Below are 89,948 nucleotides of genomic sequence, written 5' to 3'. Positions count from 1 at the left end.
GCCTACGGGCACTTCGGCCGCACCGACATCGAACTGCCCTGGGAGCAACTGAACAAGGTCGACGACCTCAAGCGCGCCGTCTAAGCGCCGGGTTCCGCCTTTTGACACTCCTCAGTCTCGCCTGTCCGACGAGCAAAAGACCGCGACCAGAACAGGATTGCCGTGAGCGAACTGCCGCCCGACCTGTACTACACCGCCGAACACGAGTGGGTTCAGCGCAGCGCGGAAGACAGGGCGCGGGTCGGAATCACCGACTTCGCGCAATCGGCACTAGGCGACATCGTTTTCGTTCAGCTGCCTGACGTCGGTGCCGAACTGACCGCCGGCGAATCCTTCGGCGAAGTGGAATCGACCAAATCGATGTCGGACCTGTACGCGCCGCTCTCAGGCAAGGTGGCCACTGTAAACAGCGATTTGGACGCCCGCCCGCAGTTGGTGAACTCCGACCCCTACGGCGCCGGCTGGCTGCTGGAGATCCAGCTCGAGGTGTCCGAGGTCGAGGCCCTCGACTCGGGTATCGCGCCACTGCTGGACGCGGACACGTACCGCCGCACACTCACCGAATGAAGGTGCTTGAGACCTACAAACACCGGCGTGCCTACAGCGCTGCGGCCCCTGGGACACTGAAAATGCGCGCTTCGGAAAACCTCTCAGATCAACGCTGACGCGTCGTACACCCAACTCACGTCGCCGGTCGCCAAACCCTCGAAGTGGTTCGGGGGAGCGAAGGCGACCAGGCTGTTCATGTCCCAATAGTCTTTCCAGACAGTCACTTTGCCGTCAACGACCTTGTGCACCGTCGCGAATCGCAGCACGCCCTGCTCGCCGGTGGCGAATGTCCATGTCTCGGAATGCTCGTAGAGCACGTCGGAGCCGTTGGACACCAGTACGCCGGTGTGGTTCTCATAGCCGGCCAACTGCTCGAGACCCATCCGGAGGCGTTTGACGATGTCCTCCGGCCCGCGGGCCGACAGCGCGGGAACCGGCATGTCGACATAGAGGCAGTCGTCGGACAGGAAGGTCTTGATCGCTTCCCAATCGCGCCGCGAAAGGGCCTGCCACAGCCCACGTACGACATCCTCGACCACGATCATAGATACCTCTGTCATAACGGCAAATACAACTCTGTTGTCGGCCCGGTGTCAATAAGTTGGCCGGGCTCACGCGGCGGTGGACCGCTAGCCGTCCACCGCAGCCATCGACCGGGCCGGCCCCAGGTTCACCGGCAAGGACGACCATCCCCGCAGGACGCGGGTTTCGCGCCTGCTTCCGGCGCCCGCCGCGTGCACTTCGGGGAAGCGGTCGAAAAACGTGCGCAGTCCGACTTCGCCCTCGGCACGCGCGAGGGCCGCGCCAAGGCAGAAGTGCCGGCCACCGGAAAAGGCGAGATGCCTTCCGGCGTTGTCCCTTTCGATGTCGAAGCGGTGCGGGTCGGGGAACACGGCGGGATCCCGATTGGCGGCGGCCAGATACACCACCACCAAATCGCCGCGCTCTAGCCGCCGGCCGGCTATCTCGACATCGTTGAGCGCCAACCGCGCGGTGAGCTGCACCGGCGACTCCAGCCGCAGGATCTCTTCGACGGCGTTGGGCCACAGCTCGGGGCGCCGCCGCAGGGTGTCGAGGTGCTGAGGCGCGTCCAACAGCATGCGGATGCCATTGCCGAGCAGATTCACTGTGGTCTCGAAACCGGCGGCCAACACCAGACCGGCGATCGCCTGCAATTCTTTCTCGTTGAGATACGTTTCCGCAGAGCCGCTTTCGGCGGTCTGGATCAGCTGGCTCATCAGATTTTCGCTGGGGTCCAGGCGCAACCGCTGCAGGTGCTCGTCGAGCCAGGAGCTGAAGCCGGCAATCCCGTCCTGCACGCTGCGGTACTGCCGCCATGGCAATCCGATGTCGAGGCTCGGCGCGGCCAGTTCACCGAATTCCAGCACCCGCCGCCGTTCGGACTCCGGCACGCCGAGGATGTCGCTGATGATCGAAACCGGTAGTTGCGCGCAGTACCGCCGGACGATGTCCACCACACCCACCTCGCCGGCCAGCCGGTCCAACAGGTCGGCGGCGGTCTGCTCCACCCGATCTCGCAGCGCGGCAACCGCTCTGGGGGTGAACACCGCCGATACGGTCTTGCGGTAGCGGGTGTGGTCGGGTGGCTCGACCGCCAGTAACGACGGTGCCCGCAGTGGATGCAGGAGGTCGTCGCGGGCGCGGCGCTCCAGCCATCGCAACGGCGCCGGCAGGTTCGATCCGAAGATCAGCACCCGGAAGTCATCGGACCGCAGCAGCTCATGGGCGAGCGCGTGATCCGCCGTCAGGTAGGCGACGCGGCCCTTCACCAGCTTGCCCCGGGCGCGGACCTCGTCGTAGTAGGGGACCGGGTCGGCGGCCACCGCCGGATCGGCGATCAGTCTGGCCTGGACATCACCGCGCCGGGCCCCGAGCGCGGCGGCTCCACGGATGAAGCCATGCATCGCGAACCAGTGCAATCGCTTCTTCACTGGCCCCTCCCTCGTCCGGGTGTCGTTTCGAGCCTAGGCCCCGACCACCTCGAGAGTCAGCACTGCGCGACGATTTTGAAGTCGGTGGTCACCACTTTGTTGGGGTTGCTGCTGTTGACGCCGTATGCGCTGCCCGTGATGGTGTACGCGTCGTTGGTGAGGTCGACGTGCGCGTCTCCCACCCCGCCTTGCCAGAAGCTGCCGGTGAAGCCATCGATATTGCGAATCTTCACCCACTGCGGCATCACCCGGTAACCGCTGAGCAGCACCACCGCTTCGACTCCGCCATCGCGGTCCGGAATGTTGATGCTGCGGTACATCTGGTCCTGGTGGCACGCGGGCGGGCGCGTCGTGTGGGTGGCGCCGTCGATGGTCAGACGGGCGGCCCGGCGCGGTGTCGTCTGCGCCGCGCTGCAGCCCGCGAGGCTGACGACGACCGCCGACAGGACCAAAGCGACTGTGAGCAACCGATTTTGCACCAGCCGACCTCCTTATTGTTGCTTCGGCACCAGCTTGGGTAGGGACTTGACGATGCTGCGTCGCACGAATTCCGGACTCAGACCTTTGAAAAAGTCAATCAGGCGAATACTTTTCGGCACATACCAATGCAACCGCTTCTGATTGTGGTAGGCCTGCCACGCCGTCTCGGCCACGCTGCTTGCCGGCATCAACCGGAGCATGCCCTTCTTGGGCGCGGTGGCCCGCAGTTGCTCGGCCGTCATGGGCGCGCCACCGTCGTCGGAGTGGTTGGTCGTCGTCGTGAGGATGGCGGTGTCGATCAGACCCGGCAGGACGTCGGCGACGCGCACCCCATGTCGATGCCACTCCACACTCAGTGCCTCGGTCAGACCTTTGACCGCGTGCTTGGTGGAGGAGTAGACGGCCAGGCGCGGCATGCCATAGGTGCCCGAGGACGACGACGTCGAGAACATCAGGCTGCCGGGGGTTTTCTTGAGGTAGGGCAGCGAGGCGTACGCGCCCGTCAGTACCGCCTTGAAGTTCACGTCGACGACGCGCATCGCGGCGTCATAGGGCACGTCCTCGAACCAGCCGGATTCGCCGATGCCGGCGTTGTTCCACATCATGTCCAGGCCACCACCGGTGTTGCCGGCGCAGAAGTCGGCCAGGGCGCCGTCGAGGGCCGCTTTGTCCGTCACATCGACGGCCCGGGTCCACAGCCGATCGCCACCGAGTTCGTCGCTCAGGGTCGCCAGGCCGGCGTCGTTGCGGTCGACCGCGCCCACGCGCCAACCCTTGGCGTGGAACAGCTTTGCTCCCTCGCGGCCCATGCCGCTGCCCGCGCCGGTGATGAAGACCGATTTCACGAGCGTCAGCCCGCCTCGGCCACGTCTTTGATGCGGTTCAGCGTCTTGGTCATGTCGCGGACGTTGCGGCGCTTGCGCAGAAAGCCGCCGAACAGCCAGTACACGCCGAGCCAGGGCGCCGGGTTGAGCCGAAACGACTCGGTGACGTCGGTCCCGCCGCCGCTGGGCGCGAGGCGGTAGTGCCAGTTGTTGACCGGCCTGTCACCGAGCAGCACCGTGAAGCCGAATTCGCGACCCGGTTCGCACGCGGTGACCTTGCACGTCGTCCAGTACACCGGGCCCATCTCGTTGCGCTTGACGTGGCCGCGGAATTTCGCGCCGAGGGCCGGGCCGGTCGCGTCGCCCAGCCACTCGGCTTCAAAAACCTCCGGGGAGAACTTTCCGGTGTTGCGGACGTCTGCGATGAGATCCCAGATCTTGGCCGCAGGCGCCGCCATATGAACAGTCGCCGAACCTTCCATGGGCTGATCCAAACACAGCTAGGCGCTGGGACATAGACCGCAGGTGCGTTTCATCAGCGCGGGACGGCCGCCTGGATCAGCCCGTTGAGGATCTGCTTGATGCCCTGGGCCGGGTGCGAGTACCAACCGATTGGCAGGCCGGATTGCGCGCCGCACTTTGGCCAGGCCTCCACGCCCTCTTCGGCGAAAACCCGGTTGGCCACGGCGATTTGCTGCTCCCTGGACGCGGCAGCGGGGTTACCGACGCCGCCGTAGCGGGCCCAGGTGCCCGGTTTGAATTGCAGCCCACCGTATTCGCCGTTACCCGTGTTGGCGTGCCAGTTGCCACCGGATTCACACTGGGCGATCGCGTCCCAGTTGGGAGCTGGTTCCGCGCTCACCACACCCGTGGACGAAACCATCGACGCTGCAACGAACCCGCCGACCGCTACGGACTTGACGAGAAACTTGCAGAGATAATTCATGTCCAGGATTTCGGCGCGTGTGGCCAAAGCGTTACCTATTCGAAAATGGCGCGAGATATGCCATCTATCTGCGGAAACCGCGTTATCGGCAGGCCAAATCGGACCGTTAGAAATCGGTGAGGAAAAATTAAGTTATTGCTGGCAATACGACTGCGTCGCTGATGACAGGGCCTTTTGGTACAGGCCGTCGAGCTGACGAGCCCGGATGACGCCGCTTCGCGCGGCGTCGCGCTGCGCGGCACATTCCGGCGAGTGCAGCAGGTTCCAGTTGGCCGAAATCTGGGTCAGCATCGTCCGGTTGAAGGCGTCGATCGCCGACCGCGATGCGGAGAGGTCCGGCGAGTCGGCCGGAGCGCTTGCCGGGTTCAGCTTCCAGTCCGCGAACCGGCTGTATTCGATGGCCTCGGTGGCACCGATCTGGTCCCCGAAAATCCGGGTGACGTAGTCGCGGTCGACGTGTTCCGCGTCGGCCTCGTCGCCCAGTTCGGCCAGCTCCTGTTGGACGCGGGCCGGGTCTTCGATGGCGCCGTGCTGGTTCCACTTGTAGGCGGCGACGGGCTCGGCAACCTGCAGCCGTTGCGCGGCGGCGTCGAGCAAGGGGGTCAATCGGCTCGCCGAGTCGGCCCGCACCGGCGCCACAAGCATCGCCAGGCCTCCCATCACGGCACCACAGCGCGCGGCCGCGGCCACGCGGGACGGGCGAACGCTGCGGTGCATGACGATGATTCTGGCGTGTCGGTGGCCCCGAGTCGGCCGGGACGCTCCGACGGGATGTCGTCACAGTGATCATTTGTTCCCGGACGACGAAACCACCGGGCTATCGGCCCCTAAACGCACTACTGCGCCTGACGAAGTTGTCAGGCGCAGTAGTGAACGAGCCGAGCGAAGGGTTATCCGCCGCCGCCCTGGGTGGCGCCCAGAGCGCCCTGCAAGTCGGGCTTCATGGCGTTGAGCTGGGCTCCCCAGTACTCCCAGCTGTGAGTCCCGTTGGCGTCGAAGTTGAACACCGCGTTGTGGCCACCGGCCGCGTTGTAGGCATCCCGGAACTTCAGGTTGCTGCTCCGTACGAAGTTCTCCAGGAACTCGGCGGGCATGTTCGCCCCACCCAACTCAGATGGCGTTCCGTTACCGCAGTAGATCCAGAGGCGGGTGTTGTTACCGGCCAGCGCCCCGACCTGAAGCGTCGGGTCGTTGCGCTGCCAGGCCGGATCGCTCGACGGCCCCCACATGGCGTCGGGCTTGTAGCCGCCGGCATCGCCCATTGCGAGACCGATCAGGGAGGGCCCCATCCCCTGGGAGGGGTCCATCAGGGCCGACAGCGAGCCGGCGTAGATGAACTGTCCCGGGTGGTTCACGGCCAAGATCAGCGCTGAGGAGCCGGACATCGAGATACCGACCGCGGCGCTGCCGTTGGACTTGACGCTCTTGTTGGAGGCCAGATACCCGGGCAGTTCGCTGGTCAGGAAGGTCTCCCACTTGTAAGTCGTGCAGCCGGCCTTACCGCACGCCGGACCGTACCAGTCGGCGTAGAAGCTGGACTGGCCGCCGACCGGCATGACGATCGACAGACCCGACTTGTAGTACCACTCGAACGCCGGTGTGTTGATGTCCCAGCCGTTGTAGTCGTCTTGAGCCCGTAGACCGTCCAGTAGGTACACCGCGGGAGAACCGTTGCCGCCGCTCTGGAACTGGACCTTGATGTTGCGGCCCATGCCCGCGGACGGCACTTGCAGGTACTCGACGGGCAGACCCGGACGCGAAAACGCGTTCGCTGTCGGGGCACCGCCGGCAAGACCGATCAGGCCCGGCAGTGTGGCTGCCGCCGCTGTGCCGACCAAAAGCCGGCGCCCCCAGGCCCGGACCTTCTCGCTCAGATCTGTCATACCTGCCCCTTGTCGATGTGGTCAGTGTGATCGTGGTCTCACAGGAATTTACCGTGTGAGTCCGCGAAATGTCGATTAGGACGCGAACGCGTCTCGTTTCGGCATCGCTTTTCACCTCATAATTTCGCCACCCGGCACAACCGGGCGGCGACAGGCGACGCGTACCCGCTCGACCACGGTCCAACCCGTCGGGTCAAGAAGTGCCAGGCAGCACGGCTCCTCAGGCGCGGTGAGCGCCGAGAACCTCCGGGATACGCCGCGTTATAGAAAGCACCCGAAATGAAGCCCGCGCCGGATTTCGGGATGCGTCGCGACCGGACGGCTGCGCTTCGCATCTTTGACCGTTTCAAGGCGTCGCCGCGCAACCGCGACACCGATAAATATTTTCTCGGCCGATAAAACGATGTGGCTTTTGCCGCCGACCGGCCGGCGCCCACATCCGTGGCACGTCGGCGGCCGCGCCCGCGCTTCCCGGGCACCGCCCCGTTCATCCGGCGATTCCCGGGCGATGGCTGACCGGGGCAGCCGGACTCGCGCCGACCGCGTAGGCTCTCTCGAAGCAAGCCGATGAAGACCACGCTATCCCGTGTCTGTTCCGGCTCTCACGAATCACCGCACCTGCGGCTTCATGGTGCGCGTCGGTGCGGCTGAGGGCGTCGGACGCGGGACCGATTGGGGCATAGATTTGGACACGGTTCTTGGCCTGTCAGTGACGCCGACCACCGTTGGTTGGGTCCTCGCCGAAGGACACGGCGCGGACGGCACCATCCTGGATCACCAGGAGCTGGCGCTGCGCGCTGGCCACGGCGTGCGCGCCGTGGGTACCGCAGAGCAGGTAGTAGACGAGGTATTGCGGGTCGAGACGGCCGCGGCGGCAAGCGATCACCGCCTGCGTGTCATCGGAGTCACCTGGAACGACGAAGCATCCGCGCAGGCCGCGCTGGTGCTGGAGGCGTTGACCGACGCGGGATTCGACAACGTCGTGCCGATCCGGTTGCTGGACGCCGTCGACACGTTGGCTCAGGCCATCGCGCCCGTCATCGGCTACGAACAGACGGCGGTCTGCATTCTGGACCACGACGCCACGACCGTCGTCATGGTCGACACCCACGACGGGGAGACCCAGACCGCGACCAAGCATGTTCGCGGCTGCTTCGACGGTCTGACCCGCTGGCTGACCGGCATGTTCGACCGCAACGGATGGCAGCCGGGCGGCGTTGTGGTGATCGGCGGCCACAGCGACATCAATGGACTCTCCTGGCAGCTCGAAAAGACTTTGCCGGTACCGGTTTTCGTGCAGTCGATGGCCCAGGTGACCATCGCGCGCGGCGCCGCGCTGTCGGCGGCCCGCAGTACCGAGTTCACCGACGAGCAGCTGGTGGAGGATGTCAGCGAACCCGTTCCGGCACCCACCCAGAAGCGGCACTTGTCCTACGCCGGGGCCGTGACCGCGCTGGCGGCGGGTGCCATCAGCTTCGTCGGCTCGGTGTCACTCGCGGTGGGAATTCACGTCGGCCCCGCCAGCGCCGTCGCCGCGCCGAAGCACGCTACGCACCCGGCGACGCCGCAGATCGCCGAGGCGGTCACGGTCGTCGCGCCGCTTCCGGCGGCCCCACCGACCAAGCAGGTGGCTCCGCAGGCCAAGCCGCCTGCCGGGGAACCGGTTTCGGAGCCGCGCGCCCCGGAGGAGCAACCGGGCGCCGGCGGCGACCGACAGCCATACCTGACCCGGGTACTGGAGCACATTCCCGGTGACACCGGGGACCCGTCGGTAGATTCAGCCCCACGCTCATCGACCGACTCACAGCCCTGATTTTTCTTCCGCCGCCGGGCCGGTAGCGCTCAATTGCCTTGGGCGCGAACCGCGGAGAAAGTCAACGACACCTCGTCCGCGACTTGGACCGAACCCATCAACAGCGAGTAGGGCTTGATGCCGTATCCGGACTGACGGATGGTGGATTCGACTGACATCCGCGATGAGTCCCCGAGATCTTGTGTGTGCAGATCGATTACGTGTTCTCGCGACTCTCCCCGGATGTCGAGCGTGCCGGTCAGGCGATACCCGTCGTCGGTTTGGTCGATGACCTCTGCGGTATAGCGAATTTCGGGGAATCTACTGGCAGACAAAGACTTCAGAGCATTGGAGCGCACCAGCGCTTTCTCTGTCCCAGACAGCCCCTTGACGCCGCCCTCGCCGCGCAGCACCTCGAACGAATCGGTCTCGACCACAAGCTCCGCGCTGACGGGTCGAGAACCGGCCCAGCTTACGGTGGCCCGCCAGCGCGTCATCGCGATGGTGAGACGATGACCCATCCGTGCCGCCCTACCGGCAACACCGGTGTGCAACAACAATTCACCGTCAGCCGGACCGATCGTCCACACCGAGTTCTTGTCGGAAGTCACGGACCGACTGTGTCACATGGTCAACACGGTGCGGTAGTGCGCCCGACCCTCTTCCAGGGCCGCATAGCCCTCCTTGGCCTGCGACAGCGGAAGTTCCTCGATCCACGCCCGCACGCCGGACAAGACCGCGAAATGCATCGTGTCTTCGACGTCCTTCGCCGTCCCGGAGGGATGGCCGACAATGCTGACGCCCGGCGTTATCAGCTGCACCGGGCTGATCGGCAGCGGTTCGGGCGTGACCCCGATGGTGACCAGCTCACCTTGGGGGAGTATGCCGCCGACCGTAGCGGCCATGGCTTTTGAATTGCCGGCGGTGGCCAGGACCACGGTCGCGCCGCCGAGGTCCTTCAGCGCTTCGGCGGGATCGTTGGCGGTGGAGTCGATGTAGTGATGGGCGCCCAGCTTCCGGGCATCGTCGGCCTTGCCGGTACCGCGGTTGATCGCGATCGTCTCGAAACCCATCGCCCGGGCGAACTGCACCCCGAGGTGGCCCAGGCCGCCGACGCCGAGAATCGCCACCCGATCGCCGGGCAGCGCCTTGGTGTGCCGTAAAGCGTTGTAGGTGGTCACGCCCGCACAACCCATCGGGGCAGCCTGGGCGTCGGAAAGCTCGTCCGGGATGCGGGCCAGCGCACTCACCGGCACGGTCACCGACTCCGCGTATCCACCGGGGTACTGCCAACTCGGCACCTTGCCGTTCTCGCAGTGAATGAACAGGCCCTTACGGCATTGGTTGCAGCGGTAGCAACATCCGCCGAACCAGCCGACCGCGACGCGATCACCGATCGCGAAATCCTTTACGTCATCGCCGATCTCGGCGATCTTGCCGGCGATTTCATGGCCGGGAGTCAGCGGCCAGGACATGCCTGGGAACCCGCCGTTGACGAAGTGTGCGTCGGTGCCGCAGATGCCGCACGCAGCGACCGTCAGCCGTACCTCATCGCGACCCGGTGGTTTGGTTTCCGCGTCGACCAGCTCCAAAGCGGCGCCTGCGGAGGGGACGTGGACGGCTCGATGAGTGGGCATGTCCCTAGCTTGTCACCCCTGGCCCTGCTGCGCGACAGGACATTTCTCGGCGCCGTTGGTGTGATAGTCGACCTGCCAGTGCTTGATTCCGTTGAGCCAGCCCGACCGGAGTCGTTCGGGCTTGCCGGCCGATTCCAGATCGGGCATGGCGTCGGCGATCGCATTGAACATCAGGTCGATGGTCATCCGCGCCAGGTTGGCCCCCAGGCAGTAGTGTGCGCCGGTGCCACCGAATCCCACGTGCGGGTTGGGATCCCGCAGGATGTTGAAGGCGAACGGATCGTCGAACACTTCCTCGTCGAAATTGGCTGAGCGATAGACCATTACGACCCGCTGGCCCTTCTTGACCTGCACGCCGGACAGCTCGTAGTCCTCCAGGGCGGTCCGCTGGAATGAGGTAACCGGCGTCGCCCAGCGCACGATCTCGTCGGCGGTGGTGACGGGGCGCTCGCGCTTGTACAGCTCCCACTGATCCGGGAAGTCGGTGAAGGCCATCATGCCCTGCGTGATCGAGTTGCGGGTGGTCTCGTTGCCCGCGACCGCCAGCAGGATCACGAAGAAGCCGAACTCGTCGTCGGAGAGCTTGTGCCCGTCGACGTCGGCCTCGATCAGCTTGGTGACGATGTCGTCCCCGGGGTGCTGCTTACGGTCGGCGGCCATCTGCATGGCGTAGGTGATCAGTTCGACCGAGGCGCCCATCGCGTCGTTGCGGGCGAACTCGGGATCCTGATCTCCCACCATTTCGTTCGACCAGTGGAACAGCTTCATGCGGTCCTCTTGCGGCACCCCCATCAGCCCGGCGATCGCCTGCAGCGGCAGCTCGCAGGACACCTGCTCGACGAAGTCGCCGGAACCCTCGGCCGCCGCGGCCGCGACGATGCGCCGGGCGCGCTCGTTCAGGTCATCGCGGAGGAGCTCGACGGCGCGGGGGGTGAATCCGCGGGAAATGATTTTGCGGAGGTGGGTGTGCTGCGGGGCGTCCATGTTGAGCAATACGAACTTGCCCGTCTCGCGCTGCTCGCGCACCGTGCCCTCTTTGTATCGGGGCAGGGCCGTGTTCTCCAGACTGGAGAAGACATCGCTGCGCCGCGAAATCTCTTTGACGTCCTTGTGCTTGGACACCACCCAGAAGCCGCCGTCATCGAATCCGCCCACCCCGTCCGGCTGTTCGTTCCACCAGATCGGCGCCGTCCGGCGCAGCTCGGCCAGTTCTTCCACCGGGAGTCGCTCGGCGTGGATGTCCGGGTCGGTGAAGTCGAAGCCGGGAGGCAGATTGGGGACCGGCTTGGCGGTTGGCTCGACGGTTGGCATGGCCCGCTCCTCGATGACGAAGTGGTCTAGTCGTCCTTGTGCAAGGAAACCACTGCTGCACCTTGGTTGGGAAGCATTGACGCAAGATCCCCGGGTGCGAATTGGAACGTGTTCTCTACCGGCGGTTTTTCACCGAGAAGCGGGTCTGCGCCGGCGATCGCGGTCGCACGCCGGAACGGTCTTGTGGCCGACGGTCCGACCGATATGCTTTGGTGCAGGTCATCGGCGACGACAGGCGGGGTAGGACATGATTCGGGAGCTGCTCAGCGCCGCTTCGATAGCGGGCATCACGATCGGCTTGGCACCGTGCGCGACCGCCGGATATGACGGTGACGTACCGGGGATGAACTATCAGGCTTCGTTGGGCGCTCCGTGCGACAACTACGAGCGATTCATCTTCGGGCGAGGGCCCAGCGGCCAGGCCGAGGCCTGTCACTTCCCGCCACCCAATCAGTTCCCGGCGGCCACCACCGGATATTGGGTGGCGTCGTACCCGCTGTACGGGGTCCAGCAGACCGGCGCGAAATGCCCGGGCTCGCAGGCCGCGGCGCAGACTCCGGACGGACTTCCCATGTTGTGCCTGGGAGCCCAGGGCTGGCAGCCCGGATGGTTCACCGGGGCAGGATTTTTCCCGCCTTCGGGATAACGACGATGCGCGAACGCCCGCACGCCCAAAACCCGATTCCTCAGTGGCTGCGTTTCGTGCTGGCCTCCGATCGCGCCGGGTCGGCGTGGTATATCGGCACGGGGTTCTTCTTCGCGCCGGTGCTTGCGGTGCTCTCGCCGTGGCCCACGGTCACCGCCGTGCTGTGGGCCGTCATCGCACTGGCCGGGCTGTGGCTGGGACTGCTGGGCATCGCGATGGCCATCGGGCTGGCGCGAATAATGCGCTCCGGGGCCGAAATTCCCGAAGACTACTGGCGCTCGTTGGTGCACTACTAGGCGCGACGCCGACGAGAAATGGTGCGTGACCCCGTCTAGAGTCAGAGGGACCGCCCTGCAACAAAAGGAGACTCGAGGTGGCCTTCAATCCCAAAGATGCAGTCGACGCGGCGAGGGACATCGCGACCAACGCCGTCGAGAAAGCCTCCGACATCGTCGAACACGCCAGCGACATCATCCGCGGCGACCTCGCCGGCGGCGCCAGCGGCATCGTTCAGAATTCGATCGACATCGGCACGTACGCGCTGGACCGGACGAAGGAAGTGTTCACCGGCCGCGAGGAAGTCGACGACGTCTAGGGGCGCGACGCCTCCGCTAAACGGAGGCGGCCTCGTTGAGTTCGTCCAGCTTGTTGGTCGCTTCCAGGTACTCCTGCACCCAGCGCTCGATGACCGTTGAGGTCTTCTCCACCTTCGAGAACTGCCCGACCACCTGACCGACGGGGTTGAATGCCACGTCGACCGATTCGTTGGGGTACCGGTTCGTCGCCCGCACGGCCATCCCGGAAACCATGTACTGCAACGGCATTCCAAGCGGCTTCGGGTTGTCCGGCGCCTCCCAGGCCTCGGTCCAGTCGTTGCGCAGCATGCGGGCCGGTTTGCCGGTGAACGAGCGGCTGCGCACGGTGTCTCGGCTGCCGGCCTTGACGTAGGCCGCCTGCTGGACCGGGGTGTTCGAGGATTCCTCGACCATCAGCCATTGCGAACCGGTCCACGCGCCCTGGCAACCCAGCGCCAAGGCGGCGGCGATCTGCTGGCCGCTGCCGATGCCGCCCGCGCCGAGCACGGGGACCGGCGCGACCTCCTTGACGACCTGCGGCCACAGCACGATCGAGCCCACCTCGCCGCAATGGCCGCCGGCCTCACCGCCCTGGGCGATGATGATGTCGACGCCCGCGTCGGCGTGCTTGCGAGCCTGCGAGGGGGAGCCGCACAGCGCCGCGACCTTGAGCCCTGCGTCGTGGATGTGCTTGATCATCTCGGCCGGCGGAGTGCCGAGCGCGTTGGCGATCATCTTCACCTTCGGGTGCTTGAGGGCCACCTCCACCTGCGGCGTGGCCGTCGCCTCGGTCCAGCCGAGGAGCTGCAGCGTGTCGCCGTCGCTGTCCTCGACCGGCACGCCGTGGTCGGCGAGGATCTTCTTGCCGAAGTCCAGGTGCTCCTGCGGCACCATCTTGCGCAGCGTCTCGGCCAGCTCCTCGGCGGACTGGTTCGAGTCCATGCCCTCGTACTTGTTCGGGATCACGATGTCGACGCCGTACGGGTGGTCGCCGATGTTCTCGTCAATCCAGTTGAGTTCGATCTCCAGCTGCTCGGGCGTGAAGCCGACCGCTCCGAGCACGCCGAACCCCCCGGCCTTGCTGACCGCCACGACGACGTCGCGGCAGTGGGTGAAGGCGAAAATCGGGAACTCGATCCCGAGTTCGTCGCAGATAGGGGTGTGCATTACAACTCCTGGGAGCTCGCCGAATTGGAACGTGTTCTAGTTTAGTACGTAGCTCACTGACGTGGCCAGCGGGTCCTGACCTGCGCCTTATTACTACGGCCCGTCGTGCAAGTCAGATCGCCATGCTGGTCGCCACCCACAGGACGAGAAACGCGAGCATGCAGGTGGCGGACAGCAGATGGTCTCGGCAGATCGATCGCGCCAGGCGCGTCTGCTCGGACGGGCTGTCCGTGCGGCGCCCGAGTTGTACCGCATCGGGAACGGTGTGCGTCAGCGCCAGCATGATCGGGATGCCGGCAATCGGGGCCGAGGTCACCAGCAGCCAGCCTGGGTCGTGTCCGCGCGCGGCCTGCAGCACAAGCGTGCCCAGCAACGTGAGCATGACGAGCGCGATCAGGCGGTTCATCGGCCGCGACGTGGTGGTGGCTCGGTGGTAGTACGCCGCGATGGACGCGAGCACGGCCTCGGGCAGTTCGGTCGAGGCCTTCCGGTAGCGGAGAACTTGGACGTCGAAAATCAAGTCCATCCACAAGACGGCGAACAGGAACCCGCCGCAGGCCATGAGCAACGGGGCCATGGCTCTCACCCACCTCTGATCCATCCCGGGCACCGCGCCGCAGCGCAGTCGCCACTTGGACCCATTGTTCTCGGCAGCGCAAGAGGCGGCGGACCGCCGGCGGGCGATCTGCGACTCGTGAGCTGAAATCACTTGTGCCACTTTTGTTTCAGTGGTTTCGGTGGGGCGTTTCCTGTCGGTGGGCCGTCGTAGTATTCGAACATGTTTTCGAGTACGCGGGATGACGTCGATGCAGCCTTCGACGCTCTCGATGCCGACATGGACCGGGTCTGCGCGTTGTCGTTCGATGCATTGACCACCCCCGAGCGGTTGCGGAAATTAGAACGCCTCGAAACGCTGACGCGTCGCCTTCAAGTGCCCAGCCACCAGTTGATCAATCAGGTGGCCGCGCAATCGGATCCAAGCGAGTTGGGTGGCAAGTTGTCCTGGGCGTTGGCCGATCGGTTGCGTATCACCCGGGCCGAGGCCGCACGGCGCATCGCCGAGGCGGCCGATCTGGGGCCGCGTAGGACCTTGACCGGGCAGCCGCTGGCGCCGGTGTTGCCCGCGACCGCGGCGGCCCAGCGCGACGGGGCGATCGGGGCCGATCACGTGGCGCTGATCCGGCGGTTTTTCCACCAGTTGCCCGAATCGGTCGACCTCGAGACCGGTGTGCACGCCGAAAAGCAGCTGGCGGCCAAGGCCGCCGAATTTCGCCCCGATCAGCTCGCCAAGCTGGCCCGGCGCCTGATGGACTGCCTCAATCCCGACGGCAGCTACACCGACGCCGACCGGGCGCGGATGCGTGGGCTGGTGCTCGGCAACCAGCAGGCCGACGGCATGTCGCGGCTGAGCGGATGGCTGACGCCCGAAGCCAGAGCCAGCTGGGAGGCAGTACTGGCCAAACTCGCCGCCCCTGGCATGGCCAACCCCGACGATGACACCCCGGTCGTGGACGGCGCCCCCTCACAAGAGGCGATTCAGCGCGACACCCGCAATACCGGCCAGCGCAACCACGACGGCCTCAACGCCGCCCTGCGCGCAATTTTGGCCTCGGGAAACCTCGGCCAGCACAACGGCTTACCGGCCTCGATCATCATCACCACCACACTCGAGGACCTCGAACGCACCACAGGCACCGGTTTGACCGGCGGCGGCACCCTGCTACCCATGACCGACGTCATCCGGCTGGCCCGACACGCGCATCACTACCTGGCGATCTTCGACCACGGCAAACCCCTGACGCTGTATCACACCAAACGCCTGGCCTCACCCGGCCAGCGCATCGTCTTGTACGCCAAAGACCGCGGCTGCACCGCCCCAGGCTGCGACCTCGCCGGCTACTACTGCGAAGTCCACCACGTCCAAGACTGGGCACACACCCATCGCACCGACATCGACCAACTCACCCTGGCCTGCGGCCCCCACCACCGCCTCCTCGACAAAGGCTGGACCACCCGACAACGCGCCAACGGCGACACCGAATGGATCCCACCCGCACACCTCGACCGCGGCCAACCCCGCGTGAACAGCTTCCACCACCCGGAGAAACTCCTCGTAGATGGCGATGACGAAGCCGAGGAGCCATAGCGCCGGATCCCTTGATCCCGTGCCGAGCGACCGGGTACGGTAGTGCTGCCAATTACGAAACTATGCGTAGCGTAATTGGCTTCCAAACCACCGAGAGGATCGGCTTGATGCGCAGCCGTTACGCGGGCGATCCCTTCACCACATCCACACCTGAGATCGCCGCCGCGCTAGAGGATGTCAGCATCCCCACGCTGTTGCTCTCGCTCGTCCACATCACCGGCGATCCCAGGTTCATCCGCGAGTTCAAGCAGATGGGCATCTTCCTCAACGAGGTCCAGGGGTTCATGTCGGAGGAGGACAAGGCGCGCGCCCGCGCCGAAGCCCTGACGGTGATCACCGAGTACCGGGATCGCGGTTGCCCCGAACCACAGCCGCTCAGCCAGGAACTCATCAGGGAGATGATGGATTGGGCGGCGTGCGAGCACGTTCCGGACGACTACCTGTCGCTGGTTGCCGAGGAGCTCGATCTCGACGGCGTCGACCCACGGCGTCCCACCGCGTTGCCGGCCGGGCGCGCCGCCGAGCTTCCGGTCCTGGTCGTCGGGTGTGGCGAATCCGGCATCCTGGCCGGCGTCCGCCTCAAGCAGGCGAACATTCCGTTCACCATCGTGGAAAAGAACGCCGGCCCCGGCGGAACATGGTGGGAGAACAGCTATCCCGGCGCCCGGGTCGATGTGGCGAACCATTTCTATTGCTACAGCTTCGAACCCAACAACGACTGGACGCATTTCTTCGCCGAGCAATACGAGCTGCAGGATTATTTCACCAAGGTCATCGACAAACACGACCTGGGTGAGCATGTGCGTTGGCGGACCGAGGTTCTCGCGGCCGAATGGAACGACGACGACGGCACGTGGAGCGTGTCGCTGCGCTCGGCCGGCGGCGAGACGACCACCGTGCGGGCACGTGCGCTCATCACTGCGGTGGGCCAGCTGAACCGTCCCAACATTCCGGCCTTCGATGGCGCCGACACGTTCCAGGGGCCGTCCTTTCACTCGGCGGCCTGGGATCACTCGGTGGACCTGAAGGGTAAGCGGGTCGCGCTCGTCGGCGCGGGTGCCAGCGGCTTCCAGATCGCCCCCGCGATCGCCGGGGACGTCGAGCACCTCACCGTGTTCCAGCGGACCGCGCAGTGGATGTTCCCCAACCCGATGTATCACGACGAGGTCGGCGACGGGGTGCGCTGGGCGATGCGCCACCTTCCGTTCTACGGCCGGTGGTACCGCTTCCTGGTGCTCTGGCCCGGATCGGACAAAGGCCTGGACGCCGCCGAAGGCGACCCGGGCTACGCCGACCAGGATCACGCCGTCAGCGACATCAACGCCGCCGCGCACATGATGTTCTCGCAATGGATCACCAGCCAGGTCAGCGAGGATTCGGAGTTGCTGGCCAAGGTGATGCCCGACTATCCCGCTTGTGGCAAACGGACCCTGCAGGACAACGGCAGCTGGCTGCGAACGCTGCACCGCGACAACGTCGAATTGGTGCGCACCGGCGTCGCGAAGATCATGCCGCACGGCATCGTCACCGATGACGGCGTGACGCACGATGTCGATGTAATCGTGTACGCCACCGGGTTTCGGCACACCGACGTGCTGTGGCCGCTGAAGGTCACCGGCCGAAACGGCACCGACCTGCATGAGATGTGGGGGAGCCGCCCCTATGCCTACCTCGGGATCACCGTCCCGCAATTCCCGAACTTCTTCATCGTCTACGGGCCGGGGACTCACCTGGCCCACGGCGGCAGCCTGATCTTCCAGTCCGAGCTGCAGATGCGCTACGTCGACCAGTGCCTGGCGCGACTGGCCGAGACCGACGTGCACTCCATCGAACCCAAGCCCGAGGCCGCCACCGATTGGCACCGGCGGACGCAGACCCAGATCAAGAAGATGGTGTGGTCGCATCCGGCGGTCAAGCATTCGTATTTCAAGAACGCCGACGGGGAGATCCACACCGTGAGCCCATGGCGGCTCAACGAATACTGGTCGGCGGTGCGCGAGCCCGACTGGTCACAATTTTCAGTGCGAACGAAAGATTGAGCGCGACAAGGAAAGTGAGCACCTCATCATGCGCACCGTAGTCGTCGACGGGCCCCGCAGCATCCGGGTGGACACCCGGCCCGATCCAACCCTTCCCGGGTCCGACGGGGCGATCGTCGAGGTGACCGCCGCCGGCATCTGTGGATCCGATCTGCACTTCTACGAGGCCGACTTCCCGATGCCCGACCCGATCGCGCTCGGCCACGAGGCCATCGGAACCGTGGTGGACGCCGGGCCAGACGTGCGCAATGTCAAGGTCGGCGATCAGGTCCTGGTGTCGTCGGTCACCGGCTGCGGTGCGTGCGCGGGATGCGCCACCCACGATCCGGTGATGTGCCACTCGGGATTTCAGATCTTCGGTGGCGGTGTGCTCGGCGGTGCGCAGGCCGATCTGCTCGCGGTGCCCGCCGCCGATTTCCAGCTGTTGAAGATGCCCGAGGGCATCAGCACCGAACAGGCGCTGCTGCTCACCGACAACCTGGCCACCGGTTGGGCCGCGGCGCAGCGGGCCGACATTCCGTTCGGCGGCACCGTGGCGGTCATTGGCCTGGGTGCGGTTGGCCTGTGTTCGCTGCGCAGCGCGCTTTTTCAAGGTGCGGCAACGGTTTTCGCTGTTGACCAGGTCGATGGCCGACTGGAGCGTGCCGCCCGGTGGGGCGCGACGCCGCTCAAAGTACCGGCGCTCGAGGCGATCATGGCTGCCACCGGTGGCCGCGGCGCCGACGCGGTGATCGACGCCGTCGCCACGGATGCCTCCCTGACCGACGCGATCAACGCCGTGCGGCCCGGCGGTACCGTCTCGGTCGTCGGCGTGCACGACATGAATCCGTTCCCGCTCAACGCCCTGGGCTGCCTGATCCGGAGCACGACGATCCGATTCACCACCGCCCCGGTGCAACGGACCTGGCCGGAGCTGATCCCGCTGCTGCAGTCGGGCCGGCTCGATGTCGACGGCATCTTCACCACCACAATGCCGTTGGACGAAGCGGCCAAGGGCTATGCGACCGCGGAGTCGCGATCGGGCGACGACGTGAAGATCCTGCTGAAGCCCTAGTCCGTCACCTGGTCGCCGTGATGTATTGCGACCGCATGAAACTGTCGATCTTCACGTCGACGTCCGGCGGGGTCATGCCGTACCCGGCTTGGAGGTCGAGCGTATTGCGGACGGGCTCGACGTTCCATCCGTGGGCGGTGAGCCACTCCGCAGGGTCCGACTGGGGTTCGTAGGTCAGCGCCGAAAAGTCCACATTGCCCGACACATTGACGCCGGGGTGGTTGGTCTCCAGAGCGTTGAGCTGGTCGTGGTCCAGTCGCGATCCCAGCGCGCCGATGGCGATCCGGCTGCCCGCCGCGCTCAGCCCGCTGATTCGGCTGAAGAGGGCGTGTTGCGCCTCGTCGGTCAGGTAGGGCAGTAGCCCCTCCACCGACCAGGCGCTCGGACTCTCCACGTCAAACCCGGCCGCTTCCAGCGGCCGCGACCAGTCGGTGCGCAGGTCGGCGGCGACCTCGATCCGGTGGGCCTTCGGAGTGGCGCCTTGCTCCCCGAGAACCCGGGCCTTGAATTCGAGGACCTTCGGCAGGTCGACTTCGAACACCCTTGTGCCTTCCGGCCATTCGAGCCGATAGGCCCGCGAATCCAGCCCGGCGGCGACGATCACCGCCTGCCGGGTGCCCGCCGCGCCGGCGGTCTCGAAGAAGTCGTCGAAGAACCGGGTCTGCACGCCGTACAGGCGCGGAAAGGCCATCTCATCGTCGGAACTACCCGGGTTGGCAAGCACGCCCGCCAAATACGGGTCCTGCGACGCGGCGATGAAGACTTTCGCGTATTCGTCGCGCACCAAGGGCTGCGGGCTCACCGCATGCAGCGCACGCCATCCCGCCACCAGCAGTGCGGTGTATCCGACGCTGCTGACGATGTCCCAGTTGTCATCGTCGGAACGGAGCGACCCGAATTCGGGTGTCGTGCTCATGCTTGGCCCCTCCCGTCGGCGCCGGCGCGCAGAGCCGACGTTTCAACGGTACCTGCCGAGGTGGCCTCAGAGCTCCAAGATCACCGTTACCGGACCGTCATTCACCAACTCGACCTGCATGTTCGCGCCGAACACGCCCGTTTGCACCTCGGCACCGAGTTGCCGCAACGCCTCGGCGAACTCCACGACCAGCGGCTCGGCGACCGCTCCCGGTGCGGCCGCGTTCCATGACGGGCGGCGGCCCTTGGCGGTGTCGGCGTACAGGGTGAACTGGCTGACGACCAGGATGGGAGCCTGGACATCGGCCGCGGAACGCTCGTCGGCGAGAATCCTTAGCTGCCACAGCTTCTCGGCGAGCCGTCGCGCCTTGTCGCGATCGTCGCTATGGGTGACGCCGACGAACGCCAGCAGGCCCTGGCCATCCGGGCTGATGGCGCCAACCACCGCGCCCTCCACCGAGACCGTCGCCGACGAGACGCGTTGCACCAACACCCGCATGGGCCTCGATGGTGCCAGATCGGCCTTTCACAGGTTGGGTACGCTCGTGGGGTGTCCGTGCTCGTCGCGTTTTCCGTCACTCCGATGGGAGTGGGCGAGGGTGTCGGCGAGATCGTCGCCGAAGCGGTTCGCGTGGTTCGCGAATCCGGGCTGCCCAACAAGACGAATTCGATGTTCACCGTCCTCGAGGGCGAAACCTGGGCAGAAGTCATGGCCGTGGTGCAACGTGCGGTCGAGGCCGTGGCCGCCCGTGCGCCCAGGGTCAGCACGGTGATCAAGGCGGATTGGCGTGCCGGAACCAGCGACGCGATGACACAGAAGGTCGCCACCGTTGAGCGTTACCTCTCCGAGGGTCAGCCGCGCACCGCGGACTGAAAGGCCCGCTCGGCCGCTTCACCGTGTACGGCGAACACCACCTTGCGCAGCGAACCCGGTTGGTGCTGCCGCACGGCATCGACCATCAGCCGCGCCGCCTCGTCGAGCGGGAAGCCACCCACACCGGTGCCGAAGGCGACCAACCCGAGGGAGCGGCAACCGAGCTCGTCGGCCTTGCGCAGCGTCGAGGCCGTCGCGGCGGCGATGATCTCCGCTGAGGTCGGGCCGCCGAGCTCCATCGTCGCGGCATGGATGACATAGCGCGCCGGCATGTCACCGGCCGTGGTCTCGACCGCTTCGCCGAGGCCGATCGGCGACTTCTCGGTCGATTCCCGCTGCACGGCGGGCCCGCCCGCGCGCGAGATCGCCGCGGCGACACCGCCACCATGCCGCAGCTCCGTATTGGCCGCGTTGGTGATCGCGTCGAGTTCGAGCTTGGTTACGTCAGCCTGGATCACCTCTAACTCGATCATGGGCTCATTCTGCTCCTCCCGTAGATCTACGCATATTTGCTGATGTTTTGCGTCTCCTGCCGATCGGATGCTGATTAACATGAGCGAACGCGCGGACACGCAGCCACTAGACAGCAGCGACTGGAGCGAGTTGAACGTGGGCGATTTGCTGCCGACCGGAACGGTCACATTGCTCCTGGCCGACGTCGAAGACTCCACCCGGCTGTGGGAGCACCAACCAGACGAAATGACGGCTGCGGTCAGTCGGCTGGATCGCATCCTGGCGGACGTCGTCGCAGTCCATCAGGGCGCGCGACCCGTCGAGCAAGGTGAAGGCGACAGCTTTGTGGTCGCCTTCACCCGAGCCAGCGAAGCGGTCGCCTGCGCTTTGGCGTTACAGCGCGCACCACTGGCCCCGATCCGGCTGCGCATCGGGCTGCACAGCGGGGAGGTGCAGTTGCGCGACGAAGGTAATTACGTCGGCCCAACCATCAATCGCACCGCGCGCATTCGCGATCTGGCCCACGGAGGCCAGACGGTGCTTTCCAGCGCTACCGAAGCGCTGGTCATCGAACGGCTGCCCACCGATGCATGGGTGACCGACCTCGGCAGCTATCCGTTGCGTGGTGTGCCGCGGCCCGAACGTGTGGTGCAGCTTTGCCACCCCGACATTCGCAATGAGTTCCCGCCGCTGCGAACACCGAGTGCTATTGGCGTGCAGCATCTTCCGGTGCAGCTCACCACCTTTGTCGGACGAACTGCACAGATCGAGGAGGGCCGGGAGTTACTCGCCAATAATCGACTCGTCACATTGACCGGTGCGGGCGGCGCCGGTAAAACGCGTCTGGCGGTGCAGATCGCGGCCACGATGGCAGACCACTTCTGCGACGGCATCTGGTACGTCGACCTGGCACCGATCACGGACCCGGATCTGGTGCCTGTCGCAGTCGCGCGCGCATTCGGTCTGCCCGACCAGCCTGGCCGGTCCACGCTGGAGACCCTGATCCGATCCATCGGCGACCGCCAGATCCTTATGGTGCTGGACAATTGTGAACATCTCCTCGACGCGACGGCCGCTCTGGTGGTCGACCTGCTCGGCACTTGCCGCCACCTGACCGCCCTGGCCACCAGCCGAGAGCCGATTGCTGTGGACGGCGAAATCACGTGGCGGGTGCCATCGCTGTCGCTGCAAGACGAATCGATCGAACTGTTCACCGAACGCGCCCGGCGTGCCAGCCCGGCTTTCCGAATCACCAACGACAACACTGCCGTGGTCGAAGAAATCTGTCGACGTCTCGACGGCATGCCGCTGGCGATCGAACTGGCAGCGGCACAGGTACGCGCCCTATCTGTGGACGAGATTCTCGAGGGTCTTCATGATCGCTTTCGACTACTCACTGGTGGCTCACGCCGGGCAGTACGTCGGCAGCAGACTCTGCACGCGTCGGTCGACTGGTCACACACCCTGCTCACCGAACCCGAGCAGGTCTTGTTCCGCCGACTGTCGGTTTTCATGGGCGGCTTCGACCTCGAGGCGGTGCAAGCGGTAGCCGCGGGAGGCGACATCAGAAGCCATCACATTCTCGATCAACTTGCGCTCCTCGTGGATAAATCGCTGGTCGTCGCCGAAAGCCCCCGGGGCCGAACGCGATACCGATTGCTGGAGATGGTGCGCCAGTTCGCGTTGGAGAAACTCGCGGAGTCGGGCGAAGCCGACGCCGTGCGCACCCGCCATCGTGACCATTACACGGGCATAGCAGTAATTCTCGACAACCCCACCCGTGACAGTCACGAGCTGATGCTGGAACGGGCCGAAACCGAAATCGACAACCTGCGCGCCGCGTTCGCGTGGAGCCAGGAAAACGCCAACACCGAGCAAGCTTTCACACTGGCGTCGTCATTGCTCCCGCTTTGGCTTGCCCGCGGCCGCATCATGGAAGGGGCTGGCTGGTTCGACACCATCCTCGGCGATGGCAGCGCGGATAGCGTCGAGGTGGCTCAACCGGTGCGCGCACGGGCGCTGGCCGACAGGGCACTGCTCGATGCATGGGGCATTGCTTTGGACAGCCTCGATCAAGCCGAGGAGGCCGTGGCGATCGCACGCCGTATAGACGATCCCGCGCTGCTGGCCCGAGCGCTCACGGCTTGCCTCGGCATTGCCGCATACAACGCGGAGGTGGCCCGACCCTACTTTGCCGAAGCGATCGAGCTAGCCCGCACGCTGAACGATCGTTGGCGGTTGAGCCAGATCCTCGGCTGGCAAACATACGCGGCAACCATGGCGGGCGATCCAGTCACGGCCGACTCCATTGGTGAAGAAGGCTGCGCATTGGCCGATTCGATTGGCGACCATTTCATGTCACGGTTCTGCCGCAACTGGAAGGGAACAGCCAGCTACCTGCAGGGAAATCTTGTCGGTGAGGCCGCGCGGTGTCGCGAGATGATCGCAGAGGCCAATGCGGCCGGCGATCTCGCCAATCGGTATCTCGGTCTACTGAATCTCAGTTTCGTGTCGGCGTACCGGGGCGAGATCAGCCAGGCGCGAGAGGCCGTCGACGCACTCGTCGAGGCTGGTACCGGGCTGAGTGTGGTACATGAGGGAATCGCCTACATGAATGTGGGGCTTTTGGCCCTTGCCCGGGGCGACATTGCAGCAGCCACGGAAGCGCAAGAGCTCGGGGAACAGCGGATAGGCGTTCACCGCGAAGTATTCCCCATATTCCTTTGGGGCAGAGCGGGAGCCGCCGTGGCAGCCGGTGACCTCACTACCGCCCAACAGTTGGCCGATGATGCTGTCCGCAACACGACCGGGTGGTACCGCATGATGGGCCTTGCTGAACGTGCCCGCATTGCCCTCGCCCGGAGCGAGCCACAACTGGCCGAACGCGACCTTCATCTCGCGCTGGCAATCGCCGCCGAGGTAGAGGCGCAGACGGGCGTTGCGGAGATATTCGAGTGCCTGGCGGCCGCGGCTTACGGCGCCGATAGCCACCGGGAAGCCGCACGCCTCTTGGGGGCGGCCGACGCACTACGCGAACGCATTGGCGCTACGCGCTTCAAGATTCACGACCCGGATAATGATGCGTGGGTAGCAATCGTACGGGAGTCATTGGGCAACACTGACTTTGAGGAGGCATGGGCGGAAGGTGCCGCCCTGTCGACCGTCGAGGCGATCGCCTACGCCCAGCGCGGACGTGGGGAACGCAAACGCCCATCGAACGGCTGGGCGTCGCTGACGCCGACCGAGCTTGACGTTGTCCGACTCGTCAGCGAAGGGCTCGGCAACAATGACATCGCCAGCCGACTGTTCGTCTCGCCCCGCACCGTGCAATCACACCTCACCCACGTGTACAACAAGTTGGGCGTGAAATCGCGCGTTCAACTGGCAAGGGAGGCCGCCCGCCAGAGCTGACACTGCCAGTAGGCTCAGGGCGGTGAGCGCACGCGCAGGAATCGTTGTCACCGGAACCGAGGTCCTCACCGGACGCGTCCAAGATGCGAACGGCCCCTGGATCGCCGATCGCCTCCTGGAACTGGGCGTCGAGCTGGCGCACATCACCATCTGCGGCGACCGGCCGGCCGACATCGAAGCGCAGCTCCGGTTCCTCGCCGACCAGGGCGTGGACCTGATCGTCACCAGCGGCGGCCTGGGACCGACGGCCGACGATATGACGGTCGAGATCGTGGCCCGGTTCTGCGAACGCGAGCTGGTGCTGGACGCGGAGGTCGAGGAGAAGATCGCCAACATCCTCAAGAAGCTGATGGCGCGCAATCCCGCGTTCCAATCCGCCTTGGATCCAGGCACTTTCGAGTCGCTGCGCGCCGCCAACCGCAAGCAGGCCATGGTGCCCGCGGGGGCGCAGGTACTCGACCCGGTCGGCACCGCGCCCGGCGTCGTCGTGCCCGGCACGCCGACGGTGATCGTGCTGCCCGGTCCGCCGCGCGAGCTGCAGCCCATGTGGCACACCGCCATCGAGACGCCCGCGGCGCAGGACGCGATTGCCGGCCGGACCGTCTATCGGCAGGAGATGTTGCGGATGTTCGGGCTGCCCGAGTCGGGGCTGGCCGAAACGCTGCGCGACGCCGAGCAGGTCGTCCCCGGCTTCGGGCAACTCGAGATCACCACCTGCCTGCGGCGCGGGGAGATCGAAATGGTCACCCGCTATGAGCCGGACGCCGCCGACGCGTACACACAGTTGGTCAAGCTGCTGCGGGAGAGGCACGGACATCAGCTCTACTCCGAGGACGGCTCCCGCGTCGACGATCTGGTCGCGCAACTCCTGGCCGGTCACCGGATCGCGACGGCGGAGTCCTGCACTGCGGGACTGCTGGCGGCGCGCCTGACCGACCGGCCCGGCTCGTCGGATTATGTGGCCGGCGGTGTGGTGTCCTACTCGAACGAGGCGAAGACGGAGTTGCTCGGCGTCGACTCGGCGCTGATCGAAGCGCACGGCGCGGTGTCCGAGCCGGTGGCCGAGGCCATGGCGGCGGGCACGCTGCAGCGCTTCGGGGCCGACACCGCGGTCGCGATCACCGGAATCGCCGGCCCGGGCGGGGGAACTGAAGAAAAGCCAGTAGGCACAGTCTGTTTCAGCGTAACGGCCAACGGCCGCACCGACACCCGCACGCTGCGGCTGCCCGGCAACCGCTCGGATGTCCGGGAGCGCTCGACCACGGTGGCCATGCACCTGCTGCGGCGCCTAATGGACAACAGCGAATAGCGTCACGTCACTTCGCTTGCCAGGAAGGCGCTTTCGGTGGTGCCGAACCGGATCCCGGTGGCGTCCTTCCCGATCAGCGTAAGCACCGCGACCGTGATCAGCACCGGCACGATGGTCGCCGCCAGAGCAAACGGGTAGCCGTGTGATTCGGCGAGGCGTTCCTGGATCGGCAAGTTGAACGCCGCCAGCAGGTTTCCGAGCTGATAGGTCACGCCGGGGTAGAGGCCGCGGATGGCATCCGGGGACATCTCGGTGAGGTGGGCCGGAATCACGCCCCAGGCGCCCTGCACGAACAACTGCATCAAGAACGAACCCAGGCACAGCATCGCCGCGGTGCGTGAGTACGCGAACAACGGCACGATCGGCAGTGCCAAGATCGCACAGAAGACGACGGTGTAGCGGCGGCTGAATCGCTGCGACAGGGTGCCGAAGACGAGCCCGCCGATGATGGCGCCGACGTTGTAGACCACCACGATCCACTTGACCGTCGTGCTGGCCAGGTTGGCGCCGTGGTTGGTGTGTGCCCCCAGGAAGGTGGGGTAGACATCCTGCGTGCCGTGGCTCATCCAGTTGAACGCCGTCATCAGCAACGCCAGGTAGATGAACCGACGGATGATTGCGCCGTTGCGCAGCACGTCGCGGATTCGGGTGCTGGTGAGCTTCATCTGGTCCTGCGCGGCCTCCCACACCTCGGACTCTTCCACCCGGTAGCGGATGACCAGGCTGATCAGGCCGGGAACGATGCTCAAGCCGAACAGCCACCGCCACGACAGCCCGAGCCAGTCGATCACCACCAATGAGGCGACGCTCGCCAGCAGGTAGCCGAACGCGTACCCCTCCTGCAGCAGCCCGGAAAAGAACCCGCGTCGCTCGACGGGAACCTTCTCCATGGCCAGCGCGGCGCCGAGCCCCCACTCGCCGCCCATGCCGATGCCATACAGCAGGCGCAGGATGACCAGCACGGTGAAGTTCGGCGCGAACGCGCACAGGAAGCCCACCACGGAATAGAACATGACGTCGACCATCAGCGGCAGTCGCCGGCCGACGCGGTCGGCCCACAGCCCGAAGAGCAGTGCGCCGACGGGTCGCATCATCAGGGTGGCCGTGGTGACGAACGCGACCTCGGCCTTGCTGTGGTGGAACGTCTTGGCGATGTCGGCGTAGACGAGCACCACGATGAAATAGTCGAAGGCGTCCATCGTCCAACCTAGGAGCGCCGCGATGAAGGAGTTCCGCTGATCGGCGGTCAACTTCTTTTGAGGACTGGTCACGTCAGCATCGTGCAGTACGCGGCGCGATACCGCGACCTGTTCCACCATGCGGACTCCGGGAGTAAGTTCCGGATACATGCGGATCATCGACGCGGACGGGCATGTGGCCGAGAATTCTTCGCTGGCAATCGAAGCGATCAAACGCTGGCCCCAGCACGTCAAGCTCAGCACGGATGGGCGGCCGGGGCTGACGCTCGAAGGCCGCAATTACCCGGAGGACTCGGGCCCGGGCGCGGGTTGCCCACCCGAGCATGGGATCAGCAAGGCACCCGACATCAATTGCCGCTCGCCCGAGGGCGTGCTGGGCGACGCGGACCTCGATCACATCGACACGATGGTGCTGTATCCGAGCATGGGGCTGTGCGCGCCCAGTCTCGAGGATCCGGAATTCGCCGCCGGATTCTCCCGCCTGTACAACCAGTGGATCGCGGACTACTGCGCCTCGTCGGGCGGCCGGTTGCGCGGGGTCGCCGTGACACCGATCGAGCACGGCCGGGTGGCCGTCGACATCATGACGGAGGCGAAAGAGCTTGGGCTGATTGCGACTTTGGTGCCGCCGGCGCTCAAGAGCCGCAACCTCGACCATCCCGACCTGGACCCCTTCTATGCCGCCGCCGTCGAACTCGGCATGCCGCTGGGCGTGCACGGCGCCCCCGGCATCCATCTGCCCAAGATCGGGGTCGACCGCTTCACCAATTACATCCAGGTGCACTGCATCAGTTTTCCGTTCGACCAGATGACGGCGATGACCGCGATGGTCTCCGGCGGCGTCTTCGAGCGCCACCCGGAGTTGCGGGTCGCCTTCCTGGAGGCTGGCGCCGGCTGGGTGCCGTTCTTCATGGATCGGCTGCACGAGCACTACGAGAAGCGCGGCGACTGGGTGGAGCGCGGCTGGCGTCGCGACCCGCACGACTATCTGGCCGCGGGCAACATCTGGGTGACGTGCGAGCCCGAGGAACCGATCCTGCCCGGCGTGATCGACGTGCTGGGCGACGATTTCATCATGTTCGCCAGCGATTACCCGCACTGGGACGGTGAGTGGCCGGAGAGCACCAAGCACCTGCGCACGCGAGGCGACATCAGCGAGGCCTCCCGGGAAAAGATCGGTAGCTTGAACGCGCAGCGCTTCTACAACCTGAACTGAGCTTTCCGGCTTACTTCCTGGCCGGGCGGATGGCAGGATTCCGGGGCATGGGCCCTTTTCTGTTGCGCGCCGCATTGACCGGATTGGCGTTGTGGATCGTCACCCTCTTCGTGCACGGCCTGAGCTTCGTGGGTGGTGACACGAGGCTGGAACGGGTCGGCATCATCTTCGTCGTCGCCGTGATCTTCGGTCTGGTCAATGCCTTCATCAAGCCGATCGTCCAGATCTTGTCGATCCCGCTGTACATCCTGACGCTCGGCCTGTTCCATGTCGTCGTCAATGCGCTGATGCTCTGGATCACCGCGTGGATCACCGAGCACACCACGCACTGGGGCCTGCAGATCGATCACTTTTGGTGGACCGCGATCTGGGCGGCGATCGTGCTGTCGATCGTTAGTTGGTTGCTGTCCTTGGTGATTCGGCGCACCGGCGCCGGACGCTAGCCATCGTTTGCCAGGTTCACGACGTCGCGCGCGCAGCCCCAGGACAGGGTAACGCCGTTGCCGCCATGCCCGTAATTGTGAATGCAGCGCACCCGCCCCAGCGGCTCGGCCTCCACCCGCACCGACGGACGGTCCGGACGCAACCCGGTGATCACCTCGATCACCTCGGCGTCGTTGAGTCGCGGCTCGACGCCCCGACAGCGCTGCAGGATGCGTTCGGTCAAGTCGGGGTCGGCCGAGGTGTCCCAGCGGCCGGCGATGCTGATCCCGCCGCAGACCACCCGCCGCGGGTGCGGGAAGTAGCAGGTCCATTCCGGACCGTCGTTGATTTGCACAAACGGTTGCCGCAGACCGGGATTGGTGAGCACCACGTGCTGGCCGAATAGCGGCCGCACAGTGTTGTCACCGGTCAGCGCGCCCGCAGCGAGCCCGGCGCAGTTGACGACGATCCCGGCGGCATCAGCGGCCTCGTCGAGAGATTGCACGGGACGCTCCTCGATTTCGCAGCCGGCCGACGCCAGCCGCCGAGTCAGGTAGTCGAGATAGTGCGGCATGTCGATCATCGGCACGGTCGCGCGAAATCCGGCGCCGAAGCCCTCGGGGACATCGGCCGGGTCGGCCGGGCGCAGGTCGGGGATCAGCGCCGCCGCCGACGACGACATCGCCTGGCTCGCGCTCAGCTCACCGACGGCCAGCACCGGCGCCAGTTGCACCCCGGAGTCGCAATCCTGGGCAAGATCGGTGAAAACCCGCAGCGAGTGCTCGACCCAGCCCAGCGTCTCGGCCGCACGCTCGGCGGGCCGTGGGGGAAGCCAGATCGCGCCGGCCACCGCCGACGTCGTGTGCTTCAGCGTCGCGGCCGCCCATACCCGGACCGGCCAGCCGGCCTCGGCCAGACAGATGGCCGACGTCAATCCGCTGACGCCGGCACCGACGACGACAATCTGCTGCGAATGTGCCACGGCGCCACGGTAGCGGAAAAGAGGCCCGTCGCGGGTTGCGCCGGGGTCAGCGTCGAGTGCTCTCGAGGCGGGTCAGGAGTGCGCGGTCTGCGGCGCCGGCGCGGCCGGTGAAGCCGCCGGCGCCTGCGGAGCCGGTGCGGCGGCCGGAGCTTGCGGAGCCGGTGAAGCGGCCGGCGCTTGCGGAGCCGGCGAGGCCGGCCGCGCCTGCTGTTGACCGCCCAGCAGGCTGTTGAGGATGCCGAGGGTGCCCTGCACACCCGCGGGCGGCGCGGTGGAGGGCGGAACGGCGTCCGGCGTCAGCTGCCAGGGCTGGCAGCCCGAAGTCTTGAACGCCTTGTCGCCCGGATCGATCTGCACTACCTGCGGCTTCTTCGACATGGCGTTGTCGATCAGGGCGCCGTCCGGGTTGCCGGTCCGCTTCCAATAGCAGGTGCCGTTGTCGACGGGACCCCCGGAGCTGTAGATGCCCGGCGCAATGTCAGTTCCCACCGCGTAGATGCCGTCCTTGTCGATGGACGTTTTCGGCCCGGCTGGTTCCGGCGGGGGACCCGGCGATGGCGCCGCTGACGCGGCCGGTGCCGGCCCGGGCGCCGGTCCAGGTGTCTCGTCCGGATCGGCGCTGGCGACCACGGTGGACGCGGCCCAGCCCGCGACCATCAGGCTCGCAGCAACCAGCCTTGCCGCAGTAGGTACTCCACCCATAGACATCGAGGGTACCGGGGCCAACAAGCTAATTCATATCGTTGTGAAATCGGCCCTGCGGCAAATACCGCCTAGGCGAGTCGCCGCACTCGGCCCGCGTAACCCAGCGCGTGCTCGTAGGTCTCGAGGTTGTCGCGGGAAATCTTCGCGTGCACCGGGCGTTCGAGGAAGAAACGCAGCACCGGGTTGTAGGCGTGATAGGTCTCGTGGAACGTCAGCACGGTGGTGCCGTCAGGCTGCTCTTCGAGCCGGTGATATCCCTCGGCGCGTGACCACAGCGGGGCACCGACGGCCACGTAGCGCGACAGCTTGTTGAGTTCTGCCTCGGTCACCGTTTCCCACGATCGCGCCCTGCCGCCGGTCAGCAGGTATTTGGGCACTTCGAAGATGCAGGTACGGACCAGGCCCTCACCGGCTTCGTTGCCCTCGTTGAGGATTTCCATGCTGCCGGTGGGCCAGGTGAGCACCCGCGGGCGGGGGGCGTTCGGTGGCGCCGGCGGATGCAGCACCCGCCAGACTTTCCGGGGCGGAGCATCGATGTGGAATCGCACGGTGTAGGACTGCATCAGCTCTCTCCCCAACCGTCCCAGAACGTGATGGTCTTCGCGGGGGGCCGCTTGGCCGGCCGGAAGTCGGTGCCGATCGTGTAGGCGACGGGGAACAGCGCGGCCTGCGTGACGGTGGGCGGAATGCCGAGCAGCTCGGCGACCTCCTGCTCCTTGAATAGATGCATCGTCGTCCACACCGATCCCAGCCCCCGCGAGCGCAGCGCCAGCAGAAAGCTCCAGCCGGCCGGGATGATCGATGCCCAGGCCGCCGCCGCGATGCCCAATTCTGCGCCGTCGATGCGCTGTTCGATACACGGAATGACGTGCACCGGCACCTCGGCCAGCGTCTCGGTCAGGCTCATCGCGCTCTGGTACACCCGCTGGGTCTGAGGGTCCGTCGCGTTGTCGGCCGCGTACGCCAGGTATTGCGCGCCAATGCTGCGGTATATCTCGGCGATCGCGGCTCGCTTGTCCGCATCGGTGATCACCAGCCAGCGCCAGTCCTGCGTGTTACTTGCGGTGGGCGCCTGCATCGCCAGCTGGATGCACTCCAGGATCACCTCGCGACTTACCGGGCGGGTCAGGTCGAGGCGTTTGCGAACCGACCGCGTGGTGCTCAGCAGTTCGTCGACGGTGGCGATGTCCATTGGTTCCTTCCGAGTCGTCAGAGGTCGATGGCGCAGGACTGGTCGACGCCCAGCACGCTCAGTGAGCGCCCCAGGCCGAGGAATACCGCAACGCACAGCGTGAGATCCAGGATCTCCTCGTCAGAGAACGACTCCCGAAGTCGTTGAAAGAAGGCGTCATCCAAAGAGGCGTGGTCGGTGGCGAAGCGCTCGGCGTACTCGATGCAAAGGCGTTGGCGCGGCGTGTATCCCGGGTAGCCGGCGTACGCGGCGACATTGTCGTACAGCTCGGGCGCCACACCGGCATCCAACACCGACTGGGCCCGAAAATCCGAGCAGGCCACGCAGTCGTTGAGCTGCGCGATGCGCATCCGGGCGAGCTCCCGCTCGTCGGCGGGAAGGATGCTCTGCTGATAGGCGCCGCGGATCATGTGTTCGACCATGCCGCCGAGTTCCGGCCGTAGCGTCCAGATCATGGCGGCTTCGCCCCCGGGGCCATCCGGCACGTTGAGACGGGCCATCAGCGAACTCCTGCCCGCGAAAATTAACTACCGAGCTGAGCAAACCAGACTCGTCGCGCGGCTGTCTAGGGCGCGCCGTCCCGGTTGAGGATGCGCTTGGCTTCACCGACCATGTCGACGACGATCTCGGCGGCGGGACGGACCTCGCGGATGCGTCCCACCCCCTCGCCGATGAGTATGGCGGCGGCGTCGAAATCCTCTGCGGCGACGGCTTTTTGGTAGGCGACGATCACTCCGGGCAGTTGCGCCGACAGCTCCGCCTCGTTGCCGTGCCAGGTGTCCAGGAAGGCGTTGCGCAGCGCCCGCGCATCGTATCCGGTGGGCCAATCGAGGCGGCGCACAACGTCATAGACGCGGCTGCGCATGGTGTCGTCGCCGCCCGCCGCCACGGCGCGCTGCTGGGCCCGTGGTGAGACCAGCGCCTCCGGCGTCGCCCAGAACCGGCTTCCCACGACCGCGCCATCGGCGCCCAGCGCCAGCGCCGCCGCCAACCCGCGACCATCGCCCACGCCGCCCGCGGCCACCACCAAGGTGTCGGGCGAGCGATCCGCCACGAAATCGACGACCTCGGGCACCAGGGTGAATGTCGACCGCACGCTCATGCCATGGCCGCCGGCCTCACTGCCCTGAGCCACGATGACTTCCGCCCCGGCGTCCAAGGCCTGGCCTGCCTGATCGAGGTTCTGCACCTGCGCGAGCAGGGGAACGCCCGCAGCGTGAATGCGGTCGGCGAAAGGCTGCAGCTCGCCGAACGACAGCATCACTGCGGCCGGCCGCTGCTCCATCGCTATGTCGAGCACCCCCGGGTTTCGGGCCAGGCTCCAGGTGATGAAGCCGTATCCGACCCGGGCACCCTCGGCCCGGTCGATCTGGGCCTGCAGCCATTCGGCGTCGGGATAGCCCCCACCGATGAGGCCCAGGCCGCCCGCCCGCGTCACCGCCGCCGCAAGCCGGCCCCCGGAGACCAGCGCCATCGGCGCGAGCACGATCGGCTGCTCGATTCCGAACGACTCGGTGAGGCGTGTGGTCAAACCCATGGCGATGCTCACTTGAGCTCACCGGTGAGGAACTGCGCCCTACCGTGGCCGAAAGACCAATCCTCGTCGCCGTTTTCGGTGACCGAGACAGTCGGGTCGGCGCGGTCGAGCCCGCATCGATCGGCGAGTCGGGATGCCAGCAGCGCATAGAACTTCTGCTTGAGCTCGCGCGGACGTCGCCGGCTCACCACGTGCAGGACCACCTGGCGAGACGAACGATCGTCGACGGGCGTACGGCCCTCGATGAGGTCGATATACAACAGCGGCGCTCGAAATGCCGTACTGCGGCGCTTCGTTGATGGGGCCGCGGCAAGCGCGCAAGAGACCTGAGAGCTCACACCCGACGCACCACCGATTCCAGGAACGGCTCCGCCACGGCCAGAAAGCCGGCGGGGTCCGACGAGAAGACCACATGCCCGGTATCGAGGACCTCGAAGCGGGAGCCACGGATCGCTTCATGGGTGGCGCGTCCGGCCCGCAGCGGTATCGCGATGTCCTTCTTGCCCCACACGATCAGGGTGGGGGCCGACAGCTCGTCGACGCGGTCGCGCAGATCGACGCGGTCGCGCAGATCGTGGCCGGGTGCGGCGAAGCTTCTCCAGAGGCCGGTGACGACGCGGATACCCTGGTCCGTCCTCGCCGCCGCGATCGCACGCTGGACGATCGCTCGATCGTTGTCCGTCTTGGCCTTCATGTAGCCGCGGATGAACGGTGCCGCGACCCGGCGGTGTACCGCCGGAGTGCCCAGCGCCCGGCAGAACATGCGGGTCAGCGGGTTCAACCGCACAAACCCACCGCTGTTGACCAGCACCAGGCCGGCGACGGATTCGGGACGGTTGACCGCCAGCCGCGCGGCAGCGAATCCGCCGACCGAGTTTCCGATCAGGACCGCCCGCGTTATGCCCAGCCCGTCGACGACGTCTTCGAGCACGTCAGCGAAGAGTGGGGCACCGGGCTTGACGGTGGCGTCAACCGGATCCGAATGCCCGTGCCCCGGCCAATCCACCGCGATGGTGCGGTAGTGCCGGGCCAGCGCGTCGACGATCGGGTCGAAGTCGTGCCGGTCGTGCAGGATCGCGTGGAGCAGTAAAACCGTTGGGCCACTGCCGACTTCGCTGTAGGCGACTCGCCCGGCCCTGGTCTGAATGGTCGACATGAGAGCTCCCTTCCTGGTTGACCGACTGGTCGGTCAAGAATTACGCTACAACCAAGCGGACAGTCATGACAAGGAGGAAAGTGATGGCACAGGCTCCGCCTCTCGAGGCGCCGTTAACGGAGAAGAACCTTCCGTCGACCACAAGCGCTGGATCACCTACCAGCTCATCGGCATGATCGACGTCTGCGAACAGTACGGGGAGACGCTGGCGCGCCGCAGCCAGCGCAAGGCCGGGCTGCGATGAGGCCACCCGAACCCGGCCGCACCGCGCTGCTGGACGCGGGACAGCGCCTGCTGTCGACCGCCGACCTGGCCAGGATCTCGGTCAACGCGATCGTCGCCGAGGCCGGCATGGCGAAAGGCAGCTTCTACCAGCACTGGCCCAGCCGCAGCGAATATGTACGCGCCCTGCATGCCCGGTTCCACGACCAGCTGGAAGAAACGATCACCGCCGCGATGGCTGATTTGCCGCCCGGGCTCGATCGGCTGCGAGCCGGAGTGAACACCTATCTGGACGGGTGCCTGGCCGAACCGGCAACCAAAGCGCTGCTGGTTCAATCGCGCACCGAGGCCAGGCTGAGCGATCTGGTTGCGGCACGCAATGACAGCGCCGCCGCGTTGATCATGCCAGACCTCGCGGCACTCGGATGGGTGCCACCGGAACCGATCGCGGCGCTGCTGGTCGCCGCGGTCGCCGAGATCGCGCTGGTCGAGCTGGCCGCCGGTAAACGCGACCGGCAATTACGCCGGGCGCTGCTTCGACTGGCCACCCGAACCCCTACCGGTTAGGCGAGCGGTGCCAAACCGGAGCGCACCAGGTCCAGGCTCGCAGTCACGTCCGCGCCGAGGTCGCCGGAGCAACCTCTGCGGCCCCAATTCTCCACTGCCGCAACGAGAGCCGCTGCAATCGCGGAGCCCGCTACCTCGGCAGCCAGGTCGATGTTCGCCAGATCCGGATTCCGCTCTCTGACGAAGTCGGTGAGCACGTGTGCAAACGAGGACTGCACGACCCGCAGGTGACCGGCGATCCGCTCCGCGCTGATCAGCTCGGCACGGGCGGTCGCGGCCTGGCGCACCACTTCGAGGTCGTGCGGGAAGGCGGCGACGCTGGCGAGCACCGCGTCGAACAGTGATTCCGAGGCCGGGCGCTGGGCAAGCGCTTCGGACAGCCACTCCAACTGGGTCTCGTAGTCCTGGAAGAGCACGGCCTCCTTGGTCGGGAAGTGCCGGAAGAAGGTGCGTTCGGTGACACCGGCCTCGCGGGCCAGCTCGGTAACGGTGACGTTCGCAAACCCCTTGTGGGCGAAGCTCTTCAACGCCGCTCGGCGAAGTGCCTCATGCGTCGATCGTCGTCGTTGTTCATGACGGTTGCCCGGGGAGGTCATCTCAGCGGCGATCGTATCCCAGGCAAGCGGGTCACGACTGGCATCTTCCAATTATGTCAGTACTGACATATCCTTGGCACGCGATCACCCGGCGGAGGCGGAGGGCCGACATCATGACCAACACCGAGTACGACGCAATCGTGGTGGGCGCCGGGCACAACGGGCTGGCCGCCGCGGCGATCCTGCAACGCGCGGGCCTGCGCACTCTGTGCCTGGAGGCCAACACCTACGCGGGCGGCATGGCCGCGACGGTCGAATTGATCGACGGCTTCCGGTACGAGATCGCCGGTTCGGTGCAGTTTCCCATGGCGAGCCAGCTCACCAAGGACCTCGGCCTGGACACGCTGCCGGCTGTGGAGCCCGACGTGATGTCCATCAACATCGGCGAACACGGCGAAGAGCCGATGATCTTCTACCGCGACCCGATGCGGCTGATGACGCATCTGAGCGAGAGGCACGGGCTCGAGGCGGTCACCGGCATGGCCGAATTGATCGGCTGGAGTCAGGGGCCGGCGAAAGCGTTGGGCCGCTTCGACGTCCGCCGGCCGCCCAAGACCCTCGATGAAATGTATGCCTGCGCGGCCGACGACGCCGAACGCCGGGCGATTCACGAGATGCTGTTCGGCTCGGCCATGGATGTGATCGACCGCTACCTGCCCGACAAAGACAAGCACGCGGTCATTCGCGGGATGCTGGCATTTCTGGCCGTCAACTCGACCTACCGCGGCCCGTACACACCGGGCAGCGCAACCTGTTTGGCCTTCGCGTTAGCCGTGCCCCAAGACGCGGCCAACACCGCGATGATGACGAAGCTGAAGGGCGGCATCGGCGCACTCACCGAACACCTGCGCGAGCTCTTCATCGCCCACGGCGGCGAGATCCGGTTCCGCACCAAGGCCGAGGAGATCCTCGTCTACCACGGCAAAGTGACCGGTGTGCGACTGCGCGACGGATCGACGATCTCGGCGCCGATCGTGTTGTCCAACCTGTCGCCGGATATCACGCTCACCGAACTGATCGCACCCGAACACGTTCCGGCACAGCTCGTCTCACGCATCTCCGGCCGCGACCACCGGGCCTCGTTCGTGCAGATCCACTTCGCCCTGGACGGGCTGCCCGAATTCGCCCCGCCGTATGAGTTTCTCAACGCCGACGGCATGCAACAGTCGGTCGGAATCTTCGGATCACCCGAATCCCAGCAGCTGCACTGGGAAAACTGCCGACGGGGCATCGTTCCGGACAACCCGTCAATGGGAATGCAGATCCCATCGGTGCACGACCCCGGCATGGCGCCGCCCGGCAAGCACGCGGCGAGCGCGTTCGCCTACGCGTTCCCAGTCGAGGCCCGCCGCGACCAGCACGGGCATCTGAAAAATGAGATGGCGCAACGGGTTATCGACAAGATCACCCGCCTGGCGCCCAACTTCAAGGACATCGTGATACGCCACATCACGTTCGCGCCCTACCACATGAACACCATGTTCGGTGCGCCCTCGGGCGACTTCTGCCACGGGCTACTGCACCCCGACCTGATGGGTCCCAACCGGCCCGGCCCGAAGGGCTTCCTTGATATGCCCATCGGAATCGATGGCCTCTATCTCGCCGGCGCCGGATGCCATGGCGGACCGGGCATCACCTTCACACCCGGTTACAACGCCGCCTATCAGGTTCTCGACGACGCGTCCTGAGCCTTCAGGGTTTGCAGCCGGGTTCCAGGGGAAGGGTCGCGCCGGTGGATTGGAGCGACAACAGATACAGGTAGGTCGCGAGCGAATGTTCGCATGACACCGTGTATTTGACCAGCGTCTCCGGAGGCCAGGGAACCAAGCGGACCGGGATGAGCTCGACCGGATTGAGGACATGCTCGTAGTCGAGGGGCGGGGGCAGCGCGGGGACGATGTCCAGGCGGTTTGCGACGCGCCACGAGTTTTTGACTACCTGGTCGAATGTGCCGGCGAACAGCGAATCGCCGGTGCGTGGACTGCCGTAGGTGTAAACGGCCGGATTGGTAAACGTCGTGTTCGCGGCCACGTCAAGGGCGAGCAGTGTCGCCAGGGCCCCTCCCAGGCTGTGCCCGCAGATCGTCACCGAGCCGACGGGTTGAGCGAACGGAAGGTTCCCGAGGGCGTTGACCACCGTCGGCGAACCCGGCGTGGCTCCGGTCCGCAGGGACTCGTACATGTCGGTGAAGCCGTCTTCCGTGTGGCCGGCGCCGGCCAGGAACGGGCATGGCACCAGGAGAAAGTCGGCGTCGTGGATCCATTCCAGCCATCCCTCGGTGCCGCGGATTGCGATCGCGACGTCGCCCGTCTTGTCCTCCTGGCAGATCAGCCCGATGGACACTTCGTCGACGCCGCGGGCCGGGTTCATGTCGGTCGCCAGATCGTTGGCGTAGATCGTGGTGACCACCGTGTAGTCGACGCCGCCGGCGCTCAAGGCTTGACCGGCCGCGTTCGTCAGATCGCCGGGCGGCGTCCCGTAGGTCAGATTGACCAGCTGGGCGAATTGTATTGCCTGCGTTACGTCTAACGTCGATGGCGTTGGCATGGCGGGCCCACTCGGGTTCAGCCGCCGAACGTTCCGGTGAGTTGCGCCTGCGCATTCGCGGCGCCGGCGATCGTCTGCGCCGCCTGAACGCCGGCCAGGCCGCGGGGCAGTTGATAGTCATTGGGCAGCTGGTAGAGGGTGAACCGGTAATGATGCGTGCCGGTTCCGGCCGGGGGACAGGGACCCTTGTACGCGGACTGGCCCGCCGTGTTCGGCAGGGCGCTCGCCCCGGCCGGGGTCTGACCATCGGCGGTGCTGCCGGAGCCGGGGGCGATCCCCACGACGACCCAGTGGATGTACAGGCCGTTGACGGCGTCGGGGTCGTCGGCGACGAGAGCCGCACCCAGCGGCGCCGACCAGGCCAACGGCGGCGCGATGTCGGCGCCTTTGCAGGTGTACTGCACCGGAATCGGAGCACCGTCGGCGAAAGCCGGGCTGCTGATCGTCAATGGCGCGTCCCCGGGCGCGTTCGGCGCCGTGCGGCCGAGGGTGGTGATCTTCGGCGTCGACGGTGTGGTCTGGTGGCTATGACCTTGGCCGCCGCAGCCGGCCAGCCCCGGCGCGATCGCCAGGGTACCGATGATCGCCGCGATCCGTTGAAGCGTGCCCGCCGGCGTCGATTCCATGGATAACAGTCTGACTCGCGCGCCCCCGGTGGGGAAGGACCCGATTTTCACCCGGGCGCGGGGACGTTACTTGCCGCGCTTCTCGACTTCGAGCACCCGTTTGCGCAGCCCCTCGGTGGCCGTGTCCATCAGGCTCTTGGCCCCCTTCTTGACCAGGAACCCGGGCACGGGCGCCACCAGGTCCACCGTCAGCTCGAAGTGAACCCGGGTGGAGTCGCCTTCGGGGGTGAGCGTGTACCGACCCTCCTGAGCGCGTTGCTGTTTGGCGCTGATCAGGGTCCAGCCCACGCCGTCGTCGTGAACTGTGTAGGCCAGCTCCTGTTCGTCGCTGACGCCGACGAGTTTGACGACCTGTCGGGATCTGGTCGGGTGGTTCTGGTCGTCGCGCTCGAGCACTTCGACCTTCTTGTGGGCCGGCGACCACTCGGTCAATGACTCGATGTTGAACAGCACATCCATGATTTCGTCGGGCGTCGCCTCGATGACGACTTCACGGGAATCGGTGATAGCCATGTCGGGGAAATAGCCAGTGCGGTGCGGCTCGAAACCGGCCGAACAGCCGCGTCACTGACCTGGTTGGGCACCAATCCGAGCGAGCCGGGGCAGGACGACGTCGCGCCATCCCGGCCCCATCCGCTCGAACGCCTGCGCCATGCGCTTGTCGTCGAGGTCAAAGCCGCTGTGTTCCAAGAACACTCGGGTACCGTCCCCCTCGGCTTCCAGCCGCCAGGTCAGTGTCCAGGCGGCGGTGAACGTGTAGACGAATCGGTGCGGCGGCTCGACCTCGAGCACCGTGCACGGCTGCTTGCCGTAGCCCGGCATGTCGAGAGTGAACTGGTGTCCCACCACCGCAGCCACCTGCCCCTCGGCCCACCACAGCTTCATCAGCGCGGGTTCGGTCAGCAATCGCCACACCGTGGCCGGTGGCGCCGCCACGAATTGATCCACCCGGATGGTCGCGAACCGTGACGTTTCGGTCATTTCAGCTCCTCTGCTACCTCGGCGAGCTTGGCCAGTCGGGCACGCCAGAACTTCTCGAAGGGATGCAGCCACTCGCCGAGCTCGGCCAACGGCTCCGCGGTGAGGCGGTAGATGCGATGGCGCCCGTGCGGCTGGTCGGCTACCAGCCCCGCGTCACGCAGCACCTTGAGGTGCTCGGCCACTGCGGGCCGGCTGAGCTCGAACCGTTCGCTGAGTTCCCCCGCCGACAGCGGCTGGTCGAAGAGGATCTCCAGCAGTTCGCGCCGCACCGGGTTGGCCAAGGCGAGAAAGACGCGATCAACACTGGCCACATCCGCCAACTTATGTCGGACATTCCCGATATGTCAACTATTTCCGACATAACGGCGCGGGAGAAAGGGGCGGTGACCGGAAGCCGGTGCGGCTACCTTCCTGGGTGTGCATCTCGCTTGGGAACGACTGACCGGCGGTGTGCATCGCTGCCGGCTCCCGTTCTGCGACGTGACCATCGGGCTGGTGTGGGGCAGTGACGGGGTGTTGCTGGTCGACACCGGAACCACGCTCACCGAGGCGGCCGCGATCGACGCCGACGCCCGGCTGCTCACCGGGCACCCCGTGAACCATATTGTCTTGACGCACAAGCACTTCGACCATGTGCTGGGTTCGTCGCTGTTCACCGGGGCGCGGGTGCACTGCGCCCCCGAGGTGGCTGAATACCTTTCCTCGGCTACCGACCAGCTCCGTGTGGACGCCCTGCGGCATGGCGCCGACCCCGCCGAGGTGGACGCGGCGATCGCCGCGCTGCGGCCCGCGCACAGCGGCGGCTACGACGCCGTCGTCGACCTCGGGGACCGGACGGTGGCGATCGCGCATTTCGGCCGTGGCCACACCGCCTCGGACTTGGTGGTGGTCGCGCCCGGGACGGACGACGGCGAGCGGGTCGTGTTGTTCACCGGTGACTTGGTGGAGGAGTCCGGCGACCCCGCGATCGACGCCGACTCCGATGTCGCGGCCTGGCCCGCGACCCTGGACCGGCTGCTGGCGGTCGGTGGCCCCGACGCGATCTACGTTCCGGGCCATGGCGACGTCGTCGACGCGGGGTTCGTCCGGCGCCAGCGGGACTGGCTGGCCCGTCGTGCGGCAGCGCCGTGATCGGCACCATGCCGAAAGGGATTGTCTCCCAAGGCATTGACGTCCCACGACGGCGCGGCGCCACGGCCGGCGAGCATCCCGGACAGCGAACGATCCGCGCCGATCGCCGGCCCGCCGCCGAAAAGCTCGCGCAAGTACAGGGTGCGGCAACAGTTTTGGCTCGAGTCCTTCGACCCCTGATTGAACTGCCGTTCCCGGGGATAGACTCACGTTCAGTGGAATCGTGCTGAAGAGGAGCGTAGACATGGCGATCATTGATAGGGACACGCAAGTCCGGCCATCGTTTGACGACGAGGTCGCTGCCACGCAGCAATACTTCGACGACCCGCGCTTTTCTCGCATCACGCGCCTCTTCACGGCCCGCCAGGTAGCGGAGCAGCGCGGCACCATCCCCACCGACTACACCGTCGCCCGCAGCGCGGCGGCCGCGTTTTACGAGCGGCTGCGCGAGCTGTTCGCCGAGAAGAAGAGCATCACCACGTTCGGCCCGTACTCGCCCGGCCAGGCCGTCGCGATGAAGCGCATGGGCATCGAGGGGATCTATCTGGGTGGTTGGGCGACGTCCGCCAAAGGCTCCACCACCGAGGATCCCGGACCCGACCTCGCCAGTTACCCGCTGAGCCAGGTGCCCGACGACGCCGCGGTGTTGGTGCGCGCGCTGCTGACCGCCGACCGCAACCAGCAGTACCAGCGCCTGAACATGAGCGAGCAGCAGCGGGCCACCGCCACGGAATACGACTACCGGCCGTTCATCATCGCCGACGCGGACACCGGCCACGGTGGTGACCCGCACGTGCGCAACCTGATCCGCCGGTTCGTCGAGGTCGGCGTGCCCGGGTACCACATCGAGGACCAGCGCCCCGGTACCAAGAAGTGTGGCCACCAGGGCGGCAAGGTGCTGGTCCCGTCGGACGAGCAGATCAAACGCCTCAACGCCGCGCGCTTCCAGCTCGACATCATGAAGGTGCCGGGGATCATCGTCGCGCGTACCGATGCCGAGGCGGCCAACCTGCTCGACAGCCGGGCCGACGAGCGCGACCAGCCGTTCCTGCTCGGCGCCACAAACCTCAACATCCCGTCGTACAAGTCGTGCTTCCTGGCCATGGTGCGCCGTTTCTACGAGCTGGGCGTCAAGGACCTCAATGGTCACCTCCTCTATGCGCTGCCGGAGGGGGAGTACGCCGAGGCCGGCGCCTGGCTCGAGCGTCAGGGCATCCAGGGCGTGATCTCTGATGCCGTCAACGCCTGGCGCGAGAACGGTCAGCAGTCGATCGACGACCTGTTCGACCAGGTCGAGTCGCGGTTCGTGGCGGCCTGGGAGGACGACGCCGGGCTGATGACCTACGGCGAGGCCGTGGCCGAGGTGCTCGGATTCGATGCCAGCGAGGGCGAGCCGGCCGACATGAGCGTCGACGAGTGGCGAGCCTTCGCCGCGCGCGCGTCCCTGTACTCCGCCAAGTCCAAGGCGAAGGAGCTCGGCGTCGACCCCGGTTGGGACTGCGAACTGTCCAAGACCCCGGAGGGCTACTACCAGATCCGCGGCGGCATCCCGTACGCCATCGCCAAGTCGCTGGCGGCCGCGCCGTTCGCCGACATCCTGTGGATGGAGACCAAGACCGCCGACCTGGCCGACGCCAAGCAGTTCGCCGACGCCATCCACGCCGAGTTCCCCGACCAGATGCTGGCCTACAACCTGTCGCCGTCGTTCAACTGGGACACCACCGGCATGACCGACGAGCAGATGAAACAGTTCCCCGAGGAACTGGGCAAGATGGGCTTCGTCTTCAACTTCATCACCTACGGCGGTCACCAGATCGACGGCGTCGCGGCCGAGGAGTTCGCGACCTCGCTGCAACAGGACGGAATGCTGGCGCTGGCCCGCCTGCAGCGCAAGATGCGCCTGGTCGAATCGCCTTACCGCACACCGCAAACCCTGGTCGGCGGCCCGCGGAGCGACGCGGCACTCACCGCGTCCTCAGGTCGCACCGCGACCACCAAGGCGATGGGCGAGGGCTCGACCCAGCATCAGCACCTGGTGCAGACCGAGGTGCCGAAGAAGCTGCTCGAGGAGTGGCTGGCGATGTGGAGCGAGAACTACAACCTCGGCGAGAAACTCCGCGTGCAACTGCGGCCCCGGCGGGCCGGCTCGGACGTGCTCGAGCTGGGCATCTACGGCAACGACGACGAGCAGCTGGCCAACGTCGTCGTCGACCCGATCAAGGACCGGCACGGCCGCAGCATCCTTCAGGTGCGCGACCAGAACACCTTCGCCGAGAAGCTCCGGCAGAAGCGGCTGATGACGCTGATCCACCTCTGGCTGGTGCACCGCTTCAAGGCCGACGCGGTGATCTACGTGACGCCGACCGAGGACAACCAGTATCAGACCGAGAAGATGAAATCGCACGGCATCTTCAGCGAGGTCTACCAGGAGGTCGGCGAGATCATCGTTGCCGAGGTGAACCGGCCCCGCATCGCGGAGTTGCTGCAGCCCGACCGGGTCGCGCTGCGCAAGCTGATTACTAAAGAAAATTAGCCAGCGGGTCGACAGCGGCCGCCACATCGACGCATGCGGCGGCCGCTGATCGCTGCTATCGACCCAGGCCGGCCGGCTTTCGCGGGCGGTCGGTCCACGGCGCGCACCATGGCCGTCGCGCGCGCGTCCGCTCGACATCGGTTCGCCACCGTACGCGCTGCCAAGAATTTACCTTGCGAACAGTTGCACAAGTGTAGGATTTAGCTTGTAACAAAAGTGCGTTCAGATTTAACAAATACGCCGGAGCCGAGAGGAGTGCCTGATGAGAACCCCAATCAAGAAGGCGATCACCGTGTGCGGTGGTGCGGCAGCGGTTGTTTTGACGGTCGGATTCGGTGCCGTCGGTGTTAGCCCGACGGGCAGCGCATCGACGGCAGCGACGCATCCGTCACCCGGTGTCACGACGACGAAGCCCGGCACACCCGCGCCAGGCGAGCACGTCGCCATGCTCGCCGGTTGCATCCCCGGAGCTAATTGCTAGCCGATCACCGTTCGCGATGGCCCATCACACCGGCGTGATGGGCCATCTTCGTCCGGTGCAATCTCGGCGCCGAAATCTGTTTGCGCGGCTGCGCCCTGGGGTACGGAAAAGGGGGCGGGGCGAAGTGACGCAAGTGGCGATTGGGGGATCTGATGAGATCTGGACCGAGGACGACGGTCGCGCTGTTCGGCGGTGCAGCCATGCTCGTGCTGTCGGTCGCCTGCGGCGGCGGTCATAAAGGCGGCCCGAGCAGCACCACCACCCCGACGACCACCCCGTCTTCCAGCGTCGCACCCACGACTGCACCCGGCGGCGGCGAGCCCGGCGGCCCGAATGGCGGCGGCGGCCCCGGCGGTGGCGGCGGCGGTGTGCCCGGCGGCCCGACCGGTGGCGGCGGCCCCGGCGGAGGCGGCGGCAGCATTCCCGGCGTCGGCGGTGGCGGTGGCGGACCGGGCGGCGGTGGCGGTTGCGTCGGCAACGTCTGCGGCGGCTACTGATCGCCGAGCCGCGTTGAGCCGGCGCTGAAACGCACCACAAAGACTTGTTTCCCTAGCCGGTGGGGCCGGGATTACCTGGCCCCATCGGCTGAACCCTTCTGTCGGGCCTAGGGCGAGCCCGTGATTCGAGTTATGGTTCTCCGCAACTCGGATGCAAGGGGACTTCAATGTCGAAGCTCAGGTTCGGATACTTCATCGCCCCGTTCCACCGCGCAGGCACCAACCCGACGCTGGCCCTGCAGCGGGATCTGGCATTCGTCGAGCATCTCGACGCCCTCGGCTTCGACGAAGTGTGGTTGGGCGAACACCACTCGGCCGGCAGCGAAATCATCAGTTCCCCAGAGATTTTCATCGCCGCGGCCGCCGAACGGGCGAAGCGGATCCGGTTCGGTACCGGAGTCATCTCGTTGTCGTATCACAACCCGCTCTGGGTCGCCGACCGGCTGATGCTGCTGGATCACCTGACGCACGGCCGCATCATCGGCGGTGTGGGGCCCGGCTCGCTGCCCAGCGACTCGTCGATGATCGGACTCACCCCCACCGACACCCGAGAGCTGCTGGAAACCAACCTCGACATCGTCGTGCGATTGCTGGCCGGGGAGACGGTCAGCGCCAAGACCGCCACCCACCAGCTCTTCGATGCCAAGCTGCAGCTTGCCCCCTACTCCGACGGAGGGATCCCGCTGTCCGTCGCCGCAGTCGCGTCACCGACGGGCGCGCGGCTGGCCGGCAAGCACGGCATCGGCCTGCTGTCCATCGGGGCAACCCTGACCGTCGAGGGTTTCAATGCGCTGTCCTACCACTGGGGCATCGTCGAGGAGCGCGCCGCGGCCTTCGGCACGCAGGTAGACCGCAAGAACTGGAGCCTGGTCGGTTTGTTCCACCTCGCCGAGACCGAGAAGCAGGCCCGTGAAGAGGTCAAGTTCGGCATCGAGCCGTGGTTCCGGTACTTCCAGAAAGTGGCCGCGTTCCCGCAGATGACGATGCCCGGCGAGCAGCTCGACGAAATGATCGACGTCATCAACGACAACGGTGCGGGCGTCATCGGCACGCCCGAGCGGGCGCGCGAACAGGTGCAGCGGTTGTGGGATCAGTCCGGCGGTTTCGGCTGCATGCTGCAGATGGGCCAGGAGTGGGCCAACCCGGCCGCCACCCGACGGTCCGCCGAGTTGTTCGCCGCCGAGGTGATGCCGCACTTCCAGGGGCTGGCGCAGCCGACGCTGGACGCCGCCGCGCGCGCCGGCCAGGCTCGCGAGAACCTCGCGCAGTCGCAGTTGGACGCCGTCGCGCACATGACCAAGAAATACCAGGACGAGGTCGACGCGAAGTAACGCTGCACACCTGTCCGCGCGAATTCCCTTTGCGGCCCGCGCATTTCGCCGGGATGCGGCGTGGCTTTCGACGACGGCCGGGTCCGGCGACCTTCCGACGGCCGCACGGGCTTCATATCAAGGCGACAGCCGCGCCCCAGGGGGCAGCTAAGAACGCGGCGCATACCTGGAAGATGACCGCTAATACCCCTCACCCCACGATCGCCGGCGGACGCCGCCGGCCACTACTGCGCCTCACTCTCGCGGGCGCCGCGACCCTGGCCGTCCTGGCCGTCTACGACGCGGCGCAGCTCCCGACCCCCGGAACGACGCTCGGATCCAGATCGGTGCGCCTGACGGACATGGCCTTTTCACCCCAGGCGCCGCCGGGCCTCACCGGCGGCGGCCTCGCGGCCGATGACGGCGACGACCAGGCCCGGCTGCAACAGCAGCTGAATCAGCAGCAGCTGCAGCAATCGATGCAACAGGCAGAAGAGCAAAACGAGCAGGCCCAGCAGCAGTTCAATCAGGACATGCAGCAGCAACAGACCTACGAGAACCAGTTCAACAACCCGTAAATCGTGAATCCAAGCGTGGCGGCCGCTCTGCGCGGCCGTCATGCGCCATGCGAGAACCTAGCGGCCGCCGGTGGATTCGCGATCGGCCGCCTTCACCAACCGGCCCGCGAAAAACCGGACAGCCCCGCCCATGGCGGCGCGCATCAGCGGGCCCGTCCCGCGAACGCCTTCGGTGAACGAGCCGGTCCAGCGGATGTCGGTCCCGCCCGACGCATTCGGCGTGAGGACCACCTCGCCGCCATAGTCCTTGGCCGGGGTGGCCGGGCCCACCAGCTTGTAGGCGTGGCGACGGTCCGGCTCGTACTCGACCGTCTCCTCCTGCACGTAGACCGGCCACATGCCCACCTTGCGGATGGCTCCGACGCCGCCCGGCGCGGGATCGCCCTGGCGAGCCCAACTCGAGTGCATGACAATCGGCTTGGCCCACTGCGACCAGTTGGCGCCGTCGGCTACCAACCGGAACACCGTCGCGGGGGGCGCGCTGCTGGTACGGGTGATTTCGAAGGAAAAGTTCCGGCCCGGCATGACAACTCCTGGTGGTAGCAGACGGACGGCCCTGGACGCCGCTCGCCGTAGGCTACCGCTCACGCCGGGCGTCGGCCGGGTCGGGTGGATCGCCGCTGTCGGCCCGGTGATCGAACGTGTGCCGGAAACGGCGAATGCGCCCGCCGCTCTTGATGTTTGCCGATTCACCGCACGGGGACCGTCGCAACGGCTTGCCTAGACTGCAGCTATGGATCGCGGTTCCCGGCAGGTCGGCCCAGGTGTCGATGGCCTACTTCGGATCGAGGACTGCCTGGATGCGGCCGGCCGGGTCGTGCTGCCGCCCGGGGTCAACCTGATCTCGCTCATCGACCGCAACATCGCGAACGTCGGTGACACCGTGGCGTATCGCTACCTCGACTACAGCCATTCGGCCGACGGGGACGCCGAAGAGGTGACGTGGAGCCGGTTCGGCGTCCGGCTGGAGGCCATCGGCGCGCGCATCCAGCAAGTGACCAGTCACGGTGAGCGCGTTGCGGTCCTCGCGCCACAGGGCATCGACTACGTCGCCGGCTTCTACGCGGCGGTCAAGGCCGGAACCATCGCGGTGCCGTTGTTCGCCCCGGAACTGCCCGGGCACTCCGAACGGCTTGAGACCGCGCTGCGCGATTCCGCGCCGACCGTCGTACTCACGACGACGCCCGCCCTAGAGGCGGTGGAGAAGTTCCTGGCAGGTCACCCGCATCTGCGGCGGCCGCGGGTGATCGCCATCGACCAGATACCGGATTCGGCAGGGGAGTCGTTCGAGCCCACCGAGCTCGGCATGGACGACGTCTCACACCTGCAGTACACGTCGGGTTCTACCCGGCCGCCGATCGGCGTCGAGATCACCCACCGCGCGGTGGGCACCAACCTGGTGCAGATGATCCTGTCGATCGACCTGCTGGACCGAAACACCCACGGCGTCAGTTGGTTACCGCTCTACCACGACATGGGTTTGTCGATGATCGGCTTCCCGGCTGTCTACGGCGGCCACTCCACGCTGATGTCTCCCACCGCGTTCGTCCGCCGGCCCCAGCGATGGATCCAGGCCCTGTCCGACGGGTCGCGGCAGGGCAACGTCGTCACCGCCGCACCGAACTTCGCCTACGAGTGGGCCGCGCAGCGCGGCCTGCCGGGCAGCGGTGCGGACATCGACCTGCGCAACGTCGTGATGATCATCGGCTCCGAACCCGTCAGCATCGATGCGATCAGGACCTTCAACAAGGCGTTCGCGCCGTACGGGTTGCCGCGGACCGCGTTCAAGCCCTCCTACGGCATCGCCGAGGGGACGTTGTTCGTCGCCACCATCGCCCCCGACGCCGAGGCGACGGCGGTGTACTTCGACTCAGAACGGCTGGGCGCCGGACACGCGGTGCGCGTCGACGCGGATGATCCCAACGCCGTCGCGCAGGTGTCGTGCGGCCAGGTCGCGCACAGCGAATGGGCCGTCATCGTCGACCCCGCCACCGGATCCGAATTGCCGGACGGCGGGGTGGGCGAAATCTGGCTGCAAGGCAACAACGTCGGTCGCGGCTATTGGGGGCTGCCGGACGAGACGCGGCGGGCGTTCGGTGCCGAGCTGCGATCCCGGCTCGCCGAGGGCAGCCACGCCGGCGGCGCCGATCCGGACCGCTCGTGGCTGCGCACCGGCGACTTGGGCGTGTACCTGGACGGTGAGCTGTACGTGACCGGCCGGATCGCGGACCTGGTGACGATCGACGGCCGCAACCACTATCCGCAACACATCGAGGCCACCGTCGCCGAGGCGTCGGAAATCGTCCGGCGCGGATACGTGACGGCGTTTTCCGTGCCGCACGGCGATGACCCGGATGCCGCACGGCTCGTCGTGATCGCCGAACGCGCCGCGGGCACCAGCCGTCAGGATCCGCAGCCGGCGATCGAGGCGATCAGCGCGGCAGTCGCGCAGCGGCACGGTCTGACCGTCTCGGACGTGCGTCTCCTGCCGGCCGGCGCCATCCCACGCACCACCAGCGGCAAGCTGGCCCGCAGGGCCTGCCGGGCGGAGTACCTCGACGGCAGCCTGGGCGCCCGCTAACCTTCGGCACCGGGGGGTCCGGGGATCCTTCGGCTGCGCCGACCCGGACACCGGCATCGGGTTCGCCTACGTCATGAACCGCCTCGGGTTTCACCTGTGGAGCGATCCGCGTGAACTCGCGTTGCGGCAGGCATTGTTTCGCGATGTGCTCGGAGTGCGCCCGCAGAGTTGACCGAACCCCGGCCGCCGGGGTGGCATCCTGGCCAGGTGGGCGTGATATTCCGGTTGGCGGAGTTGTTGATCTTGATCCTGCCGCTGACGGGCGCGATCGTCGCCGCGGTGCGCGCATTCGGCGCCTACCGCCGGCGCACCGACGAGCGGTCGCGGCAAATCGACCGGACACCACTACCCGAGACGCCCGCGGCGGATGGGGCCGGCATGAATCAGGCGGCCCAGTGGCGCTCGATCCGCCGCGTTCTCGACGAGCACGGCCGCACGGACGCGCGCTGGCTCGAGTACGAACTCGACGTCGCCAAGCTGCTGGACTTCCCCATGATGACCGACATGCGCGACGCAAACACGATCGCGTTCCACAAAGCCAAGCTGCGGGCCGACTTCCTGCGCCCCGTCAAGGCCGAGGATCTGCTCGACGACCGCGACGGCGCCGCGCGATACATGGCCGCCGTCGAGGACTACGTCACCGCGTTCAACGCCGCCGAGGCCGAAGCGATCCGCCGGCGCCGCAACGATTTCTCCCGGGCGGATCAGCAGCGAATTGCGCGGGCGCAGAGCCTGTTACGGGTCGCGGCCGACCCCGCGGCGGCGCCGCACGAACGCCAGCGCGCCTATGACGTGGCCCGCAACGAACTCGACGGCCTGCTGGTGCTGCCGTCGGCGACACAGGCGAACCTCGAACGCGGGATATCCGGCGAGCTGGAGTGATAGCCGACCGGGCTAGGGACAGGTATATCCGCCGTCGATCACGACGTCCGAACCGGTCATGTAGCTGGAAGCCTCGCTGGCCAGATAGACGTAGAGGCCGGTGAGCTCTTCGGGGCGGCCGATGCGCCCGAGCGGGATTTTCGGCTCCCACTGGCGGTGGTACTCCGTCAACGGCTCGACGAGTTCGGTGAGGATGTAGCCGGGGCTGACGCTGTTGACCCGAATGTTGTGCGGCGCGAATTCGACCGCCATGGCCTTGGTCAGGTGGATGACGGCCGCCTTGGAGGCGCAGTAGTGGCCGACCTGTTGTGGGACGTTGATGATGCTGCCCGACATCGAGGCGGTGGTGATGATGACGCCGCCGCGCCCCTGGGTCACCATGGCCCGGGCCGCCGCCTGCGCGGTCAGGAAGACACCGGTGACGTTGGTGTCCTGGATGCGCTGGAATTCTTCGGGCGACATGTCGAGCATCGGGACGACGTCGATGATGCCGGCGTTGCAGACCGCGATGTCGATGCCGCCCAGCTCCGCGATCGTCCGGTCCACCATGCCGGTCACCTGGTCGGGCCGGGTCACGTCGCATCGGATCGGCACCACCTTGCCGTCACCGTCCGCCGCCAGCTCGCCTGCGATGCGTTCCAGCGCCTCAACATTCCGCGCCGCGATGGCGACGTCGGCGCCGGCCTGCAGGTAGGCCTGGGCGACTTTCCTGCCGATGCCGCTGGACGCCCCGGTGACCAACGCCCTCTTGCCTCGCAGGCCGAACAAGTCCATCACGTTCATCCGATATCCCCATTCATACGAGCGACCCAAAACCGGAACACGTTCTAGTGTGTCCGCATGGGCAAATTCAGCAGGGCAGAAATCGACGAAGCCGTCGATAACTACACCAAAGTCGTCGAAGGGTGCAGCGCTTCGGGCGACTGGCGCCCGTTTGCGGACCTCTTCACCGAGGACGTCGTCTACACCGAGCACCACTACGGCGTCTTTCACGGGCGCGAGGCGGTCCGCGACTGGATCGTCGCGGTGATGGCGCCGTTCCCGCACATGCGTTTTCCCAATGACTGGGTCGCTCACGACGAGGACAACGACGCCGTCGTCGTCATGATCAAGAACCTGCTGGATCACCCGACCGATCCGAACGGTCAACCGTTTTGGTTTCCGAACTGGACCCGGCTGGTGTACGCCGGCGACGGGCTGTTCTCCAGCGAGGAAGACATCTACAACCCCGACCGGGACGCTCCCGGCGTCGTTGCGGCGTGGATGCAAGCAGGCGGCCAGCTCGCCACGACCGACATCCTGCAGCCCGGCGCCTAGCGTCAGAGAGCGATAGTGCTTGCGCGCGAAGCGCTATCACCGGCGCTAGCGTTCGTCTGACTCACCTACGCCGTGCCGGAAGCGACTGCGCGCCTCCGGCGCCGCGACCGGACCTTGCCCAGCGCCTGCTCCCAGGCGAGCAAGGTCGCGGCTTTCACGTTGGCGGGCTTCACGCTGTCGCGGGACAGCAACGCCGTCGCGGCGGCTTTCGTGGTCGCCGACGCCTTCGACATGTGACCCGAGTCGAACGGCGGCTGCGGGTCGTATTCGAGCGCGAGCTGGATTGCCTTCGCGCGGGATTCGCCGGCGATCTGGCCGGCCAGCCACAGCGCGAGGTCGAGCCCGGCGGACACGCCCGCACTGGTGACGATGTCATCGGAGTGCACGATCCGTTCGTCGGTCACGGGCACCGCGCCGAATGCCTTCAGCGCGGAAACCGTCAGCCAATGCGATGTTGCCCGACGGCCGTCCAGCAGGCCGGCCGCCGCCAGAATCACCGATCCCGAGCACACCGATGTCGTCCAGCTCGCGCTGTGGTGGGCCTGCCGCAGCCAGTCGAGCAGCGCGTCGTCACGGGCATGAACCGGCGTCGACGGGCCCCCGGGAACGAGAATCACGTCGGGGGAGGGGGTTTCGGCCAGCGAGTGGGTGGCGCCGATGACCAGCACCCCGGAGTCGGCGGTGATCGGTCCGGCTTGGTGCCACACGAACCGCACCTCGGCGCCCGGCAGGTTGCGCAGCACCTCGTAGGGACCGATCATGTCCAGCGCGGTGAATCCGGGATAGGCCACGATGGCGATTTGGGTCATCAGAGTCGTCCTTTCGATGTCAGGCGAAGGCCTTGCGGTATTGGTCGGGCGAAATGCCAACGCGGCGAAGGAAATTGCGCCGCATGGTTTCGGCGGTGCCGAAGCCGCACCGAGCGGCGATCGCGACGACGGTGTCGTCGGTCTCCTCCAACTGCCGGCGTGCGGCTTCGGTGCGGATGCGTTCGACGTATTGGCCGGGCGCCTCACCGATTTCGGCGGTGAACACCCGGGTGAAGTGCCGCGCGCTCATCGCGGCGCGGCGAGCCAGCTCGTCGATGCTGTGCGGACGGCCCGGCTCGGCCTCGATCGTCTCCTGCACCTCGCGGATCGAGTCCCGTCTGGCCCGCGGCATCCACACCGGCGCGGCGAACTGGGTCTGGCCGCCCGGCCGGCGCAGATACAGCACCAGCCAGCGCGCGACCGTCTGCGCGAGCTCGGTGCCGTGGTCGTCTTCGATCAGCGCGAGCGTGAGGTCGATGCCCGCGGTGACGCCCGCGGCCGTCCATAGAGTGTCCGAGCTTCGCACGAAGATCGGGTCGGCATCGACGTCGATGGCGGGGAATTCACTCGCCAACCGCTCGGCGAAGGCCCAATGGGTGGTCACCCGGTGCCCGTCCAGCAGACCCGCCTCGGCGGCGAGAAACGCACCGGTGCACACCGTGACCATCCGGCGGGCATGGGTGGCGACCGACTTGATCCAGGCGACCAGGTCGGCGTCGGAGCGGGCTGCATCAACGCCGGCGCCGCCGGGAAGAACGACCGTGTCGATCGGGTCGCCCGGGTCCGGCAACGGGGTCGCCACGAAAGCCAGCCCGGTGGCCGTCTGCACCGGTTGGCCACCGACCGAGGCCATCGCGACGTCGTAGCCGCCGCCCGTCAACAGCGATGCGCCGGTGAACACGTCATACGGGCCCACCACGTCGAGCGCCTGCACGCCGGGAAAACCGACGATGACCACCTTGCGAGGCATGGATTCAGTGTTGGGCACGGCGGGGTCTGTCGTCTACGCCATGTATCCCACTGATTAGGACATGGGACCTGCCCCACGGCGGCCGCGGCGGCCTTGGCAGACTGTTGCCCATGGCACAGATAACGTTGCGTGGAAACCCGATCAACACTGTCGGCGAGCTGCCTGCCGTCGGATCCAAAGCCCCGGCCTTCAGTCTGGTCGGCGGCGACCTGGCCCCGGTAAGCAGCGAGCAATTCGGCGGTAAGCCCTTGGTGCTCAACATCTTTCCGTCCATCGACACGCCGGTGTGCGCCAACAGCGTGCGGACCTTCAACGAGCGCGCCGCCGGGGGTGGGGCGACCGTGGTGAACGTCTCCAAGGACCTGCCGTTCGCGCAGGCGCGATTCTGTGGCGCCGAGGGCATCGAGAACGTCAAGAGCGGTTCGGCGTTCCGCGACAGCTTCGGTGAGGACTACGGGGTCACCATCACCGATGGTCCGATGGCCGGGTTGCTCGCCCGGGCCATCGTGGTGATCGGCGCGGACGGCAACGTCGCCTACACCGAGCTGGTGCCCGAAATCGCTCAGGAGCCCAACTACGACGCGGCGCTGGCCGCGGCGGGCTGACCTCCGCGCCCGCCTCGGGCTAGGCCTGCTCGAGTTCGGCCCGGCCCACCCGCTCTGACGTGGCCGCCAGCACCTCGCGGCAGCCTCGCCACATCTCGTTGACGATGTCGGCGGCCGGGGTGCGGATGACGCACATCATCCGCGTGCCGTCGAGCGGGAGGTCCGAGGTGGTCTCGATGATGCCAGGGCGCCGGGATCGGATACCGCGGCGACCGGTGGTCATCGGTCCCGCGGATCGATGAGGTCGCGGAAGCCCTCCGACCGGTGGACCGATGCGCCGAGACTTCGCACTCGCTCGGTCAACGCCCGGTCGGACGTCACGACGCGAATGTCGTGCGGCGCAGCGTCGGCCGCGACCAGCCGGACGATCTCGTCGTCGGCCGAATTCGCGGCGGCCCTGGGCGCGTGCGCAATCTCGACCACCGATGACGTGATGGCCGTCGACGGCGGTCGTTCAAAAACCACTGTCACCGTTTCTCCTTGACCCGATGCCCATCGATCCAGGCTTTCCACCAATGCGACCATGGCACGGTCGCAGTCTTTCCACCAGCCGTCGGGACGACATCCGATCACATTCATGCCGTCGACGATCCAGCGCACAACCCACACCGTAAACGACCCGGCGCGACCGATTGATTTTCGTTCGAGAAGCCAGCTGTGGTTGATACGGTCACCCTCATGACCTCCATCGCCGACACCGAAGACCGGGTGATCGCGCTGGCCCGCGGTATGCGGGACCTGGTGCGCGCCGAAGCCGCCGAATCCGAGCGGATCCGCACCCTCACCCCGGCGATCGTCGACGCGATGTGGGCCAGCGGGCTGATGTCGGCGTTCAACCCGGTGGTGGCCGGCGGAGTCGAGCCGTCATTCACCGAGATGATCGAAACCTGGATCGAAATGGCTTGGCAGGATGGGTCATTCGGCTGGGTGGGAATCGCCAACCTGCCGTCGTCCTTCGCCGCGGCGGCCTACCTGCCCGACGAGGGCTTCGCCGAAGTGTTTACCGCGCACGATAATCGGGTCACCATGGGCGGCCAGTTCTTTCCCAACGGGCAAGGCGCCGCCGTCGACGGCGGCTACCGGGTGACCGGCGCGTGGAACTTCGGTTCGGGCACCGGTCACGCGCAATACGTTGCGGCCGGTTTCCTGCCGATGGACAACGGCGAGATGCGCTGGATCAGTGAGGGTTTCCCCGAGATGCGGGTCGCCGTGATTCCGCGTGAGGAGATCAGTTTCAACGACGGCTGGTTCGTGCAAGGGTTGAAGGGGACCGGCTCCTACGACTACAGCGCTCAGGAGTTGTTCGTGCCAGAGCGCCGCACGTTCGAACTCTTCGTGCGGCAGCCCTACCGGGGGACCTCGCCGGCCACCCGGATGGGGCTGATGCCCGTGACCGCCGCCGGGCACGCCTCGTGGGCACTGGGCGTGGCCAAGAGCATGCTCGACGACGTCCAAGAGTTGGCCGCGACGAAATTCCGGATGAGTGACATGGCGGCACTGGCCAGCCGCCCCACCTTCCAGAAGGGGCTGGCGCATCACCGCGCGGCCTGGCGTGCGGCTCGCCTGCTGGTGCTCGACGCGTTCACCACCGCCGAGGCGGCGGTGGCGTCGGGGCAGGACCTGACACCGGCGCTTCGCGCCGAGATGCGCGTGGCCGCCGTCTACGCCACCGACACGGCCCGCAGCTGCGCCGAATGGGCCCACCTGGTCGCCGGGACCAGCTCGATCCGGGAGGGCACCCGGCTGGAGCGCGCCTTCCGCGACATCTACACCGGAACACAGCACGCCTTCGTCAGCGAGAAGGTCGCTATCGACGTCGCCCAGATCTGGCTGGGCATCATCGACGACCAGCCCGGGTTGTAAGTCGCTGACCCCGGTGCGGTCTCACCTGATCCGCCCGCGCCGAGCGCATTGATAAGAGATTGAATCTAGGCACTCCCGACACGTCCTCGCTACCATTCAGCGCATGCGCGGCTCAAAAATCCTGATCACCGGTCCGACCGGTCAAATCGCCACTCCGATCGCCCGGGCGCTTGCCGCCGAGAACGAGGTCTGGGGAATCGCCCGTTTCACCGACCCCGCCGCTCGAGAAGGCCTCGAGAAGGCCGGGATTCGTTGCGAGAAGGTGAATCTGGCGGCCGGTGACTTCACCGCTCTGCCAACGGATTTCGACTATGTCCTGAACTTGGCGGTGGCCAAGAGCGGAAGCTGGGACAAGGACCTGGCGGCCAACGCGGAGTCGGTCGGCCCGCTGATGGCCCACTGCAGCAACGCAAAGGCGTTCCTGCACTGCTCGTCGGCCGCCGTGTACGACCCGCCGGACGACGACCCCCGCAGCGAACGGTCCGCCCTGGGCGACAACCACAAGCCGTTGTTCCCCACCTATTCCATTTCCAAGATCGCCGGGGAAGTGGTCGCCCGGTCGGTGGCGCGCGTCGTGGGCGTGCCCACCACGATCGCCCGTCTCAACGTCCCCTACGGCGACAACGGCGGGTGGCCGTTCTACCACATGGAGATGATGCTGGGCGGCATCCCGATTCCCGTTCCACCCGGTGAGCCAGCCCGCTACAACCCCATTCACGAGGACGACATCATCGCGACCATCCCCAAGCTGCTCGAGGTCGCGTCGGTCCCGGCGACCACGGTCAACTGGTGTGGCGACCAGACGGTCAGCCTGCAGGAGTGGTGCGACTACCTCGGCGCGCTCGTCGGCAGGGAGCCGATCTTCGAGGCGAGCGAACAGGCGCTGCGCGGCAATCCCACCACCATCGACCGGATGCACGAACTCATCGGCGGCACCTCGGTCGACTGGCGCGACGGAATCCGCCGCATGGCGGCCAAATTCCACCCCGAGCTCGTCGGCGTCTGACCGACTGCGGCACAGCGTTTTTGGCGGACCGAATTACGCTCGGCCCTTCACAAGACGTGCTGCCGCCTCCACCGCGGCGGCGCGTCGCCGTGCGATGACGTCCGCGTCCGTGGTCGCCGCGTCCGGGTCGGGCCAGTGGGCCCACGCTAGTCCGATTCCGAACAGCAGGACCAACAGTTGGCTCGGGTCCCACGCCGGATCGACGTGACCGTCTAGCCTGGCCTGTTCCAGTGCCGCGATGGCCGTATCGGGCGGAGACTCCCCGTCGAACTCCGGCTTGTCGAGGGGAAAGCCTTCCAGCCGCGCCCAGGTGATCATCCGCAGGTGCTCCGGCCGGTTCTGGGCGAGATCAAAGATGTCACCGACGAACTCGGGTACCGCGTCGGGGCGCAACTCCACGGCACGGAAGAACTCCGCGCCGTCCGTGGCGACCACGTCGCGAAACAGGGCTTCTTTGTCGCCGAAATGCGCGTACAGGCGTTCTTTGCTTGCGCTGGCGGCCCGAGCGATGCGGTCGACCCGGGCTCCCGCCAATCCGTATTGCGCGAATTCCGCGCGAGCGGCAGCCAAAATTTCGCCGCGCAGCTCAGTGGTGGTCCTCACAGACCCATCATAGGCAGACGAACTAGTTCGTTTGGTATGGTGGGTGGAAGCGCACTGAAAGATGAGGAGACATTCTGATGGGTACGGCCAAAACGCTCGATCAGGCTGCCATTGCGACGATGCCGCGGGGTGGACCCGATGCGTCGTGGCTGGATCGTCGGTTCGAAACCGATACGCCGGAGTACCTTGACCGCGACGACGTCGCCGACGAGGTCAAGCAGAAGGTCATCGGGATGCTGGATCGCATCGGCACCCTGACCAACCAGCATGAGAAATACGCGCGGATCGCCCTGGACGTCGTGGCCGGCATCCCAAACCCCCGCGTCTTGGAGTTGGGCGCGGGTCACGGCAAATTGTCCGCCAAAATTCTCGAGCTGCACCCCACGGCGAGGGTCACCGCCTCCGATGTGAACTCCACCTCGGTGGCCAACATCAGCGCGAGTGAGCTTGGCGCGCATCCCCGGGCGCACGTCGAGGTGATCGACGCAACGGCGATCGACGCTGCGGACGACAGCTACGACCTAGTGGTGTTCGCGATGGCGTTTCACCACCTGCCGCCGGCAATCGCTTGTCGCGCCATCGCCGAGGCCACCCGGGTCGGGAAGCGGTTCTTGGTCATCGACCTCAAGAGGCGAACGCCATTGGCCACGTTACTGTTTCCGGTGGTGACGCTGCCGGTGAACCTCGCGCTGTTGCCGTGGTCCTGGATACAACCGTGCCTGCACGACGGGTTCATCAGTGCATTGCGGGCGTACAGTACATCGGCGCTCGAGACCCTTGGCAGCAGCGCGGGCCCGGGGATACGGATGGAGGTCCTACCGTCGCCGCGGCGACGCGGGATGCCGTCGAACGCCGTCGTGTTCTCCCGCCCGGACGGACTCGCCGACCATGAGTGACGGACCTGATCTCGTCGCCATCATGGAACCTAGCGAGCGCGTCCGCTCGCTGCGCCGGGCACTGGATGCGGTGACCGACAGGCTGCATCCCGTTGTAAACCTGTCCCGACCCTACGTCGACGGCCTGGAAAATCTACCGCCCGACGGGCGATTCCTGTTGGTGGGCAACCACACTCAGCTCGGCTCCGAGGTCTTCATGATCCCAGACGCGGTGCGGCGCAGCATTGGAACGCGGGTACGGCCACTGGCCGACCGCAATTTCGGTCGGCTCCGCGGATTGCCCGCCGACCTGATGGCTGCGTTCGGCGGCGTGATCGGCGCGCCCGAGAACGCCCGCGAGCTGATGCGTCACGACGAAACCATCCTGGTGTTTCCCGGTGGCGGAGGCGAGATCGGGAAATTCAAAGGCGAGGAGTACACCCTGCGCTGGCACCAGCGCTCCGGCTTCGCCCGCCTGTCGGTCGAGCATGGCTACCCGATCGTGCCGGTCGGCCTGGTCGGGGGCGACGACGTCTATCGCAGCTGGACCACACGCGACAGCGCATACGCGAAGTTCAGTGCGGCACTGAGCCGTCGACTCGGTGGCCGACCGGACATGGCGATGCCATTGTTGCGGGGGATCGGACCGACGCTCATCCCGCGGCCGCAGCGGATGTATGTGCGGTTCGGCTCGCCAATCGACACCACGACACCTCTCGGTGTCGTAAACGATCAGTGGGTGAACATCGTCAAAGAGCGGACCCGCCAGCGGCTGGAAGACATACTGGCCGACCTGCTCCAGCTGCGCGCACATGATCCCTACCGGGGGCTGAACCCACTGGCGTGGCACAGCGCCACGCTGGTCTAGAGGCGCGAAACAGCCCGAGATAGGGGCAGCCTTAGGCGATTTGCGGGTCCGGTGGCAGCATCACAGGGGTGACCAACACATCCGAGGCGGCCGCGCAGCGCCTGCGCACGCTGGCGCTGGTGCGCCGCGTCCGCGACCGCATCGACCGGGACTACACGCAGCCGCTGGACGTCGAAGCCCTCGCCAACGGGGTGCACATGTCCGCCGGCCACCTCAGCCGCGAATTCCGGCGCGCCTACGGCGAATCGCCGTACTCCTATTTGATGACTCGACGCATCGAGCGGGCGATGGCGCTGCTGCGCCGCGGCGATCTGAGCGTCACCGAGGTGTGCTTCGCGGTCGGCTGCTCGTCCTTGGGCACCTTCAGCACCCGATTCACCGAACTGGTCGGTGTGCCGCCCAGCACGTACCGGCGTCAAGCTGCCGGCGCGCTGGCGGGCGTGCCGCCGTGCGTGGCCAGACAGGTGACGAGACCGATCAGGAATCGAGAAGCATCCGCCGTCGGACCGCACCTAGCCTGACCGCATGAACATCACCATTCACTCGAGCTTCCTTCCCCATGAGGACCCCGAAGCGTCGCTCGCCTTCTATCGCGACGTCCTCGGCTTCGAGGTTCGCCTCGACGTCGGCAAGGGCACGATGCGCTGGATCACGGTCGGTCCGCCGAACCAGCCTGACACGTCCATCGTCTTGAACCCACCCGCAGCCAACCCGGGTATCACCGACGACGAGCGCCGCACCATCGCCGAGATGATGGCCAAGGGCAGCTACGCCACACTGCTGCTGGCCACCAAGGACCTCGACGGCACCTTCGAACGGCTGCAGGCCGGCGACGTCGACATCGTCCAGGAGCCCACCGACCAGCCGTACGGGCTTCGCGACTGCGCCGTCCGCGATCCCGCGGGAAACCTCATTCGCATCCAACAATTGCGCTGAGCGGATCCGCGTGCGGATGCTTGACCAGCCGTGTGCACAATGCTAAGCAAGTGCTCAGCACTGAGCGCATTGGGCGCCGGGGCGCCACGACCGGCAATACGAAGGGGATCAGATGACGGTGCAGGCGGTATTGGACGACATTCGCAAGCGCCCCGGAACGGGTGACGTCATCTCGGTCATCGATCCCGCGACCGAGGAGACGATCACCGAATTCACCGACTGCGGCCAAGAAGCGGTCAACGACGCCGCGGCGAAGGCGAAGGCGACCTTCGAGTCGGGGGTCTGGTCGGACCTGCCGGGCCGCGAGCGGGCCAAGATCCTATGGCGGATCGGCGAGCTGATCGACGAGCACGCCGAGGAGTTCGCCCAGCTCGACTCGCTCAACACCGGCATGCCGCTGATGCAGGCCCAGTTGCAGATGTCGACCTGTTCGGAGTTCTTCCGCTACTACGCCGGTTGGTGTTCGAAGATCAACGGCGTCGCGTACGACGTGAAGACCGACGGCATCGCGACGGACAACTACGTCAACATGCATGCCTACACGCTCAAAGAGCCGTACAGCGTGGTGGGCCTGATCTTCCCGTGGAACGGCCCGATCTTCAACGCCAGCGCGAAGCTCGCGCCGGCCCTGGCCGCGGGCGGCAGCTTGCTGGTCAAGCCGGCCGAGGAGACGCCGCTGTCGGCGCTGCTGTTGGACAGGCTCATCGACGAGGCCGGCGTGCCCGACGGGGTCGTGAACCTGCTGACCGGTTACGGTCACACCGCGGGCGCCGCCATCACCGCGCACCCCGATGTCCAGAAGGTCGCCTTCACCGGCTCGACCGAGGTCGGCAAGGAGATCGTGCGGGCCTCGGCTGACAACCTGAAGAAGGTCACGCTCGAACTCGGCGGGAAATCGCCGGTGCTGATCTTCGACGACGCCAACCTCGACAACGCCATCATGATGGCGTCACTGGGCATCTTCGTGCACTCCGGCCAGGGCTGCGTGTGCGGGTCGCGCATCTTCGCTCAGCGCGGCGTCTACGACAGGGTCGTGGAAGGCATTGCGATGATGGCGAATTCGTTCAAGCTGGGTGCGCCCAGCGAGGAGGGCTGCGTCAGCGGCCCGCTGATCAGCCAGAAGCAGCTGACCCGCGTCATGGGCTTCATCGATGAGGGCAAGAAGGACGGCGTCGAGGTGGTCACCGGCGGGCACCGCCTGGACCGCAAGGGCTATTTCGTGCACCCGACGGTGCTCACCAACGTCGACACCAGCATGCGGCTGTACCAGCAGGAGATCTTCGGGCCGGTGGTCACCATCCTGCCGTTCGACGACGAGGACGAGGCCGTGGCCCTGGCCAACGACACCACCTACGGCCTGGCGGCCACCGCCTGGACGGAGAACCTGGGCCGGGCCCACCGCATCATGAGGCGGTTGCAGGCCGGCAGTGTGCAGGTCAACTGCCAGTTGGTCTTCGACCACGATGTGCCGTTCGGCGGCTACAAGCAGTCCGGCTGGGGTCACGAGTTCGGTAAAGAGGGCCTCGAGATCTACCTGAAGACGAAGTCGGTCTGGGCCCAGCTCTAAACCTGTTGTGCCACAACGGAAAGTCCCGGACCCCAACCAGGTCCGGGACTTCTCCGACGGCCGTCAGACGATTCAAGATCCCTTGTTGTAGCGGGTGAGGAACCCGACGGAGGCCACCGCGGCGGCCGTGCCGATCACACCCCATAGCACCAACTGAAACGCCATCGCTCCGAAGAACCAGCCGAAAGTCATTCCGAGGTACAGCATCCAGATCAGCCGGTAAACGCTCCAGATCGCCAGCAGGCCGGTGCTGATCCCGATGTACAGGCTTCGTTGCCGATCGACGCGGTTGATCTGCTCTTGGATGCTGGTCGGCACGATGTTCATTTGCTGTCTTCCTTTCCTGGGGCGCCGTCTCCGTGCGGCGTCGTTGCGACAAGTACAGAGCCGTCCCGCGGCTACCGATCCCAATCAGGCGCCCCCCAAACGGACGCCGGCAACGGACCGATTCCGGGCCGCCGCCCTCGCGTGCGCTCTACTCTGCACAAAGGGGATGGCAGAAGGGTTGGCTCGATGAATGTGGTAACCCGCATGGCGCAGGTCTGTATCGCCTTGCTGACCGCGCTGATGGCGACCTCGATGGCCGCGCCCGCGGGCGCGGATCCGCCGGCCACCCAGGTGATCACCGTGATGGCCATCGGACCCAGTGGCGAAGCGATCAACGGCTACAAGGTGGCATCCGGGCCGGGCAACGTCGGGCAGGCCACCGCCTGCTCGCAACCGTCACCGTCGGCGGTTGCCGACAACGTCTACTACTGTTCGCCGAGTGCGGCCGGAGCAGGCACCTGCTGGCCGTCGACCCCGGGATCGCTTCTGTGCGTGGACAATCCGTGGGACCTGCAGATGCACCGGGTGACGTTCGGCGGTCAGCTTCCGCCCGTGCGCGCGACCGCCGCCCCGGATCCGTTCGCGCTCACCCTCGACGACGGCACCCGCTGCCTGCTGCGCAACGGCGGTGCGTGGGGCGGGCGAGCCGACGGGTACACCGGCGTCTACGGATGCGGCAGCGACCTTGGCGTGCTGTGGCTGCCCAGCCGGGGCGCCGGATCCTGCATCGACCGCTCATCGGCGGCGTGGACCGTCAAGGTCGGTCGCCTCGGCGCACCGGATGCCGTCCTTCCACCGCCTGCGACCCGCACCGTGACCGAGGCCTGGTTCGCGGGAGGCAGGGCTGGTCAGTAGGGCGCAGACGGTACTGCTATAACGCAACGTATGTCTGGTCCAGCGCACGCCATTACCCATGTTTCCGATACGGCCCGGTGGACGGCGCTGCACCGGGCGACCGAATCGGCCCGCCCCGATGCGCTGTTCAACGACCACCTCGCGGAACGCCTCGCAGGTGAACAGGGCCGCGCGATCGTCGACAACGTTCCATGGACGGATCGCAGCGGTTGGTGGCTGGTCGCACGGACCAAGCTCATCGACGATGCCATCGCCGACGCACTCGCGAATGGCTGTGACCGCGTTCTGAATCTGGCCGCCGGCCTGGATACCCGACCCTATCGCTTAGACCTCCCAGCGGATCTCACCTGGATCGAGGCCGATCTACCCAAGCTGCTCGCCGAAAAGACGCAAGTACTTGCCGATCAGGCCCCGCGCTGCCGGCTCAACCGCATAGCGGTCGACCTCGCGGACTCGCATGCCCGAGACACCTTCTTCAACGAAGCGCTGGACGGAGCGACGAAGGCCTTCGTGCTGACCGAGGGGCTGTCGATGTACCTGGAGGCTTCCGACATCGCGGCCCTTTCAAGTGCGATCAAGCGAACCGAGGTCGCCTGGTGGATGATCGATTTCGCCTTTCCCGGCCTGAAAGAGCGGATCAACAAGAATGTCGCCGGGATTTCGGAGAACGCACCCTTCAGGTTCGCGCCCGAAAACGGGCTGGCCTTCTTCGAAGATCTCGGCTGGCGAGCCATCGAAGCGGAGTCGCTACTGGTGGCCGCCAAACGGTTCGGCCGCTTACCGATATGGATGCGCCCGCGTGCCTGGCTGCGATCGGATTTGCGCCGTCCGGGTGGCAGGCCCACGACCGCGGTCGCGCTGCTGACGCACTGACGCGTGCCGCCTACCAGACGCGTATCCAGTCGATGAGCATGTCGGCGGGATAGGTACCCGGGCCGGGATCTTCGCCACCCGATCCGGCCACTGCCAGGTTGAACACCGGATAGACCGTGTAGCCCGCCCCGTTGAACGGCCAGTCCGGCAGCGAGCTCGCCGGCACGTCGAAGTAGGGCGCAGCGCCGTCGGTGTAGTCCTTCCAGAACCGGATGCCCGCCTCGTCCCACTGCGTGCGCCAGGTATGCCAGGCGCTGTCCACCGCGATGTTGTGCGTCTTCCATTCGCCGCCGTTGGCCTTGGCGTGCACGGTCGTGGCCGACGGCCATTTGCCGTTGCCGTACCACTCCATGACGTCGATCTCGCCCTGATCGTCATTGCCGAGCCAATACGCGGGCCAGGCGCCGGGAGTGAGGCAGTCCAGCTTGATGCGGGCTTCCCAGATGTGGCCGACGCCGCCGCGCCAATTGCTCTGCACCTTGCCGCTGAAGTAAGTGGGCCCATCTTTCGCGGCGCGCAGGACGAGGTTGGAATTGCCGTCGACGAACACATTCCGGCGATCATCGCGGTACTGCCCGATGTTCTCCGGACGTTCCCAAAACGTCGGGTCCTTGATCGTCTCGCGGGCTTTGGCGATCGCCCATTTCGACGCGTCCGGGGCGGAGCCGGCCGGACCATCGAATTCATCCGCGAAGATGTAGCTCCCGGATTGGCCGCTGGGCGCCGCGGGCGGCGGTATCCGACCGGCAGGTTCGTCCTGCCTGGGCGCGTGGGCCCAGGCTTTCGGGGTCGGCAGCGTGGCTGCCAGCACGCCGATCCCGGTTGTCAGAATCATGCGGCGGCGATCGATCTCCGGCATAAGCAATGGACCCTAGCAGCCAGCCCCGCATGAGGCTCAAACGGGAATTCTGTCGGTGCCCGTCGCTATGGTTCTGATCGCGGTCGTACCAGCACGGACGACAGCGCAGCAGTGGCAACGGATTACGTTCGCAAATTCACGGCCAATTCTCACCTTGACGCGTGGTTTGGTCTCAGGATTCGGCGGGCATTCTGGAATCACGATCCGATAACCACACTGTTGTAGCTTTTGCGGGTGGTACTGAGAGGAGTGACGATCGTGGCGAATACACAAGAAGGCACGGTTATATTCCTTCAGTCCCATCCAGCATGGGCCGCCGCTCAACGTCGCGAACGCGAACGCAATGAAGCAATGCGCCGTCATCCGTCGTTCCGCGCCCGCCAGCGCGCCGCAGCTGCTGGTAACCCAGTGGTCCCGATGGTCCGCAACTTCAAGCTCTACTCCAGCGGCAACACCCCCGCCTGAATTCGCCACCCAATTGGCGGGATCCCGTCGCATCCGGGCACTAAACAGTAAGCCGCGGAGCAAACAGTTAATCCGGCCGCGTCGGTCGAAACTCTCAAGTCTTAGTTGAGGTATTTAGAGGCGGCCCCCAAGGTTCTACTACGGAACGTAGTAGCCGTTGATTGGGAACTGCCAATGTCCAACGACTGGGATGTGAGCCGCCAGCATCGCCGGATTCGGCAGCGCGATGTTGTTTGTCTATGCACATGCTGCCGACCTTTCTTCCCGACCTTCAAGACAGCTTCACTTCGGGGCCGCACATCAGCGTCACGTGGTTTTCGTGGCTCACCGCTGTCGGCGAGATCGGAGGGGCTGATCCTCGGCTACGTGGGCCTGCGCGCGCATGAAGAGGCCGCGCCCCTTCCACGGCGTCGAGAAACCGCTTAACGCGTCACGTCAGTCACGCCCGGAGGTCGCGGCGCCAATATCGAGCACACCACCGCCCGTTGGATCGTCTACCTCGACGATCGGGTCATCGACGTCGTCGAACTCCAGCCGCAGTGCCCTGGACATTATCGCGTGCATCACGTACATCGTGGTGGTGTAGGTGAATTCGAGGATCTCGGTGTCGGTGAAGACCTCTCGCAACTGGGTGAACAATCGTTCTGGCACTCGCCCATGCTGACCCGCGAGGCAATCCGCATACGCCAGCAACAGGCGCTCGGTCTGGTCGAAACAGTCGGCGGTCTGCCAGGACGGTATGGCCGCGATCTTTTCCTCGGACAGTCCCGCCGACCGGCACGCCTTGCAGTGTTGCGAAAAGACAAACTGGCTGCCGACCACCCAGCCCGCCCGGATCTGGCCCAGCTCGCGGTGATCGACGCGGATGGATACCTCTTCGCGGTAGAGGCGGAAGCCGTGTACCGCATGGCGCAGCGCTGCGGGGGATCGTGCCATCACCGTCCACCAGTTGCCGGGTGTGCCGCCGAGCGCGCCCGGCTCCGCGACCGGATCACGATCGCCGAATATGAAGTCGTACATCTTCAGCGTGAATTCGTCGCTGACTTCACCCCGCGGGATCGGATTAAGACGCGGCATCGCGTCTCCTCTCAGCCGGCGGCACGAATCTGGCGTTACCGCAGGTTGCTCTCGATCCTAGGTTCTGCGACTGCGGCAACGCAGTTCGCGGCAGCAGCTCAGTGGGCAGGAAAGCCTCGGACAGGGACCCGATCATGGTCCTCCGGACAACTGCCGCCCCGCATACTCATTGCCCATGCCGCTAGGCACTCGTGACCATTGATCGACGCGCGATGCCGCTAGCAGATCCGCTAGCGGATTTGAGCCTTGCCTAGTGGTCGGGAGAGAGAGGCGCCGTTCGTGAAACGGGTCACAGCTTGCCGGCGACGAAGTCGGCGGCCTGGTTGGCCATGCCCGCGTCGATGTAGGCGCCGGCGAGATGCTGTGGCCAGTTTTCCTTCCAGGTGTTCGGGTCGGCGGGGTTGCAGACGGGATCGGCACCATGACACAACTCGATGGTCCGGTCGTTGTAGGTCGGGTTGAAGTTGGTGATCGGACCCGCCCATTGGCTTCCGTTGCCGAACAACGCGACCGCGGCGATGTGCTGATCGACGCCTGGCGGCAGCGGGCTGTCGAAACCGAACGCGCCGATGGGCGCCGCCAGCACGACATCGGTGACCGCCGCACCAAGCGAGTAGCCGCCCAGCACCAGTCGGGTATCGGGGCAGTTGTTGACCATGTCCTGGACGTGGTGGCTCATGTCGTTGGCACCCTGGGCGACCTCGGTGTCGGCCCCGTACTGCACGGCATATACGCCGACGGTCCGGTTCACCTTGGACCGGACATCGCTGATGAACGCATTACCCAGTACACCCGGGCCGGGCGATTCGTTACGGCCGCGGGCGAACACGATCTGCACCGGGGGGCAGTTAGCGGCCACGGCCGGCGCCGCCGCCCCCGGCATCCCGGGCGGAAACACGGCGGCGGGCAACATCAGGGCGGCCGCGGCCATGATCGCGGCAAGGCCAACACCAGCAAATTTACGGATAAGCAAGACGCGCACGCCCATGATGGTAAAGCGAACTTGGTCCGCCCGCTGGGCAGCCGAGATACAGATCGTGGGTGATCGCTCAGCGCGAACAGCGACCACGGTGTCGGCGGCGCCGATCGAGACGATAGGTTCAGCTGATGAGTCACGTCGACGCGCATGCGCCCGTGCGCTTGTTCGCGCTGGCCGAACAGGTGCAAGGTTTCATGCCGGCCGACGAGGGCCGTGCGCTGTACGACGCCGCGCTGCGGTATCTCGGCAGCGGCATCGGCGTCGAGATCGGCACGTACTGCGGTAAATCCACCCTCTTGCTAGGTGCGGCGGCGCAACAGACCGGTGGCGTGGTCTACACGGTCGACCACCATCATGGTTCCGAGGAACACCAGGCAGGGTGGGAATATCACGACGCGTCGATGGTGGATGAGGTCACGGGCCTGTTCGACACGCTGCCGACGTTTCGCCGTGCGCTCGATACCGCCCAGCTGGACGACCACGTGGTCGCGATCGTCGGCAAGTCCCCGCTGGTGGCGCGGGCCTGGCGCGCGCCGCTGCAGCTTCTGTTCATCGACGGCGGCCACAGCGAGGCCGCCGCGAACCAGGACTTCGACGGCTGGGCCAAATGGGTCGCCACCGGTGGGGCGCTGGTCATCCACGACGTGTTCCCCGACCCGAAGGACGGCGGGCGGCCACCGTATTACATCTACTGCCGCGCACTCGATTCCGGACAGTTCCGGGAGGTCTCGGCCACCGGATCGCTGCGGCTGCTCGAACGTGTCAGTGGTGAGCCGGGGGAGCAGCTCTAGCGGATCAGCGGATTATCGGCCCGGACCGGTGACAACGCATTCGCAATCGAAGTCGGTCTGCAGGCCCACCGGCAGCTCGTCGCCGCGGAAGATTCCGGCCCCGGCGGTGGTGTTCGACAGGGCGTCCGCCGCCAGGATCATGGCCGCACCGGTCCAGGTGGTGCGCTCCTCGGGCCACCGCTTGCCGTCCGCGAAAACCAGTCCCGTCCAATAAGATCCGTCGCCTTCGCGCAGATGCTGCATCGCGGCGAACTGCCGGTACGCATCTGTGTGCTGCCCGATGGCGTCCAGCGCCATCACCAGCTCGCAGGTTTCGGCGCCGGTCACCCACGGACGATCGCCGACACACCGGATGCCCAGGCCGTCGACCACGAAGGCGTCCCAACGCTGCTTGATGCGCGCGGCCGCAGCCGGACCCCGCAGGGCGCTACCGAGGATGGGGTAGTACCAGTCCATCGAGTAACGGTCCTTCTCGGTGAACGCCTCCGGATGCGCGGAGATCGCATGACCCAGCCGGCCCAGTGCCAACTCCCACTCCGGCTGCGGGTCATCGACCAAGGCGGCCAGGGCGAGCGCGCAGCGGACGCTGTGAAAGATGCTCGAGCATCCGGTCACGAGGGCTTCCGGCAGCACACCGGCTTCGCTTCGCGCCCAACCGATCTCGCCATAGCCGAGTTGCATGTCGATGACGAAGTCGATCGCTTTGTGCACCACCGGCCACATCTCGGCCGCGAACGCCTGGTCGCCGGTGACCAGTACGTGATGCCACACGCCGGCGCCAATGTAGGCGCAGAAGTTGCTGTCGCTGTTGGCGTCTTCGATGACACCCGCGCGGAACTGGATGGGCCACGAGCCATCGGGGCGCTGGGTGCGGCGGCTCCAGTCGAAGGCGGCGCGCGCCGGCTCCAGCAGCCCGGCGGTGGTGAGCGCCATCGCGCACTCGATGTGATCCCACGGATCGGTATGGCCGCCCTCGAACCAGGGGATGGCACCCGATGGTTCCTGTGCTGCGGCGATGGAAAGCGCGGTCTGTCGGCATTGTTCGGGAGTGAGGACCCCCGGAACTGCGGGCGGGTTAGACCGATGCAACTGAATATCCTTCAGTCGCTTGGCTTTTCGCCTCCTGCGATTTGACGAAGTACATCGCTACGCTCTTACCCACCAGCGGATTGAGTAGCGACTCCGCCAGCTGGGTGATCTTCGGCCGCTGCATCAGGTCCCACACCAGCAGCTTGTGGTAGGTGGTCACGAAGCGGTGGTCGGTGTTCTCCACGCCCACAGCGCATTTGAGCCACCAGAAGGGGGAGTGCAGCGCGTGGGCGTGATGGGTGTGGGTCAATTCCAGTCCGCCGCCCAGGATCTTGCTGCGCAATTCGCTGGCCCGGTAGATGCGTACGTGGCCACCCTCGTTGGCGTGGTACTCGTCGGACAGCCACCAGCACACCTGCTCGGGCAGCCAGCGTGGCACGCTGACCGCCAGCGTGCCACCGACTTTGAGCACCCTGATCAGCTCGGCGATCGCCTCGTCGTCGTCGGGAATGTGCTCCAGGATCTCCGACGCGATGACGCAGTCGAACGTCTGGTCGGCGTAGGGCAGCTTGAGCGCGTCACCGACGACCACCTCCGCCGACGCGCCGGCGAGCGCCTCACCGGTTTCGGCCATCGCACGCAGGATGGTGTCCACCGAACGCAATTCGGCTTCGTCGCGGTCGAAGGCGACAACGTCTGCGCCGCGCCGATAGGCTTCGAACGCGTGCCGGCCGGCTCCGCATCCCACGTCGATGACCTTGGTCGACGGCCCGATCCCGAGCCGGTCGAAATCGACTGTCAGCATGACGCTCCGCTCTGGGCGTTGCGTGCGATCGCCCGCTCGTAGACCCGAACGGTTTGAGCGGCCACCGCTTCCCAGCTGAAGACGTTGACGGCACGGGTGCGCCCCGCCTTGCCGAGGCTGCGGCGCTTTTCCGGGGAGTCCAGGAGTTCACCGAGCGCGCGCGTCAGCGCATCCACGTCGGCGGGCGGCACCAGCTCCGCGCAAGCGCCGTCCGTCCCAAGGACTTCCGGCAGGGCGCCGACCCGGCTCGCGACGATCGGGGTGCCGCTGGCCATGGCCTCCACGGCGGGCAGCGAAAACCCTTCGTAGAGCGATGGGATGCAGGCGACCTCAGCGGACGCGAACAAGGCGGCCAGCTCGGCGTCGGACAGCCCGCTGGTGATGTGCACGATGTCGGAGATCCCGAGCTCGGCGATGAGCTTGTGGGTCGGGCCGTTGGGTTCCACCTTGGCGACCAGCCGCAACTCGAGATCACGGACGGTGCGCAGCCGGGCGACCGCCTGCAGCAGGGTGCGCACACCCTTGAGCGGGGTGTCGGCGCTGGCGATCGCGATGATGCGGCCGGGTTCGCGGGGGCCGGAGCCCGGTTTGAACAGCTCGGTGTTCACCCCTAGCGGCACGACGTGAAGTTGCCCCGGTGCCACGCCGAAGTCGGCGATGATGTCCGAGGCCGACGACGACGAGACGGTCAACAGGTCGGGAATGTGCCGGGCGACCTCTTGCTGCATATCCAAGAACCCATACCAGCGGCGCACCAACGGCTTTCGCCACCATCGCGCGGCGGCCAGGTCCAGCACTCGGTCGCGGGTGATCGGGTGATGCACGGTGGCCACGACGGGAAGTCCCGCCTCGGTGATGCTGAGCAGCCCGGTGCCCAGGCTCTGGTTGTCGTGGACGACGTCGAAATCGGCTGTCCGCCGGGCAAGTAACCGCGCGGCCCGCATCGTGAACGTTCGCGGTTCGGGGAAGCCTGCAGTCCAGGTGGTGAGCAATTCCAAGAGGTCGATGGAGTCACGAATCTCGCTCGGCCGCGGCACCCGGAAGGGGTCGGGTACGCGATAGAGATCAAGGCTGGGCACCTCGGTGAGCCGGACCCGCGGGTCGAGCAGGTCGGGATACGGCTGTCCGGAAAACACCTCGACGTCGTGGCCGAGTTCCACCAGGCCGTGGCTGAGATGGCGCACGTAGACGCCCTGTCCGCCGCAATGGGTCTTACTACGGTAGGACAGCAGGGCAATTCGCATACTCAACTCTTCTTTGCTGGAAAATGACCGCGGAATGGCGCCGAATCCATCGCGGTCAACGGACTCCCGAGCTCCGTGACAGCAAACTGGACATGTGTCCAGACTATAGTTCGATCACCTAATCGAGCGCAACGAGCCGGAGATCCGCCGTCCCGCGAGTAGGCGGGCCTCAGGATGTCGGACACGCAAAGATCATGCCACTGGCCAGTTGCCGCAATCTTTCCGACCGGTCGGTTCCGGCCGCGCGGCCCCAGGAGTTGACCTGCGCTGACCGGCGAAGAACGGCCGAAAGAAGGCGTGGGCTTTTGTTACCATCGCGCGGTGCGGGATTCGGCCGGACCTGGTGGACGCGGCGATCAGCGATCGCCTTCGAGGCGCGAGCTCTTCAAATATGCCGGCGCCTATGCCGTGGCGCCGGCCCTGCTGAGCCTGGACGCGGGCGCCGGGGCCCCGAGGGCTTCGGCGGCGGGCGTGAGGCTGATCGATTTCGCCGAGCGCCGGATCGCTCCCGACGAGATCAAGTCGGCCGGCTACGACGGCGTGGTGAATTACGTGTCGCAGTCGCGGCCGGGCGCCAACTTCGAGGCCAAGCCACTGACCCGGGACTACGCCGACGCGCTGCGCGCGGCGGGGCTGCATATCGTCAGCAACTTCCAGTACGGCAAGCCCGGCTGGCCCGACCCGTCGGATTTCACCCGGGGCTATGACGGCGGCGTGGCCGACGCCCACACGGCCATGCAGTTGCACTCCGCGGCGGGAGGCCCGAACTCGGCGCCCATCTTCTTCAGCGTTGACGACGCGATCGACGCCAACGCTTGGAATAATGCTGGGGTCCAATGGTTTCGAGGGATCAACTCGGTGTTGGGCGTGGGCCGCACCGGCATCTACGGAGACGCCCAGGTGTGTGGATGGGCGATCAGGGACGGCGTCATCGGTCCGTCCACCAGCGCCGGACACCAATGGGTGTGGCAGACGAGGTCCTGGTCGCACGGCGATCGCGAACCGGCCGCGGTCCTCTACCAAACGATCGTCAACAGTCCGGGAAATCCGGGGCCGCTGCTGGGCGGCATCAATGTCGATGTCGACGATGTCCTCGCCGCCGACTTCGGGCAGTGGGATCTCGATCGCTGATCCAGACGTAAAAGAACGGCGCCCCGCGAGCTCCTGGCTCGCGGGGCGCCGCTTTCGATCAAGACCCGTTCTTACTTGAGATCGAACCGGTCGTTGTTCATGACCTTCACCCAGGCCGCGACGAAGTCCTCCACGAACTTCCCCTGGGCGTCGTCCTGGGCGTAGACCTCGGCCAGCGCGCGCAGCACCGAGTTCGAGCCGAACACAAGGTCATTCGCGGTTGCGGTCCACTTCTGCTCGCCCGTGGAGCGGTCGATGACCAGGTAGACGTTCTCCGCCGACTCCGACGCCTTCCACTCATTACCCATGTCGACCAGGTTGACGAAGAAGTCGTTGGTCAACGCGCCCGGCCTGTCGGTGAACACCCCGTGCTTGCTGCCGCCGTGATTGGCACCCAGGGCACGCAGCCCACCCACGAGCACCGTCATTTCCGGACCGGTCACGCCCAGCAAGTAGGCGCGCTCCAGCAACAGCTGCTCCAGCGGTGCCTTCTCCCCGGGACGGGTGTAGTTGCGGAACCCGTCGGCCCGCGGTTCGAGCACCGCGAACGAATCCACGTCGGTGCTCTCCTGCGAAGCGTCGGTACGCCCGGGTGCGAAGTGCACCGAGATCTCGTAACCGGCGTCCTTGGCCGCCTTCTCGACCGCCGCAGAGCCGGCCAGCACGATCAGGTCGGCCAGGGAGATCTTCTTGCCGTCGGAGGCCGAGGCGTTGAAGTCCTGCTGGATCTTCTCCAGGACAGGCAACACCTTGTCCAGCTCGGCGGGCTCGTTGACCTCCCAGCTCTTTTGCGGCTCGAGACGAAGCCGAGCGCCGTTCGCGCCGCCGCGCTTGTCGGTGTTGCGATAGCTCGATGCCGCCGACCACGCCGTCTTGACCAGCTGGGGAACGGAGAGACCGGATGCCAGCACCTTGCTCTTCAGAGCCGCAATGTCCTTCTCACCGACCAGCTCATGGTCGACGGCCGGAACCGGATCCTGCCACAGCTGCGGTTCGGGGATCCAGGGTCCGAGGTAGCGGGTGATGGGTCCCATGTCGCGGTGCAGCAACTTGTACCAGGCCTTGGCGAACGCGACGGCCAGCTCTTCGGGATGGTCCAGCCAACGCCGCGTGATGTCGCGGTAGATCGGGGACTCACGCAGCGAGATGTCGGTGACCAGCATCGTCGGGGCGCGACCCGGCCCGCCGAACGGGTCCGGGATGGTGCCTGCGCCGGCGCCGTCCTTGGCCACGAACTGCCAGGCACCGGCGGGACTCTTGGTCAACTCCCACTCGTAGCCGTACAGGGTCTCCAAGAAGGTGTTGTCCCACTTGGTCGGGGTGGGCGTCCAGACGACCTCCAGGCCGCTGGTGATGGCGTCCTTGCCCACTCCGCTGGCATACGAGCTCTTCCAGCCCAGCCCCTGCTGTTCGATCGGGGCGGCCTCCGGCTCGGGACCGATCAGGTCGGCATCACCGGCTCCGTGCGTCTTGCCGAAGCTGTGGCCTCCGACGATGAGCGCGGCCGTCTCCTCATCGTTCATCGCCATCCGTCCGAACGTCTCACGGATGTCGATGGCCGCGGCGACCGGGTCCGGCTTGCCTTCGGGGCCTTCCGGATTCACGTAGATCAGACCCATGGTGGTGGCACCGTAGGGTTGCGCGAGATCCCGCTTACCGGAGTAGCGCTTGTTGGTGCCCAACCATTCGTCCTCTTCTCCCCAAAGGATCTCTTCCGGCTCCCAAACGTCCTCGCGACCGAACGCGAAGCCAAAGGTCTTGAATCCCATCGACTCCAGGGCACAGTTACCCGCGAAGATGATGAGGTCCGCCCAGGAGATCTTGTTGCCGTACTTCTTCTTGACCGGCCACAGCAGCCGGCGGGCCTTGTCCAGACTGACGTTGTCCGGCCAGCTGTTGAGCGGGGCGAAGCGCTGCATGCCCTGGCCGCCGCCGCCGCGGCCGTCGTGAATGCGGTAGGTCCCCGCCGCATGCCAGCTCATCCGGATGAACAGGCCCCCATAGTGGCCGTAGTCGGCGGGCCACCAGTCCTGCGAGGTGGTCATCACCGAGATCACATCGGCCTTGAGCGCGTCGACGTCAAGTTTGGCGAACTCCGCCGGGTAGTCGAAGTCCTCGCCGAGCGGGGTGGATTGCGGCGAGTGCGGATGCAACTTCGATACGTCGATCTGGTCCGGCCACCAGTCCTGGTTGGTCAGTGGAGCATTCGACTTCGGCTGCGGGGAAGGGATTGCTGGGTTTTCGCTTTCGCTTTTGCTCGCCGTCCCGGCGTCGGGTTGGGGTGGACGGCTAGCGGATGTATCAGATGACACAGCATTCCTTTCGGGGTGGGTGAATCGGGCTGCGATCACGGCTGTGATCTAGGAACCTGTCGTCGAGCAATCGGCACACAGGCCCCAGTAGATGACTTCGGCCTCGTCGAGAACGAAGCCATCAAGAACGTTGTCGTCGTCCGAGGGTGTGAGGCAGGGAGCGTCGCCGACGGCGCAGTCGATGTCGGCGATGCTCCCGCAGGACCGGCAGACGACGTGGTGGTGGTTGTCGCCGACGCGCGATTCATAGCGCGCGACCATGCCCAGGGGCTGGATGCGCCGCACCAGACCGACGGTGGTCAGCGCATTGAGCACGTCGTAGACGGCTTGGCGCGAGACTTCGGGCAGGCCGACGCGGACCGCCGAGAAGATCGTCTCGGTGTCGGCGTGCGGATTGGCGTCCACGACTTCCAGCACGGCGACCCTGGGCCGGGTCACCCGCAGTTCGGCCATCCGCAACCTGTCCGCGTAATCGGCCGTCGATGACACGCCACCAATATGACGCACTTATTTGGAACGAGTCAAGAGTTTATTGTGAAGTGGGGCACAACTGCCGGTGACGAATGGGTTGGATCACGGTCAGGTCGGCTTCAGCGCGCTGCCTTTGCGCCACTCGTCCCAGCTGAGCGTCCAGTCGCCGTTCTGCGCCAGCGTCAGCGGGGGCCCGCCGCTGTTGCGGACCTCGACCACATCGCCGGGCACCGAGAAGCCGAAGAACCATTTCGCGTTGTCGGCATTGAGGTTCAGGCAGCCGTGCGACGTGTCGCGGTGCCCCTGCGCCCAGACCGTCGCATCGAGCTCGTGCAGATAGATGCCGTCCGAGCTGATCTTGGTGGCCCAATTGATGGTCTCGCGGTAGCCGAGCCTCGAGTTCTTGGGCAGGCCGAAGGTCGAGGAGTCCATGATGACGGGATTGCCCTTGTCCAGGACGGTGTAGACGCCGGACGGGGTCCAGAGCGAGATGGTCCTGCCGCCGACGTTTTCGGTGCCGCCCATTCCCATGCTCGTGGGCATGGTGCGCTGCAGGATTCCGTTGCTGAAGACGCTGACCTGGTGGGTGGCGTCGTCGGCGATCGATACATGCGCATCGCCGACACGGAAGGACACCTTGGTGTCGTCTTGCCCGAACAGGCCGTCGCCCAAGGCGATTCCGTAGATCTTCGCCTCGGCGGTGACGTCCGTGCCCGGCGCGTAGTAGCGCTCGGGCCGCCAGTGCGCGTTCTGGCCGTCGACCCAGTACCAGGAGCCCTCGACTTTCGGAGTGGTGGTCACCGACAGCTGCCGCTCGGCGGTGGCGCGATCGGCGATCTTCTCGTCGAAGTGCGCCACGATCACGGTCCCGACGCCGTAGGTGCCGCCGTCGCGCAGCGCGGCTTCCGCCGTGGTGGTGAACGACACCTTGGTCTGGTTGGACGGCTTCAGCGTGGAGAACGACGAAACCTGCTTGGCCGCAACGCCGCTGACACCGCTGCTGGTGATGGTCAGCGTGTAGGTGCGTCCGTAGCCCAGCGGGACGGTGGGCTTCCACACCGTGTTGTCCGGGGTCATGACGCCCTCGACCGGTTTGCCGCTCTCGTTGACCATGTCGACGCCCGTCAGGGTCCCGTTCTCGGCTTTGACCGTGACCGGGGTAACCGGGTCGACGTCATGGGCGTCGGGGCCGGGGGTGATCGTGATCTGAGCTGGCCCAGCGGTTTTCGCTGGTGCGTCGCTTTGACCGCAGTGGCCGCCGGGGCAATGTGACGTCGACGCAACGTATATCGCGCCCACTGCGGCGACGATCACGCACACGGCAAGCAAGAGTCGGCGGGGCCGGCTGACCCGCATGATCCGGCCGACGAGCTGATCACTGTTCTTGGACATCATGAAGCTGCCGAAACCCTGCTTTCTGTTTACTCGCAGGCCGCGAACTTCTGCCCGGCGATGTCGATGTTGTAGATGAGGTATCCCGCGACGTGCGGTTTTTAAACCGTCCCGCGGTTGGGCTTCGTCACTGAAAGCCGCCACCGGCGGTCCGCAAGGGATCATGGCTGCATGGCCGATGAGGAACTCGACAGCCTCTACGAGGTGCCACCGAAGGAGTTCACCGCGGAGCGCGCCAGATTGGCCGCCGCGGCCAAGCAGCGCGGCGATACCGCGGCCGCGAAACGGATTTCCGCCGCCAACAAACCGACGACGGCGGCGTGGATCGTCAACCGGTTGGCACTCCGGCACGCCGACACCCGGCAGCGGCTGGCAGACCTCGGGGAGCGCTTGCGCGCCGCGCACACCGCGATGGACGGCGGGCGCATCCGGGACCTGTCGGCCGAGCAACACAAACTCATCGACGAACTCACCCGCATGGCGCTGCGGGCGGCCGACCTGACGCAACCGTCGGCGACCGTACGCGAAGACCTGACCAGCACGCTGCAAGCCGCGATCGCCGACCCGCAGATCAGCGCGCGGCTGGGCAGGTTGACCCGGCCCGAGCAGTGGTCGGGTTTCGGCGCCTTCGGCGAAGGCGACGCGGTGCCGGAATCGGTGGATACTCCCGGCGAACCGGCGAAGCCGCAGCGCACCCCGGCGCGGAAGCGGCCGGCGAAGCAGTCGGCGGACGACAAGGCACAGGGCCGACGGCGCGAGAAACTGAGCGCGGCCGTTGCCACCGCCGAACGCGCCAGGGCCGAGGCCGACGACCTGGTGGCCGAGCGACAGGCCCGGCGGGATGCCGCCCGGCAGCAACGTGACGATGCGGCCAGGGCACTGCGGGCGGCCGAGCGGGACCTCAGCGCCGCCGAAAAGGACTACGACAAGGCAGTGCAAGCCGGCCGAACCGCCGCGGACGCCGTGAAAGAGGCAAAAGCCCGGCTGAAGCGGGCGTGAGCTGGTAGCGGCGTTTCCCCGGCCCGGGCCGGGGTATCAGCTCAGCCGTGACCTCTTTATGGATGACCGAACGCACCGAACAGCCTTGGGCCCCAAGCCGGCTTGATCAGGGCTCCGCGTCCGCCGATGTCATCATCGTGGGCGCCGGCATCACCGGCCTGATGACGGGGGTGCTGCTGGCCCGTGCGGGCAAGGATGTGATGGTGCTGGAGGCGCGCACGGTCGGAGCGTGCGCAACCGGAAATACCACCGCGAAAATCAGCCTGCTGCAGGGCAGCCAGCTTTCCAAGGTGCTGCCACGGCACGGCCGGGATGTCGCGCGCGCGTACGTCGACGGCAACCGCGAAGGCCAGGAGTGGGTGCTGGGCCACTGCGAGGCGCAGGGCGTGGCGGTGCAGCGCGAGGATGCCTACACCTACGCCCAGTCCGTGCGGGGCGTCCCGTCGGCGCGCGCCGAGCTCGCGGCGTGTCAGGCGGTCGGCCTGCCGGCGGTGTGGGACGACGATGCCGAGGTGCCGTTTGCCTATCACGGCGGCGTGCGGCTGGCCGATCAGGCGCAGTTCGACCCGATGTCCTTTCTCGACTCGCTGGCCGTCGAGCTGCTGAGTCGCGGTGGACGGCTGGTTGAGCACGCCCGGGTGCGGCGGGTGTCCTGGCGCGGCAAGAGGGTGCGCGTGCATGTGAACGACGCCGCGCAGCGGGACGTCGAACTGCAGGCGGCCCAACTGGTGCTCGCCACCGGGATCCCGATCCTGGATCGCGGCGGATATTTCGCGCGGGTGAAGCCGAGCCGCTCCTACTGCCTGGCTTTTAAGGTGCCGGGCAACATCACCCGGCCGATGATGATCTCCACCGACTCGCCGACGCGGTCGGTGCGCTACGCGCCGGTTGCGGACGGGGAGCGGCTGATCGTGGGCGGAGCCGGGCACACCGTGGGTCGTGAGAAGAGTCCGTCCGAGGCGCTGGCCGAGCTGTCGGCGTGGACGCGCAAACACTATCCGGGTGCCGTGCAGACGCACTTCTGGTCAGCGCAGGACTACACGCCCATCGACCATCTGCCGTACGTGGGCCCCATCCTGCCGAACACCGAAAGCATCTTTGTCGCAACGGGTTTCAACAAGTGGGGGATGACCAACGGTCCGGCCGCGGCGTTAGCGCTGTCCCAACGCATCCTGGGCGGGCGGATGGACTGGGCCCGCGCCTTCGCCAGCTGGAGTCCGCACGAGCTAACGGGGCTGGGGACGGCCCTGCAAGCCAACCTCGAGGTCGGCTTCAATCTGACGAAGGGCTGGATCACCCCGGCGATAAGGACTCACCGCCGCAGCCCCGTCGACGGCGAAGGCGGTGTGGTGAGCGGGCCGCCGTGGCACCTGGAGGCCCGCTGCCGCGTCGACGGGACCGAGCACCGCGTCTCGCCGGTGTGCCCGCACCTGGGTGGAATCGTGAACTGGAACGACGCCGACAACGCGTGGGAGTGTCCGCTGCACGGCTCGCGGTTCGCACCCGACGGCACCTTGCTCGAGGGCCCGGCAACCCGCGATCTGACCGCGTAGTCGCCGCAGTCAGCCCGCCTTCTGAAACACCAGCCAGCGCAACTCGATTGGTGAGTCGGCGCGCTGAACATCGAACACATCGAGGCCGCCGGCCCATCCCTCGAACCAGCCCGTCGGCGGCCAGGCGTCCGACGGTAACTGGGCCTTCTCGTATTCGTAGGCGGCGTCGTCGGCGATCGGTTCGAGGGGCAGGCCGGCCGCCGCGGCGGTCACCTCGTCGCGGGTGAAGATCATGCTGTTGCACTGCTGACTCAGTTGCACCGCGACGTCGTCGGGAACGTAGCCGTCGCGGGCCAGGAAGGTGTTGAAAACCAACCGCCCACCTTGGGCCAGGCAATCGGTGGCGAGTTCGAACATGCCGCGCAGCTCGTGTGGGGTGCGGAAGTCGGACACCACCTCCGAGACCACCATCAGCTGATACCGATCGTGCACACCCTCCATCGCCGTGAAGACGTCGCTTTGAATGACATTCACGCCCAACGATTCGCCGGCCGCTTCGGCGACAATCACCTCCGCGAACTTCGCGGTCATCTCGACCGCATCGACCGGGTGTCCGCGCCGGGCCAGGGCCAGCGCGTTGCGTCCGGTTCCGGCGCCGACGTCGAGCACTCGATAGACCGAAGGATCGGCCGCCTCCGCCGCCAGCGCGAGCACGCGCGCGTCGGGTTCGGTGCCGAACAGCGGCGCCGGGCGAAACGCCATCCACTGGTCGTAATCGGCCTCGATCGTGCGCCACTCGGCTTGGACCCGGAAATTCACGCCGGTCCCGAATGGAGCCTGATACGAGATGAGGACCTCGGAACGGGGGGAGGCCTTGAAGGCCTTCGCCAGCTCGGCTTGCAGCGCCGTCCGCAACTGTGCGGACTGTTCGGGAGGGCACCAGACGCCCAGGGTGGCGCAGACGTTATTGCACAACTGGACGTACTCGTCGATCAGGCCCGGCACCGCCGGCACCCTGATGTGGCCCTCGGCCGACAACCGCCGATACAGCCGCCTGATCATCGCCTCGCGCAGCATCGACGGGTCGAACGACCTATTCGGCGGATCCTGCACCAGAATCTTTTACACGACCGGCGAGCTTTGCACCACCGCTGGGCGCAAGGGGCGATCCGGTTACGCGCGCCGGGCGGCGCCTTCGAGAAGATCGGCCGCCGCGGCGACGCTTTGGTCGGGCGTGCTGATTTGGGTGGCCACCTCCCTGGCTCGGCTGAGGTAGTGCGCAGAACGCACCGAGCGCAGGTCTGCGACCAGCGAGTCCAAGGTGGAGGCCGAGAACGCCCGCCCCACGCCGACTTCCAACCTGCTGATCGCGTCGGCCCAGATCGGCTGATCGAGCCAGAGCCAGAGAATCAACATGGGCACGCCCGCCCGCATGGCCGCGGCGGTGGTGCCGGCGCCGCCGTGGTGCACGATCGCACGGCACGCGGGAAAGACGGCGGCGTGATTCACCGTCTCCACGATATTCACGTGATCGGCGGGCGGGATATGGGTGAAATCGTTTGGGCCACTGCAAATCAACGCCCGCTCGCCGATCTGCGTGCAGGCCGCGCTGATCACCGCGACCGTCTCGGCGGGGGAGGTGACCGGCGTGCTGCCGAATCCGAAATAGATCGGCGGCGTCCCGTCGGCGATCCAGGACAACACCTCGTCGTCCGCATCGGCCGGCATTCCGAGGGTGAGCGAACCGACGAAGGGCCGGCGGTATCCCGGTCCGGCCCATTGTTTTGCCAATTCGGGCGCCCACAGCTCGTCGTAGGTCTGAATCTCGAGCACCGGCTGCGCCGACGGGTTGTCGGGCAGACCCAGCGCTCGACGCTGGGCCGCTGCGGCCGCGCCGGTGACCTCTGACTGCAGCCGGCCGAGTTCCAAGGTCTCGGCGGGAAAGAAGTGCAGCGCGGCCAGCGGTATGCCGAAACGCTCCCCGACGTTGGCGGCAAGCCGCTGCTCATTCATCCCGGCCACCAGCAGGTCGGCACCGGCCGCCACCGAGGCCAGCGTCTCGCTCTTGCCGGTCCACACTTTGGTGACGCGCTCGATGAGTTCCGGCAACGCGCTCACCGGATTCCCGACGTTACGGACGAAATTGGTCGCCATGTTGATCTGCTCGCGGCTGTCTGGCCCGTACGCGACCGCGGCAAGCCCCGCCGACTCGGCCATGTCGAGCTTGTCGGGCGGCACCGCGATCACGACGTCGTGGCCTCGGCCGTGCAACTCCCGTGCGGCGGCGACGCAGGGCTCGACGTCGCCACGGCTGCCATAGGCGGCCAGCACAATTTTCATCAACAAACCTCACTCGCGGGGACGCCACAAATCCAAGCAGAACCGGCGCCGCCAGACCCGCTGGGCGCGCCGCCGCTGCCCTGAACAGGACTTTTGCTGGGTCCTAGCGCAGGAACAGCGGCCGCAGGATGGCGGCGGGACCGGTCCCGCGCCGTTGAGACCCGGCTGAGAGTGATTTGCGCAATACGCGCCTAACCCTTGTGAGTTTCGGCCGTCATGTGCAGGTAACCTATCGTTAACCCTCGACAACAATTTCGCTGTATTCGTTGACGTGGGGGCACCTGCAAACGTTGAGGCCGGTCCGCTAGCACAGGGGACGGCCGTCTTCGTTCGCGGCACCGGCAGCACGGGAGGGAATGAGATTTGTTTGCTGCTGGGTTGGCTATCCCCATACGACACGCATCGACGCCGTCGATGCCCTCGCGGCCCTGAAAGCGATCGGAGGAGAACGGCATGGACTTCGCAGTACTGCCGCCGGAGATTAACTCCGCGCGCATGTACGCCGGTCCGGGGTCGGGACCGATGCTGGCCGCCGCGATGGCCTGGGACGAATTGGCTGCCGCGCTGCAATCGACGGCGAATTCCTATCAGGCCGAGATCACGGCCCTGACCTCCGGTCCGTGGGTCGGCCCGTCGTCGGCCTCGATGGTCGCGGCGATCACCCCCTATCTGGAGTGGATGAGGACCGCCGGCGCTCAGGCCGAAGAAACCGCCAACCAGGCCAGGACAGCGGCCTTCGCCTACGAGACGGCGTTCGCCGAGACGGTGCCGCCCCCGGTGGTCACGGCCAACCGCACCCAGCTGGCGGCGCTCGTCGCGACCAACGTTCTCGGCCAGAACACGCCGGCGATTGCCGCGACCGAAGCGGAGTACGGCGAGATGTGGGCGCGCGACACCGCGGCCATGTTCGGCTACGCGGGTACGACGGCCTCGGCGACGCGGTTGACGCCGTTCGCCCAGCCCGACCCGACCAGCAATTCCGGCGCCGGCCAGTCCGAAGCGGTGGCCCAGGCCACCGGAACCGCGGCCGGGAGCACGCGCAATACCGTGCAGCAATCGTTCTCCGCGGTTCCCAACCTGCTAGGCAACATTTCGGCGGCGCCGATGGCCGCAGTCGACCCTGCGTCTGCAACGGACCTGCTGGGGCTGGGGAGCGATCTCGTCACGTTCTTCCTCGACGCGCCGGCCAGCGTCGCCGGACTCGGCATCGATGCACCGGGAACCTTAATCGCCCTTCCCTTCGACGTGGCCGGTGCGCTGACCGGTTTCCACACCGACGACATCATCAGCGGTTGGGCCGGGGTGCAGTCCTGGCCCGGCACGGGTGCCGTGCCGCCATCGCCATTTCCGGTCATCACGAACCCGGCGGGCGGATTCGGAACCTTGGCGTCGGCGGGTCTGGGCCAGGCCAACACGGTCGGCGGCTTGTCGGTGCCTCCCGGCTGGACGGCGGCCGCCCCAGCGATTCGCCCGGCCGCCTTGGTGCTTCCGACCACCACCGCAGGCGCCGCCGCGGAAGCCGCGGCCGCGGCCGCGCCCACCGGCACCGGGAGTTTGTTCGGCGAGATGGCCGTGGCCAGCATGGCCGGGCGCGCGATGGCCGGTACCGGTGGGGCCCTGGGCCGCGAGCGGGCCCGGGCCGGCGAGATCGAGAAGGCGACGCGGGAGGCGCCAAAGGAACCGACGACCGAGCCGAAGGCACCACCGCAGGTTGCCGCGGGCGGCCCGATCACGAGCATCGCCGCCGAGCTGCGCGAACTGGCTTCGCTGCGCGACGCGGGAATTTTGACTCAGCAGGAATTCGAAGAGCAGAAAAAGCGCCTGCTGCCAAGCTGATCCGGGCCCGGCGCTGTGCGTTCGTCGGTCAATCCGGGCGAGCACAAGGTTCACGCTTTATTCGGCAATAGCGGTGCGCTGCGGGTGCTACCGTTTGCTGGCCATTCGACCGTCGACGGGACCTTCCTCGCTCATGCTCACATTTCGGATCGCCCCCGCGGCCCGCGCCGCGGTGATCGGCGCATGCATCGGTTTGGCCACCGCGGCGCTCGTCTCGGGGTGCGGCGGCGCCCCGCCGGCGACCACGGCCGCCACCACCTCGTTGACCACAATCGTTGCGGCACAGACTAATTCATCGCCTGCTCGGGGAGACGGCCCCGAGGCAACCGCCCCCGGCGTGTACGGCAACCCCGCCGCCGCGGCGAAGTACTGGGTGGCGCAATCGCTCGAGGACAACTGTGGACTCGTGTCGATCGCCGACGTGGTGGGCGAGGTCACCGGCAACGCACCCACCGAGCGGCAGATGCTGGACCTGGCGGAGTCGACGCCGTCGGGGGCCAATCCCGGACCGATCTACGCGCCGCGCAACGACCCGACCCACTCCGGCCCGAACGCCGGCATCTCAATGTCCGACCTGGTGATCCTGCTCAACCACTTCGGGATCAAATCCGAGATGACCTCCACGTCCGACCGGGACCGGAACGGATTGCCGCTTCTCGAGCAATACCTGGCCAAGGACCGAAAGCTCATCGCCTTCGTCAACTCCTCGGTCATCTTGAACGCCGACGACCAGCGCACCAAGGCCGACCATTTCCTGGTCGTGACGGGCATCGACACCGGCAAAGAGATCGTGCACCTCAACGACCCCGGCATCGACCATGCCGACGAACAGGTCAGCTTCAGCACGTTCATGACGGCCTGGCAGACCAGTGATCAGTCGATCGTGGTGACGGCGGTGCCCGGCTGATCCCTGGTGACGCCAGGCGATTTCGGGCACAGTGAGCAGTGGAACTTCAGTGGAGGCGCGTGATGGACAACTCGGCCGCCCAGGCCTCCGATGCCGCAGGGATGCGGGTGCAGGCGTTGCTTCGCTATCCGGTGAAGTCGATGCTCGGCGAAGCCCTCGATCGCCTGCTGGTCGATGAGCGCGGCGCCGAGGGCGACCGGCGGCTGGCGCTCCTCGACGGTGAGACCGGGCACGTGGCCAGCGCCAAGAATCCGCGGCTGTGGCGCCGTCTGTTGTCATGCACCGCACATGCCGACGCCCGGGGTGTGCGCATCAGCCTGCCCGACGGGACCGACGTGGCCGCCGACGATCCGGGCGTCGACGAGCTGATCTCGCGGCTGACAGGCCGGCGGGTCCGGTTGGTCACCCAACGCCCCGATGGCGCCACACTGGTGCGCCCCGACCCGGAGCAATTGCTGGAACTCGGACTCGACGCCGAGGTCGATGGCCGCATCCTGCGGATCGCTGCGGCCACCCCGGGCGAGTCGTTCACCGACGAAGCCCCGTTGCATACGATCACGACGGCCACCCTCGAACACATCGGCGTGGAGGCGCTGCGCTATCGCCCGAATCTGGTGATCGCGACGCCGCCCGACTATCCGCCGTATGCCGAAAACGACTGGGTGGGCGGCGAAATCGCCATCGGGGAGACGCGGCTGCGCGTCCTGACGGCCACATCGCGCTGCGTGGTCCCCACGCTCGAACACGGGCCGTTGCCGCGGACTCCGCAGGCGCTTCGCGTACCTGCGGCCGAAAACCGTTTGAACACAGGCGGTCACGGCGCGCAGCCATGCGCGGGCGCCTACCTTGCGGTAGTGACCCAAGGCGTCATCCGCGTCGGTGACCGAGTCACCATCGGGTCATAGCGGCTGCGCAACAACGCGTCAGCCGCCCAAGTTGCGCAGTGCGGTGTCGAGTTCCTCGGCCTGCTCGGTCACCTCGCGGTCGGACAACTCCGGGTGTCCGACTCGCTGCACCAATTCCTGGCGCGTCGCGACCTGCAGGGCCCCTCGGTATTCGGCCGAGTCCAGATCAGCAGGCGCGACGACCATGGCGCGCCCCTCAATCACCACCAGCGTTGCGTCGGCGTCCGGGCTGGCGAGTAGCTGTCTCACGTCCTCGGCGTCAATGGTCATGAGCCAGCGCCCCGTCCGGTTCGCCGTTGCAGCTCGTCGATCAGGCTGGAGGCCTGGGCCTTGGTGAGGTTGTCCGGGATCTCTTCGCCGGCCTCTTGTGCCAGCGTGTTCAAGTAGCTGCGCTGCGGCCCGGTCATGGGTTCGTCGCCGGTCACCCACTGCGACCGGTCCTTTTCGGGATTCTCCTGCGGGGCCTGCGCGGCATCGTCGACCATGCATGTGGCTATGCCCGTTAGGAAGCCAACGTAATCAGGAAGTGTCTTAGTTGGTTTCGGCATGTCAACCGGTTGCCCCGACCATCTTCATCACCAACAGCACCGCCACCGCGATGAACGCAACGACGAAGATGCAGACGGCGACCACGGTGAGCACGGAGCTGGGGGTGAATCGCCGGGTGTTCGGCGGTTGTGGCTCGGACACCCCGGAGGTTCGGGGCGCCGCCGGGGGAGTGCTGCCCGGTGCGGCACCTCCTCCTGGCTGCAGGCCCGGGATCTGCGTCGGGTCGGGATCGGGCGGTTGCGCGGTCATGAGTGACGCCGGCCCCGTCGTCGTGGGCGGCGCCGCAAGCGTTTGGCCATGTCACCACCCGGATGCAAGTCTTCTTGCTGCTCGTGAACGGGTCCCATCGCGCGCTCCCTCCGTCGGGGCATGGCGGTACCCGCCCAGACGCCACCCAAACGGCTGGTACGTCAGGAACTTGCCGACGGCATCCACGCTGTCGGCGCCCGGCGCTCCGCGATGCGGCGGGACGACGTGCGTGTAGGTCGTCGAATTGACTGTCCGCCAACGCGTTCCGGTCGAGCGCGCGCTGAGGGCGGGCTTCAGTTCTCCGAGTTGGGGGTCGGGCTCTGAGCGGATTCCCACTTCGCCTCGAGGGACCGTTTCACCCGGGTGCCGGCCGCCAGATCGAGCTGAAAGGTCTCACCGTCGTCGGTCTCGAACGTGATGAGATACCCCGCGTCGCTGGGGTCCTTGAAGACGACTTTGTAGGGCCGTTCACCCGAGCCGCGGTCCACGGCGATGATGTCGCCAGGGGTGACGTCGTCGATCAGGTCGTTGCCGGAGACTTTGGACATACGGTCGACGTTAGCCGAAAAGGCGCGGCGGGCGTTCGGTCGGCCGGCGCAGTGACCGGCCTCACCTAGGGCTGCAGGAAGGCCTTGATGGCGCGGCGCTCATCCATGGCCCGATAGGCATCGGCGACCTGCTCGAGGGGCAGGTGCAGGTCAAACACCTTGCCGGGGTTCATTTTTCCGTCGAGCACCGACTCGATCAGGGAGGGCAGGAAATGCCGGACCGGGGCGGGTCCGCCGCGCAGCCCGACCTGGTTGCTGAAGAGTTGCTCGCCGGTGATGGCGACATCGTGGGGGACACCCACGAACCCGACGAAGGCGCCCGGGCGAGCGGACTGGATGGCTTGTTGCATGGCCTGGCCGGTGCCCACGCATTCCAGCACGGCGTCGGCGCCGACGCCTTCGGTCATCTCCTTGATGACGGCGACTCCGTCGTCGCCGCGTTCGGTGACGACGTCGGTGGCGCCGAATTCACGGGCCAGCTTCTGCCGGGGCTCGTGGCGGCTCATCGCGATGAGCCGCTCGGCGCCCTTTTCGCGGGCGGCCAGCACCGCGCACAGCCCCACCGCACCGTCACCCACCACGGCCACCGTCATGCCGGCAGCGACGCCGGCCGCTTCGGCGGCGAACCACCCGGTGCCCATCACGTCCGACAGGGTCAGAAAGTCCGGGATCGATTCCTCGTCGGGTTGGTCGGGCAGTGCCACGAGACTGCCGTCGGCCCAGGGGATGCGCACGGACTCCGCTTGGCAGCCGCCCATCAGCACGCGGTTTACGCACGAACTCTGAACTCCGTTGCGGCAATTCGGACAGGTGCCGTCGGAGGCGTAGAAGGATCCGATGACGAACTGACCGGGCTTGACCGAGGTGACGTCGCTACCGACGGCTTCGACGACACCGCAGTACTCGTGACCGAACGGCTTGGGCTCGGGAACGGGGTTGATACCGCGGTAGTCCCAGAGGTCTGAGCCGCACACGCAGGTCGCGGTGGTGCGGATGATCGCGTCGGTGGGGGCGACGATCTCGGGTTCGGGCAGGTCTTCGAATCGGACATCGCCGGCGCCGTAGATGACAGCTCCTCGCATAACGCCTCCCTCTCGCGGTAGTGGGAGCCCAGCTACCCGGAATCGATGTTTTCAACCGTGCCTCAACGCCATTTGATGCCGCACCCGATGGACGGGCGCTGTTCGGGATTCACCGGCTGCCCGGCCAATACCGCGTCGACCGCGGCGCGGACATCCGCGGCCGTGACCGGCCGGCCGTTTTTGGGCCGGGAGTCGTCCAGCTGGCCGCGGTAGACCAGCCGGCGTTCGCCGTCGAACACGAAGGTGTCGGGCGTGCAGGCGGCCGAGTAAGCGCGGGCAACATCTTGGGTTTCGTCGTAGAGGTACGGGAACGTCCAGCCATGGCTGCGAGCTTCCGCGACCATCTGATCGGGCCCGTCCTGCGGGTAGGTGACCACGTCATTGCTCGAAATGCCCACCATCGCAACGCCTTGCTCGGCGAGGTCACGACCGAGCGCGGCGAGCCCGTCGGCGACGTGCTTCACGTAGGGGCAGTGGTTGCAGATGAAGGTGACGACCAGGGCGGGGCCCGTCAGATCGTCGCGACTGAGCGTGCGGCCGGTGGCCGGCTCGGGCAGCGTGAAGGCCGGGGCGACGGTCCCGAGGGCGAGCATGCTGGACTCGATGGCCATGCCGGCCAGGGTATCGCCATATGGCCCGTTCGCGCACCACGCGGCGCGATGGCCGTGAAACATGTTGTGCTGTCGGTTGGTTCGAAGTGGCTAGCACGATTCTCACGTTCGGCGCCCGGTGACCCGACACACGTCCGTGTTTGATCAGCCCAGTTCGTGGAATCACATACCTGACACGAACGAACGTTTTTGGCCAACGCCTCAAGGAGAATGATGAGTGAGCACAACAAGGCCGACGAAGCGCGTAGGGGCCTGATCGACTCGGTCAAGGGCAAAGCCAAAGAGGTCGTCGGCGCAGTCACGGGCAACGAATCGCTGACCGCCGAGGGGCAACTCGAGCAAACGCAGGCGCATGAACGCAAAGAGGCGAATGCGACCGAGGCCGTGGCCGAAGCCCAGGCCAAACAGGCCCAAGAGGACGCGGCCGAGGCCAGGACCGAAGGTGCCCAACAACGCCTGGCGGCGAACGCTCAGGCCGTGGCCGCCGAGGATTCGATCGAGGCCCAGGAGGCCGCCCAGAAGCGTGCGGCCGACCGGGCGGCGCATCAGCAGGCGACCGCCGAGAAGACCCAGGCCGAGGTGGACGCGCAGCGCGACATCCACCTGGCGAAGGCCGAAGAGCGCGCCGAGATCCGCGAGGCGTCCGAGGAGATCGTCGGTGCCGTCGCCGAACACCAGAGCTCGGTTCAGGTGGCTCGCAACGAAGAGTCGGAGGCCGACCGGCTGCGGCGCCACGCCCAGAACGTGACCGACGAAACCGACCTGCCCTGACGGCGGGCCTCACCCCAGGAGAAGTTGATGAAAATTTCCGAAGTCCCGCTGGCAGTCCTGCGGTTTCACTACCAACTCGCCCGATTCCCGTTGCAGCTGATCGAGGACCGGGTCGTCAACCGCATCCCCACCGAGGCGCCGGCGCGACTGCTGTACGAGCGTTCGCTGGGCATGCTCGACAGCACCGTCGGAAGTGTGCTCGGCGACGCGACGCTCGCCGAGCGGGGCGCCGCCCTGGTCGAACGCAGCGACACGCTGGGCCAGGCGGCTCAACTGGACGCGCAAGCCACAGCGAGGAAGGCACAGGCCGATGCCAAGCTCAGGAGCGCCCGCGACGAGGCGATCCAGGGGCGCGAGGAAACGCAGAAGGCCACCCAGCAGGAAGTCAAAGAGGCCCGAATCGCCGCCGAGCAGCGCAAACGCGAAGCGGCGCAGTCGGCGCAGAAGCGGAGCGCCGCGGCCAAGCGGCGCGCCGACGAGACCGCCTCCCAGCGCAAGCAGACGGTCGAATCGGCCAACCGCCAGGTGGAAGACAGGACTCGAGCCGCCGAGAAGGCCGCGGCCAAGGTTTCCGCGGCCAAAGTCGATGAGGCCGAGAACAAGCTCGGCGAGGCCGCCGAGCAGCGCGCCGAGGCGGATCGGGTGGCGCAGTTGGCGGCCGCCGAGAAGCGGCAACGCCAGCAGGAGCGGGCTAACGACTGACGGGTGTCAGACGCTCGGGGCGCCCGGGTTGATCTTGTTGGCCGCAAACGTCGCGGCCTGGGCGGTCATCCCGGCGTCGATGTAGGAAACGTGCGCCATGATGTTGCCGCCGCCGGAGCAGATCGGATCGTCGGGTGCGCAAATGCTGGTGACCTTGGAGCCATACGCGGGGTTGATCGTCAGAACAGCGGCGCGGGCCGCAACGCGGCTCGCCGGGTCGGGCGAGGTGGAGATCACACAGCGCGGCAAGGTCGTCGACCCCGGCGGCAACTGGGGCGGCCCGATTCGCATCCGAACCACCGGACCGTAGGCATTGGCGTTGCGCTGCAACGTCATTCGTCCGCTCGAGCGTAGCCTCAGCGTCCTGGCGTCAACCGCCGGCACGGCCATGACCGACGATATGACAGGATCTCGGCATGAGTGCACGCAGATTTGCTCGCTGGGTTGGTATCTCGGTTGCGACGACGTGGGCGCTGCTGAGTGCCCCCCTCGGGACCCCCACCGCCGCCGCCGATGGCTGCTCGGACGTCTCGGTGGTTTTCGCCCGCGGCACCCACCAGGAGCCCGGTCTGGGCAACATCGGACAGGCGTTCGTCGACTCGCTCACGTCGCAGCTCGGCGGTAAGTCCGTCGACGTCTACGCGGTCAACTACCCCGCCAACGACGACTATCACAACAGCGCAAACGCCGGGTCCAACGATGCCAGCGCGCACATCCAGGACGTCGTCGCCAGCTGCCCGAATTCGAAGATCGTGCTCGGCGGCTACTCTCAGGGCTCGACTGTGATCGATCTGGCCACCAACGCGATGCCGCCCTCGGTCGCCGACCACGTCGCCGCCGTCGCCCTCTTCGGCGAGCCCACCAGTCAGTTCTCCAGCATGCTGTGGGGCGGCCAGCCGCTGCCGACGATCAACCCCGCGTATGGCTCCAAGGTCACCAGCATTTGCGCACCCAGACGGTCGAATCGGCCAACCGCCAGGTGGAAGACAGGACTCGAGCCGCCGAGAAGGCCGCGGCCAAGG

Annotated in this window: 103 protein-coding genes and 2 pseudogenes; 48 read left to right on the top strand and 57 right to left on the bottom strand. The window is 66.5% G+C overall.

The genetic code is table 11. The annotated features are described in order from the left end of the window. Together A5760_RS27345 and gcvH are read left to right on the top strand one after the other, a co-directional pair. Positions 1-84: hypothetical protein (locus A5760_RS27345; protein ID WP_231122629.1), on the top strand; the 84-nt coding region annotated here is incomplete at its 5' end. A gap of 78 nt (positions 85-162) precedes the next feature. After that, on the top strand, positions 163-567 hold the full coding sequence (gene gcvH / locus A5760_RS13300; protein WP_064881416.1) for a glycine cleavage system protein GcvH: 405 nt from the start codon (positions 163-165) through the stop codon (positions 565-567). Between the two features lie 83 nt (positions 568-650). Here the strand turns inward: gcvH and A5760_RS13295 are convergent, their stop codons facing one another. From A5760_RS13295 to ag85B, 8 genes are all read right to left on the bottom strand, one after another. Next, complete coding sequence (locus A5760_RS13295) at positions 651-1,094, bottom strand: nuclear transport factor 2 family protein (RefSeq protein WP_064881414.1); 444 nt, start codon at positions 1,092-1,094, stop codon at positions 651-653. Positions 1,095-1,178: 84 nt separating this feature from the next. Next, positions 1,179-2,501 carry a cytochrome P450 gene (locus A5760_RS13290; protein ID WP_064881412.1) on the bottom strand — a complete coding sequence of 441 codons (1,323 nt, stop codon included), beginning with the start codon at positions 2,499-2,501 and terminating at the stop codon, positions 1,179-1,181. A 56-nt stretch (positions 2,502-2,557) separates the two neighbouring features. Then, positions 2,558-2,980: a lipoprotein LpqH gene (locus tag A5760_RS13285; RefSeq protein WP_064881410.1), complete on the bottom strand. Its 423-nt coding sequence runs from the start codon at positions 2,978-2,980 to the stop codon at positions 2,558-2,560. 12 nt (positions 2,981-2,992) lie between these two features. Next, the gene (locus A5760_RS13280) at positions 2,993-3,826 is read right to left on the bottom strand and encodes an SDR family oxidoreductase (RefSeq protein WP_064881408.1); all 834 of its coding nucleotides are present in this window, start codon (positions 3,824-3,826) and stop codon (positions 2,993-2,995) included. 5 nt (positions 3,827-3,831) lie between these two features. Next, complete coding sequence (locus tag A5760_RS13275; RefSeq protein WP_196772084.1) at positions 3,832-4,305, bottom strand: SRPBCC family protein; 474 nt, start codon at positions 4,303-4,305, stop codon at positions 3,832-3,834. Positions 4,306-4,340: 35 nt separating this feature from the next. Further along, the gene (rpfC, locus tag A5760_RS13270; RefSeq protein WP_064881404.1) at positions 4,341-4,778 is read right to left on the bottom strand and encodes a resuscitation-promoting factor RpfC; all 438 of its coding nucleotides are present in this window, start codon (positions 4,776-4,778) and stop codon (positions 4,341-4,343) included. A 105-nt stretch (positions 4,779-4,883) separates the two neighbouring features. Further along, positions 4,884-5,411, bottom strand: coding sequence for a chorismate mutase (locus A5760_RS13265; RefSeq protein ID WP_419538244.1), 528 nt, complete (start codon positions 5,409-5,411; stop codon positions 4,884-4,886). Positions 5,412-5,641: 230 nt separating this feature from the next. Further along, entirely contained in the window at positions 5,642-6,634 is a 993-nt protein-coding gene (ag85B, locus tag A5760_RS13260; protein WP_064881400.1) for a diacylglycerol acyltransferase/mycolyltransferase Ag85B, read from the bottom strand. 685 nt (positions 6,635-7,319) lie between these two features. Here ag85B and A5760_RS13255 point away from each other — a divergent pair. After that, entirely contained in the window at positions 7,320-8,447 is a 1,128-nt protein-coding gene (locus tag A5760_RS13255) for a DUF7159 family protein (RefSeq protein WP_064881431.1), read from the top strand. A gap of 29 nt (positions 8,448-8,476) precedes the next feature. Here A5760_RS13255 and A5760_RS13250 read toward each other — a convergent pair whose 3' ends face one another. Genes A5760_RS13250 through A5760_RS13240 form a run of 3 tightly spaced genes read right to left on the bottom strand, consistent with a single transcriptional unit; the run spans position 8,477 to position 11,374 of the window. Then, positions 8,477-9,037 carry a YceI family protein gene (locus A5760_RS13250; protein ID WP_064881398.1) on the bottom strand — a complete coding sequence of 187 codons (561 nt, stop codon included), beginning with the start codon at positions 9,035-9,037 and terminating at the stop codon, positions 8,477-8,479. Positions 9,038-9,049: 12 nt separating this feature from the next. Further along, positions 9,050-10,063, bottom strand: a complete 1,014-nt coding sequence (locus A5760_RS13245; protein ID WP_064881396.1) for an alcohol dehydrogenase — start codon at positions 10,061-10,063, stop codon at positions 9,050-9,052. A 12-nt stretch (positions 10,064-10,075) separates the two neighbouring features. Beyond that, entirely contained in the window at positions 10,076-11,374 is a 1,299-nt protein-coding gene (locus A5760_RS13240) for a cytochrome P450 (RefSeq protein ID WP_064881394.1), read from the bottom strand. Between the two features lie 247 nt (positions 11,375-11,621). On the opposite strand from A5760_RS13240, the gene A5760_RS13235 reads away from it, so the two are divergent. The 3 genes from A5760_RS13235 to A5760_RS13225 all read left to right on the top strand — a co-directional run bounded on the left by A5760_RS13235 (position 11,622) and on the right by A5760_RS13225 (position 12,615). Next, complete coding sequence (locus tag A5760_RS13235) at positions 11,622-12,020, top strand: hypothetical protein (protein ID WP_064881393.1); 399 nt, start codon at positions 11,622-11,624, stop codon at positions 12,018-12,020. Between the two features lie 5 nt (positions 12,021-12,025). Then, the gene (locus A5760_RS13230) at positions 12,026-12,316 is read left to right on the top strand and encodes a hypothetical protein (protein WP_064881391.1); all 291 of its coding nucleotides are present in this window, start codon (positions 12,026-12,028) and stop codon (positions 12,314-12,316) included. 77 nt (positions 12,317-12,393) lie between these two features. Further along, the gene (locus A5760_RS13225; RefSeq protein ID WP_064881389.1) at positions 12,394-12,615 is read left to right on the top strand and encodes a hypothetical protein; all 222 of its coding nucleotides are present in this window, start codon (positions 12,394-12,396) and stop codon (positions 12,613-12,615) included. A 16-nt stretch (positions 12,616-12,631) separates the two neighbouring features. On the opposite strand, the gene A5760_RS13220 is transcribed toward A5760_RS13225, so the two are convergent. Together A5760_RS13220 and A5760_RS13215 are read right to left on the bottom strand one after the other, a co-directional pair. After that, positions 12,632-13,762, bottom strand: coding sequence for a nitronate monooxygenase (locus tag A5760_RS13220; RefSeq protein WP_064881387.1), 1,131 nt, complete (start codon positions 13,760-13,762; stop codon positions 12,632-12,634). 112 nt (positions 13,763-13,874) lie between these two features. Beyond that, complete coding sequence (locus tag A5760_RS13215) at positions 13,875-14,339, bottom strand: hypothetical protein (RefSeq protein ID WP_064881386.1); 465 nt, start codon at positions 14,337-14,339, stop codon at positions 13,875-13,877. Positions 14,340-14,540: 201 nt separating this feature from the next. Here A5760_RS13215 and A5760_RS13210 point away from each other — a divergent pair, with 201 nt between their 5' ends. The 3 genes from A5760_RS13210 (at position 14,541) to A5760_RS13200 (ending at position 19,001) form a co-directional block, all read left to right on the top strand. Next, entirely contained in the window at positions 14,541-15,908 is a 1,368-nt protein-coding gene (locus A5760_RS13210; RefSeq protein ID WP_064881384.1) for an HNH endonuclease signature motif containing protein, read from the top strand. Between the two features lie 107 nt (positions 15,909-16,015). Further along, positions 16,016-17,947 (top strand): flavin-containing monooxygenase, encoded by a 1,932-nt coding sequence (locus tag A5760_RS13205; protein WP_064881382.1) that lies wholly within the window; start codon positions 16,016-16,018, stop codon positions 17,945-17,947. Between the two features lie 28 nt (positions 17,948-17,975). Then, complete coding sequence (locus tag A5760_RS13200) at positions 17,976-19,001, top strand: alcohol dehydrogenase catalytic domain-containing protein (protein ID WP_064881380.1); 1,026 nt, start codon at positions 17,976-17,978, stop codon at positions 18,999-19,001. Between the two features lie 4 nt (positions 19,002-19,005). Here A5760_RS13200 and A5760_RS13195 read toward each other — a convergent pair whose 3' ends face one another. After that, a complete protein-coding gene (locus tag A5760_RS13195) occupies positions 19,006-19,917 on the bottom strand; it encodes a class I SAM-dependent methyltransferase (protein WP_064881378.1) in 912 nt (303 codons plus the stop codon). A 66-nt stretch (positions 19,918-19,983) separates the two neighbouring features. Continuing rightward, entirely contained in the window at positions 19,984-20,415 is a 432-nt protein-coding gene (gene dtd / locus A5760_RS13190; protein WP_064881376.1) for a D-aminoacyl-tRNA deacylase, read from the bottom strand. 51 nt (positions 20,416-20,466) lie between these two features. Here dtd and A5760_RS13185 point away from each other — a divergent pair, with 51 nt between their 5' ends. Next, positions 20,467-20,790 carry an MTH1187 family thiamine-binding protein gene (locus A5760_RS13185; protein WP_064881374.1) on the top strand — a complete coding sequence of 108 codons (324 nt, stop codon included), beginning with the start codon at positions 20,467-20,469 and terminating at the stop codon, positions 20,788-20,790. Here A5760_RS13185 and A5760_RS13180 read toward each other — a convergent pair. After that, positions 20,769-21,263 (bottom strand): macro domain-containing protein, encoded by a 495-nt coding sequence (locus A5760_RS13180; RefSeq protein ID WP_064881371.1) that lies wholly within the window; start codon positions 21,261-21,263, stop codon positions 20,769-20,771. The genes A5760_RS13185 and A5760_RS13180 overlap by 22 nt on opposite strands. Before the next feature lie 67 nt (positions 21,264-21,330). On the opposite strand from A5760_RS13180, the gene A5760_RS13175 reads away from it, so the two are divergent. Together A5760_RS13175 and A5760_RS13170 are read left to right on the top strand one after the other, a co-directional pair. Then, on the top strand, positions 21,331-24,654 hold the full coding sequence (locus A5760_RS13175; protein WP_082279454.1) for a helix-turn-helix transcriptional regulator: 3,324 nt from the start codon (positions 21,331-21,333) through the stop codon (positions 24,652-24,654). Positions 24,655-24,676: 22 nt separating this feature from the next. Next, positions 24,677-25,963 (top strand): competence/damage-inducible protein A, encoded by a 1,287-nt coding sequence (locus A5760_RS13170; protein ID WP_064881369.1) that lies wholly within the window; start codon positions 24,677-24,679, stop codon positions 25,961-25,963. A gap of 2 nt (positions 25,964-25,965) precedes the next feature. Here the strand turns inward: A5760_RS13170 and A5760_RS13165 are convergent, their stop codons facing one another. Then, positions 25,966-27,312 carry an MFS transporter gene (locus tag A5760_RS13165; RefSeq protein ID WP_419538243.1) on the bottom strand — a complete coding sequence of 449 codons (1,347 nt, stop codon included), beginning with the start codon at positions 27,310-27,312 and terminating at the stop codon, positions 25,966-25,968. On the opposite strand from A5760_RS13165, the gene A5760_RS13160 reads away from it, so the two are divergent. Both A5760_RS13160 and A5760_RS13155 read left to right on the top strand, forming a co-directional pair. Beyond that, on the top strand, positions 27,311-28,378 hold the full coding sequence (locus A5760_RS13160; protein WP_064881367.1) for an amidohydrolase family protein: 1,068 nt from the start codon (positions 27,311-27,313) through the stop codon (positions 28,376-28,378). The two genes, A5760_RS13165 and A5760_RS13160, sit on opposite strands and share 2 nt — an antisense overlap. Before the next feature lie 47 nt (positions 28,379-28,425). Then, positions 28,426-28,821 (top strand): phage holin family protein, encoded by a 396-nt coding sequence (locus A5760_RS13155; RefSeq protein ID WP_064881425.1) that lies wholly within the window; start codon positions 28,426-28,428, stop codon positions 28,819-28,821. Here A5760_RS13155 and A5760_RS13150 read toward each other — a convergent pair. The 8 genes from A5760_RS13150 to A5760_RS13115 all read right to left on the bottom strand — a co-directional run bounded on the left by A5760_RS13150 (position 28,818) and on the right by A5760_RS13115 (position 34,373). Beyond that, on the bottom strand, positions 28,818-29,783 hold the full coding sequence (locus tag A5760_RS13150) for an FAD-dependent oxidoreductase (protein ID WP_064881365.1): 966 nt from the start codon (positions 29,781-29,783) through the stop codon (positions 28,818-28,820). The two genes, A5760_RS13155 and A5760_RS13150, sit on opposite strands and share 4 nt — an antisense overlap. A 72-nt stretch (positions 29,784-29,855) precedes the next feature. Next, on the bottom strand, positions 29,856-30,485 hold the full coding sequence (locus tag A5760_RS13145; RefSeq protein WP_082279453.1) for a hypothetical protein: 630 nt from the start codon (positions 30,483-30,485) through the stop codon (positions 29,856-29,858). A gap of 71 nt (positions 30,486-30,556) precedes the next feature. Then, the gene (locus tag A5760_RS13140) at positions 30,557-31,051 is read right to left on the bottom strand and encodes an SRPBCC family protein (RefSeq protein WP_064881363.1); all 495 of its coding nucleotides are present in this window, start codon (positions 31,049-31,051) and stop codon (positions 30,557-30,559) included. After that, entirely contained in the window at positions 31,051-31,680 is a 630-nt protein-coding gene (locus A5760_RS13135) for a nitroreductase family protein (protein ID WP_064881361.1), read from the bottom strand. The genes A5760_RS13140 and A5760_RS13135 overlap by 1 nt, the downstream gene beginning before the upstream one ends. Before the next feature lie 17 nt (positions 31,681-31,697). Next, on the bottom strand, positions 31,698-32,180 hold the full coding sequence (locus tag A5760_RS13130) for a carboxymuconolactone decarboxylase family protein (protein WP_064881359.1): 483 nt from the start codon (positions 32,178-32,180) through the stop codon (positions 31,698-31,700). A 65-nt stretch (positions 32,181-32,245) separates the two neighbouring features. Continuing rightward, the gene (locus tag A5760_RS13125) at positions 32,246-33,217 is read right to left on the bottom strand and encodes an NAD(P)H-dependent flavin oxidoreductase (protein ID WP_064881357.1); all 972 of its coding nucleotides are present in this window, start codon (positions 33,215-33,217) and stop codon (positions 32,246-32,248) included. Between the two features lie 8 nt (positions 33,218-33,225). Further along, positions 33,226-33,477 (bottom strand): tautomerase family protein, encoded by a 252-nt coding sequence (locus A5760_RS13120; protein ID WP_231122625.1) that lies wholly within the window; start codon positions 33,475-33,477, stop codon positions 33,226-33,228. Between the two features lie 74 nt (positions 33,478-33,551). After that, positions 33,552-34,373: an alpha/beta fold hydrolase gene (locus A5760_RS13115; RefSeq protein ID WP_064881355.1), complete on the bottom strand. Its 822-nt coding sequence runs from the start codon at positions 34,371-34,373 to the stop codon at positions 33,552-33,554. Between A5760_RS13115 and A5760_RS13110 the strand changes: the two genes are divergently transcribed. Beyond that, entirely contained in the window at positions 34,372-34,617 is a 246-nt protein-coding gene (locus A5760_RS13110) for a hypothetical protein (RefSeq protein WP_064881353.1), read from the top strand. The two genes, A5760_RS13115 and A5760_RS13110, sit on opposite strands and share 2 nt — an antisense overlap. Continuing rightward, positions 34,614-35,162, top strand: coding sequence for a TetR/AcrR family transcriptional regulator (locus A5760_RS13105; protein WP_064881351.1), 549 nt, complete (start codon positions 34,614-34,616; stop codon positions 35,160-35,162). Before A5760_RS13110 ends, A5760_RS13105 begins: the two co-directional genes overlap by 4 nt. Here A5760_RS13105 and A5760_RS13100 read toward each other — a convergent pair. Continuing rightward, positions 35,159-35,758, bottom strand: a complete 600-nt coding sequence (locus tag A5760_RS13100; RefSeq protein WP_064881349.1) for a TetR/AcrR family transcriptional regulator — start codon at positions 35,756-35,758, stop codon at positions 35,159-35,161. The two genes, A5760_RS13105 and A5760_RS13100, sit on opposite strands and share 4 nt — an antisense overlap. Positions 35,759-35,871: 113 nt before the next feature. Here A5760_RS13100 and A5760_RS13095 point away from each other — a divergent pair, with 113 nt between their 5' ends. Further along, positions 35,872-37,446: a phytoene desaturase family protein gene (locus A5760_RS13095; RefSeq protein WP_064881347.1), complete on the top strand. Its 1,575-nt coding sequence runs from the start codon at positions 35,872-35,874 to the stop codon at positions 37,444-37,446. 4 nt (positions 37,447-37,450) lie between these two features. Here A5760_RS13095 and A5760_RS13090 read toward each other — a convergent pair whose 3' ends face one another. The 5 genes from A5760_RS13090 to A5760_RS13070 all read right to left on the bottom strand — a co-directional run bounded on the left by A5760_RS13090 (position 37,451) and on the right by A5760_RS13070 (position 40,232). After that, positions 37,451-38,305, bottom strand: coding sequence for a lipase family protein (locus A5760_RS13090; protein ID WP_064881345.1), 855 nt, complete (start codon positions 38,303-38,305; stop codon positions 37,451-37,453). Between the two features lie 17 nt (positions 38,306-38,322). Continuing rightward, positions 38,323-38,931: a YbhB/YbcL family Raf kinase inhibitor-like protein gene (locus A5760_RS13085; protein WP_064881343.1), complete on the bottom strand. Its 609-nt coding sequence runs from the start codon at positions 38,929-38,931 to the stop codon at positions 38,323-38,325. A gap of 66 nt (positions 38,932-38,997) precedes the next feature. After that, positions 38,998-39,444, bottom strand: a complete 447-nt coding sequence (locus tag A5760_RS13080; protein WP_064881341.1) for an SRPBCC family protein — start codon at positions 39,442-39,444, stop codon at positions 38,998-39,000. Between the two features lie 51 nt (positions 39,445-39,495). After that, positions 39,496-39,912, bottom strand: coding sequence for an SRPBCC family protein (locus A5760_RS13075; protein WP_064881339.1), 417 nt, complete (start codon positions 39,910-39,912; stop codon positions 39,496-39,498). Then, positions 39,909-40,232 (bottom strand): ArsR/SmtB family transcription factor, encoded by a 324-nt coding sequence (locus tag A5760_RS13070; protein WP_064881337.1) that lies wholly within the window; start codon positions 40,230-40,232, stop codon positions 39,909-39,911. Before A5760_RS13070 ends, A5760_RS13075 begins: the two co-directional genes overlap by 4 nt. Positions 40,233-40,329: 97 nt before the next feature. Between A5760_RS13070 and A5760_RS13065 the strand changes: the two genes are divergently transcribed. The 6 genes from A5760_RS13065 to A5760_RS13045 all read left to right on the top strand — a co-directional run bounded on the left by A5760_RS13065 (position 40,330) and on the right by A5760_RS13045 (position 46,442). After that, the gene (locus tag A5760_RS13065) at positions 40,330-41,043 is read left to right on the top strand and encodes an MBL fold metallo-hydrolase (RefSeq protein WP_064881335.1); all 714 of its coding nucleotides are present in this window, start codon (positions 40,330-40,332) and stop codon (positions 41,041-41,043) included. 244 nt (positions 41,044-41,287) lie between these two features. Further along, positions 41,288-43,576 (top strand): isocitrate lyase ICL2, encoded by a 2,289-nt coding sequence (gene aceA / locus A5760_RS13060; RefSeq protein ID WP_064881333.1) that lies wholly within the window; start codon positions 41,288-41,290, stop codon positions 43,574-43,576. Between the two features lie 262 nt (positions 43,577-43,838). After that, entirely contained in the window at positions 43,839-44,057 is a 219-nt protein-coding gene (locus tag A5760_RS26690; protein WP_155764319.1) for a hypothetical protein, read from the top strand. Between the two features lie 152 nt (positions 44,058-44,209). Continuing rightward, a complete protein-coding gene (locus tag A5760_RS26685) occupies positions 44,210-44,554 on the top strand; it encodes a hypothetical protein (protein WP_064881331.1) in 345 nt (114 codons plus the stop codon). Between the two features lie 167 nt (positions 44,555-44,721). Beyond that, entirely contained in the window at positions 44,722-45,885 is a 1,164-nt protein-coding gene (locus tag A5760_RS13050) for an LLM class flavin-dependent oxidoreductase (RefSeq protein ID WP_064881329.1), read from the top strand. A 173-nt stretch (positions 45,886-46,058) separates the two neighbouring features. Next, on the top strand, positions 46,059-46,442 hold the full coding sequence (locus A5760_RS13045; RefSeq protein WP_064881326.1) for a hypothetical protein: 384 nt from the start codon (positions 46,059-46,061) through the stop codon (positions 46,440-46,442). A gap of 57 nt (positions 46,443-46,499) precedes the next feature. Here the strand turns inward: A5760_RS13045 and A5760_RS13040 are convergent, their stop codons facing one another. Beyond that, positions 46,500-46,967, bottom strand: a complete 468-nt coding sequence (locus tag A5760_RS13040) for an SRPBCC family protein (protein WP_064881324.1) — start codon at positions 46,965-46,967, stop codon at positions 46,500-46,502. Positions 46,968-47,175: 208 nt separating this feature from the next. Here A5760_RS13040 and A5760_RS13035 point away from each other — a divergent pair, with 208 nt between their 5' ends. From A5760_RS13035 to A5760_RS13030, 3 genes and pseudogenes are all read left to right on the top strand, one after another. Beyond that, positions 47,176-49,023 carry a fatty acyl-AMP ligase gene (locus tag A5760_RS13035; RefSeq protein WP_064881321.1) on the top strand — a complete coding sequence of 616 codons (1,848 nt, stop codon included), beginning with the start codon at positions 47,176-47,178 and terminating at the stop codon, positions 49,021-49,023. Positions 49,024-49,036: 13 nt separating this feature from the next. Next, a pseudogene (locus tag A5760_RS27340) lies at positions 49,037-49,195 on the top strand (EstA family serine hydrolase); the annotation flags it as partial. A 35-nt stretch (positions 49,196-49,230) separates the two neighbouring features. After that, positions 49,231-49,905: a hypothetical protein gene (locus A5760_RS13030; RefSeq protein WP_064881319.1), complete on the top strand. Its 675-nt coding sequence runs from the start codon at positions 49,231-49,233 to the stop codon at positions 49,903-49,905. A 12-nt stretch (positions 49,906-49,917) separates the two neighbouring features. Here the strand turns inward: A5760_RS13030 and A5760_RS13025 are convergent, their stop codons facing one another. Then, positions 49,918-50,688 (bottom strand): SDR family oxidoreductase, encoded by a 771-nt coding sequence (locus A5760_RS13025; RefSeq protein ID WP_064881317.1) that lies wholly within the window; start codon positions 50,686-50,688, stop codon positions 49,918-49,920. 57 nt (positions 50,689-50,745) lie between these two features. Here A5760_RS13025 and A5760_RS13020 point away from each other — a divergent pair, with 57 nt between their 5' ends. Then, a complete protein-coding gene (locus tag A5760_RS13020; protein WP_064881315.1) occupies positions 50,746-51,222 on the top strand; it encodes a nuclear transport factor 2 family protein in 477 nt (158 codons plus the stop codon). A 65-nt stretch (positions 51,223-51,287) separates the two neighbouring features. Here the strand turns inward: A5760_RS13020 and A5760_RS13015 are convergent, their stop codons facing one another. Then, on the bottom strand, positions 51,288-52,031 hold the full coding sequence (locus tag A5760_RS13015) for a DJ-1/PfpI family protein (RefSeq protein ID WP_064881313.1): 744 nt from the start codon (positions 52,029-52,031) through the stop codon (positions 51,288-51,290). A gap of 19 nt (positions 52,032-52,050) precedes the next feature. Continuing rightward, positions 52,051-53,001, bottom strand: coding sequence for a GlxA family transcriptional regulator (locus tag A5760_RS13010; RefSeq protein WP_064881311.1), 951 nt, complete (start codon positions 52,999-53,001; stop codon positions 52,051-52,053). A 110-nt stretch (positions 53,002-53,111) separates the two neighbouring features. Here A5760_RS13010 and tpx point away from each other — a divergent pair, with 110 nt between their 5' ends. Then, positions 53,112-53,606 (top strand): thiol peroxidase, encoded by a 495-nt coding sequence (gene tpx, locus A5760_RS13005; protein WP_064881310.1) that lies wholly within the window; start codon positions 53,112-53,114, stop codon positions 53,604-53,606. A gap of 19 nt (positions 53,607-53,625) precedes the next feature. On the opposite strand, the gene A5760_RS13000 is transcribed toward tpx, so the two are convergent. Together A5760_RS13000 and A5760_RS12995 are read right to left on the bottom strand one after the other, a co-directional pair. Beyond that, positions 53,626-53,829, bottom strand: a complete 204-nt coding sequence (locus A5760_RS13000) for a hypothetical protein (protein WP_064881308.1) — start codon at positions 53,827-53,829, stop codon at positions 53,626-53,628. After that, entirely contained in the window at positions 53,826-54,206 is a 381-nt protein-coding gene (locus A5760_RS12995) for an NYN domain-containing protein (RefSeq protein ID WP_064881306.1), read from the bottom strand. The genes A5760_RS13000 and A5760_RS12995 overlap by 4 nt, the downstream gene beginning before the upstream one ends. Before the next feature lie 78 nt (positions 54,207-54,284). On the opposite strand from A5760_RS12995, the gene A5760_RS12990 reads away from it, so the two are divergent. Together A5760_RS12990 and A5760_RS12985 are read left to right on the top strand one after the other, a co-directional pair. Further along, positions 54,285-55,469, top strand: coding sequence for an acyl-CoA dehydrogenase family protein (locus A5760_RS12990; RefSeq protein ID WP_064881304.1), 1,185 nt, complete (start codon positions 54,285-54,287; stop codon positions 55,467-55,469). 103 nt (positions 55,470-55,572) lie between these two features. Continuing rightward, entirely contained in the window at positions 55,573-56,475 is a 903-nt protein-coding gene (locus tag A5760_RS12985) for an NAD-dependent epimerase/dehydratase family protein (RefSeq protein WP_064881302.1), read from the top strand. A 33-nt stretch (positions 56,476-56,508) separates the two neighbouring features. Here A5760_RS12985 and A5760_RS12980 read toward each other — a convergent pair whose 3' ends face one another. Next, on the bottom strand, positions 56,509-57,078 hold the full coding sequence (locus A5760_RS12980) for a TetR family transcriptional regulator (RefSeq protein ID WP_064881300.1): 570 nt from the start codon (positions 57,076-57,078) through the stop codon (positions 56,509-56,511). A gap of 77 nt (positions 57,079-57,155) precedes the next feature. On the opposite strand from A5760_RS12980, the gene A5760_RS12975 reads away from it, so the two are divergent. From A5760_RS12975 to A5760_RS12955, 5 genes are all read left to right on the top strand, one after another. Further along, entirely contained in the window at positions 57,156-57,974 is an 819-nt protein-coding gene (locus A5760_RS12975) for a class I SAM-dependent methyltransferase (protein ID WP_064881298.1), read from the top strand. Next, positions 57,967-58,821 (top strand): lysophospholipid acyltransferase family protein, encoded by an 855-nt coding sequence (locus A5760_RS12970; RefSeq protein ID WP_064881296.1) that lies wholly within the window; start codon positions 57,967-57,969, stop codon positions 58,819-58,821. The genes A5760_RS12975 and A5760_RS12970 overlap by 8 nt, the downstream gene beginning before the upstream one ends. A gap of 68 nt (positions 58,822-58,889) precedes the next feature. Continuing rightward, the gene (locus A5760_RS12965; protein ID WP_064881295.1) at positions 58,890-59,342 is read left to right on the top strand and encodes a helix-turn-helix transcriptional regulator; all 453 of its coding nucleotides are present in this window, start codon (positions 58,890-58,892) and stop codon (positions 59,340-59,342) included. Between the two features lie 4 nt (positions 59,343-59,346). Then, complete coding sequence (locus A5760_RS12960; RefSeq protein ID WP_064881293.1) at positions 59,347-59,757, top strand: VOC family protein; 411 nt, start codon at positions 59,347-59,349, stop codon at positions 59,755-59,757. 112 nt (positions 59,758-59,869) lie between these two features. Further along, complete coding sequence (locus tag A5760_RS12955; RefSeq protein ID WP_064881291.1) at positions 59,870-61,324, top strand: aldehyde dehydrogenase family protein; 1,455 nt, start codon at positions 59,870-59,872, stop codon at positions 61,322-61,324. A gap of 72 nt (positions 61,325-61,396) precedes the next feature. Here the strand turns inward: A5760_RS12955 and A5760_RS12950 are convergent, their stop codons facing one another. Beyond that, entirely contained in the window at positions 61,397-61,651 is a 255-nt protein-coding gene (locus A5760_RS12950) for a hypothetical protein (RefSeq protein ID WP_064881289.1), read from the bottom strand. A gap of 186 nt (positions 61,652-61,837) precedes the next feature. Here A5760_RS12950 and A5760_RS12945 point away from each other — a divergent pair, with 186 nt between their 5' ends. After that, positions 61,838-62,506: a hypothetical protein gene (locus A5760_RS12945; RefSeq protein WP_064881287.1), complete on the top strand. Its 669-nt coding sequence runs from the start codon at positions 61,838-61,840 to the stop codon at positions 62,504-62,506. Positions 62,507-62,536: 30 nt separating this feature from the next. Continuing rightward, positions 62,537-63,379, top strand: coding sequence for a class I SAM-dependent methyltransferase (locus A5760_RS12940; protein WP_064881286.1), 843 nt, complete (start codon positions 62,537-62,539; stop codon positions 63,377-63,379). Positions 63,380-63,389: 10 nt separating this feature from the next. On the opposite strand, the gene A5760_RS12935 is transcribed toward A5760_RS12940, so the two are convergent. The 3 genes from A5760_RS12935 to A5760_RS12925 form a co-directional block, all read right to left on the bottom strand. Next, on the bottom strand, positions 63,390-64,238 hold the full coding sequence (locus A5760_RS12935; RefSeq protein WP_064881284.1) for a glycoside hydrolase family 16 protein: 849 nt from the start codon (positions 64,236-64,238) through the stop codon (positions 63,390-63,392). Positions 64,239-65,138: 900 nt separating this feature from the next. Continuing rightward, positions 65,139-65,780 (bottom strand): carboxymuconolactone decarboxylase family protein, encoded by a 642-nt coding sequence (locus A5760_RS12930; protein WP_064881281.1) that lies wholly within the window; start codon positions 65,778-65,780, stop codon positions 65,139-65,141. Positions 65,781-66,069: 289 nt separating this feature from the next. Beyond that, the gene (locus tag A5760_RS12925) at positions 66,070-66,762 is read right to left on the bottom strand and encodes a cutinase family protein (protein WP_419538242.1); all 693 of its coding nucleotides are present in this window, start codon (positions 66,760-66,762) and stop codon (positions 66,070-66,072) included. A gap of 125 nt (positions 66,763-66,887) precedes the next feature. Here A5760_RS12925 and A5760_RS12920 point away from each other — a divergent pair, with 125 nt between their 5' ends. Continuing rightward, positions 66,888-67,550, top strand: coding sequence for a class I SAM-dependent methyltransferase (locus A5760_RS12920; RefSeq protein ID WP_064881277.1), 663 nt, complete (start codon positions 66,888-66,890; stop codon positions 67,548-67,550). Positions 67,551-67,562: 12 nt separating this feature from the next. On the opposite strand, the gene A5760_RS12915 is transcribed toward A5760_RS12920, so the two are convergent. Genes A5760_RS12915 through A5760_RS12905 form a run of 3 tightly spaced genes read right to left on the bottom strand, consistent with a single transcriptional unit; the run spans position 67,563 to position 70,628 of the window. Beyond that, the gene (locus tag A5760_RS12915) at positions 67,563-68,639 is read right to left on the bottom strand and encodes a hypothetical protein (protein WP_064881275.1); all 1,077 of its coding nucleotides are present in this window, start codon (positions 68,637-68,639) and stop codon (positions 67,563-67,565) included. Beyond that, positions 68,626-69,384 carry a class I SAM-dependent methyltransferase gene (locus tag A5760_RS12910; RefSeq protein WP_064881273.1) on the bottom strand — a complete coding sequence of 253 codons (759 nt, stop codon included), beginning with the start codon at positions 69,382-69,384 and terminating at the stop codon, positions 68,626-68,628. The genes A5760_RS12915 and A5760_RS12910 overlap by 14 nt, the downstream gene beginning before the upstream one ends. Next, positions 69,378-70,628, bottom strand: a complete 1,251-nt coding sequence (locus tag A5760_RS12905) for a glycosyltransferase family 4 protein (protein ID WP_064881271.1) — start codon at positions 70,626-70,628, stop codon at positions 69,378-69,380. The genes A5760_RS12910 and A5760_RS12905 overlap by 7 nt, the downstream gene beginning before the upstream one ends. 321 nt (positions 70,629-70,949) lie before the next feature. Here A5760_RS12905 and A5760_RS12900 point away from each other — a divergent pair, with 321 nt between their 5' ends. Further along, a complete protein-coding gene (locus A5760_RS12900; protein ID WP_064881269.1) occupies positions 70,950-71,759 on the top strand; it encodes a DUF1906 domain-containing protein in 810 nt (269 codons plus the stop codon). Positions 71,760-71,830: 71 nt separating this feature from the next. On the opposite strand, the gene katG is transcribed toward A5760_RS12900, so the two are convergent. The 3 genes from katG to A5760_RS12885 all read right to left on the bottom strand — a co-directional run bounded on the left by katG (position 71,831) and on the right by A5760_RS12885 (position 75,937). Beyond that, positions 71,831-74,071 carry a catalase/peroxidase HPI gene (gene katG / locus A5760_RS12895; protein ID WP_064881267.1) on the bottom strand — a complete coding sequence of 747 codons (2,241 nt, stop codon included), beginning with the start codon at positions 74,069-74,071 and terminating at the stop codon, positions 71,831-71,833. A 48-nt stretch (positions 74,072-74,119) separates the two neighbouring features. Then, entirely contained in the window at positions 74,120-74,560 is a 441-nt protein-coding gene (locus tag A5760_RS12890; protein WP_064881266.1) for a Fur family transcriptional regulator, read from the bottom strand. Between the two features lie 90 nt (positions 74,561-74,650). Further along, positions 74,651-75,937: a L,D-transpeptidase gene (locus A5760_RS12885; RefSeq protein WP_064881264.1), complete on the bottom strand. Its 1,287-nt coding sequence runs from the start codon at positions 75,935-75,937 to the stop codon at positions 74,651-74,653. Positions 75,938-76,105: 168 nt separating this feature from the next. Here A5760_RS12885 and A5760_RS12880 point away from each other — a divergent pair, with 168 nt between their 5' ends. Both A5760_RS12880 and A5760_RS12875 read left to right on the top strand, forming a co-directional pair. Then, a complete protein-coding gene (locus A5760_RS12880; RefSeq protein WP_064881263.1) occupies positions 76,106-76,933 on the top strand; it encodes a hypothetical protein in 828 nt (275 codons plus the stop codon). A 62-nt stretch (positions 76,934-76,995) separates the two neighbouring features. Then, positions 76,996-78,486, top strand: a complete 1,491-nt coding sequence (locus tag A5760_RS12875) for an FAD-dependent oxidoreductase (protein ID WP_064881261.1) — start codon at positions 76,996-76,998, stop codon at positions 78,484-78,486. Between the two features lie 9 nt (positions 78,487-78,495). Here the strand turns inward: A5760_RS12875 and A5760_RS12870 are convergent, their stop codons facing one another. After that, a complete protein-coding gene (locus A5760_RS12870; protein WP_064881259.1) occupies positions 78,496-79,539 on the bottom strand; it encodes a class I SAM-dependent methyltransferase in 1,044 nt (347 codons plus the stop codon). A 60-nt stretch (positions 79,540-79,599) separates the two neighbouring features. Beyond that, a complete protein-coding gene (locus A5760_RS12865) occupies positions 79,600-80,766 on the bottom strand; it encodes a glycosyltransferase (protein WP_064881257.1) in 1,167 nt (388 codons plus the stop codon). 453 nt (positions 80,767-81,219) lie between these two features. On the opposite strand from A5760_RS12865, the gene A5760_RS12860 reads away from it, so the two are divergent. The 3 genes from A5760_RS12860 to A5760_RS12850 all read left to right on the top strand — a co-directional run bounded on the left by A5760_RS12860 (position 81,220) and on the right by A5760_RS12850 (position 84,414). Further along, complete coding sequence (locus tag A5760_RS12860) at positions 81,220-82,602, top strand: PPE family protein, SVP subgroup (RefSeq protein WP_064881255.1); 1,383 nt, start codon at positions 81,220-81,222, stop codon at positions 82,600-82,602. Between the two features lie 133 nt (positions 82,603-82,735). After that, on the top strand, positions 82,736-83,509 hold the full coding sequence (locus A5760_RS12855; RefSeq protein ID WP_064881253.1) for a C39 family peptidase: 774 nt from the start codon (positions 82,736-82,738) through the stop codon (positions 83,507-83,509). 62 nt (positions 83,510-83,571) lie between these two features. Further along, positions 83,572-84,414, top strand: coding sequence for an MOSC domain-containing protein (locus A5760_RS12850; RefSeq protein ID WP_064881251.1), 843 nt, complete (start codon positions 83,572-83,574; stop codon positions 84,412-84,414). An 18-nt stretch (positions 84,415-84,432) separates the two neighbouring features. Here the strand turns inward: A5760_RS12850 and A5760_RS12845 are convergent, their stop codons facing one another. The 6 genes from A5760_RS12845 to A5760_RS12820 all read right to left on the bottom strand — a co-directional run bounded on the left by A5760_RS12845 (position 84,433) and on the right by A5760_RS12820 (position 87,453). Beyond that, positions 84,433-84,684, bottom strand: coding sequence for a hypothetical protein (locus A5760_RS12845; RefSeq protein WP_064881249.1), 252 nt, complete (start codon positions 84,682-84,684; stop codon positions 84,433-84,435). Continuing rightward, the gene (locus tag A5760_RS12840) at positions 84,681-84,899 is read right to left on the bottom strand and encodes a DUF3072 domain-containing protein (RefSeq protein WP_064881247.1); all 219 of its coding nucleotides are present in this window, start codon (positions 84,897-84,899) and stop codon (positions 84,681-84,683) included. The genes A5760_RS12845 and A5760_RS12840 overlap by 4 nt, the downstream gene beginning before the upstream one ends. 64 nt (positions 84,900-84,963) lie before the next feature. Next, the gene (locus A5760_RS12835; RefSeq protein ID WP_064881245.1) at positions 84,964-85,212 is read right to left on the bottom strand and encodes a DUF6480 family protein; all 249 of its coding nucleotides are present in this window, start codon (positions 85,210-85,212) and stop codon (positions 84,964-84,966) included. A 293-nt stretch (positions 85,213-85,505) separates the two neighbouring features. Continuing rightward, entirely contained in the window at positions 85,506-85,760 is a 255-nt protein-coding gene (locus tag A5760_RS12830; RefSeq protein WP_064881243.1) for a hypothetical protein, read from the bottom strand. 65 nt (positions 85,761-85,825) lie between these two features. Next, positions 85,826-86,842: a zinc-dependent alcohol dehydrogenase family protein gene (locus tag A5760_RS12825; RefSeq protein ID WP_064881241.1), complete on the bottom strand. Its 1,017-nt coding sequence runs from the start codon at positions 86,840-86,842 to the stop codon at positions 85,826-85,828. A 62-nt stretch (positions 86,843-86,904) separates the two neighbouring features. Further along, positions 86,905-87,453: a thioredoxin family protein gene (locus A5760_RS12820; protein WP_064881421.1), complete on the bottom strand. Its 549-nt coding sequence runs from the start codon at positions 87,451-87,453 to the stop codon at positions 86,905-86,907. A 213-nt stretch (positions 87,454-87,666) separates the two neighbouring features. On the opposite strand from A5760_RS12820, the gene A5760_RS12815 reads away from it, so the two are divergent. Together A5760_RS12815 and A5760_RS12810 are read left to right on the top strand one after the other, a co-directional pair. Beyond that, positions 87,667-88,224, top strand: a complete 558-nt coding sequence (locus A5760_RS12815) for a CsbD family protein (protein ID WP_064881419.1) — start codon at positions 87,667-87,669, stop codon at positions 88,222-88,224. A 27-nt stretch (positions 88,225-88,251) separates the two neighbouring features. Next, on the top strand, positions 88,252-88,926 hold the full coding sequence (locus A5760_RS12810) for a hypothetical protein (RefSeq protein ID WP_064881417.1): 675 nt from the start codon (positions 88,252-88,254) through the stop codon (positions 88,924-88,926). A gap of 6 nt (positions 88,927-88,932) precedes the next feature. Here A5760_RS12810 and A5760_RS26140 read toward each other — a convergent pair. After that, positions 88,933-89,106, bottom strand: a pseudogene (locus tag A5760_RS26140) (cutinase family protein); the annotation flags it as partial. On the opposite strand from A5760_RS26140, the gene A5760_RS27685 reads away from it, so the two are divergent. Together A5760_RS27685 and A5760_RS12800 are read left to right on the top strand one after the other, a co-directional pair. After that, positions 89,024-89,236 carry a DUF3253 domain-containing protein gene (locus A5760_RS27685; protein WP_082279449.1) on the top strand — a complete coding sequence of 71 codons (213 nt, stop codon included), beginning with the start codon at positions 89,024-89,026 and terminating at the stop codon, positions 89,234-89,236. The pseudogene A5760_RS26140 and the gene A5760_RS27685 overlap by 83 nt on opposite strands. Positions 89,237-89,342: 106 nt before the next feature. Beyond that, the coding region (locus A5760_RS12800; RefSeq protein ID WP_196772081.1) for a cutinase family protein at positions 89,343-89,948 on the top strand (606 nt) is incomplete at its 3' end.

The sequence above is a fragment of the Mycobacterium colombiense genome, assembly GCF_001665835.1.
GTDB classification, from domain to species: domain Bacteria; phylum Actinomycetota; class Actinomycetes; order Mycobacteriales; family Mycobacteriaceae; genus Mycobacterium; species Mycobacterium colombiense_A.
This window is presented reverse-complemented; position numbering and strand designations above follow the sequence as displayed.

Coding starts and splice junctions, on each gene's coding strand:
- A5760_RS13295 (WP_064881414.1), bottom strand. CDS start 1,094: ATGATCGTGGTCGAGGATGTCGTACGTGGGCTGTGGCAGGCCCTTTCG.
- A5760_RS13265 (WP_419538244.1), bottom strand. CDS start 5,411: ATGGGAGGCCTGGCGATGCTTGTGGCGCCGGTGCGGGCCGACTCGGCG.
- ag85B (WP_064881400.1), bottom strand. CDS start 6,634: ATGACAGATCTGAGCGAGAAGGTCCGGGCCTGGGGGCGCCGGCTTTTG.
- A5760_RS13245 (WP_064881396.1), bottom strand. CDS start 10,063: ATGCCCACTCATCGAGCCGTCCACGTCCCCTCCGCAGGCGCCGCTTTG.
- A5760_RS13240 (WP_064881394.1), bottom strand. CDS start 11,374: ATGCCAACCGTCGAGCCAACCGCCAAGCCGGTCCCCAATCTGCCTCCC.
- A5760_RS13235 (WP_064881393.1), top strand. CDS start 11,622: ATGATTCGGGAGCTGCTCAGCGCCGCTTCGATAGCGGGCATCACGATC.
- A5760_RS13230 (WP_064881391.1), top strand. CDS start 12,026: ATGCGCGAACGCCCGCACGCCCAAAACCCGATTCCTCAGTGGCTGCGT.
- A5760_RS13220 (WP_064881387.1), bottom strand. CDS start 13,762: ATGCACACCCCTATCTGCGACGAACTCGGGATCGAGTTCCCGATTTTC.
- A5760_RS13215 (WP_064881386.1), bottom strand. CDS start 14,339: ATGGCCCCGTTGCTCATGGCCTGCGGCGGGTTCCTGTTCGCCGTCTTG.
- A5760_RS13210 (WP_064881384.1), top strand. CDS start 14,541: ATGTTTTCGAGTACGCGGGATGACGTCGATGCAGCCTTCGACGCTCTC.
- A5760_RS13205 (WP_064881382.1), top strand. CDS start 16,016: ATGCGCAGCCGTTACGCGGGCGATCCCTTCACCACATCCACACCTGAG.
- A5760_RS13200 (WP_064881380.1), top strand. CDS start 17,976: ATGCGCACCGTAGTCGTCGACGGGCCCCGCAGCATCCGGGTGGACACC.
- A5760_RS13195 (WP_064881378.1), bottom strand. CDS start 19,917: ATGAGCACGACACCCGAATTCGGGTCGCTCCGTTCCGACGATGACAAC.
- dtd (WP_064881376.1), bottom strand. CDS start 20,415: ATGCGGGTGTTGGTGCAACGCGTCTCGTCGGCGACGGTCTCGGTGGAG.
- A5760_RS13180 (WP_064881371.1), bottom strand. CDS start 21,263: ATGATCGAGTTAGAGGTGATCCAGGCTGACGTAACCAAGCTCGAACTC.
- A5760_RS13175 (WP_082279454.1), top strand. CDS start 21,331: ATGCTGATTAACATGAGCGAACGCGCGGACACGCAGCCACTAGACAGC.
- A5760_RS13160 (WP_064881367.1), top strand. CDS start 27,311: ATGCGGATCATCGACGCGGACGGGCATGTGGCCGAGAATTCTTCGCTG.
- A5760_RS13165 (WP_419538243.1), bottom strand. CDS start 27,312: ATGTATCCGGAACTTACTCCCGGAGTCCGCATGGTGGAACAGGTCGCG.
- A5760_RS13155 (WP_064881425.1), top strand. CDS start 28,426: ATGGGCCCTTTTCTGTTGCGCGCCGCATTGACCGGATTGGCGTTGTGG.
- A5760_RS13145 (WP_082279453.1), bottom strand. CDS start 30,485: ATGGGTGGAGTACCTACTGCGGCAAGGCTGGTTGCTGCGAGCCTGATG.
- A5760_RS13140 (WP_064881363.1), bottom strand. CDS start 31,051: ATGCAGTCCTACACCGTGCGATTCCACATCGATGCTCCGCCCCGGAAA.
- A5760_RS13135 (WP_064881361.1), bottom strand. CDS start 31,680: ATGGACATCGCCACCGTCGACGAACTGCTGAGCACCACGCGGTCGGTT.
- A5760_RS13130 (WP_064881359.1), bottom strand. CDS start 32,180: ATGGCCCGTCTCAACGTGCCGGATGGCCCCGGGGGCGAAGCCGCCATG.
- A5760_RS13125 (WP_064881357.1), bottom strand. CDS start 33,217: ATGGGTTTGACCACACGCCTCACCGAGTCGTTCGGAATCGAGCAGCCG.
- A5760_RS13110 (WP_064881353.1), top strand. CDS start 34,372: ATGAGAGCTCCCTTCCTGGTTGACCGACTGGTCGGTCAAGAATTACGC.
- A5760_RS13115 (WP_064881355.1), bottom strand. CDS start 34,373: ATGTCGACCATTCAGACCAGGGCCGGGCGAGTCGCCTACAGCGAAGTC.
- A5760_RS13105 (WP_064881351.1), top strand. CDS start 34,614: ATGAGGCCACCCGAACCCGGCCGCACCGCGCTGCTGGACGCGGGACAG.
- A5760_RS13100 (WP_064881349.1), bottom strand. CDS start 35,758: ATGACCTCCCCGGGCAACCGTCATGAACAACGACGACGATCGACGCAT.
- A5760_RS13095 (WP_064881347.1), top strand. CDS start 35,872: ATGACCAACACCGAGTACGACGCAATCGTGGTGGGCGCCGGGCACAAC.
- A5760_RS13090 (WP_064881345.1), bottom strand. CDS start 38,305: ATGCCAACGCCATCGACGTTAGACGTAACGCAGGCAATACAATTCGCC.
- A5760_RS13085 (WP_064881343.1), bottom strand. CDS start 38,931: ATGGAATCGACGCCGGCGGGCACGCTTCAACGGATCGCGGCGATCATC.
- A5760_RS13080 (WP_064881341.1), bottom strand. CDS start 39,444: ATGGCTATCACCGATTCCCGTGAAGTCGTCATCGAGGCGACGCCCGAC.
- A5760_RS13075 (WP_064881339.1), bottom strand. CDS start 39,912: ATGACCGAAACGTCACGGTTCGCGACCATCCGGGTGGATCAATTCGTG.
- aceA (WP_064881333.1), top strand. CDS start 41,288: ATGGCGATCATTGATAGGGACACGCAAGTCCGGCCATCGTTTGACGAC.
- A5760_RS26690 (WP_155764319.1), top strand. CDS start 43,839: ATGAGAACCCCAATCAAGAAGGCGATCACCGTGTGCGGTGGTGCGGCA.
- A5760_RS26685 (WP_064881331.1), top strand. CDS start 44,210: ATGAGATCTGGACCGAGGACGACGGTCGCGCTGTTCGGCGGTGCAGCC.
- A5760_RS13050 (WP_064881329.1), top strand. CDS start 44,722: ATGTCGAAGCTCAGGTTCGGATACTTCATCGCCCCGTTCCACCGCGCA.
- A5760_RS13045 (WP_064881326.1), top strand. CDS start 46,059: ATGACCGCTAATACCCCTCACCCCACGATCGCCGGCGGACGCCGCCGG.
- A5760_RS13040 (WP_064881324.1), bottom strand. CDS start 46,967: ATGCCGGGCCGGAACTTTTCCTTCGAAATCACCCGTACCAGCAGCGCG.
- A5760_RS13035 (WP_064881321.1), top strand. CDS start 47,176: ATGGATCGCGGTTCCCGGCAGGTCGGCCCAGGTGTCGATGGCCTACTT.
- A5760_RS13025 (WP_064881317.1), bottom strand. CDS start 50,688: ATGAACGTGATGGACTTGTTCGGCCTGCGAGGCAAGAGGGCGTTGGTC.
- A5760_RS13020 (WP_064881315.1), top strand. CDS start 50,746: ATGGGCAAATTCAGCAGGGCAGAAATCGACGAAGCCGTCGATAACTAC.
- A5760_RS13015 (WP_064881313.1), bottom strand. CDS start 52,031: ATGACCCAAATCGCCATCGTGGCCTATCCCGGATTCACCGCGCTGGAC.
- A5760_RS13010 (WP_064881311.1), bottom strand. CDS start 53,001: ATGCCTCGCAAGGTGGTCATCGTCGGTTTTCCCGGCGTGCAGGCGCTC.
- tpx (WP_064881310.1), top strand. CDS start 53,112: ATGGCACAGATAACGTTGCGTGGAAACCCGATCAACACTGTCGGCGAG.
- A5760_RS13000 (WP_064881308.1), bottom strand. CDS start 53,829: ATGACCACCGGTCGCCGCGGTATCCGATCCCGGCGCCCTGGCATCATC.
- A5760_RS12990 (WP_064881304.1), top strand. CDS start 54,285: ATGACCTCCATCGCCGACACCGAAGACCGGGTGATCGCGCTGGCCCGC.
- A5760_RS12985 (WP_064881302.1), top strand. CDS start 55,573: ATGCGCGGCTCAAAAATCCTGATCACCGGTCCGACCGGTCAAATCGCC.
- A5760_RS12975 (WP_064881298.1), top strand. CDS start 57,156: ATGGGTACGGCCAAAACGCTCGATCAGGCTGCCATTGCGACGATGCCG.
- A5760_RS12970 (WP_064881296.1), top strand. CDS start 57,967: ATGAGTGACGGACCTGATCTCGTCGCCATCATGGAACCTAGCGAGCGC.
- A5760_RS12960 (WP_064881293.1), top strand. CDS start 59,347: ATGAACATCACCATTCACTCGAGCTTCCTTCCCCATGAGGACCCCGAA.
- A5760_RS12955 (WP_064881291.1), top strand. CDS start 59,870: ATGACGGTGCAGGCGGTATTGGACGACATTCGCAAGCGCCCCGGAACG.
- A5760_RS12950 (WP_064881289.1), bottom strand. CDS start 61,651: ATGAACATCGTGCCGACCAGCATCCAAGAGCAGATCAACCGCGTCGAT.
- A5760_RS12945 (WP_064881287.1), top strand. CDS start 61,838: ATGAATGTGGTAACCCGCATGGCGCAGGTCTGTATCGCCTTGCTGACC.
- A5760_RS12940 (WP_064881286.1), top strand. CDS start 62,537: ATGTCTGGTCCAGCGCACGCCATTACCCATGTTTCCGATACGGCCCGG.
- A5760_RS12935 (WP_064881284.1), bottom strand. CDS start 64,238: ATGCCGGAGATCGATCGCCGCCGCATGATTCTGACAACCGGGATCGGC.
- A5760_RS12930 (WP_064881281.1), bottom strand. CDS start 65,780: ATGCCGCGTCTTAATCCGATCCCGCGGGGTGAAGTCAGCGACGAATTC.
- A5760_RS12920 (WP_064881277.1), top strand. CDS start 66,888: ATGAGTCACGTCGACGCGCATGCGCCCGTGCGCTTGTTCGCGCTGGCC.
- A5760_RS12910 (WP_064881273.1), bottom strand. CDS start 69,384: ATGCTGACAGTCGATTTCGACCGGCTCGGGATCGGGCCGTCGACCAAG.
- A5760_RS12905 (WP_064881271.1), bottom strand. CDS start 70,628: ATGCGAATTGCCCTGCTGTCCTACCGTAGTAAGACCCATTGCGGCGGA.
- A5760_RS12885 (WP_064881264.1), bottom strand. CDS start 75,937: ATGATGTCCAAGAACAGTGATCAGCTCGTCGGCCGGATCATGCGGGTC.
- A5760_RS12880 (WP_064881263.1), top strand. CDS start 76,106: ATGGCCGATGAGGAACTCGACAGCCTCTACGAGGTGCCACCGAAGGAG.
- A5760_RS12875 (WP_064881261.1), top strand. CDS start 76,996: ATGACCGAACGCACCGAACAGCCTTGGGCCCCAAGCCGGCTTGATCAG.
- A5760_RS12865 (WP_064881257.1), bottom strand. CDS start 80,766: ATGAAAATTGTGCTGGCCGCCTATGGCAGCCGTGGCGACGTCGAGCCC.
- A5760_RS12860 (WP_064881255.1), top strand. CDS start 81,220: ATGGACTTCGCAGTACTGCCGCCGGAGATTAACTCCGCGCGCATGTAC.
- A5760_RS12855 (WP_064881253.1), top strand. CDS start 82,736: ATGCTCACATTTCGGATCGCCCCCGCGGCCCGCGCCGCGGTGATCGGC.
- A5760_RS12850 (WP_064881251.1), top strand. CDS start 83,572: ATGGACAACTCGGCCGCCCAGGCCTCCGATGCCGCAGGGATGCGGGTG.
- A5760_RS12845 (WP_064881249.1), bottom strand. CDS start 84,684: ATGACCATTGACGCCGAGGACGTGAGACAGCTACTCGCCAGCCCGGAC.
- A5760_RS12840 (WP_064881247.1), bottom strand. CDS start 84,899: ATGGTCGACGATGCCGCGCAGGCCCCGCAGGAGAATCCCGAAAAGGAC.
- A5760_RS12835 (WP_064881245.1), bottom strand. CDS start 85,212: ATGACCGCGCAACCGCCCGATCCCGACCCGACGCAGATCCCGGGCCTG.
- A5760_RS12830 (WP_064881243.1), bottom strand. CDS start 85,760: ATGTCCAAAGTCTCCGGCAACGACCTGATCGACGACGTCACCCCTGGC.
- A5760_RS12825 (WP_064881241.1), bottom strand. CDS start 86,842: ATGCGAGGAGCTGTCATCTACGGCGCCGGCGATGTCCGATTCGAAGAC.
- A5760_RS12820 (WP_064881421.1), bottom strand. CDS start 87,453: ATGGCCATCGAGTCCAGCATGCTCGCCCTCGGGACCGTCGCCCCGGCC.
- A5760_RS12815 (WP_064881419.1), top strand. CDS start 87,667: ATGAGTGAGCACAACAAGGCCGACGAAGCGCGTAGGGGCCTGATCGAC.
- A5760_RS12810 (WP_064881417.1), top strand. CDS start 88,252: ATGAAAATTTCCGAAGTCCCGCTGGCAGTCCTGCGGTTTCACTACCAA.
- A5760_RS27685 (WP_082279449.1), top strand. CDS start 89,024: ATGATGTTGCCGCCGCCGGAGCAGATCGGATCGTCGGGTGCGCAAATG.